The sequence below is a fragment of the Luteimonas gilva genome (genome assembly GCF_005239095.1).
In the GTDB taxonomy this organism is placed as follows: domain Bacteria; phylum Pseudomonadota; class Gammaproteobacteria; order Xanthomonadales; family Xanthomonadaceae; genus Luteimonas_C; species Luteimonas_C gilva.
This window is the reverse complement of the sequence record NZ_SZUA01000003.1, coordinates 1-109,778: the sequence shown is the minus strand read 5'-3', so window position 1 is coordinate 109,778 and position 109,778 is coordinate 1. Positions and strand designations below refer to the sequence as shown.

The following is a 109,778-nucleotide window of genomic DNA, read 5'->3' as shown; positions in this document are numbered from 1 at the left end:
CTTGCTGCGGCGATCGGCGCGGCCTCGGCGCGCTTGGTGCTGACCAGCGCATTGACCGGCACCGGCATGGACGTGGCCGAAGTGGTCGCCGTGCTGGACGAAGCGGGACAAGAATTGCGCTTCAATCGCCAGGTGCTGGCGACCACGCTGGACAATATCGACCAGGGCGTCAGCGTGGTCGACCGCGACATGAAGCTGGTCGCCTGGAACCGACGCTACCAGCAGATGTTCGGCTATCCCGACGGCATGCTCTATGTCGGCCGGCCGGTGGCCGAGCTGATCCGCTTCAACGCCGAACGCGGCGAACTGGGCGAGGGCGACATCGACGCGCAGGTGGACAAGCGCATCGCCTATATGCGCGCCGGCTCGCCTTACGTGTTCGAGCGCGTGCGCAGCAGCGGCCAGGTCACCGAGATGCGCGGCCAGCCGCTGCCCGGCGGCGGCTACGTGACCAGCTACAGCGACGTGACCGAATACAAGCGGGTCGAAGGCGCGCTGCGCGAAATCAACGAAACCCTGGAACAGCGCGTCGCCGAACGCACCCGCGAAGCCGAAGCCGCGCAACAATCGCGCACCCGTTTCCTGGCCGCGCTCAGCCACGACGTGCTGCAGCCGCTGAACGCGGCGCGGCTGTTCACCTCCGCCTTGCGCGACAGCACGCAGCCGGCCGAGCAGCGGCATTTGGCCGAACGCGTCGACACCTCCTTGCGCGCGGCCGAGGAATTGCTCGACGGCCTGCTCGACATCTCGCGCCTGGACGCCGGGGCGCTGCAGCCGGCGCTGACCGATTTCGATGCGGGCGATCTGTTGCAGCAGCTGGTCGAACAATATTCGCCGGTCGCCGCCGGCCGCGGCATCGACCTGCGCTTGCACGCCAGCTCCACTCCGGTCCGCAGCGATCGGCGCTTGTTGCGCCGCGTGCTGCAGAACTTCCTCGCCAATGCGCTGCGCTACACCCGCGAAGGCCGGATCGTTCTGGCCGCGCGGCCGCGCGGCGGCAGCATCGAATTGCAGGTCTGGGATACCGGCCCCGGCATTCCCGAACACCATCTGCGCCAGATCTTCGACGAGTTCCGCCGCTTCGAGCAGCCCACCGACTGGGGCGAACGCGGTTTGGGGCTGGGCCTGTCGATCTGCCAGCGCATCTCGCACGTGCTCGGGCATCCGCTGGGCGTGCGTTCGCGCGTCGGCCGCGGCAGCGTGTTCGCGATCCGCGTGCCGCGCGCCGAACGCGCGACGGCCGCCGCGGCGCGCACGCCGCGCGTAGGGCTTCCCGATTCGCTCGCCGGTTTGCGCGTGCTGTGCCTGGACAACGATCACGAGATCCTGGCCGGCATGCGCGCGCTGTTGGGACGCTGGGAAGCGGAAGTCGTCGCCGCGACCACGGTCGACGAAGCCCTGGACTTGCTGCGCCGGCAGCCTGACGTGCTGCTAGTCGACTACCACCTGCACGACCGCCTCGACGGTCTGGACGCCTTGGACGCCTTGCGCGAACGCGCTGGCCGCGAGATCCCCGGCGCGCTGCTCACCGCCGACGGCAGCGACGCGTTGAAACAGGCCGCACGCGCTCGCGGCTATCGCGTGCTGACCAAACCGGTGCGGCCGGCGTCGCTGCGCGCGTACTTGGCTGCGCAGCGGCAGGCGATGCGCGGCGCCGCCGAAACCGGCGCGGCTTGAGCTTGCCTCTGCTTGTGTAGAGCGGAGCTTGCTCCGCTGCTTTGGCTTTGTAGAGCGGGGCTTGCCCCGCTGCTTTGTTTTCGATTGCGATTGACCGAAAAGCAGCGGGGCAAGTCCCGCTCTACAAAGCAACCCCGAACAAGGAGCAGCGGAGCAAGCTCCGCTCTACACGAGCCAAAAGCGGGCCCGCGGTCAGCTTTCTTCTTCGGGCGGCGGCACGACCGACGCCGGATCCAAAGCCAAACGTCCCGCGATCAGCACCGCTTGAGTGCGATTGGACGCGCCCAGTTTGCGCAGGACCGCGGTCATATGCGCCTTCACCGTCGCTTCGGACACGCCCAGTTCGTAGGCGATCTGCTTGTTCAACAAACCGGTGCCGAGCATTTGCAGCACGCGGAACTGTTGCGGCGTCAGCTCGCGCAGGCGCTGCGCGGCGGCGTGCTCGTCGTCGCCGACCGCCGGCGCGGACTGCGCCGCTTCCGGCGCCCAGCGCTCGCCCTCGAGCACTTGGGTGAGCGCATCGCCGAGCGTGGCCGCGTCGGCGGATTTCGGAATGAAGCCGACCGCGCCGTGATCCAGCGCGCGACGCATCACCGCCGGATCTTCCTGCGCCGACACCACCACCACCGGCAACTGCGGATGCTGCGCGCGCAGGTGCACCAGCACGCTGAAACCGTGCGCGCCGGGCATATTCAAGTCGAGCAGCAGCAAATCGGCGTCCGGCTCGGCTTCGGTCAGCGCGTACAGGGCCTGCGCGCTGTCGGCCTCGCGCAAAGCGTAGTCCGGCAGCACCCGCGATACCACGCCGCGCAACGCTTCGCGGAAGAGCGGATGGTCGTCGGCGATCAATAGCGTAGGCATGAATTCCGTTTCCTCTCACCCTCCGGTGTGTGAAGGCCCCCAAGAACGAAATTCCTACCCGAAGCCGGGCTGTTCCCCCCTTTGAAAAAGGGGGGCAGGGGGGATTTGCTTGTGACGTTGCTCTTCAAGCATCCCGCCGGTGCTTCACCAGCGACTCCACCACCGACGGATCGGCCAAGGTGCTGGTGTCGCCCAGTTGGTCCGGCGCGTTCTCGGCGATCTTGCGCAGGATGCGGCGCATGATCTTGCCCGAACGCGTCTTCGGCAGCCCCGGCGCCCATTGCAGATGGTCGGGCGTGGCGACCGGGCCGATCTCCTTGCGCACCCAAGCGACCAATTCTTTGCGCAAGTCTTCGCTGTCCGCTTCGCCGGCGACCAGAGTGACGTAGGCGTAGATGCCCTGCCCCTTGATGTCGTGCGGGAAACCGACCACCGCCGCCTCGGCGACCTTCGGATGCGACACCAGCGCGCTCTCCACTTCGGCGGTGCCGATGCGGTGGCCGCTGACGTTGATCACGTCGTCGACGCGGCCGGTGATCCAGTAGTAGCCGTCGGCGTCGCGGCGGCAGCCGTCGCCGGTGAAGTACATGCCCGGATACGTCTTGAAATAGGTGTCGATGAAGCGCTGATGATCGCCGTAGACGCTGCGCATCTGGCCGGGCCAGGAATCGAGCAGGACCAGATTGCCCTCGGTGGCGCCGTCCAGGATCTGGCCGTTGGCGTCGACGATCGCCGGACGGATGCCGAAGAAAGGCTTGGTCGCCGAACCCGGCTTGGCGTCGATCGCGCCGGGCAGCGGCGTGATCAGGATGCCGCCGGTCTCGGTCTGCCACCACGTATCGATGATCGGGCAGCGGCCTTCGCCGACCACATCGTTGTACCAGCGCCAGGCTTCGGGATTGATCGGCTCGCCCACCGTGCCGAGCAGGCGCAGCGATTTGCGCGAGGTCGCTTTCACCGGCCCGTCGCCTTCGCGCATCAGCGCGCGGATCGCGGTCGGCGCGGTGTAGAACAAGGTGACTTTGTGCTTGTCGATCACCTGCCAGAAACGCGAGAAATCCGGATAGTTCGGCACGCCTTCGAACATCACCGCGGTGGCGCCGTTGGCCAGCGGGCCGTAGACGATATAGCTGTGGCCGGTGACCCAGCCGACGTCGGCGGTGCACCAATAGACGTCGTCTTCGCGCAGGTCGAATACGGTCTCGTGGGTATAGCTCACATAGGTCAGATAGCCGCCGGTGGTGTGCATCACGCCTTTCGGCTTGCCGGTGGAACCGGAGGTGTAGAGGATGAACAGCGGATCTTCCGCGTTCATGCGCTCGGGTTCGCATTGCTCCGGCTGATCGTCGACCACCGCTTCGTACCAGCGGTCGCGCGGCATCTGCATGTCGACCGCGCCGCCGGTGTGGCGCACCACCAGCACGGTTTCCACGGTATTCGTCCCGGGCAGCTTCAACGCGGCGTCGACGTTGGCTTTCAGCGGGATCTTCTTGCCGCCGCGCACGCCTTCGTCGGCGGTGATGATGAGTTTGGACTGGCAGTCCGACACGCGGTCGGCGATGGAATTGGGCGAAAAGCCGCCGAACACCACCGAATGGATCGCGCCGATGCGCGCGCAGGCCAGCATCGCGACCGCGGCTTCCGGGATCATCGGCAAGTAGATCGTGATCCGGTCGCCTTTGCGCACGCCGAGGTTGCGCAGCGCATTGGCCAGCTTGCAGACGCGCCGGTGCAGTTCGCGATAGCTCACCGCGCGCGCAGGCTGGTTCGGGTCGTCCGGCTCGAACAGCAGCGCGGTCTTGTCGCCGCGCTCGGCCAGCTGCCGGTCCAGGCAATTGACGCTGGCGTTGAGCTCGCCGTCCTCGTACCAGCGGATATGGAAATCGTCGAGCTTGTAGCTCACGTCCTTGATCTTGGTCGGCGCCCGCATCCAATCCAAACGGGCCGCGACGCGGCCCCAGAACCCGGCGGGGTCGTCGATCGACTCCCCGTACAGACGTTCGTACTGCTCCCGGTTCACGCGGGCCTTGGCCGCGAAGTCGGGCGGAACGGGATAGACGGCGGGCGCATCGGTCATGGCTTTACCTGCGAATGCTGCGATGTGGAGAGTCTGACGCATCCATTGTTAAACCGACCTAGACCTTCGTCTATACCGCCTCCGCTTTCGACCAATGGCGAATAGGCGCGGACCGGCGCCGCGCGCAGGCTCCCTGGAAGCCGTGCCTGGCGCGGTCGATCGCCATACCCATGACTTACGCTCGGGAGAGGGGAATGACTACTTCATCCGTCCTATCGATGGCGCGGCGCCCGCTGGCCGCCGCCGTCCTGTTCGCCTTGCTGGCGCCGGGCGCGGCGCTGGCCGCCACCGCCAAGGAAAAAGAGTTGGAAGCGCGCATCGCCCAGCTCGAGCAGCAAGTGCAAGCGCTGCTGTCGGCGCAGCAACAGCAGCAGACCCAGATCGTGCAGACGCAATCGGCGGTGACCGAGGTGCAGGCCGCGCAGAAAGCGGCGCCGGCCGTGCCTGCGGGCAAGCAGCCGATCCAATCGACCACGATCATGACCGCCGCCAATCCCGGCACGGCGTTCTCGTACGGCGGCTTCATCAAGATGGACGCGATGGCCACCGACACCAGCGACGGCAAGATCGCCGACGGCTCGTCCGGCCGCTTGTTCTACCTGCCCAGCGCGATCCCGGTCGGCGCGAACAGCGCGCGCAGCGGCGATCCCTACACCGATTTCCACGCCCAGTTCTCGCGCTTCTGGCTCAGCGCCGACCACACCACCGACAGCGGCGACAAGTTCAAGGCCTATATCGAAGCCGACTTCTTCGGCGGCGGCAACAACGCCCTGGTCGGCAACGAGACCTCCACCAACACCTACGCCGTGTCGCTGCGCCAGGCCTACATCAGCTGGAACAACTGGCTGGCCGGCCAAACCTGGTCGAACTTCCAGGACGTGGCCGCGTTGCCCGACGCGGTGGATTTCGTCGGCACCACCGACGGCACCATCTTCGTGCGCCAAGCGCAGTTGCGCTACACGAAGGGACCATGGTCGTTCTCGCTGGAGAATCCGCAGACCACCGTCACGCCCTTCCTCAACAACGGCGCGCGCTTCAACACCGGCGACAACGTCGCGCCGGACTTGACCGCGCGCTGGCTGACCAAGGGCGACTGGGGCCACTTCACCGTCGCCGCGCTGGTGCGCCAGTTCAAGTACGAGAACGTGGCCACCGGCCAGGACGAAACCGAGAGCGGCGCCGCGCTCAGCGTTTCGGGCAAGTTCAACATCGGCAAGAGCGACGACATCCGCTACGCCGTCAACGGCGGCAAGGGCATCGGCCGCTACCTGGCTTTCGGCCTGGGCAGCGATACGGTGCAGGCGGCGGACGGATCGCTGGAAGCGATCGACGGCTACGGCGGCTTCGTCGCCTGGCGCCACGCCTTCAGCCCGAAGGTGCGCACCAACCTGATGTACGCGACCGCGATGTTCGACAACGACAAGGCCTTGACCGGCTTCGGCGTCACCGAGCGCTCCCAGTCCTGGCACGCGAACGTGATCTATTCGCCGTTCCCGAAACTGGACATCGGCGCCGAGCTGAGCTGGGGCCAGCGCCAGCTCGAGGACGACCGCGAAGGCGACCTGAAGCGCATCCAAACCCACGTCAAGTTCAGCTTCTAACCTAAGGGGAACGGACCATGTCCAGCACCACCGCCTCAGCCGCGCCGCCGTCGGGCACGCTGACCCAGGGCCACAAGAAGGTCATCTTCGCCTCCAGCCTGGGCACCGTGTTCGAGTGGTACGACTTCTATCTGTACGGCTCGCTCGCGGCGATCATCGCCAAGCAGTTCTTCAGCGGCGTCAACGAGACCACCGGCTTCATCTTCGCCTTGCTCGCATTCGCCGCCGGCTTCTTCGTGCGACCGTTCGGTGCGGCGTTTTTCGGCAGCATCGGCGACCGGATCGGACGCAAATACACCTTCCTGGTCACCATCGTCATCATGGGTTTCTCGACGTTCCTGGTCGGCGTGCTGCCCAGTTACGCGAGCATAGGCGTCGCCGCGCCGGTGATCCTGATCGGATTGCGGCTGATGCAGGGCTTGGCGCTGGGCGGCGAATACGGCGGCGCGGCCACGTACGTCGCCGAGCACGCGCCGCATGGCAAGCGCGGCCTGTACACCAGCTTCATCCAAACGACGGCGACGCTGGGCTTATTCCTGTCCCTGCTGGTGATCTTAGGTTGCCGGTTGTACTTGGGCACCGAAGCGTTCGAAGCCTGGGGCTGGCGCATCCCGTTCCTCGTCTCCATCGTGTTGCTGGGCGTGTCCGTGTGGATCCGTCTGCAGCTGTCGGAATCGCCGCTGTTCCAGCAGATGAAGGCCGAAGGCAAGACGGCCAAGACGCCGTTCCGCGACAGCCTGTTCTCGAGCAACGGCAAGCTCATGCTGTTGGCCCTGCTCGGCGCGACGGCGGGCCAAGCGGTGGTCTGGTACGGCGGGCAGTTCTACTCTCTGTTCTTCATGACCCAGACGCTGAAGGTGGACGGCACCACGGCTAATCTGCTGGTCGCCGGCGCGCTGGCGCTGGCGACGCCGTTCTTCATTTTCTTCGGCTGGCTGTCCGATCGCATCGGTCGCAAGAAGATCGTCCTGGGCGGCTGCCTCATCGCAGCCCTGACCTATTTCCCGATCTTCAAGGCGTTGACCCACTACGCCAATCCGGGGGTCGAGGAAGCGCGCGCCAACGCGCCGGCGTTGGTGATCGCCGATCCCTCGACTTGCAGCTTCCAGTTCGATCCGATCGGCAAGAAGGTCTTCACCAATTCTTGCGATATCGCCGCGGCGGCCTTGGCCAAGGCGGGCATTCCTTACGAAATCCAAGCCGCACCCGCGGGCACGACCGCCAAAGTCAGCGTGGGCGGTACCGAAGTTCCGGCGTATGAAGGCGCCGGCCTGTCGAAAGACGATGCCAAGGCGCAGGCTGACGGATTCGGCAAATCGCTGAAGGCGGGCCTGACCGCGGCGGGCTATCCCGAAAAGGCCGATCCGGCGCGCATCAACAAACCGATGGTGCTACTACTGCTTTGGCTGCTGGTGCTTTACGTCACCATGGTCTACGGCCCGATCGCCGCTTGGCTCGTGGAGCTGTTTCCCACCCGTATCCGCTACACCTCGATGTCGCTGCCCTACCACATCGGCAACGGTTGGTTCGGCGGATTCCTGCCTACGATTTCCTTCGGCCTGGTGGCCGCTACCGGCAATATGTACTACGGCCTTTGGTACCCGGTCGTGATCGCCCTGATGACCTTCGTGATCGGCCTGCTTTTCCTGCGCGAGACCAAGGACGTCGACATCACCCAGTAACCCCCGCGGCGTGCCGCAAGCGACGCCGGCCGCGAGGCCGGCGTCGTTTTTTTTGCGCTCGCGATCAATGCGCGCGCCCGGCATCCGAGGCCGTCATCGCTTCCACCCGGAACGCGACGACGGCTTCGCCCGCGCGCTCGAACTTCAACCGCACCGGCACCGTCTCGCCTTCGGCGAAACGATGCTGGGGCGAAACCAGCATCAGGTGATAACCGCCCGGCCGCAGCGTCATCTCCGCGCCCGCGGGGATCGGCAACCCTTGCGGCATAGGACGCATGCGCATCATGCCGGCTTCGTTCAATACCTCGTGCACTTCCACGCGTTCGGCCAAGTCGCTGCGCGCGGACAGCAAGCGGTCCGGTTCGCGCCCCGCGTTGCGCACGGTCATGAAACCGCCTGCGGCCGGTGCGCCGGGCGGAACGGCCCGGATCCAAGGCTTTTCGATGCGCAAATCGCCGACCGCTACGGCGTCCGTTTTCGCGCAAGCGCCGACCGCGCCCAGGAGAACGCCCGCGACCAGCGCGCCGGCCGCGGCGCGATACGGAAATCTTGCGGACGCCCTCATTGCAGCCTCCATTCCAGTCCGAAATAGAACGCGCGACCGTCGCCGGGCAGGAAATTCGCCGCGTCGCGGCCGCGCGCGTCGGCGACGGCATTCGTGGCGGCGATCCATTTGCGATCGCCGAGGTTGCGCGCATCGGCGAACCAGGACCAGCCCGAAGCGAACTTGCCGCCGACGCGCAGGCCGTAGATCGTGTAGCCCGGCGCGCGGAACGTGTTGGCGTGGTCGATGTAGTAGTCCTGCGGCGCGGTTTCCAGGTTCGGCGCGATGTAGAAGCGTTCGTCCGGCGACCAACGCAAGGTCGCGCGCAGCTGCTGCGGCGGCACGCCGGCCAAGTCCTTGTCCCCGTAGACCGGATCGCCGTCGAAGCGGAAATCGTTCCACAGATAGTTCGCCGACAGGATCCAGGCGGGCGCCATGCGCCAACCGAAACTCAGCTCCAATCCCTGATGCAGGGTGCGGCCGGCGTTGATAGTGCCGAGCGGATTGCCGGCGCCGTCGGTGAGCGCCAGCAATTCGCCGTCGATCCGCGCACGGTAGACGGCGGCATCGAGCGACAACGTTTCGCGGTCGACGCGCATGCCGAGCTCGGCCGTGGTCGCGCGCTGTTCGTCGGCCTGGGTCACGCCGGGGCCGCCGGTGAGTTCGCCGAAGCTCGGCGGCTCCAGGCTGCGGCTGAGGTTGCCGAAGAACTGCAGGCCGTCGTCGACGAGGTAGCGCGCACCGATTTTCGGACTGAAGCCGGAATAATCGACGTCGAAGCTCTCGTCGCGCCCGCCGGTGACGAACCGATCGCGCGAGCGGCGCGAGGATTTCAAGCCTTGCGCGCCCAGCACGATCGTCCAACGCTCGCTCAGCCAGGTCTGGTTTTCGACATAGGCCTTGGCGTTCGTCGCCCGCTGATCGAAGCGGTTGGTGCGCGCGCCGGCCTTGCCGGCCACGTTGGCGAAGCGATCGTCTTCCGTATCGCCTTGCGCGAACGCGATGCCGGCGATCAGCACGTTGCGGCCGCCCAACGCACCTTCGCTGCGCCAGCGCAAGTCGACGCCCGAGTCCTGCGATTCCTGCCGCATCACCTGGAAGATGGGATGGTGCAGCGACTTGTCCGCGTAATACGCAGACACGATCAGCGATCGGCCTTCGGCAGGGGTCCAAGCCAGCTTGCCGGCGAGGCGGTCGAGGCGGAAATCGCGGCGCTGGTCGAGCATGGCGGTATTGGCGTTAGCCGCGCGCGGATCGCGCTCGGCCTGGACCAATGTCAGGTTGCCGGGCAGCTCGGAATTCGTGTCGACATGGGTCAGATACAGCCGCCCTTCCAGCGCTTCGCCCAGGCGATAGCCGGCATTGCCGAACAGGCGATAGTTCTCTTGCCGCGCGTGTTCGCGAAAACCGTCCTGGCTCGAGCCGCTTAGGCTCAGATAGGCATCGGCGCGCTCGCCGTGACCGGCGAACGCCGCCTGACCGCGCAGATAGCCGTCGCTGCCGCTTTCGATGCGCAACATCGCGGGCGGCGCGTCGTAGCCGGTAGGCGAAACGAAATCGATCGCCCCACCCAGCGTCGCCGCGCCGTATTCGAGCGCGTTCGCGCCGCGGTAGATCTCGATATGGCGCGCGGCCAGCGGTTCCACCGCCTGGAAGTCGAAGCCGCCGTCGGCCAAGTTGAGCGGGCTGCCGTCCTGCAGCAGTTCGATGCCGCGGCCGTGGAAATTGCGCTGCAGGCCGGAACCGCGGATCGACAGCCGCGCCTCCTCGGCGCCGAAGCGCGGTTGCACGAACACGCCGGGCGCGTAGCCGAGCGCGTCGGCGAGCGTGCCGACGCGGCCGTCGCGATACTGCTCGCCGTCGACGACGCCCGTGCCGCCGGCGCGTTCGGCAAGACGGTGCCGGGCTTGTTCCAAGCTGTCGGCGGTGGTGGGGTCGATGCGGCGTCCGCGGACTTCGACTCGGTCCAAAGTCAGGGGTTCGTTCTGCGGATCGGCGGCCTGCGCCGCCAAGGAAGCGAATACCGCGGCCACGGCCACGGTGAGGCGCGACGCGTGCGTCGCCGCCCGAAAATTGATCGGCATGGAAAACTCCAAAGCACAAGAAAGGCACGGCGCTGCCGTGCGGTCAGGTCGGCTTGTGTTTCAGAGCGCGAGCGGCGGACCGCGCGAGCCCAGTCCGCAAGGATGGAGGTTTTTCCGATGCGGCCCTTCCGCGCGCCATCCGCGAGTCGCTACGACGGGCGTGCGCCAGGCCAGCGCCAGGCACAAGGCGAACACCGCCACCGCGGTCAACAACGGGCAGTAGGCGCAGTCCTCGCCGTGCAGCGGTTTGTGCGGCTGCGGCGCGGGATCGGCGTTCGGCACTTCGACGTATTTCAATCCCGTCATCGTGCACAGCGCCGCCCATACCGACGATCCGTCTCCATCGGCCGACGGCGTCGCCAACCGGCCCAGCGTCGGCAGGCAAGCGAGCAGCAGCATGGCGACGAGCGCCAGGCTTGCCATGCGGCGTTGGAAGGAGGCGGAACGGATCACGGCGTTAGTTTAATCGGTTCGGGCTTGGTCGATGCTTCTCCATCGAGAGGCGAAGCGATTCGCCCGTCCGCGCGCCCTCACCCAACCCTCTCCCGCAAGCGGGAGAGGGCTCAAGTCCCGCAGCGATCCGCTATAGCCCTCTCCTGCGAAGCGGGAGAGGGTTGGGTGAGGGCAACGCACCATGCGGATGCGACGAATATCAGCTATCCGAAAGCAACGCCTGATAGACCTCCAAATCCTGCTTCGAGTAACAACAGAACAAGATCTCTTCCATCGCCGCAGCATCCTCGGATCCGCGCACCGCATCGATCGCCACCCGCGCCGCCGCATCGATCGGATAACCATAGATGCCGGTGCTGATGCACGGAAACGCGATGCTGCGCAGACCGCGTTCGGCCGCGAGCCGCAACGAACGCCGATAGCACGACGCCAGCGACTCCGGTTCGTCCTGCGTCCCGCCGCGCCACACCGGCCCCACGGTATGGATCACGAATCGTGCCGGCAGACGGAACCCGGGCGTGATCTTCGCGTCGCCGACATCGCAGCCGCCGAGCAGGCGGCAGGCATGCACCAAGTCGGGGCCCGCCTTGCGATGAATGGCGCCATCCACCCCGCCGCCGCCCAGCAACGACGAATGGGCGGCGTTGACGATCGCATCCACGTTCAGCGTAGTGATGTCGGCCTGCAGTGCGCGGACGATCGGCGGCATGCGCTCATGCTAGCCCGCTTGTCCGAACGGTGACTTCCGACCTATGCCGCCGCCCGGGTCCGGGTCTAAGGTGGGCGGCGCCCAACCCTGAGGTGAACCCATGCGCTCTTTCCGCTGGCTGCTGCTCGCCGCCGCCGTTTCCGCCGCTGTCGCCTGCCAGCGTGCGCCCGAGAATCAGACCGCCGCGCCCCAGGCCGCGGAAACGCCGGCCGCGCCGGCCGCACCGACCTCCGGCATCGACTTGGCCGGCATCGACAAATCGGTGCAGCCCGGCGACGACTTCGACGATTACGCCAACGGCGCTTGGAAGAAGGCGACCGAAATCCCCGCCGACCGCGCCGGCGTCAGCACCGGCTTCTACGTGTTCGAAAAGGCCGAGAAGCGCAATGCGGACCTGATCCAAGGCTTGGACAAGGCCAACCCGGCGGCCGGTACCAACGAGCGCAAGATCGCCGACTACTACGCCGCATTCATGGACGACGCGGGCATCGAAAAGCGCGGGCTCGCGCCGCTGCAGCCGGAACTGGACAAAGTCGCGGCGGTGACCGATGTCGCCACGCTGTCGCGCTATTTGGGCGCCGACATGCGCGCGGACACCGATCCGCTGAACTCCACCAACTTCTACACCGCCAACCTGTTCGGCCTGTTCGTGGCGCAGGGATTGGAAGATCCGTCGACGAACGTCGGCTACCTGATGCAGGGCGGCCTGGGCATGCCGGACCGCGAGTACTACCTGGCCGGCGACAAGGACATGGCCGCCAACCGCGCGGCTTATCAGAAGTACATCGCCGATATCTTGAAGCTCGCCGGCGACGCCGACGCGGACAAGAAGGCCAAGGCGATCTTCGATCTGGAAATGAAGATCGCCAAGGCGCACGCCAGCGTGGTCGACAGCCAGGACATCCACAAGGCCAACAACCCGTGGCCGACCGCCGACTTCGCCAAGAACGCGCCCGGCATCGATTGGACCGCGTTCTTCGAAGCCGCCCATCTGTCCGGCCAGCAGACCGTCTTCGCCTGGCAGCCGGATGCGATCAAAAAGCTGTCCGCGCTGGTCGCCGGCGAACCGCTGCAGACCTGGAAGGACTATCTGCGCTTCCATGCGATCAACCACAGCGCCGGCCTGCTGCCCAAGGCCTACGCCGATCTTTCGTTCGGCTTCTACGGCACCCAGTTGAACGGCACCACCCAGCAGCGCGATCGCTGGAAGCGCGCGATCGGCGCCACCAACAACGCCCTGGGCGATGCGATCGGCCAGCTATACATCAAGCAGTACTTCCCCGCTTCGTCCAAGGCGAAAGTCGAGGACATGGTGAAGAACATCCTGGCCACGTTCCGCGAAGGCGTGGACAAGCTGGAATGGATGACGCCGGAAACCAAGAAGACGGCGAAGGCGAAAGCCGAAACCATGCTGATCGGCGTGGGCTACCCGGACAGCTGGCGCGACTATTCCTCGCTGGAAGTGAAGCGCGACGATCCGCTGGGCAACGCGCTGCGCGCGGAGGAAGCCGAATACCGCCACCAGACCGCCAAGCTCGGCAAGGCGCCGGACAAGAAGGAATGGTGGATGACGCCGCAGACGGTGAACGCGGTGCAGTTGCCGCTGCAGAACGCGATGAACTTCCCGGCCGCGATCCTGGAAGCGCCCTTCTTCGACCCGAACGCGGACGCCGCCGCCAACTACGGTTCCATCGGCGCGGTGATCGGCCACGAGGTCAGCCACGGCTTCGACAACCTGGGCTCGGAGTTCGACGCGGAAGGCCGCCTGCGCAATTGGTGGACGAAGGAAGACGCGGCCCACTTCAAGGCCGCCACCGACAAGCTGGTCGCGCAGTACGACGCTTACGAGGCGTTGCCCGGCCTGCACCTCAACGGCAAACAGACGCTGGGCGAGAACATCGCCGACGTCGCCGGCCTGCAGGCGGCGTACGTCGCCTACCACAAGTCGCTCGGCGGCAAGGAAGCGCCGGTGATCGACGGCCTGACCGGCGACCAGCGTTTCTTCCTGTCCTTCGCGCAAGCCTGGCGCGCCAAACAGCGCGACGCCGCGCTGCGCGCGCAGGTGATCGGCGACGGCCACGCCCCGGCGCGCTACCGCGCCTTGACCGTGCGCAACATCGACGCTTGGTACGACGCGTTCTCGCCGAAGGCGGGCCAGAAGCTGTATCTGGAACCGAAGGATCGGGTCAAGATCTGGTGATGCGATGAAAGAAGCGGCCTCCGGGCCGCTTCTTTCTTGTGGGCTAGGATCGGCCGCGTCCTACGCTAACCCGTAGAGCTGCAAGGATTGGGCTCGCCCGACCAGGTGTTGCCTTCGGCATCTTGGCAAGCGCCGAACGATTTGTCGCCGTAGCAAATCGTGCCGTGGGCATCTCCCCACACGTAGGTATCGCCTTTCTGCATGCAAACGGCGGTATCGGGCCGATGCGGCGCCGTTCTGTCCGACGGCCATTCAAGCGGAGTTGCGGGCGGTGGAGTCAAGGATAGGGCAAGGACGGCCGTCAAAAGAAAAACAGGCATGCGAATTCTCCGGTTCAGCGAATGCAGACGCATCCCGGCGGCGTGGCGAAGCGCGCCGACCGGGTGCTCGCTATAAGACGGAAGCCCGTCTAGTCGAGGGACATGCGGCGAAAGGCCCGATCGCGCATCGGCGGTCGCATTTCAACGCGCGGTATCGAACAAGCGTTCCGCCTGTTCGGAAAATTCGCGTTCCATCACGACGTCGAAATCGTGCGCGACGCCGGGATACGGCGTCAGCGTCGCATCGAACCCCATCTTCTTCAGCCGCTCGACCGCCGCGCGCGTCGGCGCCATCGGCACCGTCGTGTCCGCTTCGCCGTGCATGGCGCGGATCGGCGGGCAAGCGGGTTTGCACGTATTGGCCGAAGGCATCCACGTCGGCAGGAAACGCGCCGCGATCGGATACGAAGCGCTGATCGATCCCGGATGGCGGATCGCCAGCAGGAAGCTCATGTCGCCGCCGTACGAGATGCCCATCACCGCCGGCTTGCCGCGGGTCGGATATCGCTTGCGGACCTCGTCGACGAACGCCGCCAGCTTCTTCTCCTCGGCGAAAACCGCCGCGTCCTGCTTGGCCGGATCGAGTTCGGCGTAATCCGTCGGCAACCAGGAATAGCCGCCGCGGCGGGGATATTCGCCTTGCGGCAGCACGATGCGCGCGGGGAAATCGACGCCGTCGAAGTATTCGAGCATCGCTTCCGGCTTCGCGCTCGAATAATGGAATCCGACGATCATCGGCAAGTCGGCGCCGGACGCGGCGGCGCCGGTTTCCATCACCAGATAGCGCATGCCGGCCAGCGACGCTTCGCGAGGCTCCGCGGCGGCCGCTTCGAAGGCGCATACCAGCAACAATGGGACGAATCGTAGTAGCACCCGCATTCGCGCGTCCTTCTATTGCGATGGCGTTGCGAAACAAGATAACCGATCCGACGAACGGCATGCCGTGCCTGCCTTTCCTCCGTTGCGACCGGCACCGCCCCAGCGTAGTGTTTCGCGGCGATGTTCCGCAGCCAACAAGGACACGGCAATGAGAAGGTTCATGCGTACGCAAGACACCGGCTTCACCGTAAGGCATGCAAGGACGCTCGGGGCGCGCGCGACGCTGTTCGCCGCCGCGCTCCTCGGACTCGGATTCGCTTCCCTCGCTTCCGGCGACGACCAGTTCGCCGGCCGGCAATGCGATTGGACCCAATGGGCGCGCAGTTCGTCCCACGACAGCCTGTCCTGCGCGAAGGGGCAGCGGGCCGAGAAGATCCTGGCCGAGAAGGTCCTGGATCCTTTCATCGACAACGACACCGAATACGGTTCTCTCGATCATCTGCAGGTGCCGCTGCTGGACCGCGAGGGCGGCGTGTTCATCGTGCAGAAGTCGGGCGTCGCCGATCAGCCTGCAACGCACGTATGGAGCGAGAAGGCGTATCGCTGGCAGCACGACCGGTTGGTGGAACGCTGGTCCTACGCCAGCGACTGGAAGCCGGCGCCGCTCACGGCGTTCACGCATGCCCTGTGGCATCCGGCCATGTCGGGGCATTTCCTGTATCTCCCCGGCGCCGGCGGCACGCTGCTGAAGGTGGACAAGCAGCAGGGCCGGCTCGTGCGCCGGATCGATCCTTTCGGCGGCGGCATCGATCCGCAGCGTTACGTCGTGGGCGGCGTCGCCGCGGACGAGGACGGCAACGTCGTCTACAACGTGCTGCGCTTGGATGCGGCCGCGCCGCTGGCCCAGGACGTCTCCGAAGCGTGGCTGGTGCACGTGGACCGGCACGACCGCATCCGCAAGGTCGATTACAAATCGCTGATCCCCAACGCTCCGTCGGCGACCTCGCTTTGCTATCTGACCTTCTCGCAAATGTCGCCGCGCCCGCCGCGCCCGTGGCCGCCGGCGCCGCAGCCCGACGGCAGCCCGACTTTGCCGCCGCAAGCGCCTTGCCTGTCGCAGCGGCCTCCGCGAGACATGACGCCGGCGATCGCGCCCGACGGCACGATCTACACCGTCAGCCGCGCCCATGGCGCCGAGCATTACAGCTATCTGATCGCGCTGACGCCGGACCTGGGGCTCAAGTGGGCCAGTTCGCTGCGCGGCCACCTCAACGACGGTTGCGGCGTCCTGGCCAACACCTGCCGCCCCGGCTCCACGCGCGGCGTGGATACCCTCACCAACTTGCCGCCCGCCGGCGTCGCGAACGACGGTTCGTCGAGTTCGCCCGTGCCGCTGCCCGACGGCGTCGTCTTCGGCGCTTACACGGCCTACAACAGCGGCCGCGGGCATCTGATGAAGTTCGATCGCCAAGGCCGGTTCCAAACCACCTACGACTTCGGCTGGGACATCACGCCGGGCGTCTGGCGGCACGGGCGCGGCTATTCGCTCGTGCTCAAAGACCAGTATTACAACGACGAGGAGTACGCGATCACCCAGCTCAGCCCCTCGCTCGAGAAAGAGTGGCAATACATGGCGTCGAATACGCAGCAATGCGAACGCAAGCCCGACGGCACGATCGACTGCGAAGACATCGGCTTCCACTTCGAATGGTGCGTGGCCACGCCCGGCATCGACCGCGACGGCAACGTCTACGTCGTCAGCGCCGACGGCAATCTGTACGTGATCGGCCAGGGCGGCGTCGAACAGCAGCGCTTCTTCCTGGAACGCACGGCGTACGCGGCCTACACGCCGACCGCGCTGGACCATCGCGGCCGGGTCTATGCCATGAACAACGGGAAATTGTTCATCGTCGGGCGGGATCAGTGAGATAGGCCGATCCGGAAGATTGGCCGGATCGGCATAAGCTCCTGTGGGAGCGGCTTCAGCCGCGAGCTTTATCGGCAGGCTGAAGAGCTCACGGCTAAAGCCGCTCCCACGAAAGTTACTGCGGCGGCGCGGACAATTCTTTCGCGCTCAGATAACCGTCGCGATTCGTGTCCTGGCGCTTGAACCTTTCGGCCAAGCGCTCGCGATGTTCGGTGCGCGTGATCGGCCGGCCCTTGCCGCCCGGCTGCTCGGCGGCGGACAAGGTGCCGTCGCCGTTCTTGTCCATGCCGTCGAAGGCGTAGCTGAGCCAGTCCTGGTATTCGACCGGCGATACGCGCCCGTCGCGGTCGGCGTCCATGCGCGACAAGTAGTCGCTGGTGGCGTTCACCTGCGCGCTCGCGACGCAGGGCGCCATCGCCAGAAACAAGAAGCCCGGCCAAACGCGGCCGGGCTTCTTGCGACGAGAACGCAATTTCACGGTAGCGTCAGGCGCGCACCGACTGCAGCGAATAGCCTTTCAATCGCGCCGAGAATTCCTGCAGCGCGCGGATGCCGCTGGCCTCGGCCTCGCGGCACCAGGCTTGTAGGTTGTGCAGCGATTCGGCGGCGTTCTGGCTGCGCGCTTCCAGCAGCGCGGACAGGCGCGCGCGGTGCTCGACCAAGGTGCGGATGCGCGGACGCTGCGAGACCCAGGTCTGCAGTTGCTCACGCGCTTCCGGCTTCAGCCAGCGGCCGTCGTCGACCAGGCCCTTGCGCAGTTGGCGCGGCAGCAACGAACGCAGCTTGGCGCCGGCGGCGCTGGCTTCTTCGCGCAGCGCCGGGCCGATCACGTTGCGCTGGTAGTCGGTCATCGCCTGGAAGCGGTGCGCGAGCAACGCCTTCATGGTGTCGCCGTCGGGCACATGGATGTTGGGACGCACGTCCAGCGCCGGCGCCACGCGCAGCACCTTGGCCAGGCCCAGCGCCTGGAAGCCCTTGATCGCGGCCCAGCCGATGTCGAATTCCCACTTGCGCAGCGCGAAGCGCGCCGAGCTGGGGAAGGCGTGGTGGTTGTTGTGCAGCTCTTCGCCACCGATCCATACGCCCCACGGGGTCAGGTTGGTGGCGGTATCGGTGGTCTCGAAGTTGCGATAGCCCCACCAATGGCCCAGCCCGTTGACGACGCCTGCGGCCCAGAACGGGATCCAGGCCATCTGGATCGCCCAGATCGCCACGCCGGCGAAGCCGAACAGGGCGAAGCTGACGAACAGCAGCAGGGTCGGACCCATCGTCGCGTGCGGCGTGTACAGATGGCGCTCGATCCAATCGTTCGGCGCGCCCTTGCCGTACTGCTCGATGTCGTCGCGCTGCGCGCGCGCTTCGCGGTACAGCTCGACGCCGCGCCAGAACACGGTCTTGATGCCCTTGTACATCGGGCTGTGCGGATCGTCCTCGGTCTCGCACTTGGCGTGGTGCTTGCGATGGATCGCCACCCACTCGCGGGTGATCATGGACGTGGTCAGCCAGGTCCAGAACCGGAAGAAGTGGGCCAGCGCCGGGTGGAAATCGACGCCGCGGTGGGCCTGGCTGCGGTGCAGGTACAGCGTGACCGAGAAGATGGTCAGCTGGGTGGCGATCAGGAAATAGATCGCCAGGCCCATCCAGCCGAACTGGAGCAGGCCGCCGGCCAGGAAATCGAGGATCGAAGCGGGCATCGCGGGGACTCGGAAAGTGACCCGACCATCATGCGGTCGCGGCGGCGCGAATTCCATCCCTGCGCCGCCGTATGTTCATTCAGATTAAGGACTTATGCGACGCAAGGCCCCCTTTTGAGGCATCCCGATCCCGGCGCTTGACGGCTTTGCGACACTAATCCCCATGCCCGAACTCCCCGAAGTCGAAACCACCCGCCGCGGTCTGGCGCCGCACGTCGAAAAACGGCGGGTGAAGTCGGTATTGCTGCGCCGCCCCGATCTGCGCTGGCCGATTCCGCCCGAGGTGTCGCAAGACCTGCCTGGCCAGCGCATCGAAGCGGTGCGGCGGCGCGCCAAATACCTATTGCTGGACACCGCCGCCGGCAGCGCGCTGCTGCATCTGGGCATGTCCGGCAGCTTGCGCGTCTTACCGGCCAAGACCGCGCCGACCGCGCACGATCATGTCGACATCGCCTTGGATTCGGGCCGCGTGCTGCGCTTCAACGACCCGCGCCGCTTCGGCTGCCTGCTCTGGCAGGCGCCGGGCGAAACCCACGAATTGCTGCGCGATCTGGGCCCGGAACCCTTGTCGGACGCGTTCGATGGCGACTACTTGTTCGAACGCAGCCGCGGCCGCAGCGCGCCGGTGAAGACCTTCCTGATGGATCAGCGGATCGTGGTGGGCGTGGGCAACATCTACGCGGCCGAAGCCTTGTTCGCGGCCGGCGTTTCGCCGCTGCGCGCCGCCGGGCGCGTCTCGCGCGAGCGATACGGCCTGCTGGCCGAAGAGGTGAAGAGGATCCTGGCCCATGCGATCGCGCGCGGCGGCACCACCTTGCGCGATTTCCTGAATCCCGACGGCGCGCCCGGTTATTTCGAACAGGAATTGTCGGCCTACGGCCGCGGCGGCGAGCCCTGCCCGCGCTGCGGGCGGCCGTTGAAGGAAGCCTCGCTGGGCCAGCGCACCACCGTCTGGTGCGGCCACTGCCAGCGCTGAACCGTTGGGCCGAACGGACGCTCGGTTGTGCCGGCCCGTTCAGGAAAGACTATATTTAGGCTCCGACCACGCCCCCGAGTCGCGATGTCCAGCAGCACCACCGAAATTACGCTCCTGTTGGACGCCGCGCGCGACGGGGACCGCGGCGCCCTGGATCGCGTGCTGTCCACGCTCTACCAAGAGCTGCATGCGATGGCCCGGCGCCAGCTCGCCGGCCAGCACGGGCACACTTTGGACGCCACCGCGCTGGTGCACGAGGCCTACCTGAAATTGATCGGGCGCCGCGAAGCGCAATTCGGCGACCGCGCGCATTTCTTCGCCTATGCGGCCTCGGCGATGCGCAGCGTGGTGGTCGATTACGCCCGCCAGCGTTTGGCGCAAAAGCGCGGCGGCGATCTGCACCGCGTGACCGACTTGCCCGAAGACGTCGAAGGCGGCCTGCGCCTGGACGAAGAAATGCTGGGCTTGGACACGGCCTTGACCCGGTTGTCGGCGGTCGACGAAAAACTGGCGCAGGTGGTGGAGCTGCGCTATTTCGCCGGCCTGTCGGAACTGGAGATCGCCGCCCTGCTCAAGCGTTCCGAACGCAGCATCCGCCGCGATTGGCAAAAGGCGCGGCTGTTCCTGCTGGCGGCGTTGAAGAACGAGTAACCGGCACGGGCGCGGGTTCATGCGCACGCCGCCGGGCTTTTGTTTCGTAGAGCGGAGCTTGCTCCGCTGCTCTTTCCTTCGGGGGCCCAGCGAGTGAGCGCGCGCGAGCAAAGGCAGCGGAGCAAGCTCCGCTCTACAAAGCGTCGATTCGGCCGGGGCTGAGCATGGACCTGGATCGCTGGCAACGCCTCTCGCCGCTGCTCGATGCGCTGTTCGAACTGGAACCGGTCGAACGCGAGCGCCACCTGGCCGAATTGCGCGACACCGATCCCGCGCTCGCCGCCGAACTCGAAGAACTCGTCGCGCTGGAAAAAGGCAGCGAGCATTTCCTGTCCGAACCGGTGGTGTCGCTGGCGCAAAGCGCGCGCAGCGGCACGATGGTCGGCCCGTACCGCCTGGATTTGCCGCTCGGCGAAGGCGGCATGGGCCAGGTCTGGTCCGCGGCGCGCGCCGACGGCCTTTACCAACGCCGGGTCGCGCTGAAATTGCTGCGGCCGGGCCTGGCCGATCCCAATCTGCGCCTGCGCTTCACCCGCGAACGCCAGATCCTGGCGCGGCTGGAGCATCCGCACATCGCGCGCCTGCTCGACGCCGGCATCAGCAACGACAGCCAACCTTATCTGGCGCTGGAATACGTCGAAGGCGAACCGATCACCGACTACTGCCGCAACCGCGCGGTGCCGCTGGAGGCGCGGCTGGCGCTGTTCCACCAAGTTTGCGAAGCGGTCAGCCACGCGCACGCCAACCTGATCGTGCATCGCGACCTGAAGCCTTCCAACATCCTGGTCACGCCCGGCGGCGAAGTGCGCCTGCTCGATTTCGGCATCGCCAAACTGCTGGACACCGACAAGACCATCGAACGCACCCGTACCGGCGTGCGCGCCTTCACCCTGCACTACGCCGCGCCCGAGCAAGTGCGCGGCGAACCGGTCACGACGATGACCGACGTGTATTCGCTGGGCGTGGTGCTGTACGAACTGCTCGCCGACACCAAACCTTATCGGCTCAAGCGTCAGACCGACGCCGAATGGGAAGAGGCGATCGTCGCCCACGATCCGCAGCGGCCTTCGCAAGCCTTGATGCGCGCCACCGCCGACGCCTCCACCCAGCACGACGCGGCCGGCCTGCGCCGCCGCGCGCGCGCCCTGGTCGGCGATTTGGACAACATCACGCTCAAGGCTTTGGCCAAGCGGCCGGAGCAGCGTTACGCCTCGGTCGAAGCGCTGTCGCTGGATCTGCAGCGCCACCAAGCCGGCCGGCCGGTGCAGGCGCGCGCGCAGAGCGTGGGCTACCGGATCCGCAAGTACGTTCATCGCCATCGTTGGGCGCTGGCGACCGGCGCGCTGGTGGCGACGGTGCTGATCGGCGCGCTGGGCATCGTCGCCTGGCAAGCGCGCGAAGCGGTGCGCGAAGCGGCGCGCGCGCAGGCGATGCAGGACTTCGTGATCGGCCTGTTCGAGAACGCCGGGATCGCCGCCGACGGCAAGCCGCTGAGCGTGGAAGATCTGCTCAGGGCCGGCGAAGAAGGCGGACGCGGACTGTCGTCGCGGCAGCCCGGCGCGCGCGCCGAAATCCTGGGCGTGATCGCGCGCATCCACACCAGCCGCGGCAACTACGGCGCGGCGCTGGACGTGTTGCGCCAGCAAGCGGCGATGATCGCGGCGATGCCCGATCCGCCGTCCAGCCTGCGCTTGCAGGCCGCAACCCAGACCGGCCGCGCGCAACGCCTGCTCGGCGAGTCGCGGCAGTGCATCGACACCATGCAGCCGCTGATGGACAGCGCGCGCCGCGAACAGGTGCAGCTCGCTTCGCAGGTCGCCGAATACTATTCGCAGCTGGGCCGCTGCCGGCGCGCGATCGGCGAATCGCGCACCGCGCGCGCGCTGTTCGAGAAATCGATGGCGCTGCGCCGCGATCCGCTCGGCGACCAGATCGGCGTGGTCGAGAACATGACCGACCTGGCGGCGCTGCACTCGGACGTCGGCGAATCGCAACAGGCCCTGCAGGGTTTTCGCGACGCGCTGGCGCAGCTGCGCGCGTCCGAGGGCGACAAGCATCCGCTCGCGGTCGACATCCTGCGCAGCATCGGCGTGGTCCAGCGCGAGCAAGGCGATACCGACGCGGCCGGCAAGACCCTGCGCGAGGCGATCGCGCTGGGCATGCAGCAATTGGGGCCGCGCCATCCTTCCACCCTGTCGGCGCGGCGCCAGTTGGCGGGCGTGTATCTGGACCAGGGCCGCCTGCTCGCCGCCGAGGACGAATTCCGCGAAGTGCAGAAGTCGCTGATCGCGCGCGTCGGCCGCGACCATATCGACGTCGGCGGCACCTGGAGTTCGATCGGCGTGGTGGCCTGGGAACGCGGCGACATCGCGGCTGCGTCGACGGCGCTGCAGGAAGCGATCCGCATCTGGCGCCTGCCCGGCGGCGCCGGCCTGTTGCCGGGCGGCCTGTTCAACTACGGCATGGTGCTGCACGACGCCGGCCGCGACGCGGAAGCGCTGCAAGCGCTGGAGGAATCGCGGCGCCTGCGCGTGGCCCAGTTCGGCGCGCAGCATTCGCAGGTCGCAGACACCGACCGCTTGATCGGCGAATGCTTGGCCGCGCAGGGACGCGACGTGGAAGCGAGGTTGCGCTTGAACCAGGCCGTGAACATCCTGCGCAGCGGCGACGGCTCCAACTCCTTGCGCACGCTGCGCGCGGAACTGTCCTTGGCGCGGCTGCAAGCGCGCGGCGACGAACAGCCGGAGGCGATGCTCGAATTCGACCGCATCGGACGCTTGCGCCAACCCGGCACCGAATACCGCAAATTGCGCTGGCGCGCCCGCGCTTATTCGGCCGAATCGACGTGCCGAGGCGACCCGGGAGCCGGCGCCGGCCAATTGGACGCCTTGGCCGTGGAACTGCAAGCCGCGCTGCCCGACGGCGGCGCCCTGCCGCGCGAAGTCGCCAGGTTGCGCGAAGCCTGCCGTTGAACGGCTACAGCAGGGGCGGTTGCTGCGGCACCAGACCCTCGACCGCGCTTTCGCCGCGCATCACCCGCTTGAACTCGGCGCGCGAAACCGACACGTAGCGTTCGTTGCCGCCGATTTCGACCTGCGGACCGGCCAACAGCGCGCGGCCCTGTTCATCCACGCGCACGGTCATCGTCGCCTTCTTGCCGCTGTGGCAGATGGTCTTGATCTCGGTCAGCTCGTCGGCCCAGGCCAGCAGATATTGGCTGCCTTCGAACAATTCGCCGCGGAAATCGGTGCGCAGGCCGTAGCACAGCACCGGGATGCGCAGCGCATCCACCACTTCGCTCAATTGCCACACCTGCGCCTTGGTGAGGAATTGCGCTTCGTCCACCAGCACGCAATCCAGTTTGCCGTGCGCGGCGATGTCGGCGCGAATCAGCGCCTCCAGATCGTCGCCGCGCTGGAACGCACGGCCTTGCGCCTGCAACCCGATCCGCGAAGCCACGGTGCCGCTGCCGGCGCGATGGTCCAGCGCCGGGGTCAGGATCGCTACCCGCATGCCGCGCTCGCGGTAGTTGTGCGCGCTCTGCAGCAGCGTGGTGGTCTTGCCGGCGTTCATCGCCGAATAATAGAAATAGAGCTTGGCCATGCTGCGTAGGTTGGGCCTTGGCCCAGCGCCGCGCAACTGCTGTTCCTCCCCCTTTGGAAAAGGGGATTGAGGGGGATTTGCTTTTTGTTGCTGATCTAAAGCGACCTCAAGCGCAAAGCAAATCCCCCATCCGCCTTCGGCGGATTCGCCCCCTTTCCAAAGGGGGCTACAGCGCGGCGCCGTCCGGTAGAATGCGCGCCTGCTCCACAGGTTCCCCATGCACGGCCTCAACCCCCAACAAAACGCCGCGGTCGCGCATTGCGACGGTCCGCTGCTGGTGCTGGCCGGCGCCGGCAGCGGCAAGACGCGCGTCATCGTCGAGAAGATCGCGCAATTGATCTCCTCCGGCCGCTATCCGGCCAAGCGCATCGCCGCGATCACCTTCACCAACAAGGCGGCGAAGGAAATGCGCGAGCGCGTTGGCAAGCGCATCAAGGGCGAAGCCGCTGAAGGCTTGACGATCTGCACCTTCCACGCGCTGGGCCTGAAGCTGCTGCAGATCGAACACGCCAAGGCCGGCCTGAAGCGCGGCTTCTCGATCTTCGACGCCGACGATACCGCCGCGCAGCTGAAGGATCTGCTGGCGGGCGCCAAGCCCGACGCGGTGCAGGCCGCGCAATCGCTGATTTCGCGCGCCAAGAACGCCGGCCTTTCGCCTGAGCAGGCGCTGGAAGCCGCGCAATCCGCGCGCGAACGCGAAGCCGCCGTCCTGTACGCCAAATACCAGCAGCGCCTGTCGGCGTTCAACGCGGTCGACTTCGACGACCTGATCCGGCTGCCGGTGCAACTGCTGGAAAACGACGAAGAAATGGCGCTGGCCTGGCGCGAACGCATCGGCTATCTGCTGGTCGACGAATGCCAGGACACCAACGACGCCCAGTACCGCCTGCTGAAATCGCTGGCCGGCCCGAAAGGCAATTTCACCTGCGTGGGCGACGACGACCAGAGCATCTACGCTTGGCGCGGCGCCAATCCGGAAAACCTGTCGCAGCTGGCGCGGGATTATCCGGCGCTGAAAGTGGTCAAGCTAGAGCAGAACTACCGCTGCAGCAACCGCGTGCTGCGCGCGGCCAATGCGCTCATCGCGCACAATCCGCACGAGCATCCGAAGAAATTGTGGAGCGCGCAGGCCGACGGCGACCGCATCCGCGTCTGGGAATGCCGCGACAGCGCCCACGAGGCCGAACGCGTCGCCGGCGAGATCCACTTCCTGAACACCGCGCGCAAGGCGGCATGGAGCGATTTCTGCATCCTGTTCCGCGGCAACCACCAATCGCGCACGCTGGAAAAGGCGCTGCAGTTGCTGCGCGTGCCTTACCACCTCAGCGGCGGCACCGCGTTCCTGGACCGCGGCGAAGTGAAGGACGCGCTGTCCTGGCTGCGCTTGATCGCCAATCCCGACGACGACGCGGCCTTCTTGCGCGCAGTGCAATCGCCCAAGCGCGAGGTCGGCGCGACCACGCTCGCGAAGCTGGCCGAGATGGCGCAGCAAGCGCACCTGCCCTTGTCGCGCGCGGCCGAATCGGTCGGCTTGCTGAAGCAATTGCCGGCGCGTTCGGCCAACGCGCTGAGCGGTTTCGCCGACATCGTGCGCGGCTTGCGCGGCGATGCCGAGCGCCTGCCGCCCGCCGACCTGGTGCGCCAGCTCAACGAACGCTCCGGCCTGCTCGCCGCTTTGCGCGCGCAATGCAAGACCGAGCAGCTGTTCGCGATCCGGCGCGGCAATCTGGACGAACTGGCCGAATGGTTCGAAGGCCCGTCGACCGGCCGCGGCCGCAGTCCTGGCCCCGGCGAACTCGCCGCGCAACTCGCCCTGCTCACCCACGCCGACAAGAGCGACGCCGGCAACCAAGTGCGGCTGATGAGCATGCACGCGGCCAAAGGTTTGGAATTCCGTTACGTGTTCGTGGTCGGCGTCGAGGACGGCACCCTGCCGCACGAAGCCAGCCTCGAGGAAGGCCGCTTGGACGAGGAGCGCCGCCTGCTGTACGTGGCCATCACCCGCGCCAAGGAGCAATTGTGGCTGTCGCATTCGCGCGAAGCGCAGAAATGGGGCAACCGCGTGCGCCTGCAACCGAGCCGTTTCCTCGACGAATTGCCGGCCGAGGAATTGCAGCGCGACGGCGCCGATCCGGTGGCCGACGCCGAGCGCAAACAAGAGCGCGCCGCGGCCGGCTTCGCCGCGATCAAGGCGATGCTCGAAGCGTAGGGTGGGCCTTGGCCCACCCTACGGTACGCTAGCGGCATGGACATCGATGCCAGCCAAATCCGCCGCGGCCGCATTTTCCTGGCCGTCTTCGGCTTGTTCTTCGCCGCGGTGGCGCTGTTCCTGTGGTGGATGCCCTCGCCGCAGACGCGCGAGATCGCGCCGCCGGTCTGCGCGCTCATCGGCATCGCCTTGCTGCTGACCGCTCGTCTCGCCTCCGACCGCACGATCGCCCGGGTGCAGAACCTGCTGACGGGCTGGCCATGAGCACGCCCTCGATTCGCGATGCGACCGCGGCCGATCACGCCGCGATCCTGGCGCTGAACCTGGAATCCGAAGCCCTGGTCAGCCCGATGGACGCCGCGCGTTTGCGCGAGCTCGACGCGCAGGCGGCCTATCACCGTGTGGCCGACATCGACGGCAGCGTGGCCGCCTTCCTGCTCGCTTTCCGCGAGGGCGCCGATTACGACAGCCCGAACTACCGCTGGTTCGCCGAACGCTATCCGCGTTTCCTGTACGTCGACCGCATCATCGTTTCGTCGGCGCGGCAGGGGCGGAAACTCGGCAACGCGTTGTACGAGGATCTGTTCGCGTACGCCCGCGCGCAAGCCGTGCCGCGGGTGACCTGCGAATTCTACACCGTGCCTTTCAACGAAGGCTCCAGCCGCTTCCACGCGAAGTTCGGCTTCCGCGAAGTCGGCCGGCAATGGGTCGCGGACGGCAAGAAAGAGGTATCCCTGCAGATCGCGACGCCTTGAAGCTTTGCCCTCTCCCACTTCGGGAGAAGGACAGGCGCGAAGCGCCAGGGAGAGGGTTCGGCTTTTGGCGGGGATCTCGCCAAAGGCAAAGCACTCGCTTCGCTCGTTCCCCTCTCCTGCTCTTCGGGCATCCTCCCCCGCAAGGGGGGAGGAAACATGGCATCGCTGGCATTGCCACGATGCCGCCGCTTCACTTCGCTACACTCGCGCCCTCGCCGACCTGCGGAGCGCCCGATGCGTCCGACGCTGCTGACCCTTTCGCTGCTGACCCTGACGCTTGCCGCCTGCAAGCCCGCTTCTTTCACGGCTCCCGCAGGAAGCAATAGCGGGCCCGCGGAAACGAAACCCGTCGCGGATGCGAAACCGGCAGGCGCAGCCTCGAACAACTCCGCCGACGACAATCTCAACGCCGTCCTCTGGGTGCAGACCTCGGCCGAATACCGCGCCGCGTGCGAAACCGTCTACCGCGCCGCCGCCGACAAGCTCGACGTCGCGCTGAAGGAAAAGAACTGGGACGCGCTGGTGCCGGACGAACGCGACAACGCCGGCCAGACCGCGGGCCTGAAGCCCGCGGTGATCATGGACGTGGACGAGACCGTGCTGGACAACTCGCCCTACCAAGCGCGGCTGGTGAAGAACGGCGGCGAATACGACGAAGTCGGCTGGGACCGCTGGGTCGCCGAGAAGAAGGCCAAGGCCGTGCCGGGCGTGGTCGATTTCGCCAAGGCCGCCAGCGCCAAAGGCATCACCGTGCTCTATCTGTCCAACCGCGCCGTGCATCTGAAGGACGCCACCATCGCCAACCTGAAAGCCGTCGGCATGCCGGTGGCCAACGACCAAGTGTTCCTGGGCCTGGGCACCTTCGTGAAGGATTGCGAGCAGAACGGCAGCGAGAAGAACTGCCGGCGCCGGCTGGCCGGGCGCCAATACCGGGTGCTGATGCAGTTCGGCGACCAGCTGGGCGATTTCGCCCAGATCGTCGCCAACACCCCCACCGACCGCGCCAAGCTGGCGGACGAATACGGCGACTGGTTCGGCGAACGCTGGTGGATGCTGCCCAACCCCACCTATGGCAGTTGGGAGCCGGCCCTGTTCAACAACGCCTGGGACCAGCCGCGCGAGGCGCGACGCCAGACCAAGCGCGCCGCTCTTAATCTAGATAATTAATTAAATCAATACTTTAATGCGTTTCAATTAAAGCATTGCATTAACTTTCGGGCTGAGTTAGCCTGCGCCCGCCACAACAAAGTCCTCCGGCTCAGGCCGGATTTCAGGAGACCTCCGGGTCTCCTTTCTTTTTGCGACATCCGTCCGGGCACCCTAGGGTCGCCACTAGGTATCGCCTCCGCCGCAATGGATTTAGCTTCCGGGTAGCGTGAGCGCTTTGCGCCCGCGCGACGGGGGGTTGCCTCGGATTCGGAGGAATCGCGTCATGAGTATCGATCTCCCCACCCCCATCGGCCTGAAGCTTTTGAACGGCCTTTTGGGGAGCAACGGCCCCGGACACGGCAACGGCCCTGGCCACGGCGTCGGCAATGGACCGGATGGCGGCGATGGCGACAATCGCGCCGATCAAGCGCGCCAGAACGCCCTGCAGAACGAGCGCAACGGCGAAGCCAGCAACGACCAGGGCCGCTGGGGACAGTCCGACGGCGCCAATGGCTACGACGGCGTGAAGCACGGTCACGGACACCACCACGACGGCGGCGACGCGCCGCGCGGGCCGGGCAACAACAACGGCGTGGGCAATGGATCCTTGCCGAATCCGGGCGACGTGCTTTCCAACACGCTGGGCAAGGTCGACGGTGCGGTCCAGAACCTATTGGGCCAAGGTCAAGAGGGGTCGGGCCCGCTCGGCAAGCTCGGCGATCTGACTTCGAATCTGCTGAACGCGGGCGGCCATCTGCCGCCCGGACAACTCGGCAAGGCCTTGGATGCGGTGCCGCTCGCCAATGCGGGCAGCGCGGCCGCGAACCTGCTGAACCAAGCGGCCCAAGCGCTGAACGCGCCGGGTGCCCAAGCATTGGCGGCGCGCAACGCCTTGCACGATGCGGCCAGCGCGCCGCTGACGCCGCCGCGCGACGTGCCGGCGTCGTTGCAGACCGCGAATTCGAACCTCGCCAACGCCGTGCCCGCTTCGGCGCGAGCGGCCGACAGCGCCCTGATCCAGAACCAGCAAAATTTGTTGTCGGCGCGCGCCGACCAGGCCGCGCTCGGCCGCACCGCGACCGCTCTGCCCGCCGGCAGCCCGCCACCCGCCGCGCCGGTCATGGCCGAGCCGGCGCGCATCCTGCCGTTCGCAGCGCCGCCGCCGGCGACGGTGCCGCCTTCGCAGTCGGCGCCGCTGGTCGACGGCCGTCCGAACCCGGCGGGAGGCGGAGGCGGCGGGGGCGACGGTTCGGTCGGCGCCGCGCAGAAGACCGACATGGCCCAGCAGACGCCGCCGGGCCACACCGGTGCCGCGCCCGCGCGCGCCTTCCGCCGCGACGAAGAAGAAGGCGACAGCCTGGCCAAGAAGATGATCGAGGCGCTGGCTGTCTGGATGGGCTTGGCGCCCGCGCAACAAAAAACCGCGGTGGCCGAAGAAGAAGAGGCGCCGAGGCAACCGGTCGAAGACGATCGCTGGTTGCGCCTGCAGTGGCTGTTCTGGGCGCTCGCGGTGGCCGGTTACGGATGCCTGGCGATCGCGGTGGTCGTGTTCATTCCCGGCGGCGCCGGATTCCTGGACGAGACCCGTAATCCTATCGTCCGGCCCGCACTGGTAGTGGGCCTAGGCTGCTCGATCGCCGCCTGGTGGCTGGCGCGCAAGATCGCGCGCAGCCGCTGAACGGCTTTCTTGTGGGAGCGGCTTTAGCCGCGAGCTCTTTGTCTCGGGGCGTTCTGACCCAGGAAAAGCTCGCGGCTAAAGCCGCGCCCACAAAAGCGAGTTTCAACGCTCGATCAAACCGCCGCTGGTCAAATCCAGCGTGCGCAGATCGACGCCCGACTTGAGCAGATCCGCACGCACCGCGCGCTGCAGCTCGGCGATGCGTTCGCGTTGGCCGCCGCGCTTCAATTCCTGATAAGCGGATCCGGCCACCATCGTCAGATACGCGGTGCGTTCGGCCTGCGCCTGTTTCTGCGCATCGCTCAATTTCGCGATCGAAGGCACCGACGCCAGCGCGCCGGCGAGTTGGCGGCGCACCGCGCGCTGGCCCGCGGGCTCGTCGTTGGAATCGGCCTCGTTGACGATTTCCCAACAGATGACCAGATACGCGGCCAGCACGTCGCCGAGGTTCTGCGGCGAATAGCCGTAACGGCGCAATAGGCGATCGAACTCGCCCATCAATTTCCCGGAGCGGATCGCCGGCGCCATCGCCTCGCCGCCGGGCTGGCCGGCGATGTGCGCGACGAAGGCCTCGCGCTCGCGCGCGGTGACCGCGGGATCGCGGGCGAAATCCAAAGCGCGCACCGCGGCCGCGGGCGCTTGCGCCGGCGCGGGCCGCGACAACGCGGCGCCGAGCGCGCTCTTCATGCTCTGCGCGCCGGCGGACGCCGGCATCAGCGCGAAACAGAGTGCGACGAAAAACAACCGGAAAAGCAGGTTCGCTTTTGTGGGAGGGGCTTCAGCCCCGGCATCGACAGCGCGCATCGTCGGGGCTGAAGCCCCTCCCACAAGAGCCCGCATCACCACTGCACGCACACCGGCACGCGGGTCATGATCATCGGCGCGCTGGACAAGCTGGCGACGTTGCGCGTCTGCCAAACGGTGCGCTTGCAGCGGCGGTTGCTCTGCGCGGCGCTGCGTCCGGACGTGGTGCGCACCGGCGAAGAAACGATGCCCGCCGCCGTCGCTCGCGCGCCGAGGCCGCGCGACGCCGTCCCATCGCGATCCAAGTCGTAGCGGAACAGGATCTTGGTGCCGGGCGGCGGGCCGCCGGGCTTGGATCGCAACACTTCCATTTCCATGTCCAGGCCGAAATGCGCATCGGTCACCGCGCCGTCGAAATTCAGGCGCTGGGTGCCGCCGGCGGTGCCGCTGCCGCGCAAGCTGCCGCCCGGGGCGAGGTTCATCGTCACCCCCTCGTCGCTGGCGCGCCAGCCTGCGGCGCCGTCGTTGCCGTCCAGGACGAAGCTCGCAGTCTGCTTGTTGATCAAACCGTCGACCACCAAACGCGTGCGGCCGTCGCGCAATCTCTCGAAATGCGCGCTGCCGGTGCCGACGTCGGTCTTCTTCAGCGTGCCGTCGGGCGCGCGCACGCGCGCGGTGACCGCGCCCATGTAAGGCTCGCCCGCGTAACGGGCGGCGGCGCCGTTTTCGGCGGCGCAAGCGGCGGCGGGCAGAGCCAGCGCCAGCAAAGCGATCGCATGCGACGGTTTCATAGCCATGAGCCTACCTCCCAAAAAGGAACGCCCCCGTGAACGGGGGCGCCCTTTTTTCGCACCGGAAGACTTACTGCTTGCGGGCGATGTCCTTGTTGCCTTCGCCTATGGTCTTCACGATCGTGGCCAGCATCTGCAGCATCTGTCCCAGCTGCTGTCCGAGCACCTGCAGCTCGGCGTTCAGCTCGGTCAGGCCCTTGCCGTCGATGGTGGCGTCCGGGTTGTCCTTCTGCTGCTTCTGCAGGGTGTCGATGTCGCGGGCCAGATCGAGCATGCGCTCGCCCATCGCGTCGGCGATCTTGCCCAGGGCCAGGGCGATGGCGCGCAGCCAGCCGCCGCCGTTGCCGAGGTTGGATTTGGCTTCCGCGGCGCGATCGGTTTCGGCGGCTTGGTTGAAGGAATAGTTATAGTTGATTTCGACCGTCATGATGGTTTCTCCAGGATTCAAGCGTTAATCAGTGCAATTCGTAGGGATGCGCGCGAGGCGCCTTGCATCGATCAACGCGCGACCGGAGGACCGCGCAAACGCCGGGAACGGGAGTGGATGGTTTCGCTGCGCAGCGGCGAAACTTCGGCCGAAGGCCGCGTCGACGCCGCGCGTTCGGCGTCCGGCGCGTTGTTCAAGCTGGCCGCTTCCTTGCGGAACCAGGCCAAGGCTTTCTCTTCGCCTTCGGTCTGCAGGCGGCGGCTGAATTCGATCGCCAGCTGCGACTCGCGGCGCTGCAAAGGCTGCAACGCTTGGTTGATCTGGCGGATGAGGTCGTTGGCTTCGCTTTCGCCCATCGCGCCGCTGGACTGCAGCGACTGCACCGCGTCCACCCACAGCGAACGGTCGGCGAGCGCGGCGATCGACGGCGCGCCGCCGTTCGTCGCGGACATCGCGCCTTCGAACTGCTGCATCAGCGCATCGCGCGCATCGCGGTCCAGGCTCGGGTCTTCGCGCAGGGCGGTGTCGAGCTGACGCAGGAAATCGTCCATGCCGGCCTTCAGATCGGCGCCGGCCGCGGCGGCGATCGAAGGCGTCGCGCTCGCGCCGCGATCCAGCATCACCGGCCGCTGCAGCGCGGACGGCGGAGTGCCTGGACGGGGTGGGCGGCGCAAGTTCATGCATGTCCTCGCGATACGGGCCCGGGATGCGTTCCGGGCGATGGATCCAGTGTAGGCCCCCGATAGAGGCCAACAAGCTGGGGGCAACCCTAGCCGGGGGCTCCTTATCGCGGCGTCAACGCCGCGATCGGCCTTACCGGATGCGTGAGCGAATCTTGATTTGCGTATTTCGTCACATAGAGCCGGTCCGCGATTGCGGACCGGCTTGCGCACCGGCACCGTTAGCCGGTCACGACCCGCAGCTGGTCGGTCAACGCTCGGGTCGCGGCACCGTGCCTGCGGCCGATTTCGGTCGAGACTTCCAACAACCACGCGGCCGCCTTCTCATCGCCATCCTCGGCGCGGCGCCGTTCGAATTCCGGCTCCAGGCGCGCTTTCTCGTCTTCGATGTCGCGCGCCATGGCGTCGTAATGATCCAACAGCCGCGTTTCCTCGGCGATGTCGAGAATGCCTTGCTGGCGCAAGTCGGCGAGCCGCTCTACGAGCTCGGCGCGGGACTTGGGTACGGTCGGATCGAGCATGGCTTACTCAGCCTGAGTAACCGATGTTGAAGCCGCCGCCGGTGCCCTGGTTGAACAGCGAGCCGAAGTTGAAGCCGCCACCGCTGCTGCCGCCGCTCTGGTCGCCGCCGATCATGCCGCCGAGCCAGGAACCGATTTGCGAACCGATCGCCGCACCCGCGGGACCGCCGAAGAATGAGCCGACGACTTGGCCGACGAGTGATCCGATTTGGCTGCCCATGTCCATGTCCTCATGTTTTTGGGGGGAATGCCCGGAGCGAACTCTGCGGGCGCATGCCTAGTGTCCGCATCCGTATGGCGGCGCCAAGCTAGGTCGTACCCGACCTAGGGAAAGCCCTAAGCCCGGCGCCTGCGGGCTGCGGGATACTGACGGCATGGCCACCACGCCGGTCCCGCCGACGCCTCCGAAAACCCCGGCCGACTACCCGGGCGAGGAACTGCTGCGCACCCGCCGGCTGCGCCTGCGCGGCCTACGCTACGCCGACATCTTCGACCTGCAGCGGCTGGGCCGCGACGCGCGCGTGTTGCAGGCCTTGCTCGACGCCCCGGTCGACGACGTCGCTGGCGCCGTCGCGCTGATCGACACCGCCAACCGCGTCTACCGCGAGCGCCCGGGGCTGGGCGTGTGGCGCGCCGACGACGAGGGCGGTTTCGTCGGTTTCTTCTCGTTGATGGCGGAACTGGATCCGAACGAAGTGGAGATCGGCACGCGCCTGCTGCCGCGCGCGTGGGGCCGCGGCTACGCGCTCGAAGCCGGCGCCGCCTTGTGCGAGCACGCTTTCGGCGCGCTGCGCTTGCCGGCGCTGATCGGCTTATGCGACCCGCGCAACCGCTCCGTGCCGCCGCTGCTGATGCGGCTGGGTTTCGTCGCGGACGGCGAAACCGAGCAGTTCGGCAACGCCGCACTGCGCTTCCGCTTGCGGCGCGAGGATTGGCAGGGGATCAAGCGCCGCGTACACAGCGCTTCGTAGCGCCGCCGCTTGCCCCTCTCCCTTTTACGGGGTGAAGGCGTATTGCTTGCGAAGCACCGCTTCGCATGCGCCTGAACGCCCTCGCGTAAGTGAGGGCCGGGGCGCGGAGCGAGGGACAAGCGCGAAGCGCCAGGAAGAGGGTTCGGCTTTTGGCGGAAAGAACTAAAGCACTTGCGTCGCTCGTTCCCCTCTCCTGCCTTCGGGCATCCTCTCCTCGCAAGGGGGGAAAGCTACGGCGCAGCCACGCGCTCGACTTTTCCATTCCGGTAGCGCCACGTCTCCGCCGGAATCTCGCCCTCACCGCGATTCAACGGCCCGCCCGGCAACACGATCGTCAACTCGTCGCGCGTCGCCGACAGCTGCGCCGCTTTGCCGCCGCAAAAATCGATCGGTTCGGACATCGCATACGAACCGTCGCGCTTCAGGCCCAGCATCCACAACGGTCCGCCGTCGCAAGCGTTGCCGTACATCTCTTGCTGGAACACGACGACCTCGTCGAACGGCGCGATGCCCTGCGGATAGCGTTGCAGGATGCGGGGCGCCGGGAAGTCCGGGAAATCCGCATCTGCGCCGGTGCGGCGCAATTCCCTGCCGGCGAGCGCGATGCGGAAACTCTCCTGGCCGTGGGCGGCGCGCGGCAGGGCTTCGATCTCGAGCCGGCCGGCTACGGTGTCGGCTTGCGTATCCGACGCGGGTGGAGCCGCGGCCGGTATCGCGTACTGCGTTCCGTCGTAACGCGCGACGGTTTCGCCGCCGGCGCTCCGCAACCGCAGATCGCGGAAGCCATCGGTGCGCGCATCGACAGGCTGCAACGCTTGCGCCGTCACGGACGACAGGACCAACCGCTGCCCCGCCGCTTCGTCGGCGTACGCCCACCAATACGGCGTTTCGCCGTCGCGCAGGCAGGCATGCCGGCCTTCGACGATCCAATCCTGGCGGCCGTCGTCGTTCAGATCGACGCGCTGCGTTTTCACCCAATCTGGATTGAATTGGCTCACGCCCGCGCGCGTGCCTTGCGCGCAGGCGAGAACGCGTTCGTCGGTGCCTAACGCGCGTACGATCGATGCCGGCAAAGCGGAGTCCGGCGCGGCGGGCGTTCGCGTTTGCGCCGTCGCTCCGTCGGACGGTGGCGTCGCTTGAGAGCAAGCAGCGAGCGCGAATCCAACCCAACAGCCCAGGCCGGCGCGGAGCGGTTTGTCGTAGGGCCTACGGATCATGCCGGAAGTGTAGCGCCGGCTCCGCCAGCGAGTCTTTCACATCGCATCGAAGCTTCGAATGACTCTGTCGTCGCAACGGACTCGCCCTCACCCAACCCTCTCCCGCAAGCGGGAGAGGGCTTAAGCGTCGGAGCGGGTCGGTCAGCCGCGCCGCCCGTCGAAGCGGCCGTCGAGCAAATCGTTCACCCAACGGTCGATCACCTGCGACGAAGCTTCGATATGCACGTGCGGGCCGGTGGAATTGCCGGTCGAACCCTGGTTGCCCAGATCCTGCCCGTAAGCGACCTTCTGCCCGGCGTGCACGTCGATCTTGGACATGTGGAAGATGTAGACCAACTGGCCCTGCTCGCCGCGCAGCACCACCGCGTTGCCGGCGTTGCCCAGCGGTCCGGCGCTGACCACGGTGCCGGCGATCGGCGACGGTATCGCCTGCTGTGTTTGCGACTGGCCGTTGTGGTGCAGCACTACGTCGCGCACTTCCAGGCGCTGGCCTTCGCGGGTCTGCGACTGATAGTCGTGGTGCGGCTGCAACTGATCGGGACTGGACACCGCGAACGCGGCGCGATCGCCGGTGCTGTACACCGTGTACGGCGAATAAGTGCGCACGTCGCCGCTGGGCGGCGGCGCGGGCTGGTCGTTGCCGCCGCCGTTGCCGGTCGGCGTCGGCGTTTGCGATCCGCCGCCCGGAAGGCGCACGACCTGGTTGGGATAGATCAGGTTCGGATTGCGGATCTGTGGATTGGCCTGCAACAAGGCCTGCAAGGAGACGCCATGGTCGGCCGCGATGCCCGACAACGTGTCGCCGCGCTGCACACGCACGCTGCCGTCGCCGCCGCCCGGCAGATGCACCGTTTGGCCGGCGTAGATCAGGTTCGGATTGCGGATCTGCGGATTGGCCGCGATCAGCGAGGACAAGGACACGCCGTTATCGTGCGCGATCTTCGACAGCGTATCGCCACGATGCACCTGCACGGTGCCGCCGCGCGGCGGATTGTCTCCGTTGCCCCCCGCCGGCGGGGTGTCACCATTGCCGCCGCCAGGGCGCGTGTCGGTCGGCGGCGGCGCTTCGCCGTTGATGCGGCCGCGCACGAAGGACGTCGCCTCGCCCGCGGTGATGCGGCCGTCGCGGTTGGTGTCCAGCGGCGCGTTGGCGCTGTACGCCCGCGTGCCTTGGCTGAACAGCGTCGCATTCGGATCCGATCGCGGGCTGCCGTACAGCACCGTCGTGTACACGCCTTCCAACGTATTGAGATCGCCCGGATCGGAACGGTTGTTGAAGTAGCGCTCGACGTAATCGAGCTGATCGACCGCACTCATCCGCGCCAGCGCGGCGGTGCTCGTGCCCAACTCGGTCGCCGTATTCGGCATGAATTGGATCAGGCCGGTCGCGCTGCCGCCGGCGTTGTTGCGCTGGGCGGGACTGAAGCTGCCGCCGGTCTCGAAGCTCATCACCGCCATCAGGTATTCGGGGCGCGTGCCGAGCCGCTCGGCCATCGCTTCGACCTTGGAAATGAATTCGGGCGTGACGTTGCGGTTGCCCTGCACGCCGTCGATGCGGTTGTAATCGAAGCCGCTCGGGCTCAGATGATCGCCGGGACGGTTGTCGGAGCCGTTGACGGGCTGGACCATGGCGTTTCTCCATGAGGCCGTAAGGCATTGCACCCCTGCCCCACGATTAGAGCCCGGTTTTCGGCATGGGAATAGCTAGGAATGACCCTAGTGCGTGACTCGTTTCGCGCTTTTTGCGCATTCATCCTCCTTGGCCGCGGGCTTCGCAGCATCTAGCCGCCCCGCGCAGTGAGAAGCACCCACTAGGACTATTGAAATCGGATCCAGCGAAACGGTCAACGATCCGCATGTATGTTGACAAGTCGACCGCTGATTCGCCTCAGCGCACCGCTCGCTGTTTTTTACGTCTTATATGAGCTTGCCAACATCTGTGTTCGGTGCAGGCAATAACCCAATACATAGGAACTAATGATGAAAATCGCATTCTTCGCAACCATGCTAATCCTGGGTATTAGCGCTACGAGCGCCCAAGCGCAAACCCGCCTTGGTAAACCAGCAGACCAGAATCTGTTCGGACAGCTCGGATTGCAAAACACGTCCACGGCCCCGCAAACCACGAAAGAGTCATGGTGGGAAGACCACGGAATCTACAGCATTAAATACGTTTGCAACGACGGCCATTGTTACGTCGAAAAAGTCTGCACGGATGGCGACACCACTTGCTGGTGTCCGTGAGGTAACGCCTAGGAAGGCAAAATCGCCGGGGCTGGAGGGCCCCGGCGATACCTTTTTTGCGCCTCAGAAGAGTTTCCGTCGAATCACGAACAAAGAAACAGCAAGACGATACGCCGCACCCGCTTCGAATTGAAAATCGCGCTGCTTCAACCGTGAAAATGCGGCTCGACGCTGAGCGTGCCCAGATTGCGTTCGGCGAAGCGCTTGGCCAGTTCCGGGGCGGCTTCGCGGATGGCGTCGTAGCTGGCGCGCGAGCGAACGTCGGCGCGCAGGGCCCAACCGGCGGAGGTGCGGCTGAGCAGCAGGTCGGTGCCGGGCAGCGTGGCGTCGGCCATGCGCAGCAGCACTTGGCCGTCGCTGTCGCGCGCGGCGCGGTCGTCGACCGCCAACTGGCGCACGTGCTTTTCGATCAACTCGGCCAAGCCCTGCGGGCTGGCGGCGGGCGGTGCGGCTTGTGGTTGCGCCGCGCCTTCGCGCATCGCCATTTGCGCTTGGAACATCGTCGCGGCATCGGCCGGCTGTTGCGAAGACGCGGACGTGCCCAGGTCGTCGCCGCGGCGGCGCGCATTGTCCTCGACGCTGTCGCCCAAGGTCTTGGCCTGCACGGCGTAGTCGCCGGCCGTCTGCTGCGCCGTGCGCGCATCGGCCGCGCGCGCTTGCTGGCGCGCTTGCGCTTGCAGGCTCTGCTGCTGTGATTCGCCTTCGCGCGCCTGGCGCATCACGGCGCGGAACTGGTCCACGGTTTCCGGACTGGGCGGCTGCTTCGGCTCGGCGGCCGGCTTATGCGCGGCTTCGCGCACGCGCGCGGCGTCGTGGGTCGAATCTGAAGACCGGTTGCGTTCGATGCTCATCGGAACCTCCTGTTCGTCACGCCGGCGCGGCGTGGCGCGATTGCAGCAAATCGTCGGTGGCGCGTTCTTCGTGGCGGGCGGCGAGCGCGTGCTGTTCGTCGCGCCACACGTCGCGGCGTTTTTCCAGCGCGTCCTGCTTGGCCTTGGCGCGGAAGAAGGCGGTGCGCGCTTCGGCCAAGGCCAACTCGGCCTCGCGCAATTTCTGTTGGGCTTTGAACAGGCGTTGGCGCGCGGCCTCGGCCTGTTCGCCGAGCAGGTCGATATGCGCTTCGCGCTGGGCCAGCGCGCTCGGCCAGGATTCGCCGGCCTGCGGCGGATCGAGCAGGCGCTTGCGCTGCTGGCCGCGCTCGAATTCCAGCGCGATGATCTCGCCTTCGATCAACAGACAAGCGTCGCGGCAGGCCTGCACTTCGCGCTGGCACTCCAGCACCTTCTGCCGCGCCGCCTCGACGCGGTGCTCGCGCAGCTTGAGCAGGGTGTGGAGCGGATAGCGCTTCATGCGAACAGCCTGCGCAAGGCTTCGGAAGACTGCGTGAAGGGCACCAATTCGGCCGCCGATTGCTGCAGCAGGGCGCGGACCGGGCCGATCTTCTCGATCGCCATGTCGGCGTCCGGATCGGTGCCGCGCTTGTACTCGCCCAACTGCAGCAGCAGTTCGATGTCCTGGTACTTGGCCAGCACCTTGCGCAGCTTGCCGGCGGCGCGTTGGTGGGTCTCGTCGGCCACCCGCGGCATGGTGCGGCTGAGGCTGGTCAGCACGTCGATCGCCGGATAGTGGTAGGCCGCGGCGAGCTTGCGCGACAGCACGATGTGGCCGTCCAGGATCGAACGCACTTCTTCGACGATCGGATCGCCGCCGTCCTCGTCCTCGGCCAGCACCGTGTAGAACGCGGTGATGGAACCCTTTTCGTTGTTGCCGGCGCGTTCGAACAAGCGCGGCAAGGCGCTGAACACCGACGGCGGATAGCCGCGCCGCGCCGGCGGTTCGCCGACCGCCAGGCCGACGTCGCGCAGCGCGCGGGCGAAGCGCGTCACCGAATCGAGCAGCAGCAAGACGCGCTTGCCCTGATCGCGGAAGTGTTCGGCGATGGCGGTCGCGACCCAGGCCGCGCGGCTGCGCTCCAGCGCCGGCCGGTCGGACGTGGCGACCACGATCACCGATTTGGCCAGGCCTTTCGCGCCCAGGTTGTCGTGGATGAATTCGTTGACTTCGCGGCCGCGTTCGCCGACCAGGGCGATCACGTTGACGTCGGCTTCGCCGCCGCGGGCGAGCATGCCCAGCAAAGTGCTCTTGCCGCCGCCGGCGACCGCGAAGATGCCCACGCGCTGGCCGACGCCGGTGGTCATGGTCGCGTCGATCGCGCGCACGCCGGTAGAGAACGTCCGATCGATCAATTTGCGGGTCAGCGGATTGGGCGAAGCCGCGTAGATCGGCGCATCGACCGCGGCGCCGATCGGGCCTTTGCCGTCGATCGGCTCGCCGTGCGCGTCGACGATGCGGCCGAGCAGGCCATCGCCGGCGCGCACCGCGGCCTGGCGGCCGGTGCCGATCACTTCGGTGGTGTGGGAAATGCCGTCCAGCGCGCCGAGCGGCGTCAGCAGGGTGTGCTGCTTGGACACGCCGACCACTTCGGCGGCCAATTTGAAATCCGGATCGCCGACGCCGCGCGGATTGCGCAGTTCGCACAGCTCGCCGATCGTGGCCTTCAGGCCGGTGGCGCGGATCAGCGTGCCGTAGGCTTCGGCGACGCGGCCGACGCGTTCGATGCCGTGGATCGAACTCAAGGCGTCGAGCAGCGGATCTTCGGTCGCGCCGGTCTTGATCGCGTCCAGATCGAAGCCGCCGAGCGTCTGCGAATTCATGCGGCCGGCGCCTTGGCGGACAAGTTGGCGCCCGCCAGCGCGACGCGGATCGCCTCGATCTGCTGGGCGACGCCGGCGCGCACTTCGCCCGCTTCGGAGACCACCACGCAGCTGAGCGCGTCCAAGCTCTCGTCGTCGACCAGTTCGATCACGCCGACCGCCGGATGCGCCTGGCGCACCGCGCCCAGGCCCGCTTGCACGCTTTCGCGCACGGACGGGTGGACCCGGATCAGGAGGAATTGCTCGGCCTGCGCGGCTTCGACCGCGCGCATCACCAGCGGCGGCATCACTTCGGTCGGATCGAATCCGGGCGCGATGCGCGCCACGATCGCGCAAGCCAATTCGGCGACGCGCGAGCTGGCTTCGCCGAGCACGCGCGCGCGGCGTTCGTTCAAGGCGGCCAGCTGCATCGCCATCTGTTGCTGCGCCTTGGCCAGGCCTTCGGCGAAACCGGCGACGTGGCCCTGCTCGCGCGCCTGCGCGATCTCGGCTTCGGCCTGTTCGTACAATTTGTTCACCCGCGCCAGCAATTCGTCGAGCTGCTCGAGCTTCTGCCAATCCTGCGCCGGCACCACGTTCGCCGCGAGCGAGCGCTCGAACTGGCGGCGCTCGAACACGGTCACCGCGCCCTGGCCTGGGGCGGAGGATGCGGCGGCGGAAGTCTTGGCGGCGGACATGCGGATTCCGGTAGCGGTCAACGGGCCGCGCTACGCGCCTGGTGATGGGCGTAGACGCGCAGGATCGGTTTTTCGGGCAGATGCGCCGGATCCAGCGGCGCTTCCTGCGGCTGCTGCAAGCGCGCCCATTCGGCCAGCGCCGGTTCGCTGCCGCGCGCCCACTCGTCGAGTTCGGCGCGGCCCTGGCGGTCGAGCGTTGCGAACAGCGCATCGCTTTCGTGCGCGGCGAGCGCGGTTTCCAGCGCGGCGCTCAAGCGCTTGCCGACGGCGGGATCGACGCGGCCGTTCCAGACGGTGTTGTCCAAGGCCAACAAATAGCTGTTGCCCAAGGCTTGCTTCAAGCGGCGCACCGGTTCGCGGCGCACTTCGGCGCGGATCGCCGGCGCATACGCCAGCGCGCCCAAATCGCGGATCAGCGCCGACAAGCCTGCGCGCGACCAGCGCACCGTCGTCGCGATCGCGCCTTCGCCCGGCGAAGGCGCCAGTAAAGCGGCGGCCGGGCCGGATGCGAGCCAGCGCCCGAGCATGCGCCGCCCCAGGCGGCTGCCGCGCGCGGGCGGCAGCAGCGCCGGATCCAGCTCGCCGAACCAACTCGGATCGACTTCGGCGAGCAGCGCCTGCATCGTCATGCGCTTTAGCCGTTCCAGACGCCGCGCGGCTGGGCCGCGGTCTGGGCCGCGGTGCGGTTGCGCAGCCTGCCGAGCAGGGCCAAGGCCAGCGCGATCAACACCGCCACGCCGATCGCGATGCCGACGGTCAGCGGATTGATCGACGACAGCGACGGCGTGATGCCGCTCTGGCGCGGCCGCGTTTCGGCGGCGGTGGGCGCGGTCATCGGGATGAACTTCACGGTGACCTTGTTGACGTCGTCCAAGCCTTGCACGCCGTCCTTCACCGTCACCTTGATCGCGGTCTCGGTGTCGCGCAGGTCGGCGCCGGGGCGTTCGAAGATCATCACCGAGGCCGACGACACCTTTTCGTTGCCGCCGAGCGGATCGCGTTCGGGCAAGGCGATGTGCACGCGCGCATCGACCACGCCGGGGATCTGCGACAGGGTGTGGGCGATCTCCTGCTCCAGACTGCACTGGTAACGGGCGCGCTCTTCGATCGCGGACGAGGCGAAGCCTTCCTTCTTGAAGACTTCGCACATCGAGGCGTAGCGCGCGCGCGGCAGGCCGCGCTCGTGCAGCACCTGCATGGCGTGCGGGAAGTCGTGGGAACCGACCCGCACTTCCCAACCCTGCTTCTTCGGCGACGGCGCCTTCTCGGCGTTGATGCCCGCGCCCTGCAGCGCGGCGGTCACCTCGTTGGCTTGCTGTTCGTCGAGATCGCTGTACAACGGCGAGCCCGTGCAGCCGGCCAGCAACAGGCCGGCTGCGGCGGCCAAGGCGGCCGCGCGCAGCGCTTTGTAGAACTTCGGCCCGTTCATGCTTGCCTCCCTCGGATCACGATTGCTGACGGAACAATTGCTGGATGCCGTCGGAAGTGCGGTTGGCCACGTTCGAGGTCAGTTCCGCCTGGAACAGGAACTGATGGCAGCGCATCGTCATCTGCATGATTTCGCCGGGCGTCAGATCGGCGCTGTCGGCGGTCATCACTTGCGACATGGCGTTGATGTTGTCGGCGCCGCCGTTGAGGTGCTCGAGCGCGGTCAGCACCGCGCGCGTGCCCTCGGACGGTTCCAGCGTGGCCGGTGTCAGCTGCTGGGCCGCCTGCGGATTGGCCGCTTGGTTGGCGCCGCCGGAACGCTCCATCGCCGCCGCGAATTCGCGGACGTCGAAAGCGGAGGCCTGCGGTGAATGGGTCGTCGCGGTCGGCGCCTTGGCGGCGTCGGCGGCGGCGACTTGGATGGCTTCGATCATGTCGATCTCCTGGTCGGTCTCGTCCTGCGGCCGCCGCCGGATGGCGCGGTGACGGCCGCGCGAACGTTACTGGCGCTTGCCCAGCGTCTCGAGCGCCTGGCCCACGGCGTTCTGCGAGGTCGCGGCGTTGTTGGACATGAACTGCATGCGCAGACTCTCGGAGGTCAGCTGGATCATCACCGACGGCTGATCCTGGCCGCCGCTGACCTGATCGGACAGCTGGGTGATGCGCGCGGCCTGCGAATCCAGGGTGCTGCCCCAAGCGCGGGCCATGGCCGCGTACCAGCTGCTGGCGCTGCCGCCGCCACCGCCGCTGCTGCCGCCGGCGCGATTGGTGTTCTTGACCTCGAGGGTGTTGGCATCGGTGATGAACGTGTTCAACAGATGGCCGTTGACATTGCTCATGGTGCTTCTCCTTATCGAATGACGCTGCGGGCGTCGCCGGACTGCCTTGAACGATTACATCCTTGCGGTGTTGCGAAACTGCGTGTTGCGGAATCGATCACATCCGTTGTTCCGGAAGCGGTTTGGCCTTGGCCACGGTTTGCGGCTTGGGCTCGTTGGGTTTGGACGGCGCCGCGGCGGACGCGGCCGGTGCGGGAGCGCTCGCGTTCGACGCCGTCTTCGCGGCCGCTGCCGGCGCAGGTTTTGCCTCGACGCCGACCGCGACCTTGGTCGCCGCCGACGCCGCTTCGGCCGGCGCGTCTTCGGCGTCCGGCGGCGGCGCGAGCTGCACGCGCTGCAACTGCCCGGCCTTGTCCAGCGCCGTGGCGTATTCGGGACCGATGCCGATCAGGGTCGAGCCATCGGGCAACTTCGCGCCGATCGCGAACTTGGTGCCGTCCGATCCCAGCACATGCGGTTCCTTGCCGCGCACGACCGAGACGATCGCGACGCCGGCCAAGCGTTCGGCCTCGATATCCTTGGCCGTCTTCTGCACGACCGCCTGGAACGGATCGATCGGCTGGTAGTTGCGCGGAATGATCCGGCGCACGCCGGCCACCTCGATCATGGCGCGCGACTTGACCGCGCGCTCCAGCGCGCCGCCGTCGTCGAAATTGCCGCTGACCTCCACGTCGCCGCGGCCCAGCCAGCGGGTGCGGGTGGTGAAGCCTTGCGCGCGCAGCACTTCGCCCACGTCGTTGGCGATGTCCTCGCCGGTGCGCAGGTCCAGGCTGGCGCTGAGGTTCTCGTCGCGCAGCCGTTGCTGGATGCGGTCGCGGGTGGCCGCGTCCTTGACCGTGCCGGACAGCACCGCGATGCCGTTCGGATCGACCGTGGCGCGGCCGTCGACGATGCCGAATTCGGGGATCAGCCGGGCCAGCGAATCCTGCGGCTTGGGCGCCACTTCGTGCTTGGGCACCACCGCGGCCAGGATCGCCACCGACATCAGCGACAGCACCGCGAACGCGGCCACCGCCGGCAGCTTGCGCATGTACGGCTTAGGCGCCGGCGCGGTGCGCGCGCCGTCGAAAGCGGGCAATAGCGAGGACCAGCTCGGATCGTCGAGCGCGCCGACCGCCAACGCGGCCTGGCCGAGTTCGATCCGCTGCAGCACGCCCAATTCGGCCGGATCGCCCGGATGCAGCGGCTGGCCGCCGATCCGCAGCGGCGCGTCGAGCGCGCGCACCGAGAACGCGCCGCCGAGCAGGCCGATCAAGGCGTGGTGCGGAGCGACGCCGGGATCGGACAGGACGATGTCGCAATCCTCGCCGCTGCCGACCAGGACCATTTCCTTTTCGGCCAGCGCACGGCTGGCGCCGATGTGCAGGCCGGACAGGATGCGCAGCGTGTAGCCGGCGGCCGGCGCCGCGGCGGGCGCGGCTTCCGTGGCTTGCGGCTGGGTTTTTTGCGATTTGGGGGATCGGGCCATGGCCATTACCTCAGGCGTTGATCTGTCCGGCTTGCATGATCCGAAGATCGGGAGCCAGCTCTTGGTAGGACAGCACCGGCAGATCGAAGAAGTCGATTTCCATCAGCTTGCGCAGGTGCCTGCGCACGTCGAGTGAACACAGCAGGACCGGGCGCGCCGCCTCGGGCTGGCGGGCCAGCTGGGCGCGGACTTCGCCGCCCAGGCGCGCGGCCAGCTCGGGCGAGATCGCCAGCTGGCTGGCGCCGCCGGCCACCCGCACCGACTGGCGCAGCTTGTCTTCCAGTTCGGGATGGATCATCAGCACGTGCAGGGTGCGGTCGCCGTCGGCGTAGCGGTCGGCGATCTCGCGCTTCATCGCCACGCGGACGTATTCGGTCAGCAGCACCACGTCCTTTTCGCGGCCGCCGACGTCGGTGATCGCTTCGAAGGCGTCGCGCAGGTTGCGCACCGGCACGCCCTCTTCGGCCAGGCGGCGCAGCACGTCGGCCACCCGCTGCGGCGCGACCACGCGCAGCATTTCCTTCACCAGGTCCGGATAGTCGCGCTGCATGCGGCCGAACAGGTGCGAGGTTTCCTGGATGCCGATGAAGCTGCCGAGCCGTCGCTGCAGCGCGCCGCGGCAATGGTCGGCCAGGGTGTCGAGCGCGTCGCGCGTGCCGGCGCCGGCGGCATTCGTCCATTCGCCGGCCAGCGGCGGGAAGAAGCCCGCGGACTTGGGCGCGTTGCCGTCGCCGACGCGCGCCGGGCGGAAATGCGCGTCGGCGCGCAGCTTGCCGAACGCGATCCGCGCGCCGAACGCGCTGAGCTTGTATTCGCCCGCGTCCTGCAACTTCGGATCGATCCGCACGCTCGGCGGCGGCACCGGCACGCCGTACTCCTCGCGCAGCTTCTGCACGACTTCGGCGATGCGGGTGCGGATCGGCAGGTCGCCCAGGCTGCCGACCAGCGACGGCGAAATGTCCAGCTGCAGCGGCGCCGGCGGCGCCAGGTCGTCGACCTCGGCCGCTTTCTTCTCGGCCGGGGCCAGCTCGCCTTCGGGCACGCGGAACGCGCGCCGCAGCACTTGATGCGTATGCCGGTAGCGCCAGGCCGACAGGCCCAGCATGGCCAGGCCCAGCAGGGCGAACACCGGCTTGGGGAAGCCGGGCACGAACACCATGCCCATCGCCAGCAGGCCGGTGATCAGCAGCACCCGCGGCTCGCCGGAGATCTGCCGCGAGATCGCCTCGCCCAGATGGCGGTCGTCCTCTTCGCCGGCGGTGCGGGTCACCACCAGGCCGGCGGAGATCGCGGCCAGGATCGCCGGGATCTGCGATACCAGGCCGTCGCCGATGGTCAGGATGCTGTAGGTGTGGGTCGCCTGCGACAGCGTCATGTCGTACTGCAGGACGCCGATCGCCAAGCCGCCGAGCAGGTTGATGATGATGATGACGATGCCGGCGATGGCGTCGCCCTTCACGAACTTCATCGCGCCGTCCAGGCTGCCGTGCAGCTGGCTTTCCACTTCCAGCAGGCGGCGCTTGCGGCGCGCTTCGTCCTTGTCGATCAGGCCCGAACGCAGGTCCGAATCGATCGACAGCTGCTTGCCCGGCATCGCGTCCAGGGTGAAGCGCGCGGCCACTTCGGCGACGCGCTCGGCGCCCTTGGCGACGACGATGAATTGCACGACGGTGATGATCAGGAACACCACCAGGCCCACGACCAGATTGCCGCCGGCGACCAGGTTGCCGAAGGTGTCGATGATGTGGCCGGCTTCGGCTTCGAGCAGGATCGAACGCGTGATCGCGATCGACAGCGACAGCCGGAACAGCGTGGTCAGCAGCAGCACGCTCGGGAAGCTGGAGAAGGCCACCGGCGTGGGGATGTAGATCGCCAGCAGCAGCAAGCCGAAACCGATCGCGATGTTGAACGCGACCAGGGTGTCGATCACCGCCATCGGCAGCGGCAGGATCATCAAAGTGATGATCGTGACCGCCGCGAACGCGAGCACGACGTCGCTGTAGCCGCCGCGTTTGGACGCGCCGGTGCCTGACGTCGCGGAGAGCGTTCCGAACAGGTCGCGGAACGGCTTGAGCCTTACTTCCATGTGTGACTATCCGTCGGGGGACGGGCGGTGCAGTATGCCTTGCGCGCGTCAGAACGCAATATCGCCGCGCGCACGGACGCTCGTCCGTCGCCGCTGGTCGTTATGTCGATCCCCTGGGGCGCGCTGCTGCGCGCCGATCCGGAGAACTGTCGCATGGCGCTGACCTCATCCGTTTCGAAGGCCACCATAGCACGCGAAAAGCTGCGTTTTCGTGTTAACGCGCGGTGTGCGGACGATGACGGCGTGCGGCCGCGTTCATCTTCGTTTTAGTTTCAAATGAAAACTTCACGCCGCCTGCATCCGCGCGACGTGTAACGGCCGCTGTAAAGACCCTGTCATCGCGATGTGGGATGGAGCCAATCGCGGACGCTATCGCCGCCACAAACGAAATAAACGTTCGCTTGAATGCGGCGTTTGATCGTCGGCGTTCTTCACATCCTCTACGGCCGGTGCGATATCGTCGGGCTGCAGTTGTGTGATCAGGCTCAAGGATTGGGCGCCGACTCCGACCGCGAACACGCGCCCGGCGCGCGTGCGCACCAGCACGATGCGTTCACGAGGGCCCACGGGAAGCACCTGCACGATCGACAGTGATGCATCTCGGCCCGTGATCCCGTAACGTTTTCGGGCCAAGTGCAGGACGACGAACAGCCCCGCGATCACGGCGGCCAACGGCAGCACGATCGCGAGCAGTTCGGCGAGGAAGGAAGTTTTGACCGGCGCGACGGCGGCGGGCGCGGCCGACCAGGCCAGGCCCGAATACGCCAGGCAGGCCAACGCCGGAAGCAGCTTGCGCAATAGGAAGGGAGAGGTCATGGCAGAAGGAATCGGCAAGGGTCGCGGAAGGCGCCGCATCGGCGCAGCGTCCGGCTACCGTAGCAGGCCCGCGCGCCATGGGTGAACCGCAGCCCTCGGCGGCCGCGTTGGCGCCCGAGGCGCCGCCGCGCGCGAGCGCGGCGATCGAGGCGTTCGTCGCCGTGCTTGAAGCCATGCCCTTCGCCTGCGCGGCCTACGCGCGCGACGGCGGCGCGCTGTTCGCCGCCAACCGCCGCTTCCTGGACGAATTCGGCGCGCTGCCCGAACACGCCGAACGCGACCGCCTGCTGCGCGGCCTGCACGGCGGCGAGGTCGACGGCAACGGCCCGCTGGAAGTGCACGCGCCGCACAACGGCCGCTGGTACGCGCTGCACTGGGGCGACGTCGCCTACGACGGCCGCCGCAACCTGGCGCTGCTGACCGCGGTGGACATCAGCGAACGCATCCAAAGCCTGGACTCGCACAAGAGCCAGCAGGAAAAATTGCTGTTCACCTCGCGCTTGATGTCGGTCGGCGAGATGGCCGCCACCCTCGCCCACGAACTCAACCAGCCGCTGGCGGCGATCGTCAATTACCTCAACGGCAGTTTGCGCCTGGTCGACCAAGCCGGCGGCCCCGCGCAAGTGGAACGCGCGCTGCAGGCCGCGCGCGCGCAGGCCGAACACGCCAGCGCGGTCATCTCGCGGGTGCGCGAGTTCGTGCGCGCGCGCGAACCGCGGCGCGATGCGCACGAGCTGCAGCTGATCGCCGCGACGGTGCTGGAACTGCTGCGGCTGGAAGCCGAACGCCTGCAATTGCGCATCGACCTGGCGCTGGCGCCCGACTTGCCGGCGGTGTACGCGGACCGGGTGATGGTCGAACAAGTCCTGCTGAACCTGGTTAAGAACGCGATCGAAGCGATGCGCGAAGTGCCGGCGGCGCAGCGCGAGCTGCGGGTCGAAGGCCGGGTCAACCTGGACGGCGAAATCGAAGTGCGCGTCTGCGATCGCGGCCACGGTTTGAGCGCGGCGGACCAGGACCAGTTGTTCTCGCCGTTCTTCACTACCAAGACCGACGGCTTGGGCATCGGCCTGGCGATCTGCCGCTCGATCATCGAATACCACGAAGGCCGCCTGTTCTTCGAACCGCGCGACGGCGGCGGCAGCGTATTCGGCTTCACATTGCCTCGCGCAGAAGGCCGGGCCTGATGCGCGATCTCGGGGGAGAAGCGGCCATGGGCCAAACCACGCGGGTCTATCTGGTCGACGACAACGACGGCTTCCGCGATTCGACCGCCTGGCTGCTGCAGACCGCCGGTTTCGAGGTGCTGGCCTACGCGTCGGGGCCGGAGTTCGTCGCCGCCTACGCCGGCGAGCGCCACGGCGAGGCGCAGGAATGCCTGATCTCGGACATGCGCATGCCGCAAATGAGCGGATTGCAGCTGCAGGACGAGCTGCAGCGGCGCGGCATCGCGTTGCCGCTGGTGTTCGTGACCGCGCACGGCGACGTGCCGCTGGCGGTGGAGGCGATGCGCAAAGGCGCGTCGAATTTCCTGGAAAAGCCCTTCGGCGACCAGGCCCTGATCGACGCGATCCGCGCCGCATTGGCGAACGCGCGCAACCAGGCCGGCGGCGGCGCGCAGGGCGGCAAGCTGGCTTCGCTCAGCCCGCGCGAACGCCAGGTCTTGGACCTGGTGGTGGCCAGCAAGCCGAACAAGATCATCGCCGACATCCTCGGCATCAGCATCAAGACCGTCGAACTGCATCGCTCGAACATGATGAACAAACTCGGTGTACGCTCGCTGCCCGAATTGATGAAGGTGGCGCTGGGCCATGGTTGAGACCGTGAGCAAAAAACCTTCCGCAGCCGCCAAGCACAAGCGCGCGACGGCGCACGAAGCGGCCGAGCCGCTGCGCGGCCGGATCCCTTCGCTGCTGCCCGCGCAGGCCGAAGCGCTGCGCTATTTCTTCGCCGCGCCGGAACGCTGGACGCTGCGCGACGGCGGCGTGCTGCGCTTCGCGGCCGGCGACGCCGACGGCGCGGGCGAAGCTTTCGACCTGGAAGCCGACGGCGTGCGCCTGGCCTTGCGCCTGGAGCCGGCCGCGAGCGCGCGCGGCGACGGCTTGCGCTGGAGCGATTACCAAGGCCGTTCGCGCCTGCTCGCCTGGGCGCTGGCGCACGAAGCCGCGCTGATGCGGCTGAGCGACGCGCTCGGCGTGTCGCTGCTGCCGGTGGAGGCCGATCCGGAACGCGATCCGCACGGTTCCGCGCGCGATCCGGACCTGTGGCTCTCGTTCGCGGTCGAGGAAACCGACGGCGGCGCGCTGCGCGGCGCTTTGCGCATGCCGGCTTCCTGGATCGACCGCCTGCTCGATCGCGCCGACCGCATTTACGACGACGCGCAAACCGACTTGGGCGAATGGCGGCGGCTGCCGCTGGCGGTCGCGATCCGCCTGCCCGGGCCGAAATTGCGCGGCGCCGATTGGCGCGCGTTGCGGCCGGGAGACGTGATCGTGCTCGGCTCGCGCAGCCGCATGCCCGAGCCGCGCGCATTCGCCGCCGACCGTTATTGGCCCTTGTCCGTCGGCGAGGGCCGCTGGCGCATCGAAGGCGCCGCCGAATTCATTTCAGTTTCGCAGGAGAGTCCGACCGTGAACGATAACGAAGCCAACCCCGACGTCGCCGGCGCCGAAGCGGCGGCCCCGCCGCATCCCGCGCAGAACCTGCCCGTGAACGTGGAGTTCGACCTGGGCAGCGTGCAGCTCAGCGTCGGCGAACTGTCCGCGCTGCAGCCGGGCTACGTGTTCGCGCTGCCGGCGCACCTGGAAGGCGCCAACGTCGTCATCCGCGCCAACGGCCGCGCCGCGGGGCGCGGCGAAATGGTCGCGGTCGGCGACACCTTGGGCGTGCGTCTGCTGTCCTGGAGCTGAGGCATGGATTTCAGCACCTTCTCTCCGGCGCTGGTTCTCGTCACCGTCGTCAGCTTGGCGCTGGCGCCGTTCGTGGCGGTGATGGTGACCTCGTTCACCAAGATCGTGGTCGTGCTGAGCCTGCTGCGCAACGCGCTCGGCCTGCAGCAGGTGCCGCCGAACGTGGTGATCAACGGCTTGGCGATCGTGCTGTCGATCTATGTGATGTATCCGGTGCTGCTGGATACCCACGCCGCGATCAACGCACGGATGGAAGGCAAACCGCTGCCGGCTTCGATCCAGGCGCAGGTCGATGCGCGCCTGCAGGCGCGGGCCCGCGCCGCGGGCGCCGCTGCGCCTGCGCCGACGCCCGCGACGCCGGCCGGAGCCGCGCAAGCCAACGCGACCGCGATCGGCGCCGCGCCGGTGGAAGCGCCGACCAGCCCCGCCGCCGCCGATGCATTGCAGGCCGAAGCCGACGCGCGCAGCGCGCAGGCGCCGGCCGCGCCGCGCGATCCGTCTTCCGCGGAGGACGCCGCCGCGCCCGCGCCGGCCGAAGCCGCGCCGCGCGAAACCACCGCTTCGCAACCCGCGCTGCCGCCGCTGCCCAAGGACGGCAAGATGGATACCGCGCGCCTGCTGGCGCTGGTCGAAGCCGGCAAGGAACCGTTGCGCACGTTCCTGATCGCGCACTCGAACAACGCCGAACGCGGCTTCTTCCTGAAGAGCGCGCAACGCTTGCTGCCGCCGGCCAGGCGCGCCGATTTGAGCGTCGACGATTTCATCGTGATCGTGCCGGCGTTCACCGTCAGCGAATTGACCGCGGCGTTCCAGATCGGCTTCCTGATCTTCCTGCCGTTCCTGATCATCGACCTGGTGGTGGCCAACATCCTGCTGGCGCTGGGCATGATGATGATGTCGCCGACGACGGTGTCGCTGCCGTTCAAGCTGCTGCTGTTCGTGCTGATCGACGGCTGGGCCAAGCTGGTGCACGGCCTGGTGCTCACGTATGGCTGACCCCGCTGTTCTTCCCCCTTTGAAAAAGGGGGATCGAGGGGGATTTGCTCTTGCTGTTGCTTCTGGCACCGGAAGCAAAAGCAAATCCCCCATCGCCTGCGGCGATCCGCCCCCTTTTTCAAAGGGGGCAACAGCAAAGGCAAAGGCATTGCGATGAACGAAGTACTCGAGCTCACCAAACAAGCGCTGTGGCTGACCTTGATCCTGTCGGGCCCGCCGATCGCGGCCGCGTCCTTGGTCGGCCTGGTGGTCGCGTTCCTGCAAGCGGCGACGCAGTTGCAGGAACAGACCCTGGCCTACACCGTCAAATTCGTGGTGATCGTGCTCACCCTGTTCGTGACCGCGGCGCTGATCGGCGGCACGCTGTACACCTACGCCGACCGCATCTTCATCGACTTCCCGGGCCTGGTGCAGCGCGGATGAACGGGTTCGACCCGGTCGGCAATGCGATGCTGGCGTTGGGCCTGACCCTGCCGCGCATCGTCGGCGCGTTCATCATGCTGCCGCTGCTGACGCCCGAAAACATGCCGCCGATGGTGCGCAACAGCTTCATGGTGAGCCTGGCGATCATCGCCCTGCCGGTGGCGATGGCCGGCGCGCCGATCGAAATGATGGGCACCTTCCAATGGGCGCCGATGGTGCTGAAGGAATTGTTCCTCGGCATTTCGATCGGGCTGTGCTTCGGGATCGTGTTCTGGGCGCTGGGCGCGGCCGGCAGCGTGATCGACACGCAAGTCGGCTTGGGCATGGCGCAGGTGTTCGATCCGGTGCAAGGCCACCAGACTTCGCTGCACGGCCAATTCCTGTCGCAAGTGGCGGCGTTCCTGTTCATGGCCAGCGGCGCGTTCCTGGTGTTCCTGGACTTGCTGATGTCCAGTTACTCGCTGTGGCCGGTGACTTCGTATTTCCCGGACATCCGCTTCACCGGGCTGCATCTGTTCGTCAGCCAGTTCAGCTATCTGATGACCGCGTTGCTGGTGCTGGCCGCGCCGGTGATGGTGGTGCTGCTGCTGATCGACTTGTCCTTCGGCCTGGTGAACCGTTACGCGCCGCAGTTGAACGTGTTCGCGCTGACGCTGCCGATCAAGGCCTGGATCGCGACCGGCATGATCCTGCTGCTGCTGGGCGTGTACGTGGAAATCGTGCTGAAGCGGCTGACCGACAACGCCGGATTGCTGGACGCGTTGCGGCGTACGTTCGGCGGGTGATCAACCATCATCTGGTTGAAGCTGGGATCGCGCTGTTTTTGGCCGTCATCCCGGCGCAAGCGGGATCCAGGCTATCCGACGAACTGGCCGATTGCGCTGCGACTCATCAAATGGATAAGGCTTCCGGGCTTTCGCGGGTCACTTTCTTTGCTGGCACAAAGAAAGTAACCAAAGAAAGTGCCTAAATTCAACGGCGGTGCGTGAAGTCGCGCTTATGGATCCATCGGGCGTTGCAGCTGGACAGCACGCCGATTCTCGGTCTCGGCCCGAAGTTTGATGGCTGGCCATTGAATTGACGTCGCTTCGCTGCGTGGTCCTTGGCGGCCCAGAAGCGTGGCTGCGCCGCGTCTGCTGCAAACGCGGAGGCGATCGATCAGATTTCGCCGCGATCCCGCCGCACGTTCTCCGCCCAGTGCAGCACTTCGGCCACGGCTTCGAAGAACTCGTTGTGGATGTAGTCGTCCAGCTCGACCTTCTCGTTCAAGCCGCGCGCCAGCGCGACGTTCTGCAGGATCGGCACGCCGGCTTCCTCCGCCGTCTTCTTGATCAGCTCGGCGACGTGCTCTTCGCCCTTGGCCACCACCACCGGCAATTCGGTGACGCCTTCCTCGTACTGCAATGCGATCGCGATATGGGTCGGATTGGTGACCACGACGTTGGATCCCCTGACGGCGTTGAGCATGTTCTGCTGCGACCATTCCTGGTGCAGCTGGCGGCGGCGCGACTTGATGTACGGGTCGCCCTCGTTTTCCTTCACTTCCTGGCGGATGTCGCGCCGGCTCATCCGCAACTGCTTCATGTAGGAGAACTTCTGGTAGGACGCGTCCAGCACCGAGACGAAGAAGAACACGAAGATCGTCCAGATGCCGATCTGCATCATCCCGCTCCACAGCGCGTTGCCCAACGCGGCGGGCGGCGCGAACGGCAGGGTCAGCAGCTCGGGCAGCAGCCCGCGCAGGACCAGGAAGCCGATCACCAGCAGGGCCACGCTTTTCATGATCGACTTGACCAATTCGACCAGGTTGTCCATCGAGAACATCTTCTTGATGCCCTCGGCCGGATTGAGCTTGGACATGTCCGGCTTGACCTTGGCCAGCGTGGCGATCGGCCCGACTTGCAGGAACTCCACCACCACGCCCAGGAACACCGCCAGCGCGAGCAGCGGCAAGGTCATCCACAACAAAGTGGTGAGCGCGGATATCGTCAGCCGCTGCAGCGCTTCGACGAAAGGCAGCTGGATCGCCGCCAGGCTTTCCTCGAACAAGGCCGCCAATTGCCGATACATGAAGCCCAGCAGCAACCAGCCGCCCACCAGCCAGCCCAGCACGAGCACGGTGCTGGTCAGCTCCTTGCTCTTGTGGACGTTGCCTTCCTTGCGCGCGTCGCGGAGCTTTTTGGCGGTGGGCTGTTCGGTTTTGTCGGCGCCCTTGTCCTTCGATGCCATGCCAGGCCTGCCGAGCGGGGTCGGGTTTCAGGCTAGCATGGCGCTGTCGACGATTCGTTCATCCTTGTCCCGATTCATGCACTGCGCGGCTTCGTAGGCACGGGCTTTTGTAGGGAGCGGCTTCAGGCGCGAGCTCTTTCCACACGCTCCGGCGACCTGAATGCGATGGCTGCGACCTGAACGAAAAGGCTCGGCTGAAGCCGCTTCCACAAAGAGCCTCTCCAGGAAGGCCTAATCCGCAACCCTAGGGGTAGCCCGAGATAGCGCCCCACCCGTTCCGACGCTACATTTCCGCCATCTCCCTCACTGCGCCCGTCGCCCGGAACCGCCTCGCTCCATGAGCAGCATCGCGCCCGATCCCAGCTTGAACCGCACCGGCCTCGATTCGCTGGCCGGCTCGGTGTCGCTGGACGATCTGCGCCGGCAGCAAGGCCTCGAGGCGCCGCAGACCGAAACCGCCGAACCGGCCGCCGCTTCCGTCGATACGGCATCGACGGTCGACGCCGGCGAAACCCTGCTCAACGCCCCGGCTTGGGACGGCGTGGCCCCGGGCGACCGTCTGCTGGCCGGCGACATGGCCTTCGAAAACGGCCTCGGCGCGCTGGATCTGGGCGCCGCCGCCGACCAGGGCGTGGACGCCGTCATCGCCGCGTTCGCCTGAAGCTCCGTTACGATCCGCGCTAGCTCCGACTCCGCGGCATCTCCGTGAACGAAACCGTGCCTACGCCGCAAGCGCTGCGCGCCGCCGCCGACCGGCTGGTGTCCGCGCTGGCCGCGCACAGCGATCCCGAATACCGGTTGACGGTGCTCAAGCGCCTGGTGCGGCGTTTGGGCGAAGAACAATATCCGCTGTTCCTGCGCGTACTCGGCGTGGTCGCCGAAAGCGACGACGAACGCGCGCAGCGTTTGCTGGCCGACACGTTCGGCACCGCGCTGCGGCGCATGGACATGCCGGGCGGCGCGTTGAGTTCGTGGGGCGCGACGCGATTGCCGGAAAGCGCGGGACCGCTGGATGCGAGCGCCTTGTCGGGCCAATTCTTCGGCGCCACGCCGCGGCGTTTGCTCGGCCCGGTGGAATACCTCACCGTCTGGCATCTGCAGCGCACCCAGCGCGGTGCGCTCGGCGCGGCCGCGTTCCGCACCAGCCTGGCGCGGATGATCGCCCTGCTCAACCGCAGCGACGATGCGCGCACGCTATATCCGCAGAAACTCGCCGCCGACGCGCAGAACGAATTGGAAGGCGCCTACACCCGCGCCACGCGCGACCGGTTGGCGGCGATCGCCGCGGCGTGGAAAGCCGGCCGCAGCCCGGAAGAAGTGGCGCAAGCCGCCGTGGACGTCGGCGACGCCGAACATCCGCGCGATTGGGTGATGCGCGATTTGTAGGCGCGAATAAAGAGCGTGCGAATGAATTCGCACCTACGAAAATCGCCGCTCTTTCGGACCTTTGCCGCAGAACTTGCGGGCCGCGCTTGCCGCCGGCACCTTCCCCCGCCAAGATGCGCCCACCTTCCGGAGGTGGCGCATGCGGCACCGTCTCGCAGTCCTGCTGTGCACGGCGATGGTTTGCGCCCTCTGCGCCTGCAAACCGCAGAGCGGAACCGAGCCCGCCGCTTCGGCCGGCGCCACCAAGCCCGCCGAAGCCGTGCGCCTGCTCACCCAGCATTTGCACGACGACGATCTGCAGGCCTTCGCCCGCGACGCCGCCCCGCCCGAGTTGCAACCCAAACTGGAACAGGCCTGGCGCGAAGGCCGCACCCGCTGGCCGCTGGACGAATTGCCGTTCGACGAACGCTTGCCGCAATTGCTGTCCGCGCTGTCGGCGCCGGGATCGGAAAAGAAACTGCAGCAAGTGTTCGACCGCCAGTTCTCCGGCGCGCACGCCGAACTGAAAGCGGCCGCGATGTCGCTGGGCCTGTTCGGCGTGCAATACGTGCGCAGCGAGGGCGACTACAGCGAGGACGAACGCCAGCACTACGCGCAATTCGTGCAGGCGATCAGCCAGTGGGGCTTGGACGCGCCGCTCGGCGACCCGCAGCGCGCGCGCCGCGCGATTCCGCAATTGACCCGCGCGGCGCGTTCGACCGGCTTGAGCGCCGAAGCCGACTTCCGCCGCCTGGGCATGCAGGAAAGCCTGCGCCGGCTCGGTCCGTTCATGGCCACCGTGAAGCAATCCCTGGCCACGTACGGCCTGCGCCTGGACGAGAGCCTGTCCGGTCTGCAAGCCAGCCTGCAGCAGCAGACCGGCGACCGCGCCCGGGTGCGGCTGCGCTACACCCTGGGCGGCACCGACATCGACACCGTGGTCGGGGTCGAACGCCATGGCGGGCGCTGGTACATCAGCGATTACCTGCGCCACGCCGAAGCGGCCGCCGGGGTCCCTGCAGGGGCTGAAACCCCTCCCAAAAAGACGGCCGAACCGGTTCCCAAGCCGACTTCGCCATAATGTCGGGGATGCCAGACCAGTCCGCCCTGCCTTTCCCCGATCCCCAAGGCTCCGAACCGGGCCGCGAACCCGATAGCCGCGCCGCGGAACGCCCTCTGTCGAGCCGCCCCGCCAAGCCGGGCGCTCGGCCGTGGTGGTCGCGCCTGCTCGGCCGGATGCTGGAACCGTGGATCTCGCTCGAACTGGAGCCCGAGAACCCCGGCCAGTACGCCGACGGCCGCCCGGTCTGTTACGTGCTGGAGGATTACGGCCTGTCCAACGCCCTGATCCTGGACCGCGCCTGCCGCGACGCCGGCCTGCCCTCGCCGCTGCAACCGCTGCCCGGCGACCCGCTGGGCCGCAAGCGCGCCTATGTCGCGCTGTCGCGGCGCAACGCCAGCACTTTGTCGCCCGCCGGTCCGTCGCCGGGCAAGACCCATTCCGGTTCGCTCGCGCGATTGCTGGAAGCGCATCGCGACTATCCCGAACTGGACGTGCAACTGGTGCCGGTGTCGATCTTCGTCGGCCGCGCGCCGGACCGGAACAGCGGCTGGTTCTCGGTGCTGTTCTCGGAAAACTGGACCCTGGTCGGCCGCTTCCGCCGCTTGCTCGCGATCTTGCTCAACGGCCGCAACACCATCGTGCGTTTTTCGCCGCCGGTGGCGCTGCGCGGCATCGTCGAGGAAGGCCTGCCGCCCGAACGCACCGTGCGCAAGCTTTCGCGCGTGCTGCGCACCCACTTCCGCCGCATCCGCGCGGCGGTGATCGGGCCGGATTTGTCGACGCGGCGTTTGCTGGTCGACAAGGTGCTGGCCTCCGAGCCGGTGAAGGACGCCATCGCCGACCAAGCGCGCCGCGACAACAGCAAGCCTGCCGATGCCTGGAAGAAAGCGCACGCCTACGCCTGGGAAATCGCCGCCGACTATTCGCATCCGGTGGTGCGCTCGGCCAGCTTCGCGCTGACCACCGTGTGGAATCGGATCTACCGCGGCGTGCTGGTCCATCACTTGGAAAAACTGAAAGCGGTCGCGCCGGGCCACGAAGTGGTCTACACGCCCTCGCACCGCAGCCACATGGATTATCTGCTGCTGTCGTACCTGTTGTACGACCGCGGCATCGTGCCGCCGCACATCGTCGCCGGCATCAACCTCAACCTGCCGGTGATCGGCACCATCCTGCGCAAGGGCGGCGCGTTCTTCATCCGCCGCAGCATCCGCGGCAACATGCTGTATTCGGCGGTGCTGAGCGAATACGTCGCGCAATTGGTCGCCGGCGGCTATTCGCTGGAGTACTTCATCGAAGGCGGACGCTCGCGCACCGGCCGCCTGCTGCAGCCCAAGGGCGGCATGATTTCGATGACGGTGCGCGCCTTCCTGCGCCAACCCACGCGCCCGGTGCTGTTCCAGCCGGTCTACATCGGCTACGAGAAGCTGATGGAAGGCAACAGCTATCTGGACGAACTGACCGGCAAGCCCAAGGAAAAGGAATCGATCTGGGCGCTGCTGTGGGGCATCCCGAAAGTGCTGCGCCAGAACTACGGCCAGGTGGTGGTGAACTACGGCGAGCCGATCCTGCTCGACGAGATTCTGAAAGAGCACGCGCCGGATTGGGACGGCCAGCCGGTCGGCGAAGACGAGAAGCCGGCGTGGCTGTCGGATACGGTGGACGCGATCGCGCAGCGGATCCAGGTCAACACCAACCGCGCCGCCGACGTGAATCCGATCAACTTCCTTGCGCTGGCGCTGCTGTCCACGCCCAAGCACGCGATGGGCGAAGCCGATTTGCTGGCGCAGATCGCGCTGTCGAAGAAGCTATTGGCCGAAGTGCCGTATTCGGACCGCGTCACCGTCACTCCGCATTCACCCGAGCAGATCGTGGCGCACGGCGAGGAGATCGCGGTGCTCAAGCGCACCGCGCATCCGCTGGGCGACGTGCTGAGCGTGGACGGCGACACCGCGGTGCTGCTGAGCTATTTCCGCAACAACGTGCTGCACCTGTTCACCGCTTCGGCCTGGATCGCCTGCTGCTTCCTGCACAACCGCCGCATGAGCCGCGCGCAATTGCAGCGCCTGGGCCGCAGCCTGTATCCGTTCCTGCAGGCCGAGCTGTTCCTGCCCTGGACCGAGGAAGGCTTCGCCGAGCGCATCGACCGCACCATCGACGTGTTCGTGCGCGAAGGCCTGCTGGAACAGATCAACGACGACGACGGCGGAATACTGGCCCGCAACGCCGGCCAATCCGACGAAGTGTTCCGCCTGCGCGCGATCGGCCACGCGCTGCAGCAGGCGTTCGAGCGCTACTACATCGCGATCTCGGTGCTGGTGAAGAACGGCGCCGGCACGATGTCGTCCGCCGAACTGGAAAGCCTGTGCCAGCTCGCCGCGCAGCGCCTATCGCTGCTGTACGCGCCGGCCGCACCGGAATTCTTCGACAAGAGCCTGTTCCGCGGCTTCATCCAGAAGCTGCGCGAAATGAAGCTGGTCTGGCCCGACGCCAACGGCAAGCTGTCCTTCGACGAACGCCTGGCCGGCTGGGCCAAGGACGCGCGCATCCTGCTCGGCCGCGAATTGCGGCATACCATCGAGAAAGTGAGCCCGGAGATGGCCAAGCCCGAAGCGGAAACCGGGCCCGCGCCAGCCGAACCTTGAGCAGACGGTAGGCAACTGCCTACCGTTTGATCGGCTTCAGTTTCATCCCTGCGCCCTCGATTCGCCGATCCGGCGTGCTCGAACAGAGACTGCGCCCCCGAGCCATGCCCCAAACGGGCCTGCGCACGCGTTCTGGCCAAGTTTTCTCGCCGGTTGCGTCTTCAGTAACGCCCGCGGTTCCTGGCAGCGGCGCAGCTGAACTTGGGCGCGATGACGCGCCATTCCAGATCGATCGCATGCACAAGAGCGCGAGCAGCCCTTAGCAAGTCAATCTTGATCCGAGGCTATGCGCTCTGCTCGATTGAAAGGAGGTAGTGTGAACACGTGGATCTGCAGCAACTGCCGAGAAAAGGTCGATTCCGACTTCGATGCTTGTTGGAACTGCGGAACGCATCGGGACGGAAGCCCCGCCCGCGCAGATTTTGTCCGCGACGACGCGCCGGCGCCGGACGTCACGCGCCCCGTGTCGCGCGACCTGCGCTGTTTGCGGTGCAACGGGACGATGCACGTCGTAGGCCGCAAGCAATTTCATGAGGGATCTCGGGCCCTGCCTTTTTTGCTCGGCGAGCTGGGCGAGCTTTTCGTCAACCGCGAATCGTTCGACGTCTTCGCCTGCGGGAATTGCGGCAAGGTCGAGCTATTCGTCGCAGCCGTAGGCTACCCTGGCGCCATCGAGTCGTAAGGTCGTCATGCTGCTCGGCCTGCCATTATCGACAGGCGAACCCGGATAATTTCTATGCTCAGACAAGAACCCGCCCCCATTCGGACGATCGGCTCATTCGTCGCCCCGAACCCATGGACGTCCGCAAAGCAGGAAACATGGTCGCTGGAGCATTCCCGCTGGGTGACCCGTTTTGCCTTATCCAAACAGACTTCCTCCGCTCCGAATGCGCGGACGATTTTTAAGGGAGACGGATCTCCGCTCGTCGTTCTCAAGTCCCATTCGGATGGCCGGCTGTATACCGTCCCTTACAGTCTGTTCGAACTGCTTCCGGGCGAAGAGATCGAACTTTCGGATTTGCCGGAATTGCTGCATAGGTTAGGGGACGTCAAAAAATACGACTTCATTCCGCCCGAGCGGAATATGGGCGTGATGTTGCTGTCGTCCATTTTGATTTTCGTTTTTTTATTGGTCGAAATATTCATCGTCCCGAAGATGCGCCCGGCCCCCTCGAATGGCGTCATCGTCCATGCGATATTGCTGCCTATCCTCATTCTAGGGATGTCCCTGATGTGGGTCGGCATCGCCCGCTTAAGAAGGTACTCTAGGCACAGCAAGGCAATCCGGGACTTCTTGCAAAAACGCAAGAAGAGATGAGGCCGCCGCGAATGGCGCGGCTCGATCTCCGATTCGACGTAGCCCAATGGAGAAATTCACATGATTGGATTCCTGCTATTCGCGGCTCAACTCGCTGCAACCGACCTTTCGTTCGCGCAAGCCAAAACCTTCGCCGACCAATACGAGACGGCCCTCAGCGCCAAGGACCAGGACGCGCTGATGACGGCGCAGTCGAAGGCGCTCGACCAGGCCATCGCCGCCTGCGGGCCGATCAAGGGCGCGCCTTCGCCGTTCACCATCGTCGCCCACGTGTCCCAAGAGGGGGTCACCGACCGCACTTGGCGCAGCGGCGAGTCGGCGTTGGCCCAATGCTTCGAACGGACGCTCGGCGCCGTAAAGCTGCCGGTCGCTGCCGGAAAGGCGTTTTATGCGTCTTATGAGATCAGTTTTTAGCTCTAGCCACCCGTCCGAATCGATGTCGCTTCGCTCCTCGGCTTAACACGGGCGTACGACCCATGGCATTTCCTCTCAATCTGAAAGCAATTGGTTACGGATTCGCCACCTTCGTCGCGGGCACTTTGGTTCTGAGCATCGTTGGTACTGTCGCGGTCAGTGTGGGTACATCGTCCATCGGCAAGTCCGGCTGGTCGTTCCTCGCGATCCTGAGCTATTTCGTTCCGATAACCGCGGGCTTTGTGGCCGCTTACTTCGCACCCGCCAAGCGGGTCCTGCACGGCACCATCGGCGGGGCCGTCGGCGTATTGCTGCTGCTTGCCCTGCCTTTCTGGTGCCTCGGTATCCCATGGCCGGCATTCCCATCGTCATCGCATGGCATGTAGCGTTCGCTTGGCTGGGAGCCATCATCGGCAACTATCGGCGCAACAAGGTTAGGCCGTGACCATTCATATGAAGAATCTCCACGCCCGCTCCATAGCACTGGTGATCGCTTTTCTTCCCGCGTGCGCCCATTCCCCGGACGATCCGAAATTGGATCGCTCGTCGGATTTGGATCTCTCCTCGGTCGCAAAGCGATTCGGCGTACCGCGCTGCACGGTGTCGGTGCCGTTGGCCCAAGAGGACGTGCTCCGCACGGCGAAGCGGAGCGGGGATCCACACCCGGAGGACAGGCCGGAATGGGCCGCCATGGTCGAGGCGATCGAACCGGGCGATCAGCTCCGTCGGGTCATTTGCCTCAAAACCGGGAAAAACGGCTTGGCCGCAGGGGACATCTTCTACGGCCTATTTCGGGACGGAGCGATGGTCGCCGAGATGCACACCATGATCATCAACTAGTAGCTCCAGCCGTTCGACTCGATTCCGGCAACCGACATGCCTCAACCCACCGGCTATTCCGGCACACCGCTCGCCAAGAAGCTCGGCATCGGACCGGGATTCCAAGTCGCGCTCGTCGCGGCGCCCGAGGACTATCACGCTCTCGTTTCCCCATTGCCGGACAGCGTGGCGTTTTCGTCGCGTGTTACGCAACGCACCGATCTCGTCCATATCTTTTCCACGCGGCGCTCGGACCTAGCCAAGGCGCTGGCGAATCTGCGCACGAAAATCAAACCGACCGCCCTCGTCTGGGTCTCCTGGCCCAAGAAAGCTTCGAAGGTTCCGACCGACATCACCGAAGACGTCATCCGCGAGGTCTGCCTTCCGCTGGGCTTCGTCGACGTCAAGGTTTGCGCCGTCGACGAGGTCTGGTCCGGACTGAAGCTAGTGGTCCGCAAGGAATTGCGTTAGCGTCTGCCGCTTCGCGGCTCGGCGATTGCGGGTGTGCGCTATGGAAGATCTGATCGCAGAACTGAAGCGACGCAAGGCGCACGGTTTGCTGCGGGCCGAAAGCGAGTTTTCGCGCGGCGATTTCAGCCCGCTCGATCCTGCCGAGATCGATTTGGCCGAAACCCATCTCGGTTTCGCGCTGCCGCCGCTCTTGCGGCGGATCTACGGCGAGATCGCCAACGGCGGCTTCGGCTACGGTTATGGTTTCCTGGGTTTGTTGGGCGGCATGCTCAACGAGGACGGCCGCGACGCGGTGGCGCAATACCTCTGGTATCGGCGAGCCGATCCGGACGATCCGCTATGGCGCTGGCCGGAGGCGCTGCTGCCGCTCGGCCATTTGGGCTGCGCGATGTTCCATTGCGTGCGTTGCGACCATCCCGACGCGCCGGTCGTCTGGTTCGAACCGAACCCGCACGAGGACGGCGAGCCCTGGGACAACGCTTTCATCCCCTTTGCGCCTTCGCTTGCCGATTACCTCACGGCGTGGCTGGAGGGCAAGGACTTGTTCGCGGAATTCATGGACGAGGCCTGAGTCCGCCGTATGCCTTCCCAAATCGTATTCGCGATGCATCCGCTCGACGAAGCCGGTTTCGCCGAATCCCTCCTCGCCGATCCGTCGATCCGCCTGGTCGACGGGCCGCGCTGGCCCGCTCGGGAACCCGCGCTCGCGCGAAACCTCGCCGATATCGGCGGCTACGCGCTCATTTGGCCGAGCGATCGGGTGCCTCCGCTGACGGCCAGGTACGTTCCCGCGGCGAAAGACTGGTACTGCGACTCGGAAGGATCGACCTTGCAATGGCTGCGCTCGCGCACGGACGGCGAGTGCCTCATCGCGGGGCGCATCGCGCTGCACGATTTGCCCGCTGATCTTCCCCAGGCCGCCGAAAAACGCCTGAAGACGCTATACAACCGGCTGCGGCGCGCGATCAAAGCGGATTACGCTAATGCCGTCGTCCGTTGGGGCAACCCCCGATACCCTTATGCGCCGGCGGGAAACGGCCGCAGCGCCAATCCCTCCGAGCCCGACAAGGGTCTCTGGGTAGGCCCCCATGCCTTGCGCTGGCTTCGCGCTTCGCCTGATCGCATCGTCAGGCCGATCGCCGGCATTTTGGTCGAGGGCAGGCTATCCTTCGATAGCGCCGAGTGACGAGATTCAAAGCCATCATGGAAACCGACAAAGTCGAACAAATCGAAGCCTTCCTGTCCGGCGATCCTTACCGATGGGCGGTGTCGAAAGGCCTGATCCGCGACGGCGATCCGCTGCATACCCGCAAGACGTTTTCCATCACCCGGCGCGATGTGGTCGCATATTTGGAGACCCATCCCGTGCCGGGTTTCGACGTCCGGCGGGACGCCTACCGCGATTCCCGCGACGGCCCCAAGATCCAGGTCGAGAACGGCATCTACCGCATCGGATGGCAAGAACGCGGCATGTTCTCGCCCGAGCGTTCGGCCACGGACGAAGCGACCGCTCGGCGCTATTGGATCGAGTTCCTGGCGGCCTCTTTCGGCTTGCCCGCCTGACCGTTCGCTCAGGCTCGAGCGCCAAGAAAAATCCGATTGACGGTGATCCGAGTCGTGCCCAGACTCGGGAACGCGTCCGAGGGGTCGGACGCACGGCCCGCGGATGCGATGGCCGCTGCGCTCACTTCAGGGGGACCACATGGAAAATCCGTACCAAAGCCCGAACGCGGCCGTCTTGGAGCGCACGCGTCCGGGCCCGGAACTCGACGACGTCGCTTCCGGGCAAAAGCTGGTCATCTACGCGATCCTGCTCTACTTCGTCGCCGCCGCGGCGCGCGCCGCGCTCGGTCCGCTCGCGATCGTGCCTTTCTTGATATGCCTCGGCATGGGCTGGACCGGCATCTACCGGCTGAGCCGCGGCCTGGGCGATCCGATGTGGATGCGGATCCTGCTGCTGATCCTGATGCTGGTGCCGCTGGTCGGCCTGATCGTGCTGGTGATTCTGAGTTCGCGCGGAACTTCGCGGCTGAAGAAGGCGGGCTATTCGGTCGGGCTGCTGGGCGCGCGCGATTACGGGAAATGATCCACGGCTAGCCGCTTTGCGGCCGTCGTTCCAGGCTGGCGAACCTTCCGGAGGATTCATGAAACGAGCCCGCCTGCCGACCATCGCCCTGCTGTTGCTGTCCTTTGCGGCCGCCGCGCAAAGCGGCTGGAAAGACGGCAAGGACGATCCGCTGTCCGACAGCGACGCCGCCAAATCCAAGGACGTATTCAGCGCCACCTTGATCATCACCTCCGACCAGAACTGGTTGGACAAATGGAACACGCCGCCGGAGACGATTCCGCATTTCACCGAAAGCCGTGAAGTGGCGGAGGGCGGCGAACTCGCCATACTCGCGTTCTTGGCGAACCCCAAAGTGGACGCGTCGGGGATGACGGACGTCGCCTGCGACTTCGTGGTGACTCGCCCGGACGGATCCAAATCCACCGAGGAACTGGACATGCCTTGCTTCAAGGTGAAGCTGAGCACCGACCCGGCGCAGGTCTATCTTTCGGCCGCATCGCTGAAGTACGTCGCCGAACCGACGGACCTGCGCGGCACTTGGAACGTGAGCGTCACGGTCAAGGACCGCCATCGCAACGTGGCGCTGCCGTTGCGCGCTTCGTTCGTGGTGCGCTAGCCATGCAAGCCCTCGTGCTGATGGTTCAAGTCGAAACCGTGTTCTGCGCGCTATGCGGCCTGGTGATTCTATGGATGCAGGTGCGCGCCTTCCTCAAACATGGGCGCAAATTCTTCCTCACCCTCGCGAACTCGACGATTTTCGCCTTCGTCGGGATGGGGCTCACCGCCTATCCGTATTTCGTGCCGGTTTCGGAAGCGGAATCGATCGAGCTCTTCAAGCTGTCGGTTCCCATATACGTCCTGGCTACCGTGCTGGCCACATGGGGAGGCGTGCAATTCTTCCGTGCCTACGACGAGAAGTAAGGCCTATGGTCGAGCCGCTGTGGGTTCAGCCGATTAATCCTCGGTAGTCGGCGCGGCGGTCGTTCGCGTCGGGATTCGCCTGTGGATAGCGTCACCACTCGTTCTACTAAGCAAAAATGTCGACCCATGACCCGCAAACTGCTTTTCGTCTGCAGCCGGAACCGTCTGCGCAGCCCGACCGCGGAACAGGTGTTCGCCGAGTGGCCCGGCGTGGAAACCGCGTCCGCGGGCACCAACCGCGACGCCGATCATCCGGTCACGCCGGAATTGCTGGCCTGGGCGGACGTCGTCTTCGTCATGGAACGCACGCATCGTTCGAAACTGTCGGGCAAATTCGGCCGCCATCTCGCCGGCAAGCGCGTGATCTGCCTGGACATCCCGGACGAGTACGACTACATGGATCCGGATCTGGTACGCCTGCTGCGCGCCAAAGTGCCGCGCCACTTGCCCTCGGTCTGAAGGCGGGCATAGGCTGGCGCCGTCGCGGCCGGAATCGCGTACGTCCATGGGCATGAACCAAGACGTGCTCTACACGCTCGCCAAAGTGGCGGTCACCCTGGCCGGATTTTCCGGCGTGGTGGTCGGCCTGCGGCTGCGCGGCGCGCCGGGCTGGTCGGCCACCGAATTGCGCGTCTTGTGGCTGCTGGTCTGCGACAGCTTCCTGGTGCTGTTCTTCGCTTTGCTGCCGGTGCCGATGGCGCTGGCCGATTGGTCGGACGATCTGATCTGGAGCCTGTGCAGCGCCTTGCTCGGCACCTGGTTCGTCGTCGGCAACCTGCTCGCCTTGCGCGGCGAGCGCCGCGACCGCGTCGCGCGGCGTTTGGTCAAGGTGCCGGTGATCACGCCGCTGTTCCAGATCGTGTTCGTCGCGGCGCTGGCGATGGGCATCGCCTTATGGCTGGCCGCTTTCGATATCGCCGTCGCGCGCGGCCAGGCGATCTACGTGCTGGGGCTGATCGTGCTGCTGGCCTTCGCTTCTCTGGAGTTCTTGTTCTTCATCGCCCTGGCTTCGAAGGCCCAGCCGGAATCTTGAGCCTGCAAAAGGAACCGCGATGCAAACCGACCGCAGCGCCCCCGCCGATATAGACGCCTACATCGCGCCCTTCCCGCCCGAAGTGCGCGCGATCCTGGAAAAGATCCGGGCCACGATCCGCAAGGCCGCGCCCAAGGCGGAGGAGCGGATCAGCTACAAAATGCCCGCCTTCGCCCAGGATGGGATGCTGGTGTATTTCGCCGCGTTCAAGAAGCACATCGGCCTGTTCCCGCCGGTGGGCGATCCGGCGCTGCGCAAAGCGGCCGCGGTTTACGCCGGCGCGAAAGGCAATCTGCGCTTCCCGCTCGACGAACCGATGCCGTACGCGTTGATCGGCAAGATCGTCAAGGCGCGGATCGCGGAGAACAAAGCGGCGGCCGCAGCCAAGGCGAAGAAGAAGGCGGACAAATCGAAGCCTGCATAAGCTTTTGCCCTATGCGCGAATCGACGGCGCCGGCCGATAATTCCGGGCGACGCTCGATGCGTCGCCGTCCCCGCACACTCTTCCCTTCGGAGCTTCCATGAAAACCGCCCTCGCGGCCTTCGCTCTTCTGCTCGCGCTCCCCGCTTACGCTCAAACCAGCACCAACCCCGACACCCAATCGGTCGAAGCCGTCGTCGAGGCCTTCCGCGCTTCGATCGTCGAACGCGACCAGGCGCGCTTCAAAAAGCTGTTCCTGGACGAGCGCACCACTTGGCAAAGCGTCACCGGCGCCAAAAATCTGGCGGAAGTCCGCAAGAAGAAGCCCGCGGCGGTCAAGGTGCGGATCGATCCGACCAACAACCCGCGCAACTTCATCGACGAAATCGCCGCCGACAAGGTCAAGAGCGAAGAGCAATTCCGCGACGTGAAGATCCAGAGCGACGGCGACATCGCCTCGGTCTATTTCGACTACAGCTTCCTGGCCGACGGCAAGGAAACCAACCACGGCAAGGAAGCGTGGCAGCTGGTGCACACCGACGACGGCTGGAAGATCGTGTCGGTGATCTGGTCGGTGAATTGGTAGTACCCGTCGAGATGGCCTGACCCTGCGGCGCGTGTCCGGACGGCGCTTGACTCTGGACCCTGGTCGAGGGTCCAGACTGCGCGCCTTCCCACCGGAACGCCGCCATGTACGAATCCGACTGCAAGTCCTGCGCGCCCGAATCCGCGCCGGCACCCGCCGCTCACGCGCAGGGTGCGCACGCCCATGCGCATCATGCGCACGGCGCGGCGGGCGCTTCGCTCAACAAGCTCACCACCTCGGCCACGCTGCATTGCCTGACCGGTTGCGCGATCGGCGACTTCATCGGTTTGGCGATCGGCATCGGTTTCGGCTTGGGCCCTTGGGCGACGATGGCGCTGGCGGTGTTTTGCGGATTCGTCTCCGGCTTCGCCTTCAGCCTGGTGCCGCTGCTGCGCAGCGGCTTTTCGTTCGCGCAGGCTTGGCGCGCGATCTGGCTGGGCGAAACGATCTCGATCGCGATCATGGAATTGGCGATGAACCTGACCGACTACCACGTCGGCGGCGTGCAGGTCGCTTCGATGCTGCACGCCCGCTTCTGGCTCGGCTACGGCGCCGCCGTGGTCGCCGGTTTCGCGGCCGCCTGGCCGGTGAACCGCTGGATGCTGACGCGGGCGATCAAAAAACCCTGCCATTGAGGTCCGGGCTCGCTTCCGCGGGCGCCGAATGGCCCGCGAAAAGTGAGCTCCGTCCGGTTTCGAAAGGCAATATAACCGTGCCCGTCCGCACGATTCATGTCCACTATTTATGGAAGTTCTCGTCCTGAAGGCCACGTTCCCAAATAGCGGAGTGGCCGATGGACGTCGATGTCAATCAACTCAAATTCGAAATCTGGTCTCCGGGCCATCCGAATACCGCAGCGGTCCGCAAGACCTTCTCGGATCGGATGTCGCGACTCTATCTGGGCTGGGACGACGATTTCGACCGCCAGTTCGACGCTCATTCCTATCTGTTCGTGCTGTGGGACGGCGTCGGCACGTATCACGCGACCTGCCGGATCATTTTCAAGCGCCTGGGCGGCGCGCCCGTCCTCACGCCCTGCGAGACCGCCGACGGCGGGCGCTTCTCGCTTCCCGACGAGGACACGGCTTGCGAAGGCTCGATGGTCAGCATGACCAGCACCCAAGCCTTGCGCCGGCTGATGTACGGCGTTACCCGTTGGCTTATGGAGAACGGCGTGACGCGGGTATATACGACCTACGACACGAACAACGCCCTGATCCGCAGGTTCCACACCCGCATACTGGCGATGGACGAGATTGCCGGCGCGACCGTGGTTTACCGCGATTTCCTGCGTAAGGATTCGTTGGAGCCGGCTTGCTGGCAGATGGTCCAGGTGAATCCTGTTCGCATGGGCGCGACGATGCTGGCTAATTTGCTGAAGGCCGGCGGCACGATCTGCGCCGTTCCGCCAGAAGCACCCAGGCTGCCGCAAGCTCCCGCCGTATACGAATACCAGAACGCCGAAACGGTTGCGCGGCATCCGCGAATGCCGATGCCCTATCGCTATTGATCGCGACCTGCTTGCTGTAGAGTCGAGCGGGCTCGACTCTACAGGCCTGGGTTCAGGGATGAATGCGATCGCCATCGAAGCGACGGACAAAGGGACGTCCACCGCGTGGGAAATTCCGTCCTTGACCGCGAAGCTGTTGTGGCGGCACTGGCCGGCGCTGCTGTTCTGGTTCTTCGCGATGCGGGTCAGCTACAGCCTGGCGATGGATGCGGCGATTTGGCTGGCCGAAACTTCGGTGCTGCTGTCCTATGCGGCGATCGCGGCGCTGATCGTCTCCCAGCTGGCCGGCACCATCGCGATGTTCCTGGCGCTGCGGCCGTCGCTGCCGATGCTGGCCCAGGCGCGGACCGCGTTGCGCGCACCGGCGCAGCGGCCGTGGATCGACGCGCTGGCGGTAGCGCTGCTGCCGTTCTTCGCCTACTACGCCACCTGGGGTCTGCTGGAGGGCGTGAAGCGCGACTTCCGCCTGCAGTACATCTTCGGCATCTGGTACGAACAGCAGGAACCGCTCGGCGACATCCTCAGCGTCAAGGGCGTATGGATCGCGCTGGTCGCGGCCTGGGCGCTGCGCTGGATCGCCAAGAAGCGCGCCGCCGTTACCGGCCATGCGCGCTGGCTGATCCTGGCTACGGCGTGCGAGTCTTATTGGGTCTATGTGGGCGTGGCGGTGATCGCGAAGGTGATCGGCACGGTAAAAGACTGGTGGCACGGCCGCGCGGTTTACGTCGCCATCGCCAACTGGTGGGAAAACCCACTCGCGCTTTATCAGCTGCTGCCGCCGATCAAGCGCGTGCTGGTGCCGGCGTGGGATTTCCTGTCGACCGCGGCGGGCGCGGCGCTGCTGCCGCTGATCTGGCTGGCGATCACCGCCATCGTCTACGGCCTGGACTTGCGCCGCGGCGCGCGCATCGACGCGGCCGACGCGCGTTTGCGCTACCTGGGCCGGCGCTATCGCAACCTGCCGTTGCTGGCGCGCAAGGTGGCCGACAAGGCCAGCGCGGGCTGGAACAGCAAGGGCGTGCCGGTGATCAACAGCCTGCGCCTGGTGCTGCGCGCCGGTTTGCCGGCGCTGTTGATGCTGTGCGTGTGCTGGCAGCTGCTGGCCTTCGTCGATGCCTGGGCCTGGCGCGTGGCGGTGAATCTGATCGGCCCGAATGACCCCGCTTGGTGGAACGTGATCGGCCAGCCGATCGGGCTGCTGTTCAACGGGCCCTTGTCGCTGCGGCCAGCATTGTTCACCGAACTCGTGCGGGTGGCGCTGCTGGCGGCCACGTTCGGCGTGGCGATCTCGCGGCTGCAGCCGCTGCGGCGCTAAAGCGCGAAACGCAGATAAGTGCCCGGCTTGTTCGGCTCGGGCATGCGGATCTGCGGATGCAGCCCGCGCAGGCTCTGGCTTTTCGGCACCAGGAACACGTGCTCGAAACGGAACGGGCGGCCGTTCGGCGCGGGGATCCTCTCGAAATTCCCGCGCTCGTAATAGCTGCCGCACGTGTTCGGCAGTTCGCTGCGGTAACGCGACAACGCGCCGGGATTGGCTTCCCACTCGCGGCCTTGCGCATCGGAGAGCCGGCCTTTGCAGGCGTCGAATTTCAGCGCGGACAGGCCTTTGTCGATGATCACCTCGTAACGCACGATCACCACCGCCGCATCCTCGCGCGCTTTGAAGCGCGTGCCGGGGCCCGCCTCATGCCACTGCGCATCGACCACGCGCCAGCGCGCGCCCTCGTAAGGCGCCCACGCGCCGGGAGCGACGTCGATCGGGTACGAAGGATCGGTGCGCTGGGATTCGCGCAGGGCGTCGCGGTACGGCCAGACGAAGGCGACGACCCCCAGCACCGCGGCGCCCAGCAGCCAAAGCCGGTTGTTGCGCCACCAGCGGAAATCGGAATCGGCGTTCATGGGCGCAGGTTCAGTTCGGCCGGCGCTTTCGCCAGCAATTCTTGGCTGCGCGCGGCGTCGATCCCCAAATCGATGTCCAGCAGCGTGTCCAGGTTCGGCGGCGTCAACCCGCCCCAGAACAACTGCAGGCGCAAGCCTTCCAAGCGATCGGGCGGCACTTCGAAGAAGTACGCGCCTTTTTCGGGCAAGCCGACCGCGAGCGGCCGATCGGTCAACTGGATGCCGGGCACTTTGGGACGGCTGTCGCCGGCGGCGGGATAGATCAAGCCGTCGCGCGTGCGCAGTTGCGCGCTGACGTAGCCCGGTTTCTGCAGCGCCTCGACTTCGGCCAACACCGACAGCCAAACCCCGCTGCTGCGCACGGTCGCCGGCTCGGACGAGGAGAACGCGCCCTGGGTGAGATAAGCGTGCGCCACTTTCACGTTGCCGATCTTCGCTGCGAAGTTGCGACCGGCCACGCGCTGGTCGCGAACGCCCGGCACCAGCACGGGCGCGATCTTCTCCGCATAGCCCGGTTCCGACTTGCGCAGCGCGACGATGGCGATCAGCGCCAACGCGATCAGCGCCGCAGTCGCCCAGCGTTTCAAAGCGGGGCTCCCGACGCGCGGCGGTCTTCCACGGCCAGCTCCCAACGCGCTTTGCCGTTGGCCTTCAGCCAGCCCGCTTCGCGGGTGAGGTAGGTCTGTTCGGTATGTTCGCGGCCGAAAACGCCCCAGACCAGCTTCGCCGGAACCTTGCGGTCGCTCGGCAGTTTCCAGGCCAGATCGACCACCACCGGCAGGCGCGGCAAAATCGCGACATCGAAGCTGCGATCGCCGGCCAACGACAGACTGCTCGCCTTCATCGTCTGCGGTTGGCCCGGAGGCGGCGGCGCTTCGGGCACCAGACCGGGCGGCGTGCCGCCGATCGGATCGGTGAACAGCACCAGGTCGCTGGATAGATAGCTGTAAGCGCTGTAGCCAGTATCGGTAAGGTTTTCCACGCGCGCGCGCAGCATCAGATATTGCTCGGGGCGCCCGGTGCGCAGGCCGAACGGCGTGCGGTCGTCGACCCAGGCCTGCAGCGGCGTGATCGCCAGGGCGCCCGCGTCCACGCGCTGTCCTGCCGCGAGCGGCGGCTTGGCCAGCACGCCCTTTTCGGCGCGGCGGAAACCGCCGAACGCGGCCACGGCGGCGATCGCGACTACGCCTGCGGCCGCGGCGATGCGCCATCGGGGATTGCGCGCCGCGCGCGCCAGTTCGCCGTCCTTGAACGCCATTCGTCCTTACCTCGTCGCTGGGTGGATTCTGGCGCCTGATCGGCGTCGCGTCGAGGCTCGCAGAAAAACCTGTCGAACGGCACCCTATGCGAGAAGCGCTCGCCGGCTCAGGCCGGCTCGTCCGGAATCAGCGCCGATTCCAGCTTCGCGATCGCGTCCTTCAGCGCCAATTTGCGCTTCTTCATCCGCTTGATCGACAGCTCGTCGGCCTCGATGTCGGCCTGCAGCTTGGCGATGGCGGCGTCCAGGTCGCGGTGCTCGAGCTTCAGCTCGACCAGGCGCAGGGCCGTCGCGGCGGGATCGGGGGGCGATTGCATCGTCGGCTGAGCTTACACGCCGGCCGGCGCGGGCGTCATCGCGCCATCTGCCGCTAAAATGGCCGGCCGATGAGCACCGTCCTGCCCCTGGCCGAACCGCTGCCCCGCGCCCGCGACCGCTGCGCGCACGAACGCCTGCGCCTGGCCAAGCGCCTGCGCCACCAGGTGGGCCGCGCGATCGCCGACTTCGGCATGATCGAGGAAGGCGACAAAGTCATGGTGTGCCTGTCCGGCGGCAAGGACAGCTACACGATGCTCGACATCCTGCTGCAACTGCAGGCCAAGGCGCCGGTGAGTTTCGAACTGGTCGCGGTGAACCTGGACCAGAAGCAGCCCGATTTTCCGGAGCACGTGCTGCCGCAATACTTGGCGTCGATCGGCGTCGCCTACAAGATCCTCGAACAGGACACGTATTCGGTCGTCACCCGCGTGGTGCCCGAAGGCAAGACGATGTGCTCGCTGTGCTCGCGCCTGCGCCGCGGCGCGCTGTACACCTACGCCGAACAGGAAGGCTTCACCAAGATCGCACTGGGCCACCACCGCGACGACTTGGTGGCGACCTTTTTCCTCAACCTGTTCTTCCATGCCAAGATCAGCGGCATGCCGCCCAAGCTGCTCAGCGACGACGGCAAGCACGTGGTGATCCGGCCGCTGGCCTACGTGCGCGAGGAAGACATCGCCGCCTATGCGCAGGCCAAGGATTTCCCGATCATCCCGTGCAACCTGTGCGGTTCGCAGGAGAATCTGCAGCGCAAGCAGGTGAAGCGGATGCTGGAAGCCTGGGAGAAGGAGACTCCGGGCCGGATCGATCAGATCGCGCGCGCCTTGGGCGATATCCGGCCGTCGCAGTTGAGCGATCCGAAATTGTTCGACTTCCTGGCGTTGGGACGGCGCGCCGCGTCCGATCTTCCCGATGCGCATGCTTGGTTGACCGGCACGCCGCACAGCGACGACGACGCGGCATAATCCGATGCCTCCCGTCTCGGGCCTTCATTCCCGCGAAAGCGGGAATCCAGCGATTTTAGCTCTCGCTTTCTGTGGGAGCGGCTTCAGCCGCGAGCTATTTCTTTCAGGTCGCGGCCGAAAAGCTCGCGGCTGAAGCCGCTCCCACAAAATTCAACCCGGACCTTCAATGTTCTTCAGAAACCTCACCCTGTTCCGCTTCCCCGCTTCGCTCGACTTGTCCGAATTGGACACGCACCTGGCCGACGTGCAGCTCAAGCCCGTCGGTCCGATGGACCTGTCCTCGCGTGGCTTCGTCTCGCCGTTCGGCCGCGACGCCGAGGCGCTGTCGCACCGCATCGACGATGCGATCTGGCTGACCGTCGGCGGCGAGGACAAATTGCTGCCCTCGGCGGTGGTGAACGATCTGCTCGGCAAGAAGCTGGCCGAAATCGAAGAGAAGGAAGGCCGCAAGCTCGGCGGCCGCGCGCGCAAGCGGCTGAAGGAGGACTTGGTTGCCGAATTGCTGCCTCGCGCCTTCGTGCGGCCCACGCGCACCGACGCGATGCTGGATCTGGAGCACGGCCTGTGCGTCGTCGACACCTCTTCGCGCAAGAACGCCGAGGCGGTGGTGTCCGAGATCCGCCACGCGCTAGGCAGTTTTCCCGCCCTGCCGCTGAACGCGGAGGTCGCGCCGCGCAGCGTGCTGACCGGCTGGATCGCTGGCGAACGCCTGCCGGACGGACTCTCGCTCGGCGACGAATGCGAGCTGAAGGACGCCGCCGAACACGGCGCGATCGTCAAATGCCAGCACCAGGAATTGCAGGGCGACGAAATCGCCAAGCATCTGGAGGCCGGCAAGCAGGTCACCCGATTGGCGTTGACCTTGGACGACCACGTCTCGTTCGTGCTCGGCGAGGATCTGGTGATCCGCAAGCTGAAGTTCCTCGACGGCGCGGTCGATCAGCTGGAAAGCACCGAGCGCGAGGACGTGCGCGCCGAGTTGGATGCGCGCTTCGCGCTGATGGCCGGCGAGCTGAAGCGGCTGTTCGCGGTGCTGGAGCCGGCGCTGAAACTGAGCCGCGCCGAAAGCTGAACGCCTTTGCTGTTTCCCTCCTTTGAAAAAGGGGGATCAAGGGGGATTTGCTTTTGCTTTGCATGCATAAGCACCAGCAAAAGCAAATCCCCATCGCCTGCGGCGATTCGCCCCCTTTTTCAAAGGGGGCAACGTTCACCGGCTTGTTGTGGCGCGGCTTCAGCCGCGAACTCTCGCCGTCGAGCGCAGAGGACAAAGCTCGCGGCTGAAGCCGCTCCCACATGCAACATCCTGCGAGTTACGATATCGCCATGCCCTCCGCGTTCCGCCTGATCGCACCGAAGCCCCGGCCGACGCGCGACGTCCTGTCGTTCCAATTGGCCGACGGCCGCAACGTCGAGATCCTGCGCGTGCGCGATCCGCGCGCGCGGCGCCTGCGCTTGTCCGTGGACGAGCGCGGCGCGCGCTTGAGCCTGCCCGTGCGCGCCAGCCTGGTGTCGGGCGACCGTTTCGTCGCCGAGCATCGCGACTGGCTGGCGCGGCAGATCGATCATTTCGCGATGGAATCGCTGCCGCATCTGGTCCGCGGGAAAACCGCCGCGCTGCCGCTGCGCGGCGCATCGCTGCCGCTGCGCTGGGGCGAAGGCCGCTATGCGCGCTTGCAGGAAGACGGCGACGGCCTGCGCTTCGACTTGCCCGCGCGCGCCGGCGAGCCGGCGATGCGGCGCGCGGTGCGCGATTTCTACGAAGCCCAGGCGCGCGCCGATCTCGGCCGTTGGCTGCCGCATTACCTGCCCACGCTGCCGCGCCCGCCGCTGCGCGTGCAATTGAAGGTGATGTCCTCGCAGTGGGGCTCGCTGAGCCCGGACGACGCGGTCGCGCTCGATCTGGCCCTGGTGCTGGCCCGCCCTTCCGCCTTCGAATACGTGCTGGTGCACGAGCTCTGCCACTTGATCCGCCCGGACCATTCGCGCGCGTTCTGGCGCGAAGTCGAAGCGCGCTTCCCGCGCTGGCGCGACGAGCGCGACTATTTCCATGCCGAGGGACGGCGCTTGAAGGCGGGACTGCGCACGCTGCTGTCCGGCTGAGCGCGTACAAGAAGGTTCGCGCAAGCGCCGATCAGCGCAGGAAGAAATCCCCGATCGCCGCCGCCACGTCCTGCGGCTGCTCCATATGCAGATGGTGGCCGCCGGACAGCACGGCCAATTCGCCGCGCGGCATCAGCGCGACGCGTTCGCGGCGCAGCGGATCGGGCAGATAAGGCTGCGCCGGGTCGGCGAAGATCGCTTTCGCCGGACATTCGATGCCGGCGACCAGATTGCGGATCTGCGGTTCGGTCATCCGGGTCATGGTCGGCAGCGTGAGGCGCGGATCGCTGGACCACACGTAACCGCCTTCGACCGCGACGGTGCCGCGCTCGACCAGCAGCCGCGCCACCGGTTCGCTCAGCGCGTTCGCCTTCATCCGCGCCTGGATCGCCGGCGCCAGATCCGGAAACACCCGCAATTTCTTGCCCGGCAACGCGCGCGTGGCCGCGACCGCTTCGCGCATGCGCTCGACCGTGCGTTCGGGCACTTCCGCCAAAGCGCCGAGCGCTTCGATGAACACGCCGCGTTCGATCCGCTGCGGGCAACCGGCCGCGACCAGGCTGCCGATGCCCGCGCCCATCGAATGCCCGAGCAATGCGAAGCGGTCCCAGCCGAGCGCGTCGGCCGCGTCCAGCACCGAATGCAGCGCATAGGCGAACGAATAGTCGGCGCCTGCGTCCAGATGCGCGGAACGGCCGTGGCCGGGCAGATCGATCGCGACCAGATCCACGTCGTCCAGATACGGCGCCAGCGGCACGAAACTCGCGGCGTTGTCCAGCCAGCCGTGCAGCGCGAGCACCCGCGGCGCGCCCTCGCGGCCGTTGCGCAGACCGGCGATCTTGCCCGCCCGGGTTTGCAGCGCGAACTCACGCATCGGCCCAATCCTCGCGTTCGGCCAGCGCGGCGAGCGCATCGGCGTGCGCCGGCGCGTCGTTCAAACAGGGGATGTAGCTCAGCCGGCCGCCGCGTTCGGCGAAGCGCGCGGCCAGCATGATCGCCACTTCCTCCAGCGTTTCCAGGCAATCGACCGCGAAGCCGGGGCAGACCACGTCGACGGCGTCGACGCCGCGCGCGGCCAAATCGTCCAGCACCGATACCGTCGCCGGCTCCAGCCAGCGTTCGCGGCCGAACCGCGATTGATAGCTCAGGCTCCACTCGTCGTCGGCGAGGCGCAAGGCCGCGGCGATGGCGCGCGCGCTGTCTTCGCAACGCTGCGGATAAGGATCGCCCTGATCGGCCAAGCGCTGCGGCAAGCCGTGGAACGAGAACAGCAGATGGCGGCCGCTGCCCTGTGCGGCGCGATGCGCGCGGATCGATGCGGCGACCGCGGACACCCAGCCGGCGTCGGTGGCGTAATCCTCGATCGTGCGCAGCTCGAGCCCGGCTCCCGCCGCGGCCAGCGCATCGGCCACAGATCCGGTGGTGGTGGTCGAATACTGCGGATACAGCGGCAGCACGGTCGCGCGCTCGATGCCTTCGGCGCGCAGGCCGGCCAGAACTTCGGCGATCGACGGGCCGCCGTAGCGCATCGCATGCACGACGCGCCGCTGCGGCTGGCGCGCCTGCACCGCCTGCGCCAAGCGCTGCGTGTACACCGCCAGCGGCGAACCGCCTTCCATCCAGATCTTCGCGTACTTCTCCGCCACGCGCGGCCCGCGCAGCGGCAGGATCGCGAAATGCAGCACCGGGCACCACAGCCACCGAGTCAGCTGCACGACGCGGCGGTCGTGCAGGAATTCGGCCAGAAAACGCCGCACCGCGCGCGGCGTCGGCGCCTCGGGCGTGCCGAGATTGACCAAGATGAGGGCGGGAGGAGAGGCTGGCATGCGAAGCGCTGGCTGCGGGCCGCGCATCGTAGCCCGCGCAGCGTCGCAGGCCAAACCACCGTAGCCCGGGTGGAGCGCAGCGATGCGTTGAACCGGCATCGCAAAGCGAATCGACCCGGCGCCAACTCAGATGCGATTCATCCCCGCCAGACTAGGCTGAACTCGAGCTGTATTTCGCGGTCTTAACTTACGTTCGCCGCTCGCCCCGGAGCCCCCATGACCCGCTTGACCCGCGCCCTGATCCTGATCGCCGCCTGCTTGGCGCCCACGCTGGCCTTCGCCGCGACCGAAGAGCAGAAAGCGCGCGATGCGTTGCGCGTGCTGACCGAAATCCAGGCGATTCCCGAATCCGCCATCCCCGACAAGCTGCTCGACGAGGCGCGCGCGATCGCGGTGATCCCCGACACGATCAAGGCCGGCCTGGTGATCGGCGGCCGCCGCGGCCACGGCGTGCTGTCGGTGAAGAATCCCGACGGCACCTGGTCCAATCCCGCCTATATCACCCTCACCGGCGGCAGCATCGGCTTCCAGGCCGGCGTGCAATCGGCCGACGTGGTGCTGGTGTTCCGCAGCGACCGAGGCCTGGAATCGATCGTCAACGGCAAGTTCACCCTCGGCGCCGATGCCGGCGTCGCCGCCGGTCCGCTCGGTCGCAACGCGGCTACCGCCACCGACGGCGAATTGAAGGCGGAAATCTGGTCCTGGTCGCGCGCCCGCGGCTTGTTCGCCGGCGTCGCGCTGGACGGCGCGGTGCTGTCGATGGACAACGCCGCCAACCAAACCGTCTACGGCAACGGCACCACGCCGCGGATGATCTTCGAAGGCCGCACCGAGCGGCCGGTGGCGAACAACGCCATCGTCGATTTCCGCGACGGCCTGGAAGAAGCCACCGCCAGCGCCCGCGCCCGTCGCGGCACCGATGGCGTCCAAACCGCCGCCGCGCCGGCGCGCAGCCTGGCTCCCGCCGCGTCTGCGGCAGCAGCTCCGGCCGCTGTTCAGCCTGCGGGCGCGGAACCGCAGCCGTCCTCGTTCGAGCCCGTGCAGGCCGGCGAAGTGCGCACCGAAGCCCTGCCGGCGGAAGCGCCTGCGCCGGCCAAGCCGTGACCGTCGCCCTGCGGCCGTAACACGGTCTGCGCTATCCTGTTCGCCCGTAACTGACTGACGGCGAGTTTCCGATGGGTGGTCTCAGTATTTGGCACTGGGTGATCGTGCTCGTGATCGTGGTGCTGGTATTCGGCACCAAGCGCCTGAAGAACGTCGGCAAGGACGTGGGCGAAGCCGTGAAGGGCTTCAAGCAAGGCATGAGCGACGACGACAAGGGTCCGCCGGCCAAGCTCGGCGACGAGTCCCGGCGCGACGACCAGGCGCGCGACGAACGTTCGTCCGCCTCCCAGCGCAACGACGACGACGCGGCGCGCTGAGCGCCCGCGCACCGCGGTAGTTCCCGGCCATGTTCGACATCGGCTTCAGCGAGCTGCTGATCATCGCCGTGGTCGCGCTGATCGTGCTCGGCCCCGAGCGCCTGCCCAAGGCCGCGCGTTTCGCCGGCCTGTGGGTGCGGCGCGCGCGCGCGCAATGGAATTCGGTGAAGGACGAACTCGAACGCGATCTGGCCCACGAAGAACTCAAGCGCAATCTGCAGGACACGCGCGAGCTGATGCGGCAGGCCGATCAGGATTTGCGCGATCAAGGCGAACGCATCCGCCACGATTTCGAACGCATGCCCGGCGATCCCGACGCGACGCCGCCCATCGAAGGGCCTGCGGAAACGCCCTCCCCCACGCCGAGCCGCGACGACGATGCAGTCCGCTGACGACGAAGTCCAAGGCCGCCTGCTCGATCACCTGATCGAACTGCGGGCGCGCTTGCTGCGCGCGGTGGTCGGCCTGCTGCTGGTGTTCGTCTGCCTGCTGCCGTTCGCCAACCGCCTGTACGGCTGGCTGGCGCAACCGCTGCTGGACAAGCTGCCCAAGGGCGGCCAGCTGATCGCGATCGAAGTCGCTTCGCCGTTCTTCGCGCCGTTGAAGCTGGCGTTCTTCGTCGCCCTGGTCGGCGCGATGCCTTGGCTGCTCTACCAATTGTGGGCCTTCGTCGCGCCCGGCCTGTACCGGCGCGAGAAGAAGCTCGCGATGCCGCTGCTGGCGTCGGCGCTGGTGCTGTTCTACATCGGCTGCGCCTTCGCCTATTTCATCGTGCTGCCGGCGGTGTTCACCTTCCTCAACAAGGTGACGCCGTCGGGCGTGGCGATGATGACCGACATCAACGCCTATCTGGATTTCGTGCTGGTCATCTTCCTGGCCTTCGGCGCCAGTTTCGAATTGCCGGTGGCGCTGGTGATCCTGGTGCTGCTGGGCTGGGTGACGCCGGCGCAGCTGCGCGAATGGCGCGGCTACGCGATCGTCGGCATCTTCGTGATCGCGGCTGTCATCACTCCGCCCGACGTCGTCTCGCAGCTGCTGCTGGCGATCCCGATGATGCTGCTGTACGAAGCCGGCATCTTCGCCGCGCGCTTCGTCGCGCCGCGCAACAGCGGCGAGCCGGCCGATGCCGGCGATGGCTGAGGTTCCCGCCGGGTTCTGGAAGCGCTATGCGGCCTGGTCGCTGGATGCGGCGATCCTCGCGCTGCCGGTGTGGCTGCTGAGCGCGGAGCGGATCCGGACCCAGGCTCGCGCGCTGTTGGATTCGACCGTCGCTTTGTCGGACCAGGTCGCGCAGCGGATGGTCGACATGCTGATGGAAGGCGGCGATCCGGTCGCGCTGGCGCATCGGCTCACTGCGGACTCCGACGTGCGCGAAGCGATCCGCGGCGTCGCGGCCGGCACGTACGCGCTGGCGGCGACGCCCGTCGCCTGGTTCGCCGTCTTCGCCGCGATCTATTGGATCGCTTTCGAAGGCTCGGCTTGGCAGGCCACGCCCGGCAAACGCGCGCTGGGCCTGCGCGCGGCCGGGCTGGACGGCGAAAGCATGTCCTGGCCGCGCACGGCGCTGCGCCATGCCGCCGGCGCGCTGTCCTGGCTCACGCTCAACCTGGGCCATGCGTTGGCGGCATGGACGCCGCAAAAGCGTGCGCTACACGATCTGATTGCCGGCACGCGGGTACTGGCGAAAGACGGGAGCATGCCGGGCTGGGCGAAGTTATGGCTAGGGCTGCAGATCGTCGCCGCGATAGCCGCTTGCGCTTGGCTCTATCTCACTTTGCTCAGCGCCATGCAGGCGTCGGTCGATAACGCATTGCTGCAATAACGGAATCGCGGCGCGTTAGGCCTCGATTTCGCCGCTCCGATCCGCCGGCGGCGCCGAACCGCCCGCACCGGTCACGTCGCGCCATAGGTGGTACATCACGCCGAAGACGACCACGTACAGGATCAACAGAAAGGCGAGAGAAAGCGGAGCGGCCAGCGCCTCGCCCAGGGCCGGATGGACCAGCGAACCGATCGCGCCCAACAATCCGCCCAGCAGCACCAGCAGCACCAGCGCCAGCATGGCGGCCACCGCGAAGGCCACCAGCAACACCAGCAGCGGCAACAGGTTTTTCAAAGCGCCCATGAAGCCGTCGCCCAGCGCGCCGGGAACGCTGCGGTCGGTCAGCGCGATCTGGCCGAAGGCGACCGCGTGCAAGCCCTGCATGAACAATCCGAACAGGATGATCAGGCCGACCACCGCGCCGATGCCGTCAGGCAACGGCGGCAGATTCGGCGCAGCGGCGCCCGGTTTCAGGTTTTGGCTGGCGATGACCGCCTGCGTGTACCACTCCGCCACGCCGGGACCGAGGAACGCGAAGATCAGGCCGATCACCACCGTCGCCAGCGCCGCCAGCGCGATCGAGACCGCCACGATCCGGACGTAGCCCTGACCGGATTTGAACACGTCGAAGATCGCGGCGGCCCGCGTTTCGCGGCCGCTTTCGCTGGCGTGGATCACCCGCAGCATGCCGCCGATCAAGGGCATCACGACCAGCACCGAATACAGCAGGCTGAAAGCGCCCAGAGCGAACATCAGGCCCTCGCTGTCGAGCTTCAGGCCCACCTGCAATATCAGCTGGATCACCGTCGGCACCAACACCACGGCGATCAGCAGCGCCGCGCCGCCGAACACCGCGCGCGGATTGTTACGGCCCAGATTGATCCCTTGCATCAGCCAGCGCCAGCCGGCCCCGGGTCCCATCGCACGCGTCTGCATGTCGTTTCCTTATCCCTTCGAACGCGAGCGAGTCGCGCGTCATACTGCCGATGGTATCAGCGGCCGCGGAAACCGCTGCGCGCGTGCTTGACGAAACGCCGCAGCACGCGCCGCGCCTGCGGCGCCGCGGTCACGTTCGCCGACACCGCGCGCCAGTCGCGGCCTTCTTGGACCAACGCCTCGCGCCGCGCGCGCACGTAGCCGCGCATGTGCGCGGCGCTGAATTCGGGATGGAACTGCACGCCCCAGACGCGATCGCCCCAACGGAAGGCGTGGCAGGCGTCGTGCACCGACTTGGCCAGCACGGTCGCGCCCTCGGGCGCGCGCAACACCGTCTGCAGATGCGTGGCTTGGGCCGGGAAACGCTCGGGCAAACCGGCGAACAGCGGATCGTCCGCGGCCGGTGGATGCAGTTCCAGGCCGATCGTGCCCATCTCGCGCCCGGCCGGATGGTCGCCGACTTCGCCGCCCAGCGCGTGCGCCAGCAGCTGATGGCCGTAGCAGATGCCGAACAGCGGCACGCCGGCGTGCGCGGCCTCGCGCAGCCACTGCGCGCTGCGTTCGCTCCAGTCGCGGCGCTCGGTGACCATCGCGCCCGAACCGGTGACGATGACGCCGGCGAAACCTTCGCGTTGCGGCAGTTCGTCGCCCTGTTCGACCCGGGCCACCACCGCTTCGTCGGCGCGCAAGCCGGCGGCGACGCGGATCCAGTGCGGAAAGCCGCCATGGCGGCGCATCGACGCCACCGGCTGGCCGGTCTCGACGATCAGAAAAGGAGTATCGGAAGACATGTCCTGACGAGCTAGAACGCCGGTCCGGAGCGGACCGACCCGTATACTAACCGGCCCTCGCCGCCGCCGTTCGCGCCCCGCACCAGGACCACGATGCCCGGACCCACTTTCCAGCAGTTGATCCAGCGCCTCAACGCCTATTGGGCGGAACAGGGCTGCGTACTGATCCAGCCGCTGGATCTGGAAGTCGGCGCCGGCACCTTCCATCCGGCCACTTTCCTGCGCGCGCTCGGCCCCGAGCCGTGGAATGCGGCCTACGTGCAGCCCTGCCGCCGCCCCACCGACGGCCGTTACGGCGAGAACCCGAACCGCCTGCAGCGTTACTACCAATATCAGGTGGTGATGAAGCCCAATCCCGACAACATCCAGGAGCTGTATCTCGGTTCGCTGGTGGCGCTGGGCATCGATCCGCTGGTGCACGACCTGCGTTTCGTCGAAGACAACTGGGAATCGCCGACGCTCGGCGCCTGGGGCCTGGGCTGGGAAGTGTGGTTGAACGGGATGGAAGTCACCCAGTTCACCTATTTCCAGCAGGCCGGCGGCATCGAATGCAAACCGGTGACCGGCGAGATCACCTACGGCCTGGAACGGCTGTGCATGTATCTGCAGAACGTCGACAACGTGTTCGACCTGGTCTGGACGCACGGCCCGCAGGGCGCGGTGACCTACCGCGACGTCTATCACCAGAACGAAGTCGAGCAGTCCGCGTACAACTTCGAGCACGCCGACGTGGCCGAGCTGTTCCATCGCTTCGACGCCTGCGAAAAGGAAGCCCTGAAGCTGGTCGAACTGGGCCTGCCGTTGCCGGCCTACGACCAGGTCTGCAAGGCTTCGCACAGCTTCAACCTGCTCGACGCGCGCCGCGCGATCTCGGTGACCGAACGCCAGCGCTACATCCTGCGCGTGCGCAAACTGTCGCAAGCGGTAGCCGAAGCGTATTACGCACAGCGCGAGAAGCTCGGTTTTCCGGGATCGAAAGCCCCTCTCCCACCGGGAGAGGGGTTGGGGTGAGGGTTCGGCGAAGCGACGCTGCGATCGGATCCAGACGCAGCTCGTCCGCACCCTCATCCGCCCTTCGGGCACCTTCTCCCGCAGGGAGAAGGAAGAAGCAAAGCACAAAGAGCCGCACATGAGCCAGATGCAACCGCTGTTGATCGAACTAGGCACCGAAGAACTTCCGGTCAAGGCCCTGCCCGGCCTGGCCCAGGCCTTCTTCGACAACGTGATCGACGGCCTGGCCAAACGCGGCATCGCTTTCGATCGCGAAGGCGCCAAGCCGCTATACGCGCCGCGCCGCCTGGCCGCGCTGTTGCCGGGCGTCGCGCTCGAGCAGCCGGAACAGAAATCCGAAGTGCTCGGCCCCTATCTCAACATCGCGCTCGACGCGAACGGCGAGCCGACCAAGGCCTTGCAAGGTTTCGCGCAGAAGTCCGGCGTCGAGTGGACGCAGTTGGAGAAGACCAGCGACGCCAAGGGCGAGCGCTTCGTGCATCGCGCGGTCAAGCCCGGCGCGCGCACCCGCGATCTGCTGCCCGACATCGCCGGCGAGGCGATCGCGGCGATGCCGATCCCCAAGCCGATGCGCTGGGGCGATCACGACTACGCCTTCGCCCGGCCGGTGCATTGGCTGGTGATGCTGCTGGGCAAGGACGTGATCGAGGGCGCCGTGCTCGGCGCGAAGTCCGACCGGATGAGCCGCGGCCATCGCTTCATGCACGACAAGCCGGTGTGGATCAACCAGCCCGGCGATTATCTGGACGCGCTGCGCGGCGCCAAGGTGCTGGCCGATCCGGACGAGCGCCGCGAGCGCATCGTGACTACCGTAACTACGATGGCGGGCTTGATTGGACGCACTCCGCGAATCGACGACGACAATCTCGAACAGGTCAATTGCCTAGTCGAGTGGCCCGCTCCTGTCCTGTGTTCGTTCGAACATGAGTTTCTTGCGGTCCCGCAGGAAGCACTGATCGCAACGATGGAGAGCAACCAAAAGTTTTTCCCCTTGCTGGACGAAAGCGGCAAGCTGACCGAAAACTTCATCGGCATCGCCAACATCGAATCCAAGGACGAAGCCGAGATCCGCAAGGGCTACGAACGCGTGATCCGCCCGCGCTTCGCCGACGCCAAGTTCTTCTTCGTCGAGGACATGAAGCAAGGCCTGGCTTCGATGAACGAAGGCCTGAAAACCGTGACCTACCAGGCCAAGCTCGGCACCGTCGCCGACAAAGTCGCGCGCGTGGCGGCGCTGGCGGAAGCCATCGCCGGCGAAGTCGGCGTCGACCCGAAACTCGTGCGGCGCGCGGCGGAATTGTCGAAAGCGGATCTGCAGTCGCGTTTGGTGAACGAATTCCCGGAGTTGCAGGGCATCGCGGGACGCTATTACGCCGCCGTCGAGAACGAGCCGCTGGAGGTCGCCCATGCGATCGACGAGGCTTATATGCCGCGGTTCGCGGGCGATGCGATCGCGCCGTCGCCGCTGGGCAAGGCCGTCGCCATCGCGGAAAGGCTGGATACGCTTTCCGGCGGTTTCCAGGCCGGCTTGAAGCCGACCGGCAACAAGGATCCTTTCGCGCTGCGCCGCAACGCATTGGGCTTGGCGCGCACTTTGATCGAAGGCGGCATCGGCATCGATCTGGCCGCGCGCGCCGACGGCGAAGTCGTCGAATTCGTGCTCGATCGCTTGCGCGGCTATTACGCCGACCAGGGCTACACCCCGCAGCAGTTCGAATCGGTCGCCAACGCGCTGCGGTCGGCGCCGACGTCGCTGCCGGACTTCGACAGCCGCCTCAAAGCGATCGCCGAATTCTCGAGACTCCCCGAAGCCGAAGCCCTCGCCGCCGCCAACAAGCGCATCCGCAATATCCTGAAGAAAGCCGAAGGCGCCATTCCGGACAGCGTCGACGCGAAGTTGTTCTCCGAACCGGCCGAACGCGAACTGCACGACGCGGTGGCCCAAGCCATCGCCGACACCGACCACGCCCTGGCCAAGCGCGATTACGTCGCCGTGCTCGGCCGCCTCGCGCGCCTGCGCCCGCAAGTCGACGCCTTCTTCGACGGCGTCATGGTGAACGCGGACGACCCGGCCGTGCGCGGCAATCGACTCGCTTTGCTGAAGCGCCTTGCGGATCGGCTGGGCAGCGTCGCCGCGATCGAGCATCTGTCGGCGTAGGGTGGGCCAAGGCCCACCCTACGCCAACCACCGCGCCTGCAAACCTACCGGCAGCATAGGACACAGCGCCTGCGGTTTCGGCGCCAATGCCCGGCGAATTCGGCCGACCGCGCCGTAACCGATATCGCGCAGCGGATGCGGCACCAGCACCAGGATCGCGCCGCAAACCGTCCACAGGCCGCCGAGCCTGAGCAGCGTTTCGATGACCGCGTCGGAGCGCATGGCGATGTCGCCGTCGGCGCTGCGCAGCACGATGGTGTCGCCGCGGCGTCCGGCCGGCAAGACGAGCGAATTGTCCGCGCCATCGCGACTCTGCAGCGGCGCGAAGCGGATCAGCCCGCGGGCGTCTTCCAGCGCCGCGAAGCGGATCAAGCGATGGCAGAAACCGCACTCGCCGTCGTAGTACAGCGTCGCCTGCGCGACCCGGCCCGGCAGCCAGCGCGGATCGAAGGTCAGCAGGTGGATCAGCAGCATCGGAAAAGTCAGATCGGCGAAGCGCAGGAACGCGAGGAACCCGAATTGAGCGCCGAGCATACCCAGCCACAGCCAAGGCCGCAGCCGCGAGGACAAGGCTAGCGGCGCGAACAACAACTCCAGATACAGCACGCCCCAGGTGAGCGCGCGCAGCAAGCCTTGCTGGCCGGCGAGCGCTTCGCGCAAGGCATGGTCGCGGGCCAGCGGATTCTGCAGCACGTAGCCGATCGCATCCCCCGACACCCAGCTCGGGCTGAGCAGCTTGGTGTACCCGCTGTAGGTATAGGCCGCCGCCAGCAGCACCCACGAGGCGACGACCATCGGCTGCGGGATGCGCCATGCGGCGCGTTCTTCCAGCGTGCGCGGCAGAGGCAGGCAAGCGTGGAACAACAGCATCCAGCCGACCACCGGCAAACTGGGATTGGCGATCAGCGGGTTGCGCGCGTACAGCCAAGCCAAAACGCAGGCGGCGAGCACGGCGCCGAAGCGGCTGGCGCGGCCGACGATCAGCGCGATCGAAGCCGCCGCGCCCAAGCACAACAGCAAGGTCGCCATCCCTGGCGCATCGCTCCAAGACAAAGGATTGGGCAGCACGCCCATCAGCGGGCTCAACTCGGCGCGGGCGACGGCTCCGCCCTGCGCGAACACTTCCGCGCCCCACGGCAGCAGCTGCAGGAAATGCGCGAGCAGATAGCCGCCCAAAAGGATGCGGATCAGGCGGTACTGTCCGTAGGTACGCAGCGGATCAGTCACAGGACACGCTCCAGGCGAGTTCGTAGTCGCGTTGCGGCGCGCGGCGCGGCGCCAGTTCGATCGTCGCGCCGCCGGGCCGGTGTTCGGTCAGGCGCAGTTCGCGCAACAGACCGCCCGGTTCGCAGAAGGCGTAATTTGCGACGCTGTCGGCCATCGGCTTCGTCAACGGCGAACTGCGCAGTACCGGCCCGTAGGACAATGCCGCGCCGTACACGTTGCGCCGGTTGTACGGACCTTGCATGCGGCCATAAATCTCCGGCGTCAGTTCGACGCGGCGCGCGCTGCCGTCCGGCGCGCGCCACGAAACGAAATAACGCGCCGCATAGGTTTCGAAACCCTGTTGCGCGGTGAACACTTTCATCGCGGGCGCCGCCTGGGTCGCGGCCAACGCCGCTTTCAGCTTGGGCATGGCCGCGATGTCGGCGATAGGCTGGGCCACGGCCAGCACGATCAAAACGGCGGCGGCGATGTTGATGCGCAACGCGCTCACAGCGGCGTCCTCCCCAGCAGCATCCGGCCCAACTGGCGTTCGCGCTCGCCCGAAAATCCGCAACGCTCCGGACTCGTGCGCGGATTGTGGAAAGTGCCGAACATCAGGTCCCACAGCGGCAGGTCGGAATAGTTCATGCGGTGACGGCCGCGCTGATGGTGCACGCGGTGGCTTTCCGGGCGCTGGATCAAATAGCCCAGCCAGTGCGGCGTGCGCACGTTCCAGTGGTAGAAGAGTTCGGCTAGGCCGGTCATCGTCACCGCCAGCGTCGCCGCCGCCGGATCCAGGCCCAAGACCAGATAAACCAGCGCGCTCGACAGCGCGCCGTTGATCGCGATCTCGAACGGATGCTTGTAAAAGCTGGTCGCTACTTCCAGGCGCGAGGCGCTGTGGTGCACTTGATGCAGCCAGCGCCATAGGAATCGCGATTCGTGGCGCGCCCGGTGCCACCAGTAATAGACGAAGGTGATCAGCACGTAGCCCATCAGCGCCGCAGGCACCGTCGGCAAGGCCAGGCGCCAGAGGCTCAGCCCAGGCAGCCAGCGGTCCCAGGTCATCGTCGCCAGCCAGGCGATCGCGGCCTGCACCAAGTTGAGCAGCGCGGCCCGTGCGTAGAAACCCGGCACCCGCGGCAAGGCGCTGCCGGGACGGCGGCATTCGATCGCGATCATCGCCGCCGCGACCGCGAGCACCCACAAAATCGTCGACATCGCGCACCCCCTTGGAATGGCCGCAATGTCGGTCCAGGTAGCCTTTCAGGCAACTTATTTCGTCGCTATCGCCATTCCTAGCCACCCTGGTATCAAAAAATGATACTTTTTTCCCCATGAGCCAGGCCAAATCGCTGCATACCGCCCTCAAACGCGCGCTGCGCGAGCGCGGCCGCACCTATGCCGACGCAGCCACGGTGCTGCGGATCAGCGAGGCCAGCGTCAAACGCCTGTTCTCGCGCGGCACGCTAAGCCTGGCGCGCATCGAGCGCCTCTGCGATTGGCTGGGTATGGAATTCTCCGATCTGGTCGCGTTGAGCGCGCAACAACAACCTCTGCTCACCCAGATGACTCAGCCGCAGGAAAAGGCTCTGCTGTCCGAACCAGCCCTGCTCTTGGTGTCGTACCTGGTGCTGAACCGTTGGACCCAACCGGAGATCATCGACATCTTCCGCTTCGACGAACCGGAACTGTTCCGGCACCTGGCTAAGCTGGAGAAACTCGGGCTGATCGAACTGCATCCTTTCGGCCGTATCCGGATCCGCGCCGCGCGCAATTTCGGTTGGCGCAAGGACGGCCCGATCCAGCGCTATTTCAGCGAACGCGTGCTGCGCGAATTCCTGGCTACGCGCTTCGACGCGCCGGGCGAGAAGATGCTGTTCGTCGGCGGCATGCTGTCGCGCGCTTCGGTGCTCAAGCTGCAAACACTGATGGATCAGCTGGCGAAGGATTTCGATCGCCTCGTCGCCGACGATCTGCATCTACCGGCGAGCGAACGCTACGGCGTCAGCCTGTTCGCCGGCACGCGGCCTTGGGAGTTCAGCGAGTTCACCCGCTTGCGGCGGAGCAAGGACCGCAAAGTCTTCCTATAGCGGTTGCGCCGCCTTCTGCCCGACATCCATTCCCGGTATCCTGCGGGCATGAGATTGTCCCCCGCCCTTCTCGCCGCCCTGCTGTCGTTCGCCGCCACGCAGGCGCAGGCCCGGGGCACGATCGACAAGGTCCAGATCCAAGGGCTGGACAAGAAAGCCGACGCCGCGATCATTGAAAACATCCAGGTCAAGCTGTCCCTGTACGAGACCATCGGCAAGCCGCAGGGCGAATCGCGGCTGGAATACCTGCTGGAACAGGCCGAGAAGCAGACCAAGCAGGCGCTGGAACCGTTTGGCTACTACTCGCCGAAAGTGACGGTAGACGCGCCGCGCAACGGCGAACGGCTCACCGTCAACATCGCCGTCGACAAGGGCGAGCCGGTGACGGTGCGGCGCTCCAACATCGCGATCAGCGGCGAAGGCGGCGACGACCGTTATCTGAAGGAAGACCTGGCCGCGTTCAAGCCGCGCCCGGGCGACGTGTTCGACCACACGACCTACGAAGCCAGCAAGATCGCGATCACCCGGCGCCTGTCCGACCGCGGCTATTTCGACGCCGATTTCACCCAGCGCCAAGTGTCGGTGACGCGCGCCGAGCGCGCCGCCGACATCGACCTGACCTGGGACAGCGGGCGCCGCTACGACATGGGCCCGATCACTTTCCACGACGGCTATTTCAAGCCCGGCCTGTTCGATCCGCTGGTGTATTGGAAGCAAGGCAGCTACTGGCACCAGGGCAAGCTGGACCGGTTGCGCGAATCGCTGACCAAGCTGGACTACTTCAGCTCGATCGACATGGAACCGCATCCGGAAAAAGCCGTCGACGGCGAGGTGCCGGTGGACGTGACCCTGAAGCGCGCCAAGCGCACCGTCTACACCGTCGGCCTCAGCTACGGCAGCGAGAGCGGCGCCGGTTTCCGCACCGGCATCGAACGCCGCTACGTGAATTCGCGCGGCCATAAGCTCAACAACCAACTCGACTACGCGCAGAACCGCAAGAGCCTGACCACGCAATACCGCATCCCGGCCTTCAAATGGCTGGACGGCTGGTACACCGGCACCTTCAACGCCTACGACGAGCAGACCGATTACATCGACCTGCGCAACATCAAGCTCAGCGCCGCGCGCAGCGGCGAGATCAACGACAAGCTCACCGCGATCGCTTCGATCAACGCGCTGCGCGAACGCTGGAACTACGGCGACACCGACGACGAAGGCCGCCGCATCTACCAGTATTCCACGCTGTTCTATCCCGAACTGCGCGCCGATTACGTGGACGTGGACGACAAGCTGTTTCCGCGCCGCGGCTTCAGCGCCAGCGCTTCTTTGCGCGGCGGCCTGAAAAGCGTCGGCTCCGACGCCAATTTCGCGCAGTTGTACGGCAGCCTGCGCTGGTTCCTGGGCATCGACCAGAACAGCCGGCTGATCCTGCGCGGCGAGTTCGGCACCACGCTCACCGACGATCTGGTCGCGATGCCGCCCAGCCTGCGTTTCTTCGCCGGCGGCGACCGCAGCATCCGCGGCTACGCCTACCGCGAAGTCGGCCCCCGCACGCCGCCGCCGGACAATTTCGCGCTCGGCGCCAAGCACATGTTCACCGCCACCGCCGAATACGAGCGCTATCTGGACGGCAGCAACTGGGGCGGCGCGGTGTTCGTCGATACCGGCAGTGCGTTCGACGACACACCGGACCTGCACACCGGCGTCGGCATCGGCCTGCGCTGGAAATCGCCGGTGGGGCCGGTGCGCATCGACATCGCGCGCGGCTTGAACGATCCGGACTCCTCGTTCCAGGTGTATCTGAACATCGGGGCGGATCTGTGAACGCGCCCGCGTCCGGCCCTGCTCCGCGTCGGCGTTTCTACCGGCGCAAAAAATTCTGGGCCTGGTCGGGCGCATCGGTCGCGCTGCTGACGATCGGCGCGGCGGTGTTGCTGTATTGGTTGCTGCAGACCGTGGCCGGACGCGATGTGCTGCTGGCGCAGATCATCGCGCGATTGCCCGCCAATTCGTCGCTGACCTGGAGCAAGGTCGAAGGTCCGCTGGCCGGGCCGCTGATCCTGCACGATTTGGATTTCCGCTGGGACAAGATCCATTTCACCGCGCAACGCGCCTATCTGGATCCGGACATCCGCCCGCTGCTCGGCCGGCGCTTGCGTTTGGATGCGATGCAGCTGACCGACGCGACGCTCGACGTGCCCAAGAGCGACGAGCCGTTCAAGCTGCCGAGCTGGCCCGAATCGCTGCCCAATATCGAAATGCCGCTGGCGATCCAGGCCGATTCGCTGGTGATCGACGGCTTCGACATCAGCCAGGGCGGCGAACACATCATCGACATCCGCAAGCTGCGCGGCGGCGTCGACCTCGCCACCGGTTTGGTGCATGCGGAACGACTGACGATCGACAGCGACCGCGGCGATTTCGCGCTGAGCGGCGACTACATGCCCAAGCGCGACTACCGCACGCATCTGATCGGCAGCGCGACCTTCCCCGCGCCGCGCGGGCGCACGCCGGCGAAGCTGTCGCTGAACGCGCAAGGCGATCTGTCGAAGATGGACGTGATCGTGTCCGGCAACGCGCCGGCGCCGCTGCGCGCCTCGCTGACCTTCACCGGCAAGGAAGATCCGGTCTGGCATTTCTCGGCCAAGACCGAAGCGCTGGACCTGGCCTTGCTGTTGCCGCCGGAAGACGGCGCCGCGGCGAGCGAAGCGCAGCCGCTGTCGTTCGATCTGAAGGCCGACGGCAAGGGCGGCTCGGCGCGATTGCAGGGCCGCGTCGCGCAAGGCGACATGGCGCTGACGCTGCAGCCTTCGAACGTGAAACTGGACGATCAGGTGCTGACCGTCGCGCCGCTCGTGGTCGACGCTTACGAAGGCCGCGCCACGCTGCGCGGCACCGCCGATTTCGCGAAGCCGGAAGAAGGCAAGTTCCGTTTCGCGGTGAACGCGCGCGGCTTCAAGTTCGGCGCCGCGCCGGATCCTGCGCAGCCCAAGGGCGTGGCGGCGCCGGTGCCGATCGCGGTCGATGCCGATTTGGGCATCGCCGGACAAGTGAAGGATTGGGCCGCGATCGGCAACGCGCGCATCGCGCGCGGCGATCAGAAGGCGACCGTCGACCTCGACGCGCGCGGCGACACCGAACGCGCGACGCTGAAAACGCTGCGCGCCAAGATGCCGACCGGTACGCTGGACGCGAACGGCAAGATCGGTTGGACGCCGGTGCTGGATTGGGACCTGCAGGCCAAGCTCGCCGGTTTCGATCCCGGCTATTTCGCGCCGGGCTGGGACGGCAACGTCTCCGGCCAGCTCGCGAGCAAGGGCAAGCAACGCTCGCCGACGGCCGACGGCGAAGCCGGCGGTTTCGACGCGACGGTCGACGTGCCGTCGCTGAGCGGCAAATTGCGCGGCCGTCCGCTGCAGGGCCGCGGCAAATTCGCGCTGCACGGCGAGCAGGGCGAAGGCGATCTCGCGTTGAAACTCGGCAACAGCAAGATCGACGCCAAGGGCAAGGTCGGCGACAAAATCGACATCACCGCGAACCTGCAGCCGCTGCAGCTCGACGATCTGTTGCCCGATGCCGCCGGCACGCTGCGCGGCAACGTGCTGCTCAAAGGCAGCCGCGATACGCCCGACATCACCGCCGATCTGACCGGCAGCGGCGTAAAGTGGAGCGGATACGCGGCCGAAAGTCTGTCGATCAAAGGCCGTCTGCCTTGGCGCGGCGGCGGCGGCCAACTCGCGGTACGCGGCACGAACGTTGCAGCTGGCATGGCGCTGGATTCGCTGCGCTTCGACGCGCGCGGCGCGATCGAAAACCTGGAACTGGACGGCGATGCGCGCAACGCGATGGGCGCCATCGTCTTGTCCGGCAACGCGCGCCGCACCGGCGCGCGCTGGCAAGGCACGCTGGCGACGTTGCAACTCACTCCGTCGAAAGGCGCAGCCTGGCGTTTGCGCGCGCCGGCGCCGTTCATCGTCAATCCGCCTTCCTTTAGTTTGAGCGAAGCCTGTCTCGGCGCAGAAGGCGGCGGCGAGTTGTGCGCGAATGCGATCTGGCCGCAGCAAGGCGTGACCGTGAAAGCCGCCGCTTTGCCGCTGACCTTGATCCAGCCGTGGCTGCCGCCGAACGAGGGCCGGCCGCTGCTGCTGCGCGGGGAAGTCAGCGTCGACGGTTATCTCAAGCCGCGCGGCAACGCCTGGGAAGGCAAGGTCCATGTCGCTTCGCTCGACGGCGGCCTGCGCATCGGCGACAAGACCAAGCGCGAGATCGTCCGCTACGACAATTTCACTTTCGACGCCGATTTCGATCCGCTGAAGATCCAGGCGCGGCTGGGCACCGGTTTCAAGGGCGACGGCTACATCGATGCGCGCGTCGCTACCGGGTGGGACGATTACGCGCCGCTCACCGGCGACATCTATCTCAACATGTCGCGCCTGTTCTGGCTGGAACTGTTCTCGCCGGATCTGGTGCGGCCGGAAGGCTTGATCGAAGGCCACGTCAGCCTGAGCGGCACGCGCGCGAAGCCGGCGCTCGGCGGCCAAGCCGACCTGACCAACTTCAAGGGCGAATTGCCCGCACTGGGTTTGAATCTGAGCGAAGGCCGCATGCGTCTGGACGCGCAGCCCGATGGTTCGGCGCGCATCGCCGGTTCGGTGAAGACCGGCGAAGGCACGCTCACCGTCGATGGCGGCTTGTCCTGGTACGGCCAAGCGACGCCGCTGCAGCTCAACATCCGCGGCGAAAACGTGCTGGTCGCGGACACGCCGCAGTTGCGCGCGGTGGCGAATCCGAACCTGCAGTTCGGCATCGTCGACAAGACCATGCAGCTGCGCGGCGAAGTCACTGTGCCTTCAGCGGACATCGATTTGGAACGCCTGGAAATGGGCGTGTCCGCGTCCGAGGACGTGGTGGTGCTGGACCCGGAAGATCCGGAAGCGGCGCCGAGCTCGCCGCTGGATATGGATCTGGCGGTGGTGCTGGGCGACGACGTCAACATGAAGGGCTTCGGCCTGACCGGCAAGATCGGCGGACGCATGCAGGTGCGCGCGCGTCCGGGCCGCGAGATGGTGGCCAACGGCCGGCTCGACGTGGACGGCAAGTACAAGGCTTACGGCCAGCAGTTGGACATCACCCGCGGCGAGTTGAGCTGGAACAACAGCATCGTTTCCGATCCGATCGTCAACATCCGCGCGCAGCGGCAAGTGGGCGACGTCACCGCCGGCATCGACGTCACCGGCCGCGCGCAGGCGCCGCGCGCGGCGGTGTGGTCGGATCCGGCGATGCAGCGTTCCGAAGCGATGGCGTATCTGGTGCTCGGCCGCAGCCTGGAAGGCGCGACCGGCGGCGAAGCGCAACAAGTGGATGCGGCTTCGGCGGCGCTCGCGGCGGGCAGCGGCGTGCTGGCGTCGCAACTCGGCGCCAAGCTCGGGTTCGACGATGCCGGCGTCAGCCAATCGCGCGCGCTCGGCGGTTCGGTGGTGGGCGTGGGCAAATACCTGTCGCCGCGCTTGTACGTGGGCTACGGCGTGTCGCTGGTCGGTTCCGGCCAGGTGCTGACCTTGAAGTATCTGCTGCGCAAGGGCTTCGACGTGCAGATCGAATCGAGCACGGTGGAGAACCGCGCTTCGATCAACTGGCGCAAGGAAAAATGAGTCCCGCCGCTCCGCGCAAAACGGCCGCACGCAAACCGCCCGCGCACTACCCGCGCTTCGCGGCCTCGCGTTTGGCCAACCTCGGCATTTCCGAACCGTTCGCCGGCACGCCGGAACAGACGGTGTCGCGCTTGCTGGCGATGCAGGCGCAAGACTACTACGGCTCGCTGTGGGCGGTGGGTTTGCGCACGCAAGGCACGACCGAAGCCGACATCGAACGCGCCATCGCCCAGAAAAAAATCGTCCGCACCTGGCCGATGCGCGGCACCCTGCATCTGCTCGCCGCCGAAGACGTGCGCTGGATGCTGGCGCTGACCGGCGCGCGCATGTCCGCGTTGAATGCCGGCCGCATCGAGCGCATGTACGGCCTGGACGCCGCGGCGATGAAACGCTGCCGCAAGATCGCCGAAAAAGTCCTGCGCAGCGGCGAACCGGTCGCGCGCACGGCTTTGTACGACGCTTTCGAAGCGGCCGGCATCGCAACCGGCGAATCGCGCGGCATCAACATCCTCGGCCAGTTGTCGCAGGACGCGGTGATCTGCGGCGGGCCGAAGATCGGCAAGCAGGCGAGTTATGTGTTGGCCGATGCCTGGTTGCCTGCTTCGAAACCGTTGCCGCGCGAAGAGGCGCTGGCAACGTTGGCGTCGCGTTACTTCGGCAGCCACGGACCGGCTACCGCGCACGACCTGGCCTGGTGGTCGAGCCTGACGCTCAAGGACGTGCACGCCGCGATCGACGCCGCCAAGGCCAGTCTCGCGCACGAAACCCTCGGCGGCGCGACGTACTGGTTCTCCGCCGATACGTTCGAGCGCACCGCTCCCGCGAAGCAGATCCATCTGCTGCCGCCGTTCGACGAATATCTGGTCGCTTATCGCGACCGCGACATTCCGCTGGATCCTTTCTTCGGCCCGCGCGTGATCGGCATCAATGGACTGTTCAACGCTAGCCTGGTCAGTGCGGGAAGCGTGGCCGCCACTTGGAAACGCAGGGCGAGACAAGCGTCCCTCGCCGTGGATTTGTCCGAACTGCGACCGCTGCGCCGCGATGAAAGGAACGGCGCTGCGTCGGCAACACGACGCTATGCCGCCTTTCTCGGACTGCCCGTCTTGCCCTGAACGTTCCGGTCGCTCGTCCGTGACCGGTCTCTCACTTCATCGCGCCGCCGGCGCGATCGTGGCCATCGGCCCGAAGGCATTCCGTTAGGCAGGAAGCCCGAAGCGAGGAAGCGGCGATGACGACCGGTATGGACAAGAACTCGGCGCCGTTGAGGATCGAACTGGACGCCAAAGAGCGCGACCTGATCGTCCGCAGCTTGCGCGCCTTGTGGGAGTTCCACATCAACGCCCAGATGGGCGTCGTCGCCCGATTCTCCGGCGGCGACGCTTCGCTGCGGCAAGCGCTGGAAGCTTCCGACGAGCAATTGGCCAAAATCCGCTCGTTGGCGGCACGGTTGAACGCCGGCGTCGTCAACTGAACGCATCGCGCCGGTGCGTCGCGCGCGGCCGATCCAATTCGCCCGCCGCGGGCAAGAGGCGGAACAAGGCGATGTCGCCGCGATCTTGCGGCAAGGACAGCAATTCGCGAAAGCCCTGCTCCAGCGCCGATAGCGTCTCGGTCTGCGCGGCGGTCATCGGCCCGCCGCGGCGCAGGGCGCGCAACAAATAGCACAGCGAAGTCACCGGACACAGGCCGATGTCCCAATTCGCGGCTTCCAGCCACACGCGCTGCAGCGCCCTGCCGCCGCGCAGATAGTCGGCGCAACTGTCGCCCGGGCTCCAGATCAAGCCCATCGCCGAACTGGAAGCCACCAAGTCGTGCGCCAATTTGCCCAAGCCTCCGCCCAAACGCCAATCGGCCAGGCGCGCCACGACGCGCGCATCGGCCAACACCTTCAGGCCCGCCACTTCGGCCGCGGACAAGGACAGCGCCTGCATCGGAATGCCTTCTCCGTCGCGGCGATGCTCGGCGTTCGACCAAGCGATCTCGTTGACCATGTCGGCGTGCGACTCCGGATCCAGTATCCGCAGGCGTTCGGCCGCGCCGACCAATTCCGCCAGGGCGCCGATCGCTTTGCGGTCGGTGAGGAAGCGCGTTTCGACGCCGGGGAAACGGCGCGCCTGCGCATCGAGCGCATCGAGCGCAGTTTGCGCGATCGGGGCCGCCTCGCTCGGCCTGGCGCGCACGCTGCGCCGTCGGAACAGTTGCGGATAGAGCGCGTCCGACGCCTCCCCGCTAGCCGCGGCGAGGGCGACGAATGCGATGTCGTCGCCTCGCCATCGCCACTGCACTTCCGCGTCGTGCGCGTGATGGCGGGCGGACAGCAGCGCCGACTCCAACGTGGCGCCGAGGCCGACCATGGCCGCGCGGTCCTCGTGATAAAGCATGCTGCGGCCGGCCGAACGGCGATGCCGCAGCAGCAATCCGCCCTGCGTCTTGATCCATTCCCATGGCTGGGCATTGCCCGCCGAAGGCGCCAGCGAAGCGTCGGCGACGATGCGGTCGCGCACGTCGCCGTCGCGGGCGCGGGCGCAGGCGCGCGACCGATGCGGCGCGTCCGCGACCGGGGCCTGGGCGGGCACGCTCGCGGGCGCGGAGGCGTCCTTGCCCACTTCCGACAGATCGAAATAGTAGCGGCCGGAGCGTACCGGTTCGCCCAGCATCAGCCTGCGCACGACATCGGTGATCACGGCGCCCCCCAAGGCGACGTCCGAAGCCAGTTGCGGCCAGGTCTTGATGCTCTGTTCGATCTCGAGCATCGACGCGCGCAAACGCAGCGACGAGGTTTCCAGGCCGATGATGTCGAGCACCACGGGTATTTTCTCTTCGGTGCTCAGACCGGCGAGCGATGCGGGCGCCACCGCGCCCAAGCGTCCGTGGAACAAAGGCCGGTCCGGCTCCAGGTCGAAACGCTCGATATCGGTCATGCCCCGGTCGGAAGTGTTCATCAACACCGGAATGCCGCGGCTGCGCGCGGCCTCGCGTAGCTGGAGCTTGACGTCCAGGCTGTCGCATTCGTCCACGACCGCGTCCAAACCGTGCAGGAACGCTTCGGCGTCGGCGGCGGCGTAACCCCGATCGAAGCAGACCACTTTCAGATAGGGATCCATTTCCGCGATCTGGCGAGCGGCCACGACCGTCTTGGGCAAACCCAGCTCGTGGACGCCGCAACGCAGACGGTTGAGATTGGACAGCTCGACCGTATCGAAGTCCGCCAACCGCAATTCGCCGCAGTTGCGTTCGGAGGCGAGCGTGAGCGCTACCGATTGACCGACCGACAGCCCAACCACGCCGATCTTCTTGCTCCACAGCCGTGCCTGTTCCGCAGCGGTGATCTTGTGCCGGTTGCGGTCCGTGCGCAGCGAGACGAATTCCGCCTCTTCGAGCACGCGCACCAGCCGCCGCGACCAGGGGTAATGCACCCATGCGCCGTACGCGCTTCCGCGCTCGGCCAGGAAAGCGGCGACGGCCTGTTCGGCTTGGGCGTCGTCCAACTTGCGCCGCGGCTCGCGCGTGCGCATCAGATCCAGCAGCTGCGCGTGCAGAGTGTCGATCGCTTCGCAGCCGTCTTCCTTCAATCCGCGCACGCGGGCCATGTCGCTTTCGCGATCGCAGCGCAGGATTTCGGCAAGGCCGGAGCGCGCAGCCGCGGAAAGTTCGTTCGTCATGCTCGTACTCCTCGTTCCGCCGCGATGCATTCGTCGAAGCCGCGCCAAAAGATGGGCTCGCCGCGGGCCATGCCTTCGGCGAAACCGAACACGCGGGCGCGTTTGCCGGCCGGCACGGTGAGGAAGCCGAGCGGATCGGCCCGCATCACGGTCGACACATAACTGGGATCGGGATAGCTGAAGCGTCCCAAGCTCGCATCCGGCAACAGGCCTACGGTTTCGTAGAAACCGAGCAAATGCTGATGGCCGAAGGCGACGATCTTTTCCGCGCCCAAGACCCGGCACGCGGCCATCGCCGCATGCAGCAAGCTTTCGCTGAGCCCGGTCTTACGCCACGCGTCCTCGGCCCATAACCCGCTCATCTCGGCGATGCGGCGGCCGTCCCATCCGGCGATCTCCGCTCGCATGGACGCGTGGTGGCCGATGGCGCGCTCGATCGGCAGCGGCTTATCCGCTCCGCGGCGATAGACGCTGACGCTGGCGACGATGGCGCCGGAATCGCAATCGGTCGCGGTGACCAGATGCAGGTCTTCGGCAGAAATGCCGTCGGACAGCGATACCGAGGCCGCGGCGGCGCCGAAACGCGCGTAGCAGGTTTGCTTCTTCCGGTAGCAGTCCGCCGCGATGTCCGGGTCGCGCTGCGCGTCGATCAGGTCCAAGCGCAACGCCGGACCGGACAGCACGAGGCTGCCGGCGCCCACTTCGGCGGAGGCCCACTCAGGAATGCTTGCCCGGCCGGCATGCCGGTCGGTTTGTTCGTCGATAGCCACGTCGTCTCTCCCGTTTCCCATCGCTGTCGATGCGATGGCGGGACTTACGACGAAAGAACGCGGACAGCGTGGCCACCATCACAATTGCTGAGTGGCCGAAAATGTGACGGCGCGCCGTCTTTAGACGCGCGGAGGAAGTTGTTCGCGGGTTATCGGATCACTTGCACGCCGTGCAGCTTCGGTTGTCCGTTGCCGGCGTCGGTCCACACGACATAGGCGCCGTCGGTGCGCAGAGCCAATTTGGGCGAACCGCCGGCGTTGCCGCGGCCTTGCAGTTTGGCGATCTCGGTGCGTTGGGTTTCTCGCTTCAAATCGGCCGAATAGCGCGCCAGCCACAGCGATTGCGCAGCGGCGTCTTCGCGCAGCCATACGACCCAAGCGCCGTCCTTGTCGTAGGCGACGTCGGCGCGGCCCAGCACGGCCGCACCGCGGTCGACGCGGACCGGAGCGGCGAAGCTGGCGCCGCCGTCGCGGCTCAAAGCCAATTGCAGCGAAGGTTCGCCGTTGGCCGCGGTGTACCAGGCGGCGACCACGTCGTTGCCGTTCGCGGCGGCGGCCGGACCGTTGACCGGGCAAGCGGGCATCTTCCAGCCGTCGGCGTGGACGCGTACCGGTTCGCTCCAGGCCTTGCCGTCGTAGCGGACGGCGGCGATGTCGCGCACTTCTTCGGCGTCGCGGTCGCGGTAGACGATTACCGGGCCGGCGGACGCCATCGCCGTGTCGGTCTGACAACATTCGCAGGTCGCAGCGTCGAGCGTGCTTTCGCTCGTGCGCTGCAAGCCGCCGTCGAAAATCGCTGTCTGCAGCGACATGCCACCGTGGTTTTCGTGCGCGTCGCCCTCGCCCGCTTTCGCAGGGTTCAACCAGGCCACGCCCAGCGTCGCTTGCGTCGCGGGCCATAGCGAAGCGAAACCGTGCTCGCCGCCTTGGTCGCGGTTGACGACGACCGGCGCGCTCCAATTGAAGCCGCGATTGCCGGAGCGGCTGAGCGCGAGGTCGTACTCGCCGGGGCCGGCGCCGGTCCGCTGCAGCCAATGCACCCACAGCGCGCCGTCGGGCGTGGCGGCGATGTGCGGCGTGTCGGCCCAGTTCGACAGCAAGGCTTCACCGACGGCGATGGTCTTGGGCGAACTCTGCCAGCGGCCGTCGGTGCCGAAAGCGGCGAACTGCAAGGCGTTGTCGCGGCCCGGCCGCACGCTCATCCAACTGAGCAGGAGACGGCCGTCGGGTGCGACGGCCAGATCGGGCTGCGCCGCGCCTTGTTCGGCGAGCAGCGGCCAGACGCGGATTTCGCCCGGCTTGCCGGCGGCTTCGGGGGCGGCGTCGCGCTGGCAAGCGGCGAGAAGGGCCAGGGGCAACAACGCGAACAGCGGGCGGACAATGGTCTTCATGCGGCGAAGCGTACTCTAGGCGCGTCGCCCCGGCATGAACTTATGCTCGTCACCGTCGCCCACTACCACGACCCGATCGAAGCGCACATCGCCCGCGGCCTGCTGGCCTCGCAGGGCATCGACGCGCATTTGGGCGACGAACACCTGGCCTTAGCGAATTGGGAATGGCGCCTGGCGGTGGGCGGCGTGAAGCTGCGCGTGCCGCAAGAGCAGGCGATGCGCGCGCGCGACATCCTGCACGCCGCCGAATCCGGCGAATACGTGCTGGACGACGACGACGCGCATCAACGCACGGCCGACGAACGCGTATTGCAGGCGCCGGATCGCGAATCGTGGTCGAGCCGGATCGCCTGGGTAGCGCTGATGCTGTTCAGCGTGCCGTTGCCGTGGCGGCGGAAGCCCATTGCCGACGAACAGGCTGTGCGCGAGCTGTAGCTCTGCTTGAGGATCACTCGCGCTCCCGCCCGCGAGCTTGTGAATTGTCCCTCTCCCTTTTACGGGAGAGGGATAGGCGCGAAGCGCCGGGGAGAGGGTTCGGCTTTTGGCGTGATGCGGCAGAAGACAAGAGCACGCTCGCTCCGCTCGCGCCCCCTCTCCTGCTCTTCGGGCATCCTCCCCCGCGAGGAGGAGAGGAAAGATCAGGCCACCTGCGCGCGCTTCTGCCGCGCGATATGCACCAGCAGCAGCGAAATCGCCGCCGGGGTCATGCCGGGGATGCGCTGGGCCTGGCCGACCGTCTGCGGGCGCACGCGTTCGAGCTTCTGCTGCACCTCGGCGGACAAGCCGCGCACGGCGGCGTAGTCGAAGCCCGCGGGAATGGCGGTGTCTTCGTTGCGCTGCTGGCGTTCGATCTCCTCGCGCTGGCGGTCGAGATAGCCGGCGTACTTCACGCCGATCTCGACTTGCTCGGCCACCTTCGCGTCTTCCGCCGCCGGCCCCAGCGAAGGCACCGTCATCAATTTGGCGTAATCCAGCTCCGGTCGCTTGAGCAGATCCAAGGCGTTGCTTTCGCGGCTGACGACCACGCCGGTCGCTTCCGCGAGCTCGCGGCCGATCGCGTTCGCCGGCGTCGCCCACAGCCCGCGCAGGCGCTCGCTCTCGCGCGCGATGGCCTCGCGCTTGGCCGCGAACGCGTTCCAGCGCGCTTCGTCGACCAAGCCGAGTCCGCGACCGGTTTCGGTCAGGCGCAGATCGGCGTTGTCCTCGCGCAACTGCAGCCGGTATTCGGCGCGCGAGGTGAACATGCGGTAGGGCTCGCTGGTGCCGTGGGTGATCAGATCGTCGATCAGCACGCCGATATAGGCTTCGTCGCGGCGCGGCGACCAGGCTTCTTTTCGCTGCACGAAGCGGGCGGCGTTCAAGCCGGCGATCAAACCCTGCGCCGCGGCCTCTTCGTAGCCGGTGGTGCCGTTGATCTGGCCGGCGAAGAACAGGCCGGACACCGCTTTGGTTTCCAGCGAAGTCTTCAAGCCGCGCGGGTCGAAGAAGTCGTATTCGATCGCGTAGCCGGGCCGGGTGATGTGCGCGTTCTCGAAGCCGCGGATGCTGCGCACCAGCGCCAATTGCACGTCGAACGGCAGCGAGGTGGAGATGCCGTTCGGATAGATCTCCGTCACATCCAGGCCTTCGGGCTCGACGAAGATCTGGTGGCTCGATTTCTCCGCGAAACGCACCACCTTGTCTTCGATCGACGGGCAGTAGCGCGGGCCGATGCCTTCGATGGCGCCGGTGAACAGCGGCGAACGGTCTAGCGCGCCGCGGATGATCTCGTGGGTGCGTTCGGAGGTGTGCGTGATCCAGCACGACACCTGGCGCGGATGCTCCGACGCGTCGCCGATATACGAGAACACCGGCAACGGCGTATCGCCCGGCTGTTCTTCCATCACCGAATAATCGAGCGTGCGGCCGTCGATGCGCGGCGGCGTGCCGGTCTTCAAGCGATCGACCACGAACGGACCCTCGCGCAAGCGTTGCGCGAGCGTGGATGCGGGCGGATCGCCGGCGCGGCCGGCGGCGTATTGGGTTTGTCCGACGTGGACCTTGCCGGCCAGGAAAGTGCCGGCGGTCAGCACCACGGCGGGCGCTTCGAAGCGCAGGCCGGTTTGGGTGATCGCGCCGCCGACGGTTTCGTTGTCGATGATCAGATCGTCGACCGCGGCTTGGAACACGGTCAAGTTCGGCTGCGCTTCGACGATCTTGCGGATCGCGCTGCGGTACAGGGAACGGTCGGCTTGGCAGCGCGTCGCGCGCACGGCCGGACCCTTCGATGCGTTCAAGGTGCGCCACTGGATGCCGGCGCGGTCGGCGGCGTGCGCCATCGCGCCGCCCAGCGCGTCGATTTCCTTGACCAGATGGCCTTTGCCGATGCCGCCGATCGCCGGATTGCAGCTCATCGCGCCGACCGTCTCGATGTTGTGCGTGAGCAGCAGCGTGCGCGCGCCGGCGCGCGCGGACGCGAGCGCGGCTTCGGTGCCGGCGTGGCCGCCGCCGATCACGATGACGTCGTAGCGATGGAAGGAATGGGTCATGGCGGAACGCAACGATGAATGCCTTCTCCATCGGGAGAAGGTGCCCGAAGGGCGGATGAGGGTTCGGAATACGACGCGAACTGGAAACGGCCGTTGCGCCGGACCCTCACCCTCTCCCGAGAGGAGAGGGCACGAGCAGGCCGGCATTATCGCCGACCCAGGCCTGGGAAGTTGGCACGCTTCCTGCTTTGCCTATCTGGCACCCAGCGTGGCAAGACGCGGGGGCGTTGGCCGGGCAGGAACAGGGACGGCCATGCGCACACTGGGGACGCGAGGGGCCGGATGTCGGGGGACGTCCGGCCCCGTTTTTTTGGCGCCGACGCCCGGCGGAGGCGGAACAGGGGGGATCCGTGATTCCCCACCGGGCGTCGACAGAGGGTCAACCGCAACAATTCAACGTCGCAAACCGACGCAAGCGGTCAGTCCTGGTTAGATTGCGACCGCAAGGCCCCCAGTGCAAGCGCTTTGCGGTTCGCAGTCCGCGACGGACGTCCCGTTTCCGTCAATGGTTCCGCCCTCACCGCTCCTCCCGATGCGATTCCGTCTTGCGCTCGGCGCGGATGCGGCGCGCTTCTTCGCGATGCTCCGAATTCGACGAGCCGGACGGCGGCCGATAGACCGGCGCCGAAGGCATGGGCCGATACGCCGGCGCCGAGGCGGGCGGCCGGGAGGCGCGCGGCGGTGGCCGCATCGGCTCTTGGCCTTCGGCTTGGCGTAGCCTGTTCAGGTCGCGCCAAGGCGGCTTGCCGGAACCGCCGCCGCCGTTCGGCGGCCGGTAGTCGCCATGGCCCGGATAGCGCGGCCGGTAGTAGTAGCGCGGATAAACGTAGCGGTCGTAATAGGGATAGCCGTAACCGTAGCGGTACGGATAGCCGCCGTAATACCGATCGTAGTAATAGTCGTCGTAATACCCGTACGGATAGCCGCCGTAACGGCGATAGACCACGGTCGGCTCGTTGCTGCGGTAATAGCCGGGGCCATAGCCGTAGTAGTCGTCGTACGCGACGCACCCGGTCAGCGCGAATGCGGTGGCCAGGGCGGGAAGCAGCAAGCGGAGTTTCATAGGCGGAATCCCCCGGATAACGCCGCCAGCATCGGGCGCGCGCATTGAATCCGCGCTTAATTTTCCCGGCGCGGACCGCCGCTACGCTGAACGGTTCCGCGTTCGATCCGCTACGCTGAACGGATGACGACCCCACTGCCCGATTTCGCCGACCTTCTGGCCGCCGCCGCGCGCATCGCGCCTTACGCCCACGTCACGCCCGTGCTGCGCTCGCGCGGCCTGGACGAACTCGCCGGCTGCGAGTTGCATTTCAAGGCCGAGCATCTGCAACGCGCCGGCGCTTTCAAATTCCGCGGCGCCTGCAACGCCGTGTTCGCGCTGGACGAAGCGCAGGCCGCCGCCGGCGTGGTCACCCATTCTTCCGGCAACCACGGCGCGGCCTTGGCGCTGGCCGCGCGCTTGCGCGGCATTCCCTGCCATGTGGTGGTGCCGGCGGGCGCGGTGCGATCGAAACTCGCCGCGATCCAAGCTTACGGTGCGACCTTGCACGAATGCGCGCCGACCATCGCCGCGCGCGAAGCCGAATGCGCGCGCGTGCAGCGCGAAACGGGCGCCACGCTCGTGCATCCCTACACCGATCCGCGCGTGATCGCCGGACAAGGCACGGCGGCGATGGAATTGCTCAATGCGGTTCCCGATCTCGACTTGCTGGTGGCGCCGGTCGGCGGCGGCGGTTTGTCTTCCGGCACCGCGCTCGCCACGGCGGGATCGGCGCCGAACTGCCGGGTGATCGGCGCCGAACCCAGCGGCGCGGCGGAAACCTTCGCTTCGCTGCAGCGCGGCGAACGCGTCACCGAATTCACGCCGGATACGGTCTGCGACGGTTTGCGCGGCACGCTGGGCGAAATCAATTTCGAGTTGCTGCGGCGCTTGCGCGTGGACGTGCTGACCGTGGACGACGCGGCCACCCTCGCCGCGCTGCGCCTGTTCTGGCAGCGCTGCAAGCAGACCATCGAACCTTCGTCGGCGATCGCGCTGGCGGCGGTGCTGGCGCATCCGGAGGTTTTCGCCGGGCGCCGCGTCGGCATCGTGCTGTCGGGCGGGAATGTCGACTTGGACAATCTGTCCGCCTTGCTTTCGAAGTAGGCGGTGCCGCTACTCGATCCACCTCTCTAGGCATAGTCGAGCCGCTCGACTGCTTTTTGCCTTCGGACCCAGAAGAGCAGTCGAGCAGGCTCGACTCTACAAAAGCGAACCCGCGTCGCTTCAACGCAGTAGCGCGGCACATCCGGGCATGGCGTGCTCCGATCGTCCGACCGTTCGCTCCGCTCGGCGCCGGCCTGTTCACTTTTGTGATCCTTCTTCCGTTTTTTTCCGACGGCGGCTGGCAGGCTGCATCGCTGCTCGCTCCGCGCCAGGAGCGGCGCCGGGCAGGAAAGCCCGGTCCACTCGTTCCGACAGGCCAGGGGGATGCCGGTGGTGGATATCCAGTTCCGAGTCGTCTCGGATCGCAGGGACGGTTTGCTGCTCGCGCTCGGCCAGACCGTGATCGCGTCCGGCTTCAATCTGTTGCGCCAACGCATGGTCAACAGCGAAGAGGGCGTGGTCCTCACCATGGTCGTGCGCGGCCCGGAAAGCGGCTTGCTGCAGCTGGAAGAGAAGCTGGGCACGCACCACCTGGTCAACAGTTTCGAAGCCTCGCCCGCCGAGGCTCCCGACAACCCCGCGCCTGCGCCCGCCAGGCCCGCGGCGGCCGCGAAACCGGCCGCCGCGGAAGTCGCGACCGCGGCGATGGACATGAAGCGCGTCGAAACCCTGCTGCCGCAGTTGGCGCGCAACTATCCCAACATCTTCATCCAGCTGTTGGCGCTGGAGCACGACTTGCCGCAACCGCAGCGCGAATCGACCTTGCGCTACATCGGCCAGCGCGTCGGCGCTTGGGTCTATAAGCGCGACTACGCGCTGGGCGGCCACCTGCAACTGGCCGACGCGGTGCGCCACATCGCGCTGCCGGCGATGCGCCAACTGCTCCACGCCGAACTGCACGACGACGTGCTGCGGGTCAAGAACAGCCCGTTCTGCCACCGCGGCGAACACGGCGCCTGCTGCCATTTCCTGCGCGGCATGCTCGGCGGCCTGCTCGCCGGCCCGCAAGGCACCGACGCGGTGCGCGTCGTCGAATCCCATTGCCGCAACACCGGCGCGGAGAGCTGCAGCTTCGAATTCAGCGCCTGACCTTCCGACCACACTGGGGGAACCGCAATGCCGCACGACCACGCCATCCAATGCGTCCACGATCCTTTGTTGGTGATCCTGTCCTATCTGGTTTCGGTGCTCGGTTCGTTCACCGCCCTGCAATTGGCGATCGCGATCCCGGCCGCGCAGACCGCCGCGCAGCGTTGGCGCGCGATCGTCGCCGCCGGCGCGGCGATGGGCGGCGGCGCGATCTGGGCCATGCATTTCATCGCCATGCTCGCCTGCCGAATGGACATTCCGGTGGCCTACGGCCTGGGCTTGACCGTGCTGTCGGCCTTGATCGGCATGGCCTCGTGCATGGCCGGCTTGGCGATCGCCGGCACCGGCGTGTTCGGCTGGTCGAAGCTGATCGCCGCGGGCGTGTTCATGGGCCTGGGCGTGACCGGCATGCACTACACCGGCATGGCCGCGATGATGATGCCGGCGGACACGCACTACGACATGACGCTGGTGGCGGCTTCGGGCGCGATCGCGATCGTGGCTTCGATCGTGGCGCTGTGGCTGGCCTTCAATCTGCGCGGCTGGCTGCAAATGCTGGGCAGCGCGCTGGTGATGGGCGTGGCGGTGTGCGGCATGCATTACACCGGCATGCAAGCGGCGAGCTTCATGCCCAACGGCGCCGGCGATGCGGCGCTGGCCGGCGGCCTGAGCGTGACCAATCTGGGCATGGGCGTGTTCGCCGTCGCCACGCTCCTGCTGGCGACGATGCTGGCGCTGAGCCTGCTGCGGCAAAGGCAGCGGGCGATGGTGCAGATCTGAGGGAGCAGAAACTAGGAATCAGGAACTAGAGAAGAGCTTTCTCTAGTTTCTCGTTCCTGGTCTCTAGTTTCTCGCAGTATGATCGTTGGCGCGAACAACCGCCGAGAAACAGATGAAGATCGATGGCACGCGCGCGAACGACCGCGCGACCGAGTTGGTGTTGGCCTACTACGCCGCGTTCAACCGCGGCGACTGGACCGGGATGCTGGATTGCCTGGACGACCAGGTGGTGCACGACCTCAACCAAGGTCCGCGCGAGACCGGGCGCGCGCAATTCGCGGTGTTCCTGCAGCGGATGGCGGCCAGCTACCGCGAGCAGTTGGGCGAGATCGTGGTGATGAGCTCGCCCGACGGCCGCCGCGCCGCCGCCGAGTACGTGGTGCGCGGCGAATACCTGGCCGACGACGCCGGCCTGCCCAAAGCGCGCGGCCAGAAATACGAACTGCCCGGCGGCGCTTTCTTCGAGATCCGCAACAACAAGATCGCCCGGGTCAGCAACTACTACAACCTGCAGGAGTGGTTGGCGCAGGTCAGTTGAAGGGCTTTGCAGGCGCCTTGATTTCGGTCAATCCGATGCGGAGCAGCGGTCCTACAATCCGGCAGAGCCCAAGGCCTGCCCACCGCCATGACGCGCTATTCGTCCACCCAGCGTTACCTGCATTGGTCGATCGCGGTCCTGCTCGCGGCGGCCTACCTCTTCATCGAGCAGCGCGGTTTGTTCGCCCGCGGATCGGCCGCCCGCCTCAATATGATGCAAGCCCATTATTGGACCGGGCTGGCGATAGCGGGACTGGCGGTATGGCGCATCCTGCTTCGTTGGCGCAGGCGCGCGCCCCCGATCGTCCCGCCGCCCCCGGCCTGGCAGGCCTGGTCGGCCGCAGGATTGCACCTGATGCTGTATGCCTTTTTGGTGGTGATGCCGTTGCTGGGCCTGGCCACGGCGTGGGCCGACGGCAAAGTCCTTTACGTGCCTTTCACCGAAATCGCCCTGCCGGCCCTGCTGCCCCAGGACAAAGGCCTCGCCGAGCGGCTGGAGGATTTGCATGGCGGCATCGGTGAATTCTTCTACTGGGTGATCGGTTTGCACGTCCTGGCTGCGTTCTACCATCACTGGATACGGCGCGACGACAGCCTGCGCCGGATGCTATGACCAACATTTAGCTGAGAATGCTGCGCTTATAGTGCGCGCCCGCCCGCTGCCCGCCCCGCCATGATCCGGATCCTGCGTTCCCCGGCTTTTAGGACTGCCCTGATCGCATTGGCGCTGGCGTTCTGCTTCCTCGGCACACGCGGCATCTGGGATCCCGACGAAGGCCGCTACACCAACGTCGCGTTGAACATGCTGCACAGCGGCGATTGGCTCAATCCGCGCCGCAACGACGAAGTCGGCCACTGGACGAAGCCGCCGCTGACCTATTGGCTGATCGCGAGCAGCGTCGCGGCTTTCGGCAGCAACCCCTGGGCCGCCCGCTTGCCGGCGGCAGCGTCCTATCTGCTGTGCGTGTGGCTGGCCTGGCGGATCGGCCGGCGGTTGACGCCCGGATCGGAGCGGACCGCCGCGTTGGCCTACGCCACCATGCTGCTGCCGGTCGGCGCTTCGCAGCTGATCACCACCGACTACGTGCTCGCCGCTTGCGAAACGATGGCGATGTGGGCCTTCGTCGAAGCCCGGTTCGGCGATGCGAAGAAACGCTGGATCACGCTGATGTGGGTCGGGTTCGCCTTGGCGTTCCTGACCAAAGGCCCGCCCGGCTTGCTGCCCTTGCTGGTGGTGTTGGCGTTCGACCAGGCGATGCCGCGCCGCGCCGGCGACCGGATCTTCCACTTCTCCGGCTTACTAGTGTTCGTGCTGTTGGCCTTGCCCTGGTACGTCGCCGTGATCCACGGCAATCCCGGCTTGTTCCAGTATTTCGTCGGCGACGAAGTGGTGAACCGGGTCACCACCAAGGAGTTCGGCCGCCACGGCGAGTGGTACGGCTGGTTGGAAATCTACGTGCCGACTTTGCTGATCGGAACGCTGCCGTGGACCTTGCCGTTGCTGCGCTGGGCGCGCGGCGTGCCGGCTTCGGTCAAACGCTGGTGGCGCGATCCGCAGGCGCGGGCCGCGGACGCGGCGCCGCTGCTGCTGTTGCTATGGGTGCTGCTGCCGCTGCTGGTGTTCTGCGTGTCGAAGTCGCGGATGCCGCTTTACATCCTGCCGCTGTTCGTGCCGCTGGCCCTGCTCGCCGCGAAGCAGCGCGACGGCGAAGGGCGGGCGCCGCCGTCGTGGCGTTGGCTGTGGCTGTGGGCGGCCCTGCTGTTGTCGGCGAAACTGGTGTCGGCGCTGTGGCCGACCCACAAGGACGCGGCGCAGTGGGCCGATGCGATCCGCGAACGCGCGCCCGAGCCGGTGCGCGAAGTGGTGTTCGTCGAAGACATGGCGCGCTACGGCCTGCATCTGCATCTGGGCGTTTCCACCGAGATCGAGAAGCTGTCGCTGGATCCCGTCCCGCAGCCGCGCTTCAATCCGGAATACGACGAGCCGCTGGACGAGGAATTGCGCGAAGCCGAAGCCGGCTTGGTCTGGGTGTGCAAAGAAGACTTGTGGCCGCGCTTGCGGCAGCGGATCGCTGCGCGCGGCTTCCGCGCCGTGCCGCTCGGCACACCCTACCAGAGGCGCGTGCTGTTCCGGGTGGAACCGCTCAGCGCGAACGCGCCAGCAGCGTCAGACCCTCGTTGAGCAGCAAGCGCGTAGCGGCCGCGCGTTGCGCCAGCGGAACGTCCTTCAGCGCGTCCAGCATCCAGCCCATCGAACGGCAGCGCGCTTCGCGGCTCGCGCGATCATTGCCGGTCGCGGTCATGCCCACCAGGAAACCGTCGTGCAATAGCGTCGCCGTGACGCCGGCCGACTTCAGCGTTTGGCGCGCGGCGACCGGATCGTAGGGCTGCGGCGGATTCTGCACGCCCGACGCGGCGATGCCGGCGATGGCGGCCACGAAACGGTCGCGGCTCGCGGGACCCAGATGGTTCGCGGCGCGTCCGATCGCTTCGAGGCTGCGGTCGGCATCCGGTTCCAGCAGCCGGCACATGGTCTGCGCTTCTTTCGGTATCTGCGCCGAGGCGTGCACGGCTTGGAACAAGCCGTCGAGCGCATCGTCCGGCGCGCGCATCAGCACGCCGCCGGCTTCGCCGAGCAATGCGTCGACGTCGATTTGCGAAAGCGCTTCTTGGATGCCTTGGACGTCGTAACGTTGCGCGGCGAGCGCGGGCGATCCGATCAGACACACGCCCAGTGCGATCGCAGGAAAGATTTTGGCCATGGGTTCCTCGCAACGTTGCGGCCGAAAGTCTAGATCAGGCTTTATGAACCGCGCTCGGCTTTTTTGTAGGAGCGGCTTCAGCCGCGAGCCTTCCTTTTCAGGTCGCGACGACGTGTGGGAAAGAGCTCGCGGCTGAAGCCGCTCCGACAAAAGCGCGCATCAACGCCGG

The 109,778-nt window shown here is 66.7% G+C and carries 115 protein-coding genes (1 of these 115 running past the window's edge); 68 read left to right on the top strand and 47 right to left on the bottom strand.

Annotation, left to right across the window (positions count from 1 at the left end; translation table 11 throughout):
* A protein-coding gene (locus FCE95_RS14205; RefSeq protein ID WP_137267718.1) for a hybrid sensor histidine kinase/response regulator crosses the window boundary here: on the top strand, positions 1 to 1,677 show its end. Its footprint begins 1,776 nt before the window's first position; the window shows 1,677 of its 3,453 coding nt (coding positions 1,777–3,453); its start codon lies off the left edge, out of view; it ends in the stop codon at positions 1,675 to 1,677.
* Positions 1,678 to 1,869: 192 nt separating this feature from the next.
* On the opposite strand, the gene FCE95_RS14200 is transcribed toward FCE95_RS14205, so the two are convergent.
* A complete protein-coding gene (locus FCE95_RS14200) occupies positions 1,870 to 2,538 on the bottom strand; it encodes a response regulator transcription factor (protein WP_137267717.1) in 669 nt (222 codons plus the stop codon).
* A 124-nt stretch (positions 2,539 to 2,662) separates the two neighbouring features.
* On the bottom strand, positions 2,663 to 4,615 hold the full coding sequence (gene acs / locus FCE95_RS14195; RefSeq protein WP_137267716.1) for an acetate--CoA ligase: 1,953 nt from the start codon (positions 4,613 to 4,615) through the stop codon (positions 2,663 to 2,665).
* Between the two features lie 194 nt (positions 4,616 to 4,809).
* Between acs and FCE95_RS14190 the strand changes: the two genes are divergently transcribed.
* Both FCE95_RS14190 and FCE95_RS14185 read left to right on the top strand, forming a co-directional pair.
* Entirely contained in the window at positions 4,810 to 6,216 is a 1,407-nt protein-coding gene (locus tag FCE95_RS14190; RefSeq protein ID WP_137267715.1) for a DcaP family trimeric outer membrane transporter, read from the top strand.
* Between the two features lie 17 nt (positions 6,217 to 6,233).
* A complete protein-coding gene (locus FCE95_RS14185; RefSeq protein ID WP_137267714.1) occupies positions 6,234 to 7,898 on the top strand; it encodes an MFS transporter in 1,665 nt (554 codons plus the stop codon).
* Between the two features lie 64 nt (positions 7,899 to 7,962).
* Here FCE95_RS14185 and FCE95_RS14180 read toward each other — a convergent pair whose 3' ends face one another.
* The 4 genes from FCE95_RS14180 to FCE95_RS14165 form a co-directional block, all read right to left on the bottom strand.
* A complete protein-coding gene (locus FCE95_RS14180) occupies positions 7,963 to 8,463 on the bottom strand; it encodes a copper chaperone PCu(A)C (protein WP_189644782.1) in 501 nt (166 codons plus the stop codon).
* Positions 8,460 to 10,526 carry a TonB-dependent receptor family protein gene (locus FCE95_RS14175; protein ID WP_137267712.1) on the bottom strand — a complete coding sequence of 689 codons (2,067 nt, stop codon included), beginning with the start codon at positions 10,524 to 10,526 and terminating at the stop codon, positions 8,460 to 8,462. The genes FCE95_RS14180 and FCE95_RS14175 overlap by 4 nt, the downstream gene beginning before the upstream one ends.
* A gap of 60 nt (positions 10,527 to 10,586) precedes the next feature.
* Positions 10,587 to 10,979 carry a DUF2946 family protein gene (locus FCE95_RS14170; RefSeq protein WP_137267711.1) on the bottom strand — a complete coding sequence of 131 codons (393 nt, stop codon included), beginning with the start codon at positions 10,977 to 10,979 and terminating at the stop codon, positions 10,587 to 10,589.
* A 199-nt stretch (positions 10,980 to 11,178) separates the two neighbouring features.
* On the bottom strand, positions 11,179 to 11,688 hold the full coding sequence (locus FCE95_RS14165) for an O-acetyl-ADP-ribose deacetylase (protein ID WP_137267710.1): 510 nt from the start codon (positions 11,686 to 11,688) through the stop codon (positions 11,179 to 11,181).
* Positions 11,689 to 11,788: 100 nt separating this feature from the next.
* Here FCE95_RS14165 and FCE95_RS14160 point away from each other — a divergent pair, with 100 nt between their 5' ends.
* Positions 11,789 to 13,888 carry a M13 family metallopeptidase gene (locus tag FCE95_RS14160; protein ID WP_137267709.1) on the top strand — a complete coding sequence of 700 codons (2,100 nt, stop codon included), beginning with the start codon at positions 11,789 to 11,791 and terminating at the stop codon, positions 13,886 to 13,888.
* A gap of 461 nt (positions 13,889 to 14,349) precedes the next feature.
* Here the strand turns inward: FCE95_RS14160 and FCE95_RS14155 are convergent, their stop codons facing one another.
* Complete coding sequence (locus FCE95_RS14155; protein ID WP_137267708.1) at positions 14,350 to 15,087, bottom strand: dienelactone hydrolase family protein; 738 nt, start codon at positions 15,085 to 15,087, stop codon at positions 14,350 to 14,352.
* Positions 15,088 to 15,247: 160 nt separating this feature from the next.
* Between FCE95_RS14155 and FCE95_RS14150 the strand changes: the two genes are divergently transcribed.
* Positions 15,248 to 16,954: a hypothetical protein gene (locus FCE95_RS14150; RefSeq protein WP_137267707.1), complete on the top strand. Its 1,707-nt coding sequence runs from the start codon at positions 15,248 to 15,250 to the stop codon at positions 16,952 to 16,954.
* Between the two features lie 115 nt (positions 16,955 to 17,069).
* Here the strand turns inward: FCE95_RS14150 and FCE95_RS14145 are convergent, their stop codons facing one another.
* On the bottom strand, positions 17,070 to 17,369 hold the full coding sequence (locus FCE95_RS14145) for an EF-hand domain-containing protein (protein ID WP_137268216.1): 300 nt from the start codon (positions 17,367 to 17,369) through the stop codon (positions 17,070 to 17,072).
* 70 nt (positions 17,370 to 17,439) lie between these two features.
* Positions 17,440 to 18,648 (bottom strand): DesA family fatty acid desaturase, encoded by a 1,209-nt coding sequence (locus FCE95_RS14140; RefSeq protein WP_137267706.1) that lies wholly within the window; start codon positions 18,646 to 18,648, stop codon positions 17,440 to 17,442.
* 163 nt (positions 18,649 to 18,811) lie between these two features.
* On the opposite strand from FCE95_RS14140, the gene mutM reads away from it, so the two are divergent.
* The 3 genes from mutM to FCE95_RS14125 all read left to right on the top strand — a co-directional run bounded on the left by mutM (position 18,812) and on the right by FCE95_RS14125 (position 23,247).
* Positions 18,812 to 19,624 carry a bifunctional DNA-formamidopyrimidine glycosylase/DNA-(apurinic or apyrimidinic site) lyase gene (mutM, locus tag FCE95_RS14135; RefSeq protein WP_137267705.1) on the top strand — a complete coding sequence of 271 codons (813 nt, stop codon included), beginning with the start codon at positions 18,812 to 18,814 and terminating at the stop codon, positions 19,622 to 19,624.
* An 84-nt stretch (positions 19,625 to 19,708) separates the two neighbouring features.
* A complete protein-coding gene (locus FCE95_RS14130; protein ID WP_137267704.1) occupies positions 19,709 to 20,275 on the top strand; it encodes an ECF-type sigma factor in 567 nt (188 codons plus the stop codon).
* Between the two features lie 164 nt (positions 20,276 to 20,439).
* Positions 20,440 to 23,247, top strand: a complete 2,808-nt coding sequence (locus FCE95_RS14125) for a serine/threonine-protein kinase (protein WP_137267703.1) — start codon at positions 20,440 to 20,442, stop codon at positions 23,245 to 23,247.
* A gap of 4 nt (positions 23,248 to 23,251) precedes the next feature.
* Here the strand turns inward: FCE95_RS14125 and FCE95_RS14120 are convergent, their stop codons facing one another.
* Positions 23,252 to 23,878 carry a thymidine kinase gene (locus tag FCE95_RS14120; protein WP_137267702.1) on the bottom strand — a complete coding sequence of 209 codons (627 nt, stop codon included), beginning with the start codon at positions 23,876 to 23,878 and terminating at the stop codon, positions 23,252 to 23,254.
* Positions 23,879 to 24,095: 217 nt separating this feature from the next.
* Between FCE95_RS14120 and FCE95_RS14115 the strand changes: the two genes are divergently transcribed.
* From FCE95_RS14115 to FCE95_RS14090, 5 genes are all read left to right on the top strand, one after another.
* Entirely contained in the window at positions 24,096 to 26,087 is a 1,992-nt protein-coding gene (locus FCE95_RS14115) for a UvrD-helicase domain-containing protein (RefSeq protein WP_137267701.1), read from the top strand.
* Positions 26,088 to 26,123: 36 nt separating this feature from the next.
* Entirely contained in the window at positions 26,124 to 26,351 is a 228-nt protein-coding gene (locus tag FCE95_RS14110; RefSeq protein ID WP_137267700.1) for a hypothetical protein, read from the top strand.
* Positions 26,348 to 26,842 carry a GNAT family N-acetyltransferase gene (locus tag FCE95_RS14105; protein WP_137267699.1) on the top strand — a complete coding sequence of 165 codons (495 nt, stop codon included), beginning with the start codon at positions 26,348 to 26,350 and terminating at the stop codon, positions 26,840 to 26,842. The genes FCE95_RS14110 and FCE95_RS14105 overlap by 4 nt, the downstream gene beginning before the upstream one ends.
* Positions 26,843 to 27,076: 234 nt before the next feature.
* On the top strand, positions 27,077 to 28,009 hold the full coding sequence (locus FCE95_RS14100) for a 5'-nucleotidase, lipoprotein e(P4) family (RefSeq protein ID WP_137267698.1): 933 nt from the start codon (positions 27,077 to 27,079) through the stop codon (positions 28,007 to 28,009).
* A gap of 265 nt (positions 28,010 to 28,274) precedes the next feature.
* Entirely contained in the window at positions 28,275 to 29,669 is a 1,395-nt protein-coding gene (locus FCE95_RS14090; RefSeq protein WP_189644780.1) for a hypothetical protein, read from the top strand.
* Between the two features lie 102 nt (positions 29,670 to 29,771).
* On the opposite strand, the gene FCE95_RS14085 is transcribed toward FCE95_RS14090, so the two are convergent.
* The 6 genes from FCE95_RS14085 to FCE95_RS14060 form a co-directional block, all read right to left on the bottom strand.
* Positions 29,772 to 30,383, bottom strand: a complete 612-nt coding sequence (locus FCE95_RS14085) for a DUF6683 family protein (protein WP_137267695.1) — start codon at positions 30,381 to 30,383, stop codon at positions 29,772 to 29,774.
* A 125-nt stretch (positions 30,384 to 30,508) separates the two neighbouring features.
* Entirely contained in the window at positions 30,509 to 31,204 is a 696-nt protein-coding gene (locus tag FCE95_RS14080) for a hypothetical protein (RefSeq protein WP_137267694.1), read from the bottom strand.
* 70 nt (positions 31,205 to 31,274) lie between these two features.
* A complete protein-coding gene (locus FCE95_RS14075; RefSeq protein ID WP_137267693.1) occupies positions 31,275 to 31,631 on the bottom strand; it encodes a hypothetical protein in 357 nt (118 codons plus the stop codon).
* 71 nt (positions 31,632 to 31,702) lie between these two features.
* Positions 31,703 to 32,311 (bottom strand): hypothetical protein, encoded by a 609-nt coding sequence (locus FCE95_RS14070; protein WP_137267692.1) that lies wholly within the window; start codon positions 32,309 to 32,311, stop codon positions 31,703 to 31,705.
* A gap of 221 nt (positions 32,312 to 32,532) precedes the next feature.
* The gene (locus tag FCE95_RS14065) at positions 32,533 to 32,832 is read right to left on the bottom strand and encodes a hypothetical protein (RefSeq protein ID WP_137267691.1); all 300 of its coding nucleotides are present in this window, start codon (positions 32,830 to 32,832) and stop codon (positions 32,533 to 32,535) included.
* A 7-nt stretch (positions 32,833 to 32,839) separates the two neighbouring features.
* Entirely contained in the window at positions 32,840 to 33,052 is a 213-nt protein-coding gene (locus tag FCE95_RS14060) for a glycine zipper domain-containing protein (RefSeq protein WP_137267690.1), read from the bottom strand.
* A gap of 154 nt (positions 33,053 to 33,206) precedes the next feature.
* Here FCE95_RS14060 and FCE95_RS14055 point away from each other — a divergent pair, with 154 nt between their 5' ends.
* A complete protein-coding gene (locus tag FCE95_RS14055; RefSeq protein WP_137267689.1) occupies positions 33,207 to 33,803 on the top strand; it encodes a GNAT family N-acetyltransferase in 597 nt (198 codons plus the stop codon).
* 230 nt (positions 33,804 to 34,033) lie between these two features.
* Here the strand turns inward: FCE95_RS14055 and FCE95_RS14050 are convergent, their stop codons facing one another.
* Positions 34,034 to 34,876 carry a hypothetical protein gene (locus FCE95_RS14050; RefSeq protein WP_137267688.1) on the bottom strand — a complete coding sequence of 281 codons (843 nt, stop codon included), beginning with the start codon at positions 34,874 to 34,876 and terminating at the stop codon, positions 34,034 to 34,036.
* Between the two features lie 285 nt (positions 34,877 to 35,161).
* A complete protein-coding gene (locus FCE95_RS14045) occupies positions 35,162 to 36,649 on the bottom strand; it encodes a LysM peptidoglycan-binding domain-containing protein (RefSeq protein ID WP_137267687.1) in 1,488 nt (495 codons plus the stop codon).
* A gap of 351 nt (positions 36,650 to 37,000) precedes the next feature.
* Here FCE95_RS14045 and FCE95_RS17170 point away from each other — a divergent pair, with 351 nt between their 5' ends.
* Positions 37,001 to 37,264: a hypothetical protein gene (locus tag FCE95_RS17170; protein WP_189644779.1), complete on the top strand. Its 264-nt coding sequence runs from the start codon at positions 37,001 to 37,003 to the stop codon at positions 37,262 to 37,264.
* Between the two features lie 146 nt (positions 37,265 to 37,410).
* Here the strand turns inward: FCE95_RS17170 and FCE95_RS14040 are convergent, their stop codons facing one another.
* From FCE95_RS14040 to sctV, 10 genes are all read right to left on the bottom strand, one after another.
* On the bottom strand, positions 37,411 to 38,115 hold the full coding sequence (locus tag FCE95_RS14040) for a hypothetical protein (RefSeq protein WP_137267686.1): 705 nt from the start codon (positions 38,113 to 38,115) through the stop codon (positions 37,411 to 37,413).
* A gap of 16 nt (positions 38,116 to 38,131) precedes the next feature.
* A complete protein-coding gene (locus FCE95_RS14035) occupies positions 38,132 to 38,614 on the bottom strand; it encodes a hypothetical protein (RefSeq protein ID WP_137267685.1) in 483 nt (160 codons plus the stop codon).
* The gene (locus FCE95_RS14030; protein WP_137267684.1) at positions 38,611 to 39,978 is read right to left on the bottom strand and encodes a FliI/YscN family ATPase; all 1,368 of its coding nucleotides are present in this window, start codon (positions 39,976 to 39,978) and stop codon (positions 38,611 to 38,613) included. Before FCE95_RS14030 ends, FCE95_RS14035 begins: the two co-directional genes overlap by 4 nt.
* Entirely contained in the window at positions 39,975 to 40,655 is a 681-nt protein-coding gene (locus FCE95_RS14025) for a FliH/SctL family protein (protein ID WP_137267683.1), read from the bottom strand. Before FCE95_RS14025 ends, FCE95_RS14030 begins: the two co-directional genes overlap by 4 nt.
* A 17-nt stretch (positions 40,656 to 40,672) precedes the next feature.
* Positions 40,673 to 41,284, bottom strand: coding sequence for a hypothetical protein (locus FCE95_RS14020; protein ID WP_137267682.1), 612 nt, complete (start codon positions 41,282 to 41,284; stop codon positions 40,673 to 40,675).
* Positions 41,285 to 41,289: 5 nt separating this feature from the next.
* Positions 41,290 to 42,084 carry a type III secretion system inner membrane ring lipoprotein SctJ gene (gene sctJ, locus FCE95_RS14015; protein ID WP_137267681.1) on the bottom strand — a complete coding sequence of 265 codons (795 nt, stop codon included), beginning with the start codon at positions 42,082 to 42,084 and terminating at the stop codon, positions 41,290 to 41,292.
* Between the two features lie 16 nt (positions 42,085 to 42,100).
* On the bottom strand, positions 42,101 to 42,517 hold the full coding sequence (locus tag FCE95_RS14010) for a hypothetical protein (RefSeq protein WP_137267680.1): 417 nt from the start codon (positions 42,515 to 42,517) through the stop codon (positions 42,101 to 42,103).
* Positions 42,518 to 42,583: 66 nt separating this feature from the next.
* Positions 42,584 to 42,922 (bottom strand): hypothetical protein, encoded by a 339-nt coding sequence (locus tag FCE95_RS14005; RefSeq protein ID WP_189644778.1) that lies wholly within the window; start codon positions 42,920 to 42,922, stop codon positions 42,584 to 42,586.
* Between the two features lie 97 nt (positions 42,923 to 43,019).
* Complete coding sequence (locus tag FCE95_RS14000; protein WP_189644777.1) at positions 43,020 to 44,390, bottom strand: FHA domain-containing protein; 1,371 nt, start codon at positions 44,388 to 44,390, stop codon at positions 43,020 to 43,022.
* Between the two features lie 10 nt (positions 44,391 to 44,400).
* On the bottom strand, positions 44,401 to 46,476 hold the full coding sequence (gene sctV, locus FCE95_RS13995) for a type III secretion system export apparatus subunit SctV (protein WP_137267678.1): 2,076 nt from the start codon (positions 46,474 to 46,476) through the stop codon (positions 44,401 to 44,403).
* A gap of 27 nt (positions 46,477 to 46,503) precedes the next feature.
* Here sctV and FCE95_RS13990 point away from each other — a divergent pair, with 27 nt between their 5' ends.
* On the top strand, positions 46,504 to 46,746 hold the full coding sequence (locus tag FCE95_RS13990; RefSeq protein WP_137267677.1) for a hypothetical protein: 243 nt from the start codon (positions 46,504 to 46,506) through the stop codon (positions 46,744 to 46,746).
* Between the two features lie 99 nt (positions 46,747 to 46,845).
* Here FCE95_RS13990 and FCE95_RS13985 read toward each other — a convergent pair whose 3' ends face one another.
* The gene (locus FCE95_RS13985) at positions 46,846 to 47,274 is read right to left on the bottom strand and encodes a FliO/MopB family protein (RefSeq protein ID WP_189644776.1); all 429 of its coding nucleotides are present in this window, start codon (positions 47,272 to 47,274) and stop codon (positions 46,846 to 46,848) included.
* A 95-nt stretch (positions 47,275 to 47,369) separates the two neighbouring features.
* Between FCE95_RS13985 and FCE95_RS13980 the strand changes: the two genes are divergently transcribed.
* The 7 genes from FCE95_RS13980 to FCE95_RS13945 all read left to right on the top strand — a co-directional run bounded on the left by FCE95_RS13980 (position 47,370) and on the right by FCE95_RS13945 (position 52,590).
* The gene (locus FCE95_RS13980; RefSeq protein ID WP_137267675.1) at positions 47,370 to 48,479 is read left to right on the top strand and encodes a sensor histidine kinase; all 1,110 of its coding nucleotides are present in this window, start codon (positions 47,370 to 47,372) and stop codon (positions 48,477 to 48,479) included.
* Between the two features lie 26 nt (positions 48,480 to 48,505).
* A complete protein-coding gene (locus FCE95_RS17430; RefSeq protein ID WP_137267674.1) occupies positions 48,506 to 49,111 on the top strand; it encodes a response regulator transcription factor in 606 nt (201 codons plus the stop codon).
* On the top strand, positions 49,104 to 50,201 hold the full coding sequence (gene sctQ / locus FCE95_RS13970) for a type III secretion system cytoplasmic ring protein SctQ (RefSeq protein ID WP_137267673.1): 1,098 nt from the start codon (positions 49,104 to 49,106) through the stop codon (positions 50,199 to 50,201). The genes FCE95_RS17430 and sctQ overlap by 8 nt, the downstream gene beginning before the upstream one ends.
* Before the next feature lie 3 nt (positions 50,202 to 50,204).
* Complete coding sequence (locus FCE95_RS17425; RefSeq protein ID WP_317616487.1) at positions 50,205 to 51,197, top strand: EscR/YscR/HrcR family type III secretion system export apparatus protein; 993 nt, start codon at positions 50,205 to 50,207, stop codon at positions 51,195 to 51,197.
* Between the two features lie 153 nt (positions 51,198 to 51,350).
* On the top strand, positions 51,351 to 51,620 hold the full coding sequence (sctS, locus tag FCE95_RS13955) for a type III secretion system export apparatus subunit SctS (RefSeq protein ID WP_137267672.1): 270 nt from the start codon (positions 51,351 to 51,353) through the stop codon (positions 51,618 to 51,620).
* Entirely contained in the window at positions 51,617 to 52,405 is a 789-nt protein-coding gene (gene sctT / locus FCE95_RS13950) for a type III secretion system export apparatus subunit SctT (protein ID WP_137267671.1), read from the top strand. Before sctS ends, sctT begins: the two co-directional genes overlap by 4 nt.
* Complete coding sequence (locus FCE95_RS13945) at positions 52,402 to 52,590, top strand: hypothetical protein (protein WP_137267670.1); 189 nt, start codon at positions 52,402 to 52,404, stop codon at positions 52,588 to 52,590. Before sctT ends, FCE95_RS13945 begins: the two co-directional genes overlap by 4 nt.
* A 188-nt stretch (positions 52,591 to 52,778) precedes the next feature.
* On the opposite strand, the gene sctU is transcribed toward FCE95_RS13945, so the two are convergent.
* Positions 52,779 to 53,849, bottom strand: a complete 1,071-nt coding sequence (gene sctU, locus FCE95_RS13940; protein ID WP_137267669.1) for a type III secretion system export apparatus subunit SctU — start codon at positions 53,847 to 53,849, stop codon at positions 52,779 to 52,781.
* Between the two features lie 337 nt (positions 53,850 to 54,186).
* Here sctU and FCE95_RS13935 point away from each other — a divergent pair, with 337 nt between their 5' ends.
* From FCE95_RS13935 to FCE95_RS13825, 23 genes are all read left to right on the top strand, one after another.
* Positions 54,187 to 54,510, top strand: a complete 324-nt coding sequence (locus tag FCE95_RS13935) for a hypothetical protein (protein WP_137267668.1) — start codon at positions 54,187 to 54,189, stop codon at positions 54,508 to 54,510.
* A 44-nt stretch (positions 54,511 to 54,554) separates the two neighbouring features.
* A complete protein-coding gene (locus FCE95_RS13930) occupies positions 54,555 to 55,235 on the top strand; it encodes a hypothetical protein (RefSeq protein ID WP_137267667.1) in 681 nt (226 codons plus the stop codon).
* A gap of 139 nt (positions 55,236 to 55,374) precedes the next feature.
* Positions 55,375 to 56,295, top strand: a complete 921-nt coding sequence (locus FCE95_RS13925) for a hypothetical protein (protein WP_137267666.1) — start codon at positions 55,375 to 55,377, stop codon at positions 56,293 to 56,295.
* Positions 56,295 to 58,922 (top strand): glycerol-3-phosphate 1-O-acyltransferase PlsB, encoded by a 2,628-nt coding sequence (gene plsB, locus FCE95_RS13920; protein WP_137267665.1) that lies wholly within the window; start codon positions 56,295 to 56,297, stop codon positions 58,920 to 58,922. Before FCE95_RS13925 ends, plsB begins: the two co-directional genes overlap by 1 nt.
* Before the next feature lie 316 nt (positions 58,923 to 59,238).
* A complete protein-coding gene (locus tag FCE95_RS13915) occupies positions 59,239 to 59,604 on the top strand; it encodes a hypothetical protein (RefSeq protein WP_223266907.1) in 366 nt (121 codons plus the stop codon).
* 54 nt (positions 59,605 to 59,658) lie between these two features.
* Entirely contained in the window at positions 59,659 to 60,240 is a 582-nt protein-coding gene (locus tag FCE95_RS13910; protein ID WP_137267663.1) for a hypothetical protein, read from the top strand.
* A 60-nt stretch (positions 60,241 to 60,300) separates the two neighbouring features.
* On the top strand, positions 60,301 to 60,654 hold the full coding sequence (locus tag FCE95_RS13905; protein WP_137267662.1) for a hypothetical protein: 354 nt from the start codon (positions 60,301 to 60,303) through the stop codon (positions 60,652 to 60,654).
* Positions 60,655 to 60,716: 62 nt separating this feature from the next.
* Entirely contained in the window at positions 60,717 to 61,040 is a 324-nt protein-coding gene (locus FCE95_RS13900; RefSeq protein WP_137267661.1) for a hypothetical protein, read from the top strand.
* A gap of 55 nt (positions 61,041 to 61,095) precedes the next feature.
* Positions 61,096 to 61,494, top strand: a complete 399-nt coding sequence (locus FCE95_RS13895) for a hypothetical protein (RefSeq protein ID WP_137267660.1) — start codon at positions 61,096 to 61,098, stop codon at positions 61,492 to 61,494.
* 36 nt (positions 61,495 to 61,530) lie between these two features.
* Complete coding sequence (locus FCE95_RS13890; RefSeq protein WP_137267659.1) at positions 61,531 to 61,944, top strand: DUF3052 family protein; 414 nt, start codon at positions 61,531 to 61,533, stop codon at positions 61,942 to 61,944.
* A gap of 40 nt (positions 61,945 to 61,984) precedes the next feature.
* Positions 61,985 to 62,515: an SMI1/KNR4 family protein gene (locus FCE95_RS13885; RefSeq protein ID WP_137267658.1), complete on the top strand. Its 531-nt coding sequence runs from the start codon at positions 61,985 to 61,987 to the stop codon at positions 62,513 to 62,515.
* A gap of 33 nt (positions 62,516 to 62,548) precedes the next feature.
* Positions 62,549 to 63,130, top strand: a complete 582-nt coding sequence (locus FCE95_RS13880; RefSeq protein WP_137267657.1) for a hypothetical protein — start codon at positions 62,549 to 62,551, stop codon at positions 63,128 to 63,130.
* A 17-nt stretch (positions 63,131 to 63,147) separates the two neighbouring features.
* On the top strand, positions 63,148 to 63,507 hold the full coding sequence (locus FCE95_RS13875; protein ID WP_137267656.1) for a hypothetical protein: 360 nt from the start codon (positions 63,148 to 63,150) through the stop codon (positions 63,505 to 63,507).
* A gap of 139 nt (positions 63,508 to 63,646) precedes the next feature.
* A complete protein-coding gene (locus FCE95_RS13870) occupies positions 63,647 to 64,030 on the top strand; it encodes a hypothetical protein (RefSeq protein ID WP_137267655.1) in 384 nt (127 codons plus the stop codon).
* Between the two features lie 58 nt (positions 64,031 to 64,088).
* Positions 64,089 to 64,628 carry a hypothetical protein gene (locus FCE95_RS13865; RefSeq protein ID WP_137267654.1) on the top strand — a complete coding sequence of 180 codons (540 nt, stop codon included), beginning with the start codon at positions 64,089 to 64,091 and terminating at the stop codon, positions 64,626 to 64,628.
* Between the two features lie 2 nt (positions 64,629 to 64,630).
* Positions 64,631 to 64,933, top strand: a complete 303-nt coding sequence (locus FCE95_RS13860; protein ID WP_137267653.1) for a hypothetical protein — start codon at positions 64,631 to 64,633, stop codon at positions 64,931 to 64,933.
* Positions 64,934 to 65,059: 126 nt separating this feature from the next.
* Positions 65,060 to 65,392, top strand: a complete 333-nt coding sequence (locus FCE95_RS13855; RefSeq protein ID WP_137267652.1) for a low molecular weight protein tyrosine phosphatase family protein — start codon at positions 65,060 to 65,062, stop codon at positions 65,390 to 65,392.
* A 46-nt stretch (positions 65,393 to 65,438) separates the two neighbouring features.
* Entirely contained in the window at positions 65,439 to 65,966 is a 528-nt protein-coding gene (locus tag FCE95_RS13850) for a hypothetical protein (protein WP_137267651.1), read from the top strand.
* 19 nt (positions 65,967 to 65,985) lie between these two features.
* Entirely contained in the window at positions 65,986 to 66,390 is a 405-nt protein-coding gene (locus FCE95_RS13845) for an iron chaperone (protein WP_137267650.1), read from the top strand.
* A gap of 97 nt (positions 66,391 to 66,487) precedes the next feature.
* A complete protein-coding gene (locus FCE95_RS13840; RefSeq protein WP_137267649.1) occupies positions 66,488 to 66,973 on the top strand; it encodes a nuclear transport factor 2 family protein in 486 nt (161 codons plus the stop codon).
* A 104-nt stretch (positions 66,974 to 67,077) separates the two neighbouring features.
* Complete coding sequence (locus FCE95_RS13835) at positions 67,078 to 67,608, top strand: DUF4396 domain-containing protein (RefSeq protein WP_137267648.1); 531 nt, start codon at positions 67,078 to 67,080, stop codon at positions 67,606 to 67,608.
* 158 nt (positions 67,609 to 67,766) lie between these two features.
* Complete coding sequence (locus tag FCE95_RS13830; RefSeq protein WP_137267647.1) at positions 67,767 to 68,483, top strand: hypothetical protein; 717 nt, start codon at positions 67,767 to 67,769, stop codon at positions 68,481 to 68,483.
* A 58-nt stretch (positions 68,484 to 68,541) separates the two neighbouring features.
* Positions 68,542 to 69,798, top strand: a complete 1,257-nt coding sequence (locus tag FCE95_RS13825; protein ID WP_137267646.1) for a hypothetical protein — start codon at positions 68,542 to 68,544, stop codon at positions 69,796 to 69,798.
* Here FCE95_RS13825 and FCE95_RS13820 read toward each other — a convergent pair.
* The 4 genes from FCE95_RS13820 to FCE95_RS13805 all read right to left on the bottom strand — a co-directional run bounded on the left by FCE95_RS13820 (position 69,795) and on the right by FCE95_RS13805 (position 71,957).
* Positions 69,795 to 70,382 (bottom strand): cytochrome c maturation protein CcmE, encoded by a 588-nt coding sequence (locus FCE95_RS13820; protein ID WP_137267645.1) that lies wholly within the window; start codon positions 70,380 to 70,382, stop codon positions 69,795 to 69,797. The two genes, FCE95_RS13825 and FCE95_RS13820, sit on opposite strands and share 4 nt — an antisense overlap.
* A complete protein-coding gene (locus FCE95_RS13815) occupies positions 70,379 to 70,969 on the bottom strand; it encodes a hypothetical protein (RefSeq protein WP_137267644.1) in 591 nt (196 codons plus the stop codon). Before FCE95_RS13815 ends, FCE95_RS13820 begins: the two co-directional genes overlap by 4 nt.
* Positions 70,966 to 71,640: a hypothetical protein gene (locus tag FCE95_RS13810; protein WP_137267643.1), complete on the bottom strand. Its 675-nt coding sequence runs from the start codon at positions 71,638 to 71,640 to the stop codon at positions 70,966 to 70,968. Before FCE95_RS13810 ends, FCE95_RS13815 begins: the two co-directional genes overlap by 4 nt.
* A 107-nt stretch (positions 71,641 to 71,747) precedes the next feature.
* Positions 71,748 to 71,957 (bottom strand): YdcH family protein, encoded by a 210-nt coding sequence (locus FCE95_RS13805; protein WP_137267642.1) that lies wholly within the window; start codon positions 71,955 to 71,957, stop codon positions 71,748 to 71,750.
* A 69-nt stretch (positions 71,958 to 72,026) separates the two neighbouring features.
* Here FCE95_RS13805 and ttcA point away from each other — a divergent pair, with 69 nt between their 5' ends.
* The 3 genes from ttcA to FCE95_RS13790 all read left to right on the top strand — a co-directional run bounded on the left by ttcA (position 72,027) and on the right by FCE95_RS13790 (position 75,023).
* Positions 72,027 to 72,923: a tRNA 2-thiocytidine(32) synthetase TtcA gene (ttcA, locus tag FCE95_RS13800; protein ID WP_137267641.1), complete on the top strand. Its 897-nt coding sequence runs from the start codon at positions 72,027 to 72,029 to the stop codon at positions 72,921 to 72,923.
* Positions 72,924 to 73,089: 166 nt separating this feature from the next.
* On the top strand, positions 73,090 to 73,995 hold the full coding sequence (locus FCE95_RS13795; RefSeq protein WP_137267640.1) for a recombination-associated protein RdgC: 906 nt from the start codon (positions 73,090 to 73,092) through the stop codon (positions 73,993 to 73,995).
* 251 nt (positions 73,996 to 74,246) lie between these two features.
* On the top strand, positions 74,247 to 75,023 hold the full coding sequence (locus FCE95_RS13790; protein ID WP_137267639.1) for a YgjP family zinc-dependent metalloprotease: 777 nt from the start codon (positions 74,247 to 74,249) through the stop codon (positions 75,021 to 75,023).
* A gap of 31 nt (positions 75,024 to 75,054) precedes the next feature.
* On the opposite strand, the gene FCE95_RS13785 is transcribed toward FCE95_RS13790, so the two are convergent.
* Together FCE95_RS13785 and hemH are read right to left on the bottom strand one after the other, a co-directional pair.
* Positions 75,055 to 75,897, bottom strand: a complete 843-nt coding sequence (locus FCE95_RS13785; protein WP_137267638.1) for an alpha/beta fold hydrolase — start codon at positions 75,895 to 75,897, stop codon at positions 75,055 to 75,057.
* The gene (gene hemH / locus FCE95_RS13780) at positions 75,890 to 76,849 is read right to left on the bottom strand and encodes a ferrochelatase (protein WP_137267637.1); all 960 of its coding nucleotides are present in this window, start codon (positions 76,847 to 76,849) and stop codon (positions 75,890 to 75,892) included. Before hemH ends, FCE95_RS13785 begins: the two co-directional genes overlap by 8 nt.
* Before the next feature lie 216 nt (positions 76,850 to 77,065).
* Between hemH and FCE95_RS13775 the strand changes: the two genes are divergently transcribed.
* The 5 genes from FCE95_RS13775 to FCE95_RS13755 all read left to right on the top strand — a co-directional run bounded on the left by FCE95_RS13775 (position 77,066) and on the right by FCE95_RS13755 (position 80,092).
* The gene (locus FCE95_RS13775) at positions 77,066 to 77,953 is read left to right on the top strand and encodes a lipid-binding SYLF domain-containing protein (RefSeq protein ID WP_137267636.1); all 888 of its coding nucleotides are present in this window, start codon (positions 77,066 to 77,068) and stop codon (positions 77,951 to 77,953) included.
* Between the two features lie 71 nt (positions 77,954 to 78,024).
* Positions 78,025 to 78,270, top strand: coding sequence for a Sec-independent protein translocase subunit TatA (gene tatA / locus FCE95_RS13770; RefSeq protein WP_137267635.1), 246 nt, complete (start codon positions 78,025 to 78,027; stop codon positions 78,268 to 78,270).
* Positions 78,271 to 78,299: 29 nt separating this feature from the next.
* On the top strand, positions 78,300 to 78,662 hold the full coding sequence (gene tatB, locus FCE95_RS13765) for a Sec-independent protein translocase protein TatB (RefSeq protein ID WP_137267634.1): 363 nt from the start codon (positions 78,300 to 78,302) through the stop codon (positions 78,660 to 78,662).
* Complete coding sequence (gene tatC, locus FCE95_RS13760; RefSeq protein ID WP_137267633.1) at positions 78,649 to 79,410, top strand: twin-arginine translocase subunit TatC; 762 nt, start codon at positions 78,649 to 78,651, stop codon at positions 79,408 to 79,410. The genes tatB and tatC overlap by 14 nt, the downstream gene beginning before the upstream one ends.
* Positions 79,403 to 80,092 (top strand): RDD family protein, encoded by a 690-nt coding sequence (locus tag FCE95_RS13755; RefSeq protein WP_189644775.1) that lies wholly within the window; start codon positions 79,403 to 79,405, stop codon positions 80,090 to 80,092. Before tatC ends, FCE95_RS13755 begins: the two co-directional genes overlap by 8 nt.
* Positions 80,093 to 80,107: 15 nt before the next feature.
* Here FCE95_RS13755 and FCE95_RS13750 read toward each other — a convergent pair whose 3' ends face one another.
* Together FCE95_RS13750 and FCE95_RS13745 are read right to left on the bottom strand one after the other, a co-directional pair.
* Complete coding sequence (locus FCE95_RS13750; RefSeq protein WP_137267631.1) at positions 80,108 to 81,028, bottom strand: hypothetical protein; 921 nt, start codon at positions 81,026 to 81,028, stop codon at positions 80,108 to 80,110.
* 56 nt (positions 81,029 to 81,084) lie between these two features.
* Entirely contained in the window at positions 81,085 to 81,819 is a 735-nt protein-coding gene (locus FCE95_RS13745; protein ID WP_137267630.1) for a glutamine amidotransferase, read from the bottom strand.
* A 93-nt stretch (positions 81,820 to 81,912) separates the two neighbouring features.
* Between FCE95_RS13745 and glyQ the strand changes: the two genes are divergently transcribed.
* Both glyQ and glyS read left to right on the top strand, forming a co-directional pair.
* A complete protein-coding gene (gene glyQ / locus FCE95_RS13740) occupies positions 81,913 to 82,830 on the top strand; it encodes a glycine--tRNA ligase subunit alpha (RefSeq protein WP_137267629.1) in 918 nt (305 codons plus the stop codon).
* Between the two features lie 118 nt (positions 82,831 to 82,948).
* The gene (gene glyS / locus FCE95_RS13735) at positions 82,949 to 84,988 is read left to right on the top strand and encodes a glycine--tRNA ligase subunit beta (protein WP_137267628.1); all 2,040 of its coding nucleotides are present in this window, start codon (positions 82,949 to 82,951) and stop codon (positions 84,986 to 84,988) included.
* 18 nt (positions 84,989 to 85,006) lie between these two features.
* Here the strand turns inward: glyS and FCE95_RS13730 are convergent, their stop codons facing one another.
* The 3 genes from FCE95_RS13730 to FCE95_RS13720 are packed head-to-tail and all read right to left on the bottom strand — an operon-like array spanning position 85,007 to position 87,415.
* The gene (locus FCE95_RS13730) at positions 85,007 to 86,215 is read right to left on the bottom strand and encodes a DCC1-like thiol-disulfide oxidoreductase family protein (protein ID WP_137267627.1); all 1,209 of its coding nucleotides are present in this window, start codon (positions 86,213 to 86,215) and stop codon (positions 85,007 to 85,009) included.
* Positions 86,208 to 86,705, bottom strand: a complete 498-nt coding sequence (locus FCE95_RS13725; protein WP_137267626.1) for a hypothetical protein — start codon at positions 86,703 to 86,705, stop codon at positions 86,208 to 86,210. The genes FCE95_RS13730 and FCE95_RS13725 overlap by 8 nt, the downstream gene beginning before the upstream one ends.
* Positions 86,702 to 87,415, bottom strand: coding sequence for a sterol desaturase family protein (locus FCE95_RS13720; RefSeq protein ID WP_223266906.1), 714 nt, complete (start codon positions 87,413 to 87,415; stop codon positions 86,702 to 86,704). Before FCE95_RS13720 ends, FCE95_RS13725 begins: the two co-directional genes overlap by 4 nt.
* A gap of 116 nt (positions 87,416 to 87,531) precedes the next feature.
* On the opposite strand from FCE95_RS13720, the gene FCE95_RS13715 reads away from it, so the two are divergent.
* From FCE95_RS13715 to FCE95_RS13695, 5 genes are all read left to right on the top strand, one after another.
* On the top strand, positions 87,532 to 88,287 hold the full coding sequence (locus FCE95_RS13715) for a helix-turn-helix domain-containing protein (protein WP_137267625.1): 756 nt from the start codon (positions 87,532 to 87,534) through the stop codon (positions 88,285 to 88,287).
* A 48-nt stretch (positions 88,288 to 88,335) separates the two neighbouring features.
* The gene (locus tag FCE95_RS13710; protein WP_137267624.1) at positions 88,336 to 90,111 is read left to right on the top strand and encodes an autotransporter assembly complex protein TamA; all 1,776 of its coding nucleotides are present in this window, start codon (positions 88,336 to 88,338) and stop codon (positions 90,109 to 90,111) included.
* Positions 90,108 to 93,938 carry a translocation/assembly module TamB domain-containing protein gene (locus tag FCE95_RS13705; RefSeq protein WP_137267623.1) on the top strand — a complete coding sequence of 1,277 codons (3,831 nt, stop codon included), beginning with the start codon at positions 90,108 to 90,110 and terminating at the stop codon, positions 93,936 to 93,938. The genes FCE95_RS13710 and FCE95_RS13705 overlap by 4 nt, the downstream gene beginning before the upstream one ends.
* Positions 93,935 to 95,053 carry a winged helix DNA-binding domain-containing protein gene (locus tag FCE95_RS13700; RefSeq protein WP_137267622.1) on the top strand — a complete coding sequence of 373 codons (1,119 nt, stop codon included), beginning with the start codon at positions 93,935 to 93,937 and terminating at the stop codon, positions 95,051 to 95,053. The genes FCE95_RS13705 and FCE95_RS13700 overlap by 4 nt, the downstream gene beginning before the upstream one ends.
* 116 nt (positions 95,054 to 95,169) lie before the next feature.
* Positions 95,170 to 95,412, top strand: coding sequence for a hypothetical protein (locus FCE95_RS13695; protein ID WP_137267621.1), 243 nt, complete (start codon positions 95,170 to 95,172; stop codon positions 95,410 to 95,412).
* Here the strand turns inward: FCE95_RS13695 and FCE95_RS13690 are convergent.
* The 3 genes from FCE95_RS13690 to FCE95_RS13680 all read right to left on the bottom strand — a co-directional run bounded on the left by FCE95_RS13690 (position 95,405) and on the right by FCE95_RS13680 (position 99,764).
* Positions 95,405 to 97,603 (bottom strand): Rv1355c family protein, encoded by a 2,199-nt coding sequence (locus tag FCE95_RS13690; RefSeq protein ID WP_189644774.1) that lies wholly within the window; start codon positions 97,601 to 97,603, stop codon positions 95,405 to 95,407. The two genes, FCE95_RS13695 and FCE95_RS13690, sit on opposite strands and share 8 nt — an antisense overlap.
* Complete coding sequence (locus tag FCE95_RS13685) at positions 97,600 to 98,373, bottom strand: hypothetical protein (protein WP_137267619.1); 774 nt, start codon at positions 98,371 to 98,373, stop codon at positions 97,600 to 97,602. The genes FCE95_RS13690 and FCE95_RS13685 overlap by 4 nt, the downstream gene beginning before the upstream one ends.
* Positions 98,374 to 98,522: 149 nt before the next feature.
* Complete coding sequence (locus FCE95_RS13680; protein ID WP_189644773.1) at positions 98,523 to 99,764, bottom strand: sialidase family protein; 1,242 nt, start codon at positions 99,762 to 99,764, stop codon at positions 98,523 to 98,525.
* Positions 99,765 to 99,806: 42 nt separating this feature from the next.
* Here FCE95_RS13680 and FCE95_RS17165 point away from each other — a divergent pair, with 42 nt between their 5' ends.
* Entirely contained in the window at positions 99,807 to 100,199 is a 393-nt protein-coding gene (locus tag FCE95_RS17165) for a putative signal transducing protein (RefSeq protein ID WP_189644772.1), read from the top strand.
* Positions 100,200 to 100,402: 203 nt separating this feature from the next.
* Here the strand turns inward: FCE95_RS17165 and mnmG are convergent, their stop codons facing one another.
* Together mnmG and FCE95_RS13665 are read right to left on the bottom strand one after the other, a co-directional pair.
* Complete coding sequence (gene mnmG / locus FCE95_RS13670) at positions 100,403 to 102,292, bottom strand: tRNA uridine-5-carboxymethylaminomethyl(34) synthesis enzyme MnmG (protein WP_137267616.1); 1,890 nt, start codon at positions 102,290 to 102,292, stop codon at positions 100,403 to 100,405.
* A gap of 517 nt (positions 102,293 to 102,809) precedes the next feature.
* On the bottom strand, positions 102,810 to 103,355 hold the full coding sequence (locus FCE95_RS13665; RefSeq protein WP_189644771.1) for a hypothetical protein: 546 nt from the start codon (positions 103,353 to 103,355) through the stop codon (positions 102,810 to 102,812).
* Between the two features lie 123 nt (positions 103,356 to 103,478).
* On the opposite strand from FCE95_RS13665, the gene FCE95_RS13660 reads away from it, so the two are divergent.
* From FCE95_RS13660 to FCE95_RS13635, 6 genes are all read left to right on the top strand, one after another.
* The gene (locus tag FCE95_RS13660; RefSeq protein ID WP_137267615.1) at positions 103,479 to 104,441 is read left to right on the top strand and encodes a pyridoxal-phosphate dependent enzyme; all 963 of its coding nucleotides are present in this window, start codon (positions 103,479 to 103,481) and stop codon (positions 104,439 to 104,441) included.
* A gap of 333 nt (positions 104,442 to 104,774) precedes the next feature.
* Positions 104,775 to 105,530 carry a 4-vinyl reductase gene (locus FCE95_RS13655; protein WP_137267614.1) on the top strand — a complete coding sequence of 252 codons (756 nt, stop codon included), beginning with the start codon at positions 104,775 to 104,777 and terminating at the stop codon, positions 105,528 to 105,530.
* 27 nt (positions 105,531 to 105,557) lie between these two features.
* Positions 105,558 to 106,310 carry an MHYT domain-containing protein gene (locus FCE95_RS13650; RefSeq protein ID WP_137267613.1) on the top strand — a complete coding sequence of 251 codons (753 nt, stop codon included), beginning with the start codon at positions 105,558 to 105,560 and terminating at the stop codon, positions 106,308 to 106,310.
* Between the two features lie 112 nt (positions 106,311 to 106,422).
* Positions 106,423 to 106,848, top strand: a complete 426-nt coding sequence (locus tag FCE95_RS13645; protein ID WP_137267612.1) for a ketosteroid isomerase-related protein — start codon at positions 106,423 to 106,425, stop codon at positions 106,846 to 106,848.
* An 87-nt stretch (positions 106,849 to 106,935) separates the two neighbouring features.
* Entirely contained in the window at positions 106,936 to 107,460 is a 525-nt protein-coding gene (locus FCE95_RS13640; RefSeq protein WP_137267611.1) for a cytochrome b, read from the top strand.
* A 60-nt stretch (positions 107,461 to 107,520) separates the two neighbouring features.
* Entirely contained in the window at positions 107,521 to 109,029 is a 1,509-nt protein-coding gene (locus FCE95_RS13635) for an ArnT family glycosyltransferase (protein ID WP_137267610.1), read from the top strand.
* Here FCE95_RS13635 and FCE95_RS13630 read toward each other — a convergent pair.
* Entirely contained in the window at positions 108,992 to 109,609 is a 618-nt protein-coding gene (locus FCE95_RS13630) for a hypothetical protein (protein WP_137267609.1), read from the bottom strand. The two genes, FCE95_RS13635 and FCE95_RS13630, sit on opposite strands and share 38 nt — an antisense overlap.
* Between the last annotated feature and the right edge of the window lie 169 nt (positions 109,610 to 109,778).

Coding starts and splice junctions, on each gene's coding strand:
- FCE95_RS14075 (WP_137267693.1), bottom strand. CDS start 31,631: ATGACGGTCGAAATCAACTATAACTATTCCTTCAACCAAGCCGCCGAA.
- FCE95_RS13680 (WP_189644773.1), bottom strand. CDS start 99,764: ATGAAGACCATTGTCCGCCCGCTGTTCGCGTTGTTGCCCCTGGCCCTT.
- FCE95_RS14025 (WP_137267683.1), bottom strand. CDS start 40,655: ATGTCCGCCGCCAAGACTTCCGCCGCCGCATCCTCCGCCCCAGGCCAG.
- FCE95_RS13850 (WP_137267651.1), top strand. CDS start 65,439: ATGGGCATGAACCAAGACGTGCTCTACACGCTCGCCAAAGTGGCGGTC.
- FCE95_RS13750 (WP_137267631.1), bottom strand. CDS start 81,028: ATGCAGACGCGTGCGATGGGACCCGGGGCCGGCTGGCGCTGGCTGATG.
- FCE95_RS14150 (WP_137267707.1), top strand. CDS start 15,248: ATGCGTACGCAAGACACCGGCTTCACCGTAAGGCATGCAAGGACGCTC.
- FCE95_RS17425 (WP_317616487.1), top strand. CDS start 50,205: ATGGATTTCAGCACCTTCTCTCCGGCGCTGGTTCTCGTCACCGTCGTC.
- FCE95_RS14110 (WP_137267700.1), top strand. CDS start 26,124: ATGGACATCGATGCCAGCCAAATCCGCCGCGGCCGCATTTTCCTGGCC.
- FCE95_RS13710 (WP_137267624.1), top strand. CDS start 88,336: ATGAGATTGTCCCCCGCCCTTCTCGCCGCCCTGCTGTCGTTCGCCGCC.
- FCE95_RS13900 (WP_137267661.1), top strand. CDS start 60,717: ATGGCATTTCCTCTCAATCTGAAAGCAATTGGTTACGGATTCGCCACC.
- FCE95_RS13745 (WP_137267630.1), bottom strand. CDS start 81,819: ATGTCTTCCGATACTCCTTTTCTGATCGTCGAGACCGGCCAGCCGGTG.
- FCE95_RS13865 (WP_137267654.1), top strand. CDS start 64,089: ATGAAACGAGCCCGCCTGCCGACCATCGCCCTGCTGTTGCTGTCCTTT.
- acs (WP_137267716.1), bottom strand. CDS start 4,615: ATGACCGATGCGCCCGCCGTCTATCCCGTTCCGCCCGACTTCGCGGCC.
- FCE95_RS14180 (WP_189644782.1), bottom strand. CDS start 8,463: ATGAGGGCGTCCGCAAGATTTCCGTATCGCGCCGCGGCCGGCGCGCTG.
- FCE95_RS13870 (WP_137267655.1), top strand. CDS start 63,647: ATGGAAAATCCGTACCAAAGCCCGAACGCGGCCGTCTTGGAGCGCACG.
- FCE95_RS13855 (WP_137267652.1), top strand. CDS start 65,060: ATGACCCGCAAACTGCTTTTCGTCTGCAGCCGGAACCGTCTGCGCAGC.
- hemH (WP_137267637.1), bottom strand. CDS start 76,849: ATGCCAGCCTCTCCTCCCGCCCTCATCTTGGTCAATCTCGGCACGCCC.
- FCE95_RS13630 (WP_137267609.1), bottom strand. CDS start 109,609: ATGGCCAAAATCTTTCCTGCGATCGCACTGGGCGTGTGTCTGATCGGA.
- FCE95_RS17430 (WP_137267674.1), top strand. CDS start 48,506: ATGGGCCAAACCACGCGGGTCTATCTGGTCGACGACAACGACGGCTTC.
- FCE95_RS13910 (WP_137267663.1), top strand. CDS start 59,659: ATGCTCAGACAAGAACCCGCCCCCATTCGGACGATCGGCTCATTCGTC.
- FCE95_RS13825 (WP_137267646.1), top strand. CDS start 68,542: ATGAATGCGATCGCCATCGAAGCGACGGACAAAGGGACGTCCACCGCG.
- FCE95_RS14030 (WP_137267684.1), bottom strand. CDS start 39,978: ATGAATTCGCAGACGCTCGGCGGCTTCGATCTGGACGCGATCAAGACC.
- tatB (WP_137267634.1), top strand. CDS start 78,300: ATGTTCGACATCGGCTTCAGCGAGCTGCTGATCATCGCCGTGGTCGCG.
- FCE95_RS13640 (WP_137267611.1), top strand. CDS start 106,936: ATGACGCGCTATTCGTCCACCCAGCGTTACCTGCATTGGTCGATCGCG.
- FCE95_RS13650 (WP_137267613.1), top strand. CDS start 105,558: ATGCCGCACGACCACGCCATCCAATGCGTCCACGATCCTTTGTTGGTG.
- FCE95_RS13790 (WP_137267639.1), top strand. CDS start 74,247: ATGCCCTCCGCGTTCCGCCTGATCGCACCGAAGCCCCGGCCGACGCGC.
- FCE95_RS14045 (WP_137267687.1), bottom strand. CDS start 36,649: ATGGTCCAGCCCGTCAACGGCTCCGACAACCGTCCCGGCGATCATCTG.
- mutM (WP_137267705.1), top strand. CDS start 18,812: ATGCCCGAACTCCCCGAAGTCGAAACCACCCGCCGCGGTCTGGCGCCG.
- FCE95_RS14120 (WP_137267702.1), bottom strand. CDS start 23,878: ATGGCCAAGCTCTATTTCTATTATTCGGCGATGAACGCCGGCAAGACC.
- FCE95_RS14200 (WP_137267717.1), bottom strand. CDS start 2,538: ATGCCTACGCTATTGATCGCCGACGACCATCCGCTCTTCCGCGAAGCG.
- glyS (WP_137267628.1), top strand. CDS start 82,949: ATGAGCCAGATGCAACCGCTGTTGATCGAACTAGGCACCGAAGAACTT.
- FCE95_RS13905 (WP_137267662.1), top strand. CDS start 60,301: ATGATTGGATTCCTGCTATTCGCGGCTCAACTCGCTGCAACCGACCTT.
- FCE95_RS13785 (WP_137267638.1), bottom strand. CDS start 75,897: ATGCGTGAGTTCGCGCTGCAAACCCGGGCGGGCAAGATCGCCGGTCTG.
- FCE95_RS13860 (WP_137267653.1), top strand. CDS start 64,631: ATGCAAGCCCTCGTGCTGATGGTTCAAGTCGAAACCGTGTTCTGCGCG.
- FCE95_RS13690 (WP_189644774.1), bottom strand. CDS start 97,603: ATGACGAACGAACTTTCCGCGGCTGCGCGCTCCGGCCTTGCCGAAATC.
- FCE95_RS17170 (WP_189644779.1), top strand. CDS start 37,001: ATGAAAATCGCATTCTTCGCAACCATGCTAATCCTGGGTATTAGCGCT.
- tatA (WP_137267635.1), top strand. CDS start 78,025: ATGGGTGGTCTCAGTATTTGGCACTGGGTGATCGTGCTCGTGATCGTG.
- FCE95_RS14105 (WP_137267699.1), top strand. CDS start 26,348: ATGAGCACGCCCTCGATTCGCGATGCGACCGCGGCCGATCACGCCGCG.
- FCE95_RS13880 (WP_137267657.1), top strand. CDS start 62,549: ATGCATCCGCTCGACGAAGCCGGTTTCGCCGAATCCCTCCTCGCCGAT.
- FCE95_RS13980 (WP_137267675.1), top strand. CDS start 47,370: ATGGGTGAACCGCAGCCCTCGGCGGCCGCGTTGGCGCCCGAGGCGCCG.
- FCE95_RS14035 (WP_137267685.1), bottom strand. CDS start 38,614: ATGAAGCGCTATCCGCTCCACACCCTGCTCAAGCTGCGCGAGCACCGC.
- FCE95_RS14100 (WP_137267698.1), top strand. CDS start 27,077: ATGCGTCCGACGCTGCTGACCCTTTCGCTGCTGACCCTGACGCTTGCC.
- FCE95_RS14070 (WP_137267692.1), bottom strand. CDS start 32,311: ATGAACTTGCGCCGCCCACCCCGTCCAGGCACTCCGCCGTCCGCGCTG.
- tatC (WP_137267633.1), top strand. CDS start 78,649: ATGCAGTCCGCTGACGACGAAGTCCAAGGCCGCCTGCTCGATCACCTG.
- FCE95_RS13890 (WP_137267659.1), top strand. CDS start 61,531: ATGCCTCAACCCACCGGCTATTCCGGCACACCGCTCGCCAAGAAGCTC.
- FCE95_RS13660 (WP_137267615.1), top strand. CDS start 103,479: ATGACGACCCCACTGCCCGATTTCGCCGACCTTCTGGCCGCCGCCGCG.
- FCE95_RS13925 (WP_137267666.1), top strand. CDS start 55,375: ATGCGGCACCGTCTCGCAGTCCTGCTGTGCACGGCGATGGTTTGCGCC.
- mnmG (WP_137267616.1), bottom strand. CDS start 102,292: ATGACCCATTCCTTCCATCGCTACGACGTCATCGTGATCGGCGGCGGC.
- FCE95_RS13635 (WP_137267610.1), top strand. CDS start 107,521: ATGATCCGGATCCTGCGTTCCCCGGCTTTTAGGACTGCCCTGATCGCA.
- FCE95_RS14085 (WP_137267695.1), bottom strand. CDS start 30,383: ATGCCGGCGTCCGCCGGCGCGCAGAGCATGAAGAGCGCGCTCGGCGCC.
- FCE95_RS14175 (WP_137267712.1), bottom strand. CDS start 10,526: ATGCCGATCAATTTTCGGGCGGCGACGCACGCGTCGCGCCTCACCGTG.
- FCE95_RS13645 (WP_137267612.1), top strand. CDS start 106,423: ATGAAGATCGATGGCACGCGCGCGAACGACCGCGCGACCGAGTTGGTG.
- FCE95_RS14160 (WP_137267709.1), top strand. CDS start 11,789: ATGCGCTCTTTCCGCTGGCTGCTGCTCGCCGCCGCCGTTTCCGCCGCT.
- FCE95_RS13875 (WP_137267656.1), top strand. CDS start 63,148: ATGGAAACCGACAAAGTCGAACAAATCGAAGCCTTCCTGTCCGGCGAT.
- FCE95_RS14165 (WP_137267710.1), bottom strand. CDS start 11,688: ATGCCGCCGATCGTCCGCGCACTGCAGGCCGACATCACTACGCTGAAC.
- FCE95_RS13715 (WP_137267625.1), top strand. CDS start 87,532: ATGAGCCAGGCCAAATCGCTGCATACCGCCCTCAAACGCGCGCTGCGC.
- FCE95_RS13935 (WP_137267668.1), top strand. CDS start 54,187: ATGAGCAGCATCGCGCCCGATCCCAGCTTGAACCGCACCGGCCTCGAT.
- FCE95_RS13665 (WP_189644771.1), bottom strand. CDS start 103,355: ATGAAACTCCGCTTGCTGCTTCCCGCCCTGGCCACCGCATTCGCGCTG.
- FCE95_RS13835 (WP_137267648.1), top strand. CDS start 67,078: ATGTACGAATCCGACTGCAAGTCCTGCGCGCCCGAATCCGCGCCGGCA.
- FCE95_RS13805 (WP_137267642.1), bottom strand. CDS start 71,957: ATGCAATCGCCCCCCGATCCCGCCGCGACGGCCCTGCGCCTGGTCGAG.
- FCE95_RS14185 (WP_137267714.1), top strand. CDS start 6,234: ATGTCCAGCACCACCGCCTCAGCCGCGCCGCCGTCGGGCACGCTGACC.
- FCE95_RS13830 (WP_137267647.1), top strand. CDS start 67,767: ATGGACGTCGATGTCAATCAACTCAAATTCGAAATCTGGTCTCCGGGC.
- FCE95_RS14145 (WP_137268216.1), bottom strand. CDS start 17,369: ATGGCGCCCTGCGTCGCGAGCGCGCAGGTGAACGCCACCAGCGACTAC.
- sctS (WP_137267672.1), top strand. CDS start 51,351: ATGAACGAAGTACTCGAGCTCACCAAACAAGCGCTGTGGCTGACCTTG.
- FCE95_RS13810 (WP_137267643.1), bottom strand. CDS start 71,640: ATGGCGTTCAAGGACGGCGAACTGGCGCGCGCGGCGCGCAATCCCCGA.
- sctJ (WP_137267681.1), bottom strand. CDS start 42,084: ATGAACGGGCCGAAGTTCTACAAAGCGCTGCGCGCGGCCGCCTTGGCC.
- FCE95_RS13840 (WP_137267649.1), top strand. CDS start 66,488: ATGAAAACCGCCCTCGCGGCCTTCGCTCTTCTGCTCGCGCTCCCCGCT.
- plsB (WP_137267665.1), top strand. CDS start 56,295: ATGTCGGGGATGCCAGACCAGTCCGCCCTGCCTTTCCCCGATCCCCAA.
- sctV (WP_137267678.1), bottom strand. CDS start 46,476: ATGGAAGTAAGGCTCAAGCCGTTCCGCGACCTGTTCGGAACGCTCTCC.
- FCE95_RS14130 (WP_137267704.1), top strand. CDS start 19,709: ATGTCCAGCAGCACCACCGAAATTACGCTCCTGTTGGACGCCGCGCGC.
- FCE95_RS13795 (WP_137267640.1), top strand. CDS start 73,090: ATGTTCTTCAGAAACCTCACCCTGTTCCGCTTCCCCGCTTCGCTCGAC.
- FCE95_RS14190 (WP_137267715.1), top strand. CDS start 4,810: ATGACTACTTCATCCGTCCTATCGATGGCGCGGCGCCCGCTGGCCGCC.
- FCE95_RS14115 (WP_137267701.1), top strand. CDS start 24,096: ATGCACGGCCTCAACCCCCAACAAAACGCCGCGGTCGCGCATTGCGAC.
- FCE95_RS14020 (WP_137267682.1), bottom strand. CDS start 41,284: ATGACGATGCAGGCGCTGCTCGCCGAAGTCGATCCGAGTTGGTTCGGC.
- FCE95_RS14055 (WP_137267689.1), top strand. CDS start 33,207: ATGGCCACCACGCCGGTCCCGCCGACGCCTCCGAAAACCCCGGCCGAC.
- FCE95_RS13820 (WP_137267645.1), bottom strand. CDS start 70,382: ATGAACGCCGATTCCGATTTCCGCTGGTGGCGCAACAACCGGCTTTGG.
- sctU (WP_137267669.1), bottom strand. CDS start 53,849: ATGGCATCGAAGGACAAGGGCGCCGACAAAACCGAACAGCCCACCGCC.
- FCE95_RS14140 (WP_137267706.1), bottom strand. CDS start 18,648: ATGCCCGCTTCGATCCTCGATTTCCTGGCCGGCGGCCTGCTCCAGTTC.
- FCE95_RS14040 (WP_137267686.1), bottom strand. CDS start 38,115: ATGAGCATCGAACGCAACCGGTCTTCAGATTCGACCCACGACGCCGCG.
- FCE95_RS14090 (WP_189644780.1), top strand. CDS start 28,275: ATGAGTATCGATCTCCCCACCCCCATCGGCCTGAAGCTTTTGAACGGC.
- FCE95_RS13720 (WP_223266906.1), bottom strand. CDS start 87,415: ATGTCGACGATTTTGTGGGTGCTCGCGGTCGCGGCGGCGATGATCGCG.
- FCE95_RS14005 (WP_189644778.1), bottom strand. CDS start 42,922: ATGAGCAATGTCAACGGCCATCTGTTGAACACGTTCATCACCGATGCC.
- FCE95_RS14080 (WP_137267694.1), bottom strand. CDS start 31,204: ATGAAACCGTCGCATGCGATCGCTTTGCTGGCGCTGGCTCTGCCCGCC.
- FCE95_RS17165 (WP_189644772.1), top strand. CDS start 99,807: ATGCTCGTCACCGTCGCCCACTACCACGACCCGATCGAAGCGCACATC.
- FCE95_RS13695 (WP_137267621.1), top strand. CDS start 95,170: ATGACGACCGGTATGGACAAGAACTCGGCGCCGTTGAGGATCGAACTG.
- glyQ (WP_137267629.1), top strand. CDS start 81,913: ATGCCCGGACCCACTTTCCAGCAGTTGATCCAGCGCCTCAACGCCTAT.
- FCE95_RS13755 (WP_189644775.1), top strand. CDS start 79,403: ATGGCTGAGGTTCCCGCCGGGTTCTGGAAGCGCTATGCGGCCTGGTCG.
- sctQ (WP_137267673.1), top strand. CDS start 49,104: ATGGTTGAGACCGTGAGCAAAAAACCTTCCGCAGCCGCCAAGCACAAG.
- FCE95_RS14155 (WP_137267708.1), bottom strand. CDS start 15,087: ATGCGGGTGCTACTACGATTCGTCCCATTGTTGCTGGTATGCGCCTTC.
- FCE95_RS14060 (WP_137267690.1), bottom strand. CDS start 33,052: ATGGGCAGCCAAATCGGATCACTCGTCGGCCAAGTCGTCGGCTCATTC.
- FCE95_RS14000 (WP_189644777.1), bottom strand. CDS start 44,390: ATGGCCCGATCCCCCAAATCGCAAAAAACCCAGCCGCAAGCCACGGAA.
- FCE95_RS13700 (WP_137267622.1), top strand. CDS start 93,935: ATGAGTCCCGCCGCTCCGCGCAAAACGGCCGCACGCAAACCGCCCGCG.
- FCE95_RS13845 (WP_137267650.1), top strand. CDS start 65,986: ATGCAAACCGACCGCAGCGCCCCCGCCGATATAGACGCCTACATCGCG.
- FCE95_RS14125 (WP_137267703.1), top strand. CDS start 20,440: ATGGACCTGGATCGCTGGCAACGCCTCTCGCCGCTGCTCGATGCGCTG.
- sctT (WP_137267671.1), top strand. CDS start 51,617: ATGAACGGGTTCGACCCGGTCGGCAATGCGATGCTGGCGTTGGGCCTG.
- ttcA (WP_137267641.1), top strand. CDS start 72,027: ATGAGCACCGTCCTGCCCCTGGCCGAACCGCTGCCCCGCGCCCGCGAC.
- FCE95_RS13885 (WP_137267658.1), top strand. CDS start 61,985: ATGGAAGATCTGATCGCAGAACTGAAGCGACGCAAGGCGCACGGTTTG.
- FCE95_RS14010 (WP_137267680.1), bottom strand. CDS start 42,517: ATGATCGAAGCCATCCAAGTCGCCGCCGCCGACGCCGCCAAGGCGCCG.
- FCE95_RS13775 (WP_137267636.1), top strand. CDS start 77,066: ATGACCCGCTTGACCCGCGCCCTGATCCTGATCGCCGCCTGCTTGGCG.
- FCE95_RS14065 (WP_137267691.1), bottom strand. CDS start 32,832: ATGCTCGATCCGACCGTACCCAAGTCCCGCGCCGAGCTCGTAGAGCGG.